The sequence below is a fragment of the Geomonas subterranea genome (genome assembly GCF_019063845.1).
GTDB classification, from domain to species: Bacteria; Desulfobacterota; Desulfuromonadia; order Geobacterales; family Geobacteraceae; genus Geomonas; species Geomonas subterranea.
On record NZ_CP077683.1, the window covers coordinates 3,012,626 to 3,127,597 of the forward strand.

Sequence of the window (114,972 nt, forward strand, 5' to 3'; positions counted from 1 at the left end):
ACCTGGTGCTGGGCAAGGCCGAGACCCTTTTCGGCACCGCCCGCAAACGCTTCAAGACGATCTGCCCCGTGGAGAGGATCTACCGGGCGTTGAATTAACCGTTTACCGCTTGCCATTCATCAAAGGAGTCCGCCCCATGTCCCGCCCCATATACATACAGATCGGCTACAAGTTCATCCTGGGCTTTCTGACCGTGGTCGCCGCCGTCGTCTTCGTCCCCACCTGGATCGGTCACGTCGGGCTCCCGCCGGAACTGACCAACGCGCTCTCCTACGTGGCCGCGCTCTCCGTGGGGCTTCTCCTGGGCGCCTTCTTCTCCAAGAGTTTCACCAGGAACATCACCCTCCTGCGCGGCGCCACCGAGGCGATCAGCCAGGGCGACCTCTCCAGCGACCTCGACTTCCCCGCCACCCGTTTCCCCGACGAGACCCACTCCATGGCGCTCTCCATCAACACCATGCAGGAGAACCTGCGCGCCCTGGTGCGCCAGATCCGGCAAACCTCCGAGCAGGTCCTGGAGTCCTCGCGCACCCTCTCCTCCAGCGCGCTGGAGATCAACGCCTCCACCGAGGAGGTGGCGCAGGCCATCGAGAGCATCTCCGGGGGGGCCGAGAACCAGGCCGAGATGCTCACCAAGAGTGCCAAGGTGATCCATGAGATGGCGATCTCGGTCGACCTGGTCGCGCGCCGGGCCAAGGAGACCGCCAAGGCGGCCCGGGAGACGAGCCTCACCGCGCAGAAGGGGGGGGAGCTCGCCAGCGATTCGGTGGAACGGCTGAAGAGCTTCTTCGATTCCGTGGAGCTGATCAGCATGCAGTTCATGGACCTGAACGGGAAGCTGCAGCAGGTGGGGAAGATCGCGGACTTCATCGTGGAGATGTCGCGCCAGACCAACCTGCTCGCGCTGAACGCCTCGATCGAGGCGGCCCGCGCCGGGGAGTACGGCAAGGGGTTCGGCGTGGTGGCCGAGGAGGTGAGAAAGCTCGCCGACGGCAGCGCGAAGAGCGCCACCGAGATCGTGGAACTGATCGACCTGGTCAAGGTGGAGAGCCGCAGGGTGCAGGAGACCATCACCGACAGCTCGCGCGGCATCATCGTGGGCAAGAAGAACCTGGACACCACCGCGGACGCCTTCAAGGAGATCCTCGCCACCGTCGTCGAGACCGAGAGAAAGGCGAACTCCATCGCCGACCTGTCGCAGATGCAGACCACGGGCGCCGCCAAGATGGTGAGCATGGTCGACGAGATCGCCAAGGTCGCCGAGGACAACGCGGCCTCCACCGAGGAGGTCTCCGCCGCCACCGAGGAGCAGCACTCGGCCATGCAGGAGATGGTGTACCAGACCCAGGAGCTCGCCAAGCTCGCCGACGAGCTGTTGCGCTCGGTGGAGCGGTTCCAGGTCGGGCCGGACGGCGCGCCGGAGCCCGAGGCGTGACCCCGCAGCGCCTGCTTTTGTTCAGCGCGGCGCGGCAGCTCTTCGCCCTCAACCTGCAGGAGGTGTGCGAGGTGATGGAGCCGCAGCAATGCTACCCCTTCGCCGGGGCGCCCCCGCACTACCTGGGGCTGATCAACTTCCACGGCAACCTCACCGCGCTGGTCGACCTGGCGGGCTTTCTCGGCCTCAAGAGCCGTCCCCTGCCGGGCAAGCTCCTGGTGATCGACACGAAGCTCGCCCACCTGGCCCTCAAGGTCGACGCGGTGGGCTCCATCCTCGACGCCGCGAGCATCACCGGCGCCGGCAGCCACGACGACCCGCTCACCGAGGCCCTCTTGGAGACCCCGCAGGGGAGCGTGCGCCTGCTCCGCCTGGAGGCGCTGCTCGGAGGACTCGAGCAGGAGCTGCGGGACTCCGCCCCCAACACCGCCAAACCAGGAGGTACCTGATGGCCTTGAAGGTCATGATAGTGGACGATTCCCTTTTCATGAGGAAGATGCTGCGCGACATCCTCGTGGAGGAGGGTTACGATATAGCCGGCGAGGCGTCCGACGGCGTGGAGGCGGTGGAAAAATACAAGGAGTGCCTCCCCGACCTGGTCACCCTGGACATCGTGATGCCCAACAAGACCGGGATCGAGGCGCTGCAGGAGATCGTGGCCTACGATGCCGCCGCGCGCGTGGTGATGGTCTCCGCCATCGGGCAGGAGGCGCTCACGACCGCGGCCACCGAGGCCGGCGCCAAGGCCTTCATTCTGAAACCGTTCAACCCGGAGCTGGTGACCCGGGTGCTCAGGGAAGTGGCCCAGGGGTAAGCGATGGACATGTCGCAGTACAAAGCCCTGTTCCTCTCGGAATCCCGGGAGTACCTGCGCAGCATCGCGGAGCAGGTGGTGGCCCTCGAGCAGTCGCCCGGGGAGCGGACCGCCGTTGACGCGCTGTTTCGCGGCGCCCATTCCCTGAAGGGGATGGCGGCCTCCATGGAGTACGGCGACGTGGTGGTGGTGGCCCACGGCATGGAGGACCTGATGGCGCGCGTGCGCGACGGCGCCCTCCCCTTCGACGCGGGGGTGGCCGACCTCCTCCTCGAGGGGGTCGACCTGATCGACGTGCTGCTTCAGGACGTGGAACAGGAGCGTCCCTCCACCCTCCCCACCGGCGACTACGCGCAGCGGCTCGCCACCTACACCCCGTCAGCGCAGGAGGCAGCCCCGGTTGAAAAGGGGGAGCCGCAGGAAGCCGGCGCCCCCCCCTCCCCCGCCGCGGAGCTCCCCCCGCTCCCCGCCGCCGAGGCGGAAAAGGGCAAGGAACCGGCCGGCGAGGCGGGCGGCACCGTCCGGGTGAGAACCGAGCTCCTGGACCACCTGATCAACCTCACCGGGGAGCTGGTCACCAACAAGCAGCGCCTTCTGAACATCGGGCGGGAACTCGCCTCACCGCCCCTCAACGACGCCGTATCCGAGACCGCGAAGCTTTTGCGCGCCCTGCACGACGAGGTGATGAAGGTGCGCCTGATGCCGTTCGAGGCGATCAGCGACCGCTTCCAGCGCTCGGTCCGCTCCGTCGCCAAGAAAAGCGGCAAGGAGATCCATTTCGAACTGACCGGCCGCGAGATCGGCCTGGACCGCGGCATGCTGGAGCAGCTCGTGGATCCCCTGAACCACATCCTGAGAAACGCCGTCGACCACGGCATCGAGGAGAGCGGGGAGCGGGAGCGTGCCGGGAAGCCCGCCCGGGGGACAGTGCGGCTCGCCGTGACCCGGGACCGGGACCGCATACAGATCATGGTGCGCGACGACGGCCGGGGCATGGAGCCCAGGGCCATGATCGAGGCCGCCATCGCCAAGGGGCTTTTGTCCCCCGAGGAGGGGGAGCTGTTGTCGCCGGAGCAGGCGCTGATGCTCTCCTGCATCCCCGGCTTCTCCACCGCGAAGCAGGTCACCGACATCTCCGGACGCGGGGTTGGGATGGACGCGGTGAACACCGCCATCCAGAAGCTTGGCGGGACCCTCTCCATCGACTCCGAGCCGGGCGCGGGGACCACGGTCACGCTCCGGCTCCCGCTCACCATCGCCATCATCCACGCACTGGTGGTGCAGGTGGGACAGGTGAAGGCGGCGATCCCGGTGAACGCGGTGCAGCGGACCGTGGAGCTGTCCCGGGGGCAGATCGAGACCATGGGGAAGAGGCAGATGTTCCAGCTGGACGGTGAGCCGATCCCGCTTTTGTCGCTGAACCGGGTGATGGGGCTGCCGCTTGGGCGCTTTCCCGACGGCATCCTCCCCCTGTTCGTCACCCAGGCCCGCGGTCGCCGTGTCGGCGTCGTCGTGGACCACCTGCTTGGGCAGCACGAGCTGTTCGTGAAGCAACTGGGGCGGCCGCTGGACAAGATGGCCGGTGTGGCCGGCGGCGCGACCCTCGGTGATGGCGAGATCGTCGCCATTCTCGACCTGGCGGGACTTCTGTGACCGGTTTTCCCATTTCAGCCGCCGTCTCCCCCGCCGGGGAACGGCCCACTTCCGGAGGGTACCATGGCGCACCATGACCTGCATGATGGAGAACTGAAGGCGCTCACCCACGTCTGCAACACCGGGATGCAGCACGCGGCCATCGCCCTGTCCCAGCTTACCGGCAAGGGGGTCAGCATCCAGGTGCCCCGGCTCCAGGTGCTCGAGGGGGCCAGCCTCTCGCACCAGCTCGGGTCGCAGGAGGCGACCGCCCTGCAGTTGCAGATCCTCGGCAACGTGCGCGGCAGCATCCTGATCCTGCTGCTTAGGGAGAACGCCCAACGCATCCTCGAGCTCCTGCTGGGAGAGCTCCCCGATGCGGGCGCACCGTTCACCGAGATGGAGCGGGCCACCCTGATGGAGGTGGGGAACATCCTGGCCTCGGCGTGCCTCAACGCACTGGGGAGTTCGCTCAAGATGACCCTGCTCCCCTCGGTACCCGCCCTGAGCATCGGGCCGGGGGGGGATATCCTCGCCCGCGCGCTGGAGCGGGGCGACAACGGCGAGGCGGTCGTGATGATCGACGCCATGTTCTCGGTCTCGGATTCGCTCTGCGGCGGAAGCATCTTCCTCATCCCGGCCCCCGCTTCGATGGGGGTGCTCCTGGGCGCCCTGGAGCAATGAAAAGGTTGCACCTTACCCGGTTGTATGTCAGAATGCCCGGTCAAACTGCCGCCGCTGCGGCACATCGAGGGTCCCGAGCGCCAGCCCGAGACCTTCTCTTCTTTTCGGAGGTGGAACATGAAAATCGCCAGAACCGCCGTCCTGTCCCTCGCCCTGATCGCCCTTAATGCCGGCTTGTCCCTCGGAGCCGACCTCTCCCAGGTGGTGCGCACCATCGAGCAGGGCTACGGATCGCTGAACGACCTGCAGGCGGACTTCAGCCAGAGAAGCAGCATCAGGGCGCTCAAGCGCGAGGAAAAGGGGGGGGGCGAGCTCCTCCTGAAGAAGGGGGGCGGGAAAGAGTCGATGTTCCGCTTCAACTACACCAAGCCCAAGCAGCAGATCGTGTCCAACGGCAAGACCGTCTGGTACTACATACCGGACCAGAAGCAGGTCATGGTGATGGACCTGGCGCAGCTTCTCGAGGCCAGTAACGGCATCGCGATGAACTACCTCTCGGGGCTCGGGCAAGTCTCCAAGGATTTCAGCATCGCCTTTGCCGCCGAGCAAAAGGACAAGAACGGCAACTACCAGCTGGAGCTCACCCCGCACAAGAAGAGCCCCGCCATGGCCAAGCTGTTGCTGACCATCTCCGGCGAGGCCGTCGAGAGCATGGTTGCCAAGGGGAAGAGCTCGACTCCGTTCCCGGTGCTCTCCTCCACGGTGGTAGACCAGACCGGGAACACCACCAGGATGGACTTCAGCGGCGTGAAGACCAACCGCGGCATATCCAGCGGCAAGTTCAGCTTCAAGATCCCGTCCGGGGTGCAGGTTATCAAAAGATAGAGCAGGTAAGGGTTGCGGTTGAGAGGACCCCTCTTGGGTCCCTTTTTCTTCCTCGACGTCAACCTCAACCTGATTTCACAGGAGGTTTTATGCCGTCATTCGACATCGTTTCCAAGGTCGACCTGCAGGAGGTCGACAACGCCATCAACCAGACCGTGAAGGAGATCGGGCAGCGCTACGACTTCAAGGGGTCCAAGAGCGAGGTGACCCTGGAGAAGGAAAGCATCAAGGTCCTGTCCGAGGACGACTTCAAGCTGAAGGCGGTCATCGACATCCTGCAATCCAAGTTCGTCAAGCGCAACATCTCTCCCAAGGCGCTGCAGTACGGCAAGGTGGAACAGGCCTCCGGCGGCATGGTGCGCCAGATCATCACCCTGCAGATGGGGATCTCCAAGGAGAAGGCCAAGGAGATCGGCGCCGTGATCAAGGAAACCAAGCTCAAGGTACAAAGCCAGATCCAGGACGACCAGGTCCGGGTCACCGGCAAGAACATCGACGACCTCCAGGAGGTGATCCGTATCCTCAAAGGGAAGGATCTCGACATCGACATGCAGTTCGTCAACTTCAGAAGCTGATCAAGAGGGGATTTTTTTGAACCAGAAGATTAAGGAAAAAGTGAGCCTGGTGAGCCTGGGCTGCCCGAAGAACCTGGTGGACGCCGAGGTGATGCTGGGCTACCTCTCCAAGGACGAGTACGAGGTCACCACCGACGAGATGCAGGCGGACATCATCGTGGTGAACACCTGCTCCTTCATCAAGGAGGCCAAGCAGGAGAGCATCGACACCATCCTCGACCTGGCCGACAGAAAGCACGACGCGCGCTGCAAGCTGCTCATCGTGACCGGCTGCCTGCCGCAGCGCTACCAGGAGGAACTCGCCAAGGAACTCCCCGAGGTGGATATCTTCATCGGCACCGGAGACTACCCGCGCATCGCGGAGATCCTCCAGGAGAAGAAGGGGACCGACGCCCAGCTCTGCTACACCGGCGACCCCAACTTCGTCTACAACGACGAGCTGCCGCGCCTGCAGTCCTCGCCGCACTACACCGCGTATCTAAAGATCGCGGAGGGGTGCTCCAACAACTGCTCCTACTGCGTGATCCCGTCCCTGCGCGGCGCGCACCGCTCCCGCCCCTTCGCGACGCTGATGGCCGAGGCCAGGTCCCTGGTGGCCGCCGGGGTGAAGGAGCTCAACCTGATCGCCCAGGACATCACCGCCTACGGCCGCGACCTTCCCGAACAGCCGAGCCTCGAGCTCCTGGTCCAGGAACTGGCCAAGCTGGAAGATCTCAAATGGATCAGGCTCCTCTACGCCTACCCGGACGGGGTCAGGGACTCCCTGATCGAGCTGATCAAGAACGAGCCCAAGGTGTGCAAGTACCTGGACCTCCCCATCCAGCACATCTCCGACCCGGTCCTGAAGAACATGAAGCGTAGAAGCGGCGAGGCCGACATCCGCGCCCTTATCGCCAAGCTGCGCCGCGAGATCCCTGACATCGCCATCCGCACCTCGCTCATCGTCGGCTTCCCCGGCGAGACCAACGAGGACTTCAAGACGCTCCTGCAATTCGTCGAGGAGACCCGCTTCGACCGTCTCGGCGTGTTCTGCTACTCCCGCGAGGAGGGGACCCCGGCGGCCGAGATGCCGGACCAGGTTTCCGAGCGGGTCAAGCGCGAGCGCCACAAGAAGCTGATGCGCACCCAGGCCCGGGTCTCCTTCAAGCACAACAGAACCCTCGTTGACAGCGAGGAGGATGTGCTGGTCGAGGGGTACAGCGAGGAGACCGAGCTCCTTTTGAAGGGACGCTCCTCACGCCAGGCCCCCGATGTGGACGGTCAAGTGTACATCACCGCGGGCAACGCCAACGTAGGTGACATAGTACGATTGAAGATCACTGACTCCTCTGATTACGACCTTATTGGCGAGATCATAGAGTAGGCTTTTAGTCTTGACACGAACCGCTATTGCTGTATTATTGCGTCGCTTTGCGGGACAATGAAAGATATGGAGACAGTTTATACATGACAGAAAAACCCGAAGAGATGAAAGCGATGCTCCTCAAAATGAAAGAGGAGACGCTTAAAGAGATTAACAAGACTGTCAAGTCCGGTTCCGATGCACCGATCAATGAGCCGAGCGGCGACATCTATGACCAGGCCTCCAGCGAGCGCGATCGTGAACTCGGCCTTTTGCTGGGCGACCGGGAGCGCGAGAAATTGCGTAATATAGACGAGGCATTACTGCGTCTGGAAGAAGGTGAGTACGGCATCTGCGAGGAGTGCGAGGAAGAAATCCCCATCGGGAGGCTGAAGATCGTCCCCTTCGCCCGCCACTGCGTCAAGTGCAAGGCGGACCTGGAGAAGCAGCAGGCACAGACCAAGCGTTTCGAAGAGGACAGGGCCTACCGCGAGATCGCGCTGGGCGAGGAAGAGGAAGGGTAACAGCACAAAATGGTATAGCGGCGGGGAAACGGCATTAGCCATTTTCACCCGGCCGGTGCTAAAAATAACAAGAGGGGACGGTAGAGATACCGTCCCCTCTTTGCGTTCAGGCTATGTGTGTGACTGGGCGATGTAGCTCCTCCCCCTGGAGGGGGAGGTTGGAGGGGGAAGACCTAAAAACCGCTGCGCGTCCCCTCCCTGTCCCTCCCCCTCCGGGGGCGGGGACTTTGCTACGGGTGGTCCACCGGCGGTGCGGCGATCAGGCGCTGGTAATCGCTCTTCGTGATGGAGCTGTGCCAGTGGCCGGTGGCCCTGCCGATCAGGGTACCGCCGATGAAGACCGCCACCACGAGGGCCGCATAGACCATCCCCGGTATCACCTTGCCGTTCTTCGCCTTCAGCTGCAGCGCCTCGGGCTTCGGGCAGGCGCTCACGCAACGCAGGCAGCCAACGCATTCCTCGGAGCAGACCCTCTCCTGATGCATCACGTCGATGTAGGACGGGCAGGCCTTGGTGCAGCCGCCACAGGAGATGCAGGCGCTTTGGTTACGCTGCACCTTGACCGGCGACAGGCGCGACACCAGGCCGAGAAGCGCACCGTACGGGCAGAGGAAACGGCAAAACGGGTTCTTGAACAAAAAGGAAAGGGCCAGCAGCACGCCGATGACGGCGAGCGGCGTGCCGGACAGGTTCACGAAAAAGTCCAGCATCTTCACGTCGGCCATCTTGTTATAGTCCCCCGTGATGAAGGAACTGACGCTGTCAGGTGCCATGATCACCAGGATGGAGAACAGGAAGAAGGCGAGCAGCAGGTACTTGATCGGACGCAAGAGCCAGTCCAGCCAGAGCCACATTTTGAAGTTCTTGCCGAAGAGCTTCGCCCCCACCTTCCAGCACACCTCGGTTATGGTGGAGACCGGGCAGACCCAGGAACAGAAGGAGCGCTTCAGCAAAAGCGAGACGGCGATCACGGTCAAAAGCACCACAAGCGCCGCCGGGTGGACGTCGTTGATCGTGCCGAGGCTCATCCACCCCTTGAGACTCACCAGACCCGAAATGGGAAGAAAAGCCTCGACCCCGTCGGGGCGCTCCACGAAGGGGGTGGCGCCGCCGCTTCTGAAATGGAGCACGAAACGGTAGAAGGTTACCCCAAGATAAAGGGAGAAGAGAAGGAAGCCCCACTGGACTGCGACCCTGACCTGCTGCACTTTTTTTTCCGCCATGAACCTCACCTTTGTTGCCTTGCGAATATGTTGCGACATATTTTGTCGCTACCACATGCTACCGTCGTATCATCAAGGAAAGCGGAGGTAGCATATGGAACCGATGGTCATAGGAGCTGTGGGAATCGTCGTCTACTGCGGTCGTCTGACGGTGAAGGACATCATCGCCGATCTGCGTCAGGAAGGGATCCTGGTCAACCCCTTGTCCAGCAAGTGGCGCGGGTGCACGTTGGACAAGGCCTTCAAAAGGCTCTTCTTCACCAAGGGGTTGTCGCGCTCCAAGGTTTCCAGCAACTCCTTCATCTTCTTGCGCTGCAAGTCCGCCGTTCCGCAGACCGGGCAACAGCAGCAGACCACCGGGAAGCGGTTGTTGCGGGAAAACGGAATTATCTCCTTCTCCGGGACGTAGACGAGCGGCCTGATCACCGTGGTGACACCGTTGTCGGCCAGCATGCTCGGGGCCATCGCCTTCAGCGAACCGACGAAGAACTGGTTCAAAAGCAGCGTCTCGATGAAGTCGTCCATGTGGTGACCAAGCGCCAGCTTGTTGCATCCGTACTGCTGCGCCAGGGTATAGAGCGTGCCGCGCTTGAGCCTGGCGCAGATGGAGCAGTAGGAGGAGTTAGGACGGCGCTTCTCCGAGATGATGTCGTAGTGATCGGTCTTCTCCATGTGGTAGGTGAAGCCGTGCTCCTTCAGGTGCTCCTCGATGATGTCGCCGCGGTAGCCGCGGTAGCCGGAGTCGATGTTGATGGCCACCAGCTCGTAACGCACCGGGGCGCGCCGGCGCAGCGTGTCCAGCATGTGCAGCATGGCGTAGGAGTCCTTGCCGCCCGAGACCGCGACGGCGATGCGGTCACCCTCAGAAATCAGGTTGAAGTCGTGGATCGCCTTGCCGACCCTGTTCTTGATGCGCGTGAAGAGCGCGTCCTCAATAAGCGCCACTGCAACCTCCCGCGACGCACCATGCTGTTTCAGTCATCATTGCCGCTCTCATATCACTTCCCGACCGCGGCATCCGGAGTGCCGAGTACGGCCTCCCTGAAAGCCTCGATACCCTTCTCCTCGATCAGCCTCCCCAGACGCCCCTGCTGCGGGTCGTTCTTGTAGACTTCCACAACCTTGGCCACGATCTCGAGCACCTCTTCCTCGGTCTGGATGTTGTCGACCAGGAGCTCCGCCAGGCGCGGCCTCGGTCCGGAGTTGCCCCCCACCAGGATGCGCCACCCCTTGTTATGACCGACGATGCCGATGTCCTTGACGCCGGACTCGGAGCAGGCGAGGAGACAGCCGGAAACCCCCATCTTCATCTTGTTGGGGAGCTCCATGGCGTGGTAGATCTTGTCCAGCTTGAGCCCCAGCGAGGCGGAATCGAGAACCGCCCTCTTGCACCACTGGGTGCCCGGGCAGATCTTGATGCTCCTGACGCACAGGCCGATGGCGGCGCCGGGCGCCTGGGCAAGATCGGCCCAGACCGCGTCGATCTCTTCTTCCTTGACGCCGAACATGGCGATCCTCTGGGCCGAGGTGAGCTTCAGCTCCAGCTGGTACTTGTCGGCGACGTCGCAGATCTTTCTCAGCGTGGCGGTGTCGGTAAAGCCGCCCGGGATGTGCGGGGCGATGGCATAGGTCTCACGGTCGCGCTGCAGGATGGCGCCTTTTTCAAGCATGTCCTTGGTCTTCATCATCTGCTCCTTTGTCTGTATTGAAATTGATGCAGGTCAAAATAGCTGAAAAGCAAACACGGAACACAGAGGTCCCGGAGGTACACGGAGAAAAACGGTGGGGAGAGGGCCCCCTCACCCCGACCCTCTCCCGGAGGGAGAGGGGGGAACTGCGGGTTCTCTATAGTCCCTTTCTCTGTGTCCCCTGTGGACCTCCGTGTCCTCTGTGTTCCTCCTTGTTTCTTATGAACCTAACCAGCTCCACCGCGATCTCGTACTTGCCGAACGGGGGGATCAGGTAGAAACCGCCGGCCTTGGCGCTCGCGGCCTCGATGAATTCCTTCGCGATGGCGAGACCTTCGGCCACACCTTCTTCGCCACTCTTGCCGGCCATGCGTTTGCGGATCTCCTCGGGGATCACGATACCGGGGACCTCGTTGTGAAGGAACTCCGCGTTCCTTCCGGAGACGAGCGGCAGCACGCCGGGGAGAACCGGGATATCCAGGTGCGCGGTCTGCTCCATCATGTCGTGAAAACGAGCGATGTCGTAGATGGGCTGGGTCTGGGCGAACTGGGCGCCGTTGGCGACCTTCTTCACCAGCCGCCGCACCTGCACCTCCATGTTCTGGGTGTTGGGGTTGAAGGCCGCGCCTATGGTGAAACCGGTGCCGGAGCCGATGGGGTTCCCCAAGGCGTTCACCCCGCCGTTCAGGTCGCTCAAGAGCTTGATCAGCGTGAAGGAGTTGAGGTCGAACACGGAGGACGCTCCCGCCTCGTCCCCCAGGCTCGCCGGATCGCCGGTGACAGCCAGTATGGAACTGACGCCCAAGAGGCTCGCCCCCATCAGTTCGGACTGCGTCCCGATGAGGTTGCGGTCGCGACAGGTGACGTGCGCGATCACCTCGATCCCCACCTCCCGGCGGATCAAGGAAGCAAGCGCCAGGTTCCCCATGCGCACGCGGGCCAGCGGGTTCTCGGCCAGGTTGATGGCGTGGGCTCCCGCCTCCTTGAGGGCACGGCTTCCGGCCAGCACCCTGGCGCAGTCGAGCCCCTTGGGCGGATCGAGCTCCACGGTGATCACCGGTTCCGTGCCCCAGCGGTCCAGGAAGCTGGCATGGAGCTCCCCTCTCCCTCCGGGAGAGGGGCTGGGGGTGAGGGCCTCGCCCCCGGCAATACTTTCGCTACGTGGCAGCGCCCTCCCCCCCCCTTCGGGCACCCTCTCCCGGGGGGGGAGGGAAGTGGCTTGCAGCCTCGCCGCCATCGCCCGGATGTGCTCGGGGGTGGTGCCACAGCAGCCGCCCACGAGAGACGCTCCGGCGGCGACCAGTTCCTCGGCGCGGTCGGCGAAATACTCGGGGGTGGTACGGTAGATGTAGCGCCCGTCGATGTACTCTGGAAAACCGCTGTTGGGATAGGCGGCAATCGGTACCGCACAGACGGTGGAGATCCGCTTTACCGTGGCCAGCAGTTCCAGCGGACCTGCGCCGCAGTTGGCGCCGATGACATCGGCCCCGGCCTCGGCCAGCCGGAGAGCGGCGCTTTCGGCTGACGTCCCACCCGGCAGCCGTCCCCCTTCGCCGAAGGCGAGGTTGGCGACCACGGGGAGTCCCGTCTCCTTGGCCGCCGCGAGTGCGGTCAACAGTTCATCGAGCTCCGAGAAGGTCTCCAGGATCAGGAGGTCCACCCCGCCTTCGGCCAGCGCCGAGGCTTGCACCCGGAAACATTCGGCGATCTGCTCCGGTGACAGTTCGCTCTTGCCGCGCCCCAGGGGGCCCATGGAGCCGGCAACGTACACGTCCTTCCCGTCGGCGGCGCTCCGGGCGAGCTGGGCGCCCCTGCGGTTGATCTCGGCGACCTTCCCTCCCAGCCCTATGGCGGAGAGCTTGGCGCAGTTGGCGCCGAAGGTGTTGGTCTCGATCACCTGCGCCCCGGCGTCCAGGTACTCGCGGTGCAGTTCCAGCACCAGCTCCGGACGCACCAGGTTCAAGTGCTCGAAGTTCGCCTCCGGCGCCACCCCCTTGGCGTAGAGCATGGTGCCGATGGCGCCGTCGCCGATCAGCACCCCGTGCGCGATCCGCTCCAGGAACTTCTTCATCTAACGACCTCCCAGCACCTTGATCAGGTGCGGCACCAGCTGCTTCTTGCGGGACATGACTCCCTTCATCTCGAATACGTGCGGCTCGGGCTGCGGGTACCCCATGAAGCGGGTGAAGGCCTGCCCCCCTTCCATGAGGAACATGGTGCTCTCGCTGGAGATGTCGGTGACCATGAGGCCGGCAAGCTCCAGCCCCTCCTTTTCGCGTCGCGCCGCGAGGGCCTGTTGCAGCTCCTTCTTCATCTCGTTGAACTCGGCGAAGCCGAACACCTCGACCTGGCCGACGCCGAAGGTCAACTCCCCCTGGCTGAAGAGCTTGAAGTCGGAGCCGACCACGCGCTCGGGGCTCCCGTAGCCGGAGAGCGCGCCCGAGGCGGCGAAGATCTCGGCGCCGAAGGCCTCCCAGTCGAGTCCCGCGAGGGCCGAAAGACGCGACACGGTGGCGCGGTCCCTGGGCGTGGTGGTCGGGGACTTCAGGATCACCGTGTCGGACAGGATGCCGGCCAGGAGGAGCGCCGCGATCTGCGCGGGGGGCTCCACCTCGTGTTCCTCGTAGAGCGAGGCCACGATGGTGCAGGTGCTTCCGACCGGAGCGGTGATGAAAGGAATCGGGTTGGTGGTGGGCGGATTCCCCAATTTGTGGTGGTCGATCACCTCGAGGATCTCCAGGTCCTCGGCGCCCGGCACCGACTGGGAGAGCTCGTTATGGTCCACCAGGATCAGGGCATAGGGAAGCGGCGCGAAGAGCGAGGACTTGGTGGCGACGCCGGCCAGGGAGCCGTCCTCCTCGAGCGCCAGCACGGCGCTTTCGCCCGAGTGCAGCAGCTTGTCCCGCAGCCGTCCCAGCGGCTCCCCCACCGATACGCTCTCGAAGGCCGGTTCGGCCAGGGCCAGGGCTGGGGTGGCCAGGCGGCACCGGGAAACGGTGGCCGCGGTGTCGAGCGGCGTGGAGAGGAGGGCGACGCCGCGGGAAGCCGCGAGCCGCACCACGTCCTCGGCCACGGAAAGGCCGCCGGTCACCACCAAAAGGCGCACGCCGCGCTCGATGGAGGCCTTCTGGATCGAGCTGCGGTCGCCGGTCACCACCACCAGGGTGGCGGGATCGAAGCCGGAGATCCTGTCGACGAAGGACTCCTCGGCCATGGCGCCGACGAAGAGGTGCAGGCTCTCGACGGCGGCATCGGCGCCGCCGGAAAGAAAGCTCCCGCAGAGGCAGGCTGCCAGCGAGGCGAGCGAGGCGGAGACCAGCCGCAGCGAGTCCGCGCCGGTCACCAGCGAGCGCTCGGCGATCTTTCTGAGCGGGATGATCCCCTTGGGGACGCCGGCGGCGTCGAGCACCGGGAGGACCCTGATGGAGTTGTGGTGGAACTGTTCCAGGGCGGTCAGAAGCGGCGCATCGGCGGCCACGGTGACCGGGGTGCGGTGGATCACGTCGCGCACCTTGGGGTGCACGTCGGCCAGGTACAGCGGCGCCTCGATGCCGAGCCGCCCCAAAAGCCAGGTGGTCTGGGGATTCAGGTTCCCGGCCATGGCGGCGGTGACCCGCTCGTCCCCCAGCGCCCGCTTCAGGTGGGCATAGGCGAGGGCCGAGGCGATCGAGTCGGTGTCGGGGTTTCTGTGGCCGATAACGAAAATCTGCTTGTCCATGTTTCCTTTCATGTGCGTCCCGCGCGGGCCGGGGCATCGCCCCAGCTTCCCCCGCCGCGAGACGGAAAAAATATTAAATTAGTCGTTTTTTTGGTGCGCTCCGTATAGAATGGCGCCGGCAAAGAACGCGACAAAAGGAGAGCAAGGCATGCATGCAGCGGTACAGTGGCTGGTCGAAACCATAGGAGCCATGGGCTACCCGGGGATCTTTCTCCTGATGGCCCTGGAGAGCTCCGTCTTCCCCATCCCCAGCGAACTGGTGATGCCGCCGGCCGGATACCTGGCCCAGCAGGGTCAGATGAACATGCTCGTGGCCATCGTCTGCGGCACCCTGGGGAGCCTGATCGGCGCCTACGCCAACTACTTCGCGGCCCACTACCTCGGCCGTCCGCTGCTTCTCAAGTACGGCAAGTACGTCTTCATCACGGAGGAGAAGTTCGCCAAGGTGGAGCGCTTCTTCAAGGACCACGGCGAGATCTCCACCTTCATCGGGAGGCTTCTACCGGTGGTGCGGCACCTGATCTCGCTGCCCGCCGGCCTGGCCGGGATGAACCACGTCAAGTTCTCCCTCTACACCCTGCTCGGCGCGGGGATCTGGGTCACCGTGCTCACCTTCATCGGCTACTTCATAGGGAGCAACCAGGAGCTGATCATGCGCTACTCGCACCAGGCGCTCATCGGCGTGGTCATCGTCAGCGCGCTGATCATTGCCGTCTACGTCCGGCTGCAGCGCAGAAACGGCGCGCAGTTCCCCGAATAACCCCCACCATAAAGCAAGGGCGGGTCCAGGACCCGCCCTCAGTAACGCCTTTGTTACCCAAACCGCGCGGGAACCACTCCCGCGCCGCCGTCTCTACTTGGGAACCTTCTCCCAGTCTTCCAGGAACTTCTTGATCCCCGCATCGGTGAGCGGGTGCTTGGCGAGCTGCAGCATGACCGAGTACGGGATGGTGCAGACGTCGGCGCCGATGAGAGCCGAGTTCAGCACGTGCACCGGGTTCCTGATGCTGGCCACGATGATCTGGGCGTCCATGCCGTAGTTGTCGAAGATGGTCCTGATCTCTTCGATGATCCCCATGCCGTCCTGGGAGATGTCGTCCAGGCGGCCGACGAACGGGGAGACGTAGGTGGCGCCGGCCTTGGCGGCGAGCAGGGCCTGCATCGGGGTGAAGATCAGCGTGACGTTGGTCTTGATCCCCTGCTTGTACAGGGTCTTGGTCGCCTTGAGCCCTTCCGGGGTCATCGGGAGCTTGATGACGATGTTCGGGTGGATCTTGGCCAGTTCGGTCGCCTCGGCGATCATGCCGTCATGCTCGAGGGAGATGACCTCCGCGGAGATGGGGCCGTCCACGATCCCGGTGATCTCCTTGATCACTTCCTCAAAACGCCGGCCGCTCTTGGCGATCAGGGAGGGGTTGGTGGTGACGCCGTCCACCAGTCCCAGTTCGTTGGCCTCCCGAATCTCTTTAACGTCCGCTGTGTCGATAAAAAACTTCATCTTTCCTCCGGTTGTGTTGTTATTGCCTCTGTTGCATCTCTTCGAATTTTCTCAGGCACTCCATGGAGCAGAAGTGATACCGCTTCCCCTCCAGCCTGCCGACCACCGCGTCGGCCTCGGCTATGTACACGCCGCAGACCGGATCCTGGAAGGTCTCCGCTGCGGCGGGCTCTTTTTTCACTATCTTTTCGGCAGACTTGCCGGCGAACATGCGGTACACGAGGTACGCCAGCAGTGCCCAGATCAGAAACTTCAATGGTCCCCCTAGATCCTGACCACCTTCCCGGGTGAGGTCAGCTCGGTCAGCAGTTCTATGATGCGTTTACCCAGGATCGGGTGCACCAGGTCGGGTGCGATGTCGGACAGCGGCTGGAGGGCGAAACGACGCTCCGCCAGGCGCGGGTGCGGGATGGTGAGCTCTTCGCTGTCGGAAACCAGCTCACCGTAGAGGAGGATGTCGAGGTCCATGCTGCGGGCGCCCCAGCGCTCCGACGGCACCCGGCGGAACACTTCGGTCTCCAGCCTCTTCAGCCGGTCCAGGAGTTCCAGCGGCGCCATTTCCGTGTTGAGGCGCACCACGGCGTTGTAAAAGTTGTCCTGGGGCACCCCGCCGACCGGTTCGGTCTCGTAGAAGGGGGATACGGCAGTCACCCTGGTTTGCGGCAGCTTGCCCAGCTCCGCTATCGCCATCAGGAGCTTCAGCTCACGATCGCCGATGTTGCTCCCCAGCCCTATGTACGCGCACTGTTCCACAGCGGCAGATTAGAACACAAATCCCTTTTTTTTTCAACCCATGCGACGTGGAGCCGCCAACTCCGCTCCAGCAGGGAGCGTGGCGGCTAAAAAGCCGCGCCGGCGGACAGGTAACGATTTCACATGCCGCAGATTAAATGGTATAGTACCTACTTCTTAATGTGACTCGGCGGCAGACAGGAGAACGCGTGAACGGTCAGGAACTTACCCAGTTGGAAACAAGGGAGCTGGTGCATCTCGGGAAAGAGGAACTGGAGGCAGGGCACTACTCGTCGGCCCAGCGCTACCTGCACGCCGCCCTGGAGCGGCAGCGCACCCCGGAACACCTTTCCCTGTATGCGGTGGCGCTGGCCCAGACCGCCGGCAACGTGCAGAAGGCGGTGGCCCTGTGCCAGGAAGCCATCAAGAGGGAGCCCCGCAACTGCAATCATTTCCTGCGCCTGGGCACGGTGTACCTCCTTGCCGGTAGGAAGAGGGAGGCGATCAGGACGCTCAACCTGGGGCTCAGGGTGGGTAAAAATCCCGCCATCACCAAGCTGCTGCAAACGCTTGGGCACAGGGAGCGCCCCGTGCTCCCCTTCCTGTCCAGAGGGAACCCACTGAACAAGTACCTGGGCAAGATGCGAAGCAGCCTGTTCAAGAAGTAGCCGCTCCTCCCCTCCCCGGTGCGGGAGGGGGGAGGAGCTGAGGCCGCATCTTTTACTTTCGTTTGTTGTGACCGCTGCCAGCGCCAACGGAGGAACGGATGATCCAGTACCTGACACTGAAAAGCAGGGAGAGAACCGAGCTGATCGACATCACCGCCAGGGTCGAGGCACTGGTTGCGGCCAGCATGGTGGGGAGCGGCTGCTGCGACGTCTTCGTCCTGCATACGACGGCGGGTATCACGGTGAACGAGGGGGCGGACCCGGCGGTGAAGCGGGACATCGCTAACTGCCTGGACCAGCTGGTGCCGGACGCGCACTACTTCACCCATGCCGAGGGAAACTCGGCCGCCCACGTGAAGTCGACCCTGGTGGGGACCAGCCAGCGGCTCTTGATCGACCGGGGCAAGCTCCTCCTGGGCACCTGGCAGGCGCTCTACTTCTGCGAGTTCGACGGGCCGAGGGATAGGAAGGTGGCGGTGAGGATCAGCGCGGACTAGACGGCGCGAAGTGGTCGAAGCCGCGCCGCGGCGGCGTGTAGAGGGAGCCGTCCGGGGCGATGAGCTCTATCCCGCTTCCCGCTTTGACCTCCCCGATGACGGATACCGCAAGGTCTACCTGCGCGCAGAGCGCCGCCACCTCGGCCTCCTTGCCGGCAGGTATGCAGAAAAGGAGTTCGTAGTCCTCACCGCCGGAGAGCGCCAGCGCAAAGGGGTCCCCGCCGCACTCGGCGCGGTAGGCGTCCGACAGCGGCAGCCGGGCCAGTTCCAGGCGCGCCCCCACTCCCGACATCTCGCAGATGTGCCCGAGATCCTGCAGCACACCGTCGCTCACGTCGATCATGGCCGTAACCACACCCGCCTCGGCCAGGCCCACCCCCGCCTCCACCCTCGGGGTCGGGTCCAACTGCCGCTCCACCAGGAAACCTTCCCGCGCCCCGGCAAAGAGCTGCTTCAGCCCTGCCGCCGCATCCCCGACCGTCCCGGTCACGCAGATGAGATCCCCGGGGTTCGCGCCGCTTCTCTTCAGCACCAGCTCCGGGCGCTGCTCCCCCAGCGCGGTCACCGAGATGGCGATTCCGGCCCTGGAGGCGCAGGTATCCCCCCCGACGAGGGTCGCGCCGAAACGCTGCGCCTGCTCCAGCATCCCGGCCATGAAGCCGTCCATGAACTCGAGCGGGACATCCTTGGGGAGCGCCACGCCGAGCAGGAAGTGGCGTGGCCGCGCACCCATGGCGGCGACATCGGAGAGGTTGACGGAAAGGGATTTTCTGCCCAGGGTGTGCGGGTCGCAGAAGGAGAGGTCGAAGTGGACCCCCTCCAGCAGCATGTCGGAGGTGATCAGGGTGACCTCTCCGGGGGTGGGAGACAGCGCCGCCGCGTCATCCCCGATGCCGAGAAGCACCGAGGGGGACGCGGCGACGTTTGCCTTGATCCTGTCTATCAGGCCGAATTCGCCCAGTTCGGCTAGTCTCAAGCCTTGCCCCTCACCGGGGAAGCGACCGGGACGCGGGTCCTGACCTTGGTCTTGGGGGGCTCCGGCTTGGCCGCCTTGGGCGCCGGAGGGGGGAACTTCTCCAGTGCGACCGCCAGCACGTCGTCGATGTTGGTTGCGGCGACGATCTTCAGCTTCTTGAGGATGGTCTTCGGGACGTCCTCGAGGTCCTTCTTGTTCTGCACCGGGATGATGACCGTGGTGACGCCCAGGCGCGCCGCGGCGAGGATCTTCTCCTTCAGGCCGCCGATCGGGAGCACCTTGCCGCGCAGGGTGATCTCGCCGGTCATGGCGACTTCCTTGCGCACCGGGATTTTGGTGAGCGCGGAGACCAGCGCAGTCGCCATGGTGACGCCGGCGGAGGGGCCATCCTTCGGGATGGCACCTGCCGGGACGTGCACGTGGATGTCGATGGTCGAGCTGAAGTCCTCGGGGATGTTCAGCTCCGCGGTCTTGCTACGGATGTAGGAAAGCGCCGCCTGGACCGACTCCTTCATGACGTCGCCCAGCTGGCCGGTGAGGGTCAGCCCCCCCTTCCCTTTCATGACCGTCGCCTCGACGAACAGCACCTCGCCCCCGACCGGGGTCCAGGCGAGTCCGGTGACCACGCCGACCTCGTTCTTCTCCATCTCCTCCTCGCGCAGGAACTTGGGGGGACCCAGGTACTTGGGGACGGTGCCGGCGGTGATGACGAACTTCTCACCCTTCCCTTCGGCGTATTTCCGCGCCACCTTGCGGCAGACGCTGCCGATCTCGCGCTCCAGGTTTCTTAGGCCCGCCTCGCGGGTGTACTTGGCGATGATGGTGCGCAGGGCCTCCTCGGAGAAGGTCACGATCTCCTCGGTGATGCCGTTTTCCTTCACCTGGCGCGGCACCAGGTAGCGCTTGGCGATGCCGAGCTTCTCCTCCTCGGTGTAGCCGGAGAGGTTGATCACCTCCATCCTGTCGCGCAGGGGACCCGGGATGGTGTCCATCTGGTTCGCCGTCGCGATGAACATCACGTTGGAGAGGTTGAAGGGGAGGTTTATGTAGTGGTCCGAGAAGCTGTTGTTCTGCTCCGGGTCGAGCACCTCCAGAAGCGCCGAGGAAGGGTCACCCCTGAAGTCGCTTCCCAGCTTGTCCAGCTCGTCCAGCATGAAGACCGGGTTGTTGGAGCCGGCCTGCTTGAGCCCCTGGATGATCCTCCCCGGGAGCGCGCCGACGTAGGTGCGCCGGTGGCCGCGGATCTCGGCCTCGTCGCGCACGCCGCCAAGCGAGATGCGCACGAACTTCCTCCCCATGGCGCGGGCGATGGACTTGCCCAGGCTGGTCTTGCCGACGCCGGGAGGGCCGACGAAGCAGAGGATGGGGCCCTTCATCTTCTTCTTCAGCTTTCTCACCGCCAGGAACTCGAGGATGCGCTCCTTCACCTTCTCCAGGAAGTAGTGGTCCTCGTTGAGGATCTCGGAGGCGCGGTTTATCTCCAGGGCGTCCTTGGTCGCCTTGCCCCAGGGGATGTCCACCATCCAGTCCAGGAAGGTCCTGAGCATCCCCGCCTCGGCGGCGTCCGGATGCATCTGCTCCAGGCGGCCGAGCTGCTTCAGGGCCTCCTTCTCGACGTTCTGGGGCATCTTGGCGTTCTCGATGGACTTTCTGAGCTCCGCCATCTCCTCGCTTCTGGCGTCGGTTTCACCGAGCTCCTGCTGGATGGCGCGCAGCTGCTCGCGCAAATAGTATTCGCGCTGGCTCTTTCCCATCTCCTCCTTGGCGGCGGACTGGATGCGGGCCTGCATGTTGAGGAGCTCGCTCTCCTTGTTCAGGAGGTCGTTCACCTTCTTCAGGCGCTCCAGCGGGTCGATCACCTCGAGCAGCCCCTGCGCCTCCTCCACCTTGAGGCCGATGTTGCTGGCCACCAGGTCGGCGAGGGCGCCGGGCTCCTGCATGTTCTCGACGATGACCATCACCTCGGGGGAGACGGCCTTGCCGAGAGCCACGATCTTCGCCAGCTCCTCCTTCACGGTCCGGATCAGGGCCTCGGATTCAAGCGTGTTCTCCGGCGCCGCCGGCTCGATGATCCGGTCGATGCGCACCGAGTAGAAGGGCTTCTCGGCGAGGTATTCCGTTATGCGCCCCTTGGTGAGCCCCTGCACAAGGATCTTCACCCTGCCGTCAGGAAGCTTCAGCATGCGCATGATCATGGCGACCGTGCCGACCTCGTAGATCGCCTCGGGGGCCGGGTCCTCGTCCCCCACGTCTCTTTGCGTGGCCAAAAAGATCATGCGGTCCTTGGAAAGGGCGTGATCGACGGCCGCGATCGAGATCTCGCGCCCCACGAAAAGCGGCAGAATCATGTAGGGATAAACGACCACGTCCCGGACCGGGAGCAGCGGCAGAACATCCGGTATGTTAAGTTCTTCGGTCTCCTGCCTGTTTTCCATGTACCTCTCCTTACTGAATCGGGATCTCGCGGATGTGCGGCGTCTCCCCCTTGCACCAGGGGAACTCCACCGTGAGCAGGCCGCGCCGGTAGCGCGCCTGCACCCCCTCCAAATCGACGCCGGGGGGGACCTCGATGGCCCTGCAAAAGCGGCCGGTGCCGCGCTCGAGGCAGGTGTAGGTCGCACCCGGGTCCGCTTCGTCCCGCGCCGTCCCCTCCACCACCAGGGTGGAGCAGCACAGGCTCAGGGTGATGTCGCCGCGTTCGCAGCCGGGAAGTTCCACCTCGACTACGAAGGAGCGGTCGGTTTCATAGATGTCGACCAGCGGGGACTGTTCCTTGTCGGTGAAGCCTTCCCGCCCCTCCAGCGTGGAGAGAAATCGGAAGATCTCGTCCATCTGCTGGCGGAACAGGTTCAGCCATTCCAAAGGTTCCTTGGGAATTACCGCCATCGCGCCCCTCTGTTACCCGCCTTTTAATGAAAAACCGGCCCCGTGGCCGGTGCAGATGATTTAACCATCTTTATCATGAAAGTCAAGGTAATCCGCCCTAACCTTCCAGAGCCCCCCGCCCGGCGCGGCTTTACGGGCTCAAAGGCCCGGGATCGTTAATGATTATGGTTTTGGAATTGAATTTATTAGCGCCGGTGTGTATAATCCGCCAACCTCACCGGGCCGGTTGGTCCGGTGGAGCCCACGGCACGCCGCTGCGCGCCCCCCCACCACACGTTCTCGCGTAATTAAAAGGGCCCTACATGAAAAGATACGCAGCACTGTCCTCGCTTCTGGCGGTGACCCTGTTCAGCACCGGCTTCAGTTGGCCGTTTCCCGCGACCAACAGCTGCCTCGAAGCGAAGAAGACCATCCTGGAACTGACACCGCAGACGAGCGAGCAAAAGAGAAAGGATGCCGAAAAGCGCGTGGCGGAACTCTGCCCCACCGGCGCCCCGGGCCGTTACCTGAAGGCGCTCGCCTTCGAGCGCAGCGGCAACATCGACGCCGCCATCCAGGAGTACCGGGAAACCCTGGCGCTCGATCCCGATTTCTACCCGGCCAGCGGCAACCTGGGCCTTTTGCACCTGCAGAAAGGGGCCAGCGAGGAGGCCGCGGTCGAGCTCTCCCAGGGGCTCAAGACCGGCGACCCACGCTACCACGGCGGCCTCGCCCGGATCCTGGCCCAGAAGGAACTGCACCAGCTCGCCATCTTCCACTTCACCGAGGCGCTCGCCGCCCTTCCCGAGGATGCCTCCCTGCACACCGACCTGGCCGCCTCCTACGACGCGGTGGGGCAGAAGCAGAAGGCCGAGGACGAATATAGAAAGGCGCTCGCCATTCAGCCGGGGAACGCCCGGGCACGCCTGGGGCTTGGCGCCCTGCTCCTCGCCCGCGGCGAGACCGACAAGGCGGTCACCGAGCTTAAGCAGGCGGCGATCGCCGAACCCGCCAACAAGGAGGTGCACCGCCTGCTCGCGGAGGGGTACGTCCGCAAGGGGGACCAGAAGAGCGCCGAGTACGAGCGGGTGCTGGCCGGGATCGGCGCCAAGGCGAAGGATACGCCCAAGGTCGACCACATGGCCCTCGCCGACCAGTACAACAAGGCCAAGGATTTGGAGATGGCCATCAGCGAGTACCGGCTGAGGATCGCGGAGGAGCCGACTGACGCGGTGGCGCAGCAGCGCCTGGGAGACTGCCTGCTGGCGTTGGGACGCGAAGACGAGGCGATGTCCTACTACCGCGACGCCATCAGGAACAAGGGTGAGAACCCGCAGCTGCACCTGAACCTGGCCGGCATCTACGAGCGCAAGGCGCTTCTCGACGAGGCGGTGGTGGAATACCGTCAGGTGCTCGCCAGCACGCCGGACAACCTGCAGGCGCGCCAGCGCCTGGCCGAGATCTACACGCTCAGGGGAAGCTTCCCGCAGGCACTGGAGCAGTACCAGGCGCTGATCAAGGCAACCCCCGCCGACGCTCCGACCCAGTTGAAGCTGGCGCGCGCCTTCGTCAACACCAAGGACCTCGACTCCGCCATCAGCGCCTACCAGGCCGCCATCAAGCTGGACGGCGATTCGCTGGAGGCCCACCGCGAGCTCGCCAACCTGCTGCGCAAGCGCAACGAGATGGATCAGGCCGCCAACGAGTACCAGGAAGTGCTGCGCCTTAAGAAGGACGACCAGGAGGCCCGCACCGCCCTCACCGCCATCTACGTCAAGAACAAGAACTACGACTCCCTGGCGAAGCTCCTCAAGGAGGGGGTGGAACTCTCCCCCAACGATGCCAACGCGCACTACAAGCTGGGGCTGGTCTACGAGTTCCAGAAGAACTACACCGCCGCCACCGACGAGTACAAGGAAGCGGTGAAACTGAAGCCCGACCATGCCAAGGCCCTGAACGCCATGGGGCGCGTGCAGATGAAGGACGGCCACATCGCCGAGGCCAAGGAGTCTCTCGAGGCTGCGAGGAAGGCGGACCCGGAACTGGAAGAGGCGCAGGTCCTTTTAAGCAACATCAAGGACGAGTTCAACCCCGAGCCGAGAAGCTTCCGCAAGCACAAGGGGTCGGGCGGGAGCAAGTCCAAGAAGGGTAAGAAAGGGAAGAAGTCCAAGGAGAAGGAGGAGAAGTCGTCCAAGAAATCCTCCTCGAAAAAGAAGAAGTCCTCCTCGAAGAAGAAGCACAAGGAAGATTAGCCGCTGCCGAAGAGACAGCGAAGCGATTGGAAAAAGGCAGCCCCGGCGGGGCTGCCTTTTTGCGTTCAGGGACCTTTGCCCCCTCCCTTGACGGGAGGGGGACGGGGGGTGGGTGAAGCCGCCACCTCCGGCAATGCGGCCCCCCTCTTCCCCCCCCCTCCCGCAAGGGGAAGGTTCCCCCCGCACCTTTTCCCGGTATTCATCACTGTGCGCAGGGAAAAACGAAAAAAGGCCGGGGAATATCCCCGGCCTTTTTCTCTGTTCGCCCAGATTGTATTTTGATGTTTCTAGGATTCGTCCTCGGTCAGCGGAATGATGGCCACTTTGGCCTTTCCTTCCCCGAGGAAACCCAGTTTCCTTGCCGCGGCCCGTGACAGGTCGATGAAGGGGAACCCCTTCTTGCGGCAACGGTCGTTGACGACAACCGTGACTTCCTTATCGTTGGCGAGATTCCGGACCAGAACCTTGGTCCCCAGCGGAAGACTCTGGTGGGCGGCGGTCATCTTTTCCGGATGGTACCGCTCTCCCGAGGTGGTCGCTCTTCCGTGGAACTTCTTGGCATAGTAGGAGGCTATGCCGACCAGTTTTTTCACCACCGATTTGTCTTGCGTTTCTGCCTTTTCTACTGCCTTTTCTACTACCGGTTTTGCTACTTGTTCTGCAGCCAGCAGGGGAAGCGTGTGGATCGGGAGGAGCATCAGGGCCAGGGCGACTATGCGCACCAGCCTGCGGCTCCGCTCGGATGATGCCATGCGCACCTCCTTTGTTGGGCGAGGCACTCTTATAGCATGCCCTAACCCTCAAGTCAACTTCCAATGAGCCAGCGCGGGGCTAAACCTTTAATGTTACGACGCTTTGCGAGCCGGACGGCTGACCCTGCGCCGGCACGTCCTTGAGGGGCTGCGCCCCCCGCTCGCGGCGCCCGATCGTGGTCGTGTCGTTAATGATGACCACCTCGCGCGCAGAGCCGTCGATCTCCGCCGGGAAGGCATGCCGCTTGGCGACGAACCATTTGCCGGTCGGTTTGTGCAGCAGTTCGGTCCCCGGGGACTCCAGGTGCTCCTTGAGGCCGTGTTCCTCCAGGAAGGCGAGACAATCCCTGCCGACGATGTCCCGGTGCGCCATGCCGGTGAAGGTTTCCACGGCGCGGTTGAAGCGGCGGATCTTGCCGAACTGGTCCGCCAGGATGAACAGGTCCGAGATGCAGTCCATGATCTCTTCCCATTCGCGCCGGATCCCCTCCATCTGGTGGAAGACGTTCTTCAGCTCCTCGTGCTTCATGTAGAGGCGGGCGTCGCTCTCCAGGAGCTCCCGCTCCATCTGGCGCTGGTCGGTGACGTCGCGGGAGATGGCGATCAGGCAGGCCTCCCCCTGGTACTCGATCACGTCCGCGGACCACAACAGCTCGCGGATCTCGCCCGACTTCACCCTGAAGCGCACGTCCAGGTTGCGCACGTGCCCGTGCTCGTTCAACAGCTTGAGCATCACCATGCGCGCATCGGAGTCGGCCCAGAGCATGAGCTCGGTGGAGGTCCTGCCGATCACCTCCTCCCGGCTGTACCCGGTGATCTCCTGGAAGGCCTCGTTGACGTCGATGTAGGTGCCGTCCTCGGCACGGGTGATCACGATGGAGTCCGGGGAGGCGTGGAAGGCCTTGGAGAACTTCTCCTCGGAGTTGCGCAGGGCCTGCTCGGCCTCGATGCGCCAGGTGATGTCCTGGGCGGTCCCCACCATGTGCAGCGGCCTCCCCAGCGCATCGTAGGTGACCTCGGCACGGGCGGAGAGGGTGCGCGTCGAGCCGTTCGCCAGCACGATCCGGTAGTCCTTGTGGTACGCCCTGCGGTTGTAGATGGCGTCGTTCACGGCGCGGATCACCTGCGCCCGGTCCTCGGGGTGCACCGCCTGCAGCACCAGCTCGTGGGTGGGCACGAAGGTGGCGGGGTCGACATCGTAGATGCGGTACATCTCGTCGGACCAGGTGAGCGTGTCGCTGCCGAGGTCCCAGTCCCAGTTCCCCAGGCGGGCGATGCGCTGCGCCACGGCCAGGGTGGCCCGGCTTTCCCTGAGCGCTTCCTCGACCTCCTTGTGGGCGCTGATGTCCACCAGGGAGAGCACCGACTGCTCCGTCCCCTCGATGACCGACCAGTTGCCGGCCATGGTCCGGACGCCGTCCTTGCCGCAGAACCGGACCTCGAAGCTGCGACGCGGGACGCCGGGAAGAACGCCCTCTTCCTGGGCGGATATGCCGTCGCTGTCGCAACGGCCGACGAACTCGGTCCAAACCCGTTTCCCCTCGAGCTCGGCCCGGGAAAGCCCCGTGACCGCCTCGAAGCCGCGGTTCACCATCTGCAGGGTGCCGTCGGGAAGGATGATGGCCATGGCGGTCCCGGTGTCCTCGAAGATGGCACGGTACCTCGCCTCGGATTCTTCCAGCCGCTCCTGCGCGGTGCGGCGCACGGTGATGTCCCGCGCCACGAAGAGCACCCTCCGCCCCCCCTGTTCCAGCTCCCCGATGGGGTGGACCGAGATGTCCTCGTAACGGTTCCTCCCATCCTCCGCCCGATAGCAGATCTCGCAGTTAAGCGGGGTCCCGTTGCAGGCGCACTCCGAGATGAGGCTCATGATCTGGTCGGCGAGCCCCTGCCGGGCCACCAGGTCGGCCAGACTGGCCCCCAGCGCTTCCTCTTCGGTCAGCGCGAAGTTGGCGAGAAAGACGCCGTTGCAGTTGGCGATGGTGTAGTCGTCGGTCCGGACCACGCAGATGGCGTCACGGGAGGAATCGAGGAAGATCTGGGAGAGGTCGTCGGAATGGCGCAGCGCCGTCTCCACCTTGCGGCCGCGCTCGCAGACGATGGAAAGGGAGGCGAAGAAGATGCCGAGCAGGGCGGCGTAGAAGGTCCGCATCCCGATCTCGTAGAGATTGGGATCGTGGATCTGCTCCCAGAGCGGCTCCCGCCTCATGAGGGTGGCGTCGAGCAGCGCGTCCCCCAGCCAGAAAATGGCTACGAACGCGAGGGCCACCCCTATATGCCGCTTCCAGTTCAACGGCTTGGTCATCAAGGATCCTCCACGGTGCGAAAAACAGCTTCTGCACCTTTCGGCGCGAAAGAAGATAACTTGAGTTTTCCTGTTCAGGAAATGAGCAGCGGTTCCTGCCAGGGGGGGATGATCCCCGCCGCCGCCGCGCGCCCGAGCAACAGGCGCACCGCGGCCTCCCCGCCGCTACCCAGTTCGCGGGAGAAATCGTTCACGTAGAGGCCGATGTGGGCGTCGCACACCTCGTCGCTCATCTCCTGGGAATGGGCGCGGATGTAGGGGCGGGCCTCGCCCGGGTGCCCGAAGGCGTAGTCGACGCTCTCCCCGATGCCGCGTTCAAGCCTGAGCAGCGCGTCCCTCCCCAGGGAGCGCTTGGCCGCTATCCCCCCCAGCGGGATGGGATGGCCCGTCTCCCGCTCCCACCACTCCCCGAGGTCGAGCACCTTGTGCAGGCCGTACCCCTGGTAGGTGAAGCGGGATTCGTGGATGATGACCCCCGCCGCCACCGAACCGTCGGCCACCGCGGCCATGATCTCGTGGAAGGGAAGATAGACGAAATCGGTCAGGGCCGGGTTGAAGAGCCTAAGCAGCAGCGCCGCGGTGGTGTACCGGCCGGGAAGCGCGACACGCTTGCCGGCCAGGGCGCCGGGATCGACATTGCCTCGCGCGACGACCAGCGGTCCGCAGCCGCGGCCGAGTGCACCTCCGCTTCTCAGGAGAAGGTAGTCCTTGAGGATGTGTCCCAGCAGGTGATAAGAGACCTTGGAGACGTCGAGCACCGATTCGAGCGCCATACGGTTCAGGGTCTCAACGTCCTCCAGCCGCTCACGGAACCGGAAGCCGCAGTCGACCCGTCCATGAATCAAGGCGTCAAAGATGAAGGTGTCGTTGGGACAGGGCGAGAACCCGAGGGATAGTATCGGGGACGGTTCCTGGTCCTGTTTGTCTGTCATTACTGCATTCATGTATTGCTCTTGCTCCCGGTTTACTTAAGTTGCAGCGAAGCGGCCGCCGGCAATAAGCGGCATGACGCAAGTTTTAAGACTCACCAATATACTATCAGCCCGCTTATCGCGCAAGAAAAGGTTAACGAATCATTCGTAGTACAATTAGAAGCTCTGCAGGGCAGATTCCTTAGACGAACCAGAAAGGGGAAGGGGACGCAGAGACTTATTTACAGCATGGACCGGGGTGGGGCGCGGCCGCCTGCTCGAGGTAAAGCGCCAGGAAGCGCTGCACCTCGCCCACCGCGCGCTTCAGGTTCCAGCGCGACAGGTCGCGGTCCTCCACCATGTTGCTGATGCCGCGCACCTCCAGGGAGGGGATGCCGTACATCAGCGCCACCTGGGCCACGGCGCCCCCCTCCATGTTTTCACAGATCCCGGGGAAGCGCCGCAGCAGCTCCTCCCCCTGCACCGCAGTCCCGGAGCAGGTGGAAACGGTGAGGAAGGGGCCCATGATGGCGCTGAAGCCGCTGACGGTCGCGCAGTCGAGGGCGCGACGCGCGACCTCACGGTCCAGGGGGATGCGGTTGAAAAGCCTCTCCCCCCTCCCCTCGTAGACGGGGATGCCGATCAGGTCGAGCCCGCGCCACCCGGAGGGAGTCTGCACCCCTTCATCGGCGAGACACTCGCTGTCGGCGATGGCGAGGTCCCCCACGGCGAGGCCGGCTCCGGTAAAGGCGCCGCCACAGCCGGTGTTGATCATGAGATCCGGGGTGTAGCGCTCGCAAAGGAGGGTGGCGGCGCTCGCCGCGTTCACCTTGCCGATCCCGGTAAGGGCGAGGAGGATTTCCGTTCCCCCGATCTCGGCCCGATGCAGCGGCACATGCCCGGCGCCCGGCAGCGCGGAGGCCGAGGTTGCGACCAGCAGTTCGGAGAGTTCCATCCGGGTCGATGCGGTGACGATGATGCGGCTCATACGCTGCTCCCTGCACGTTTTTGGTGCGCGAGTGTAGCACAGCAGAGAAGCCGACTTCAACGACTGTCACGGCGGTCGCGGCGTCAAATAACCGTCATCTGTCAAAAAACCACCCGTCCGGGGTGCCGCGCACGTGGCGTGACACCCGCCGCCGCCTCGCCGGCGCCGAACTCCTCATTGGAAAAAAGTACCGCAAATCATGCCTCATCTGCTACAATCCTTTCCGTATTGTCGCTCCAGAAGCGGCGGCACAGCTTTTGCTGATAATGGTGGCCTTGGGTTACGGCACGGGTAGCGTAGGCTCTCATTATATCGTCTCCCTTTCGTGAGCAGTCGTGACGGTGGTCCCCGAGCCGGATGGTGCCAAGGCCATGGCGAGAGGGGGAAAAGGGTGGCCGCGGGGATGCCCGAAACCGGGAGCCCGGACCCCCTTTTTTGTTGCATAAGTCAAAGGCATCTAATATATTCGCTCAGCTCCAACTACTCGCAAAGAAGGGTCTTTCATGCCGCGCTGGATTCTCCCCCTGAACCTAACCCTTGGCCTCGCCATCACCGCAGTCGCAGCCCTCATCGCAGCGGATCTGTTGAGCGTCAAGATCGCCGCCCTGTATCCCAGGAACGCGCAGAAGCAGGTCGCGGCGCAGGTCGCGGCAGCGCCGGCCGGGAGCCAGGACCTGCTCAGCTTCGCCCCGATCCTGGAGCGGGGCCTGTTCGGCAGGGCCACCCAGGGTAAACTCACCGCGCTGCAGCAGCAGGGAGGCGCGCCAGCCACGGCGGCCGCGCCCCCCCCCGCCTCGGTCGGTGACCTGGTCCTTTTGGGGACGGCCGTCGGCTCCTTCCGGGAAACCTTCGCGCTGGTGCTTAAGAATTCGACCCACGAAGAGCGGGTTTTCAGGCTGGGCGACACGGTGTTCTCGGCCGGGCCGCTGGTTGCCGTGAAGAAGGACGTGGCCGAGATCCTCATCGGCGGCAAGCGGGTGAAGATCCTTACCCCGATGGCCGCCGCGGCCGAGGCGGCGGCTCCCGCGGTCGCGCCTGCCGGAGTTGCCGGTGGCGCCGGCCTGGCCGCACCCGCCGGGGGAGGCAACTACGTCATCGACCAGCGCGCCCTGAACGCCGCCCTGGACAACATCGGGCAGGCCATGACCGACGCGCGCCTTTTGCCCAGCATGAAGGAGGGCAAGGTCGAGGGCTTCCGCGCCTCCGAGGTGAAGCCGCAGGGGATCTTCGGCACCGTCGGCATCAAAAACGGCGACGTCCTTTTGAGGATGAACGACTTCCCCATCGACTCCCCGGAGAAGGCGATCCAGTCTTTCGCCTCGCTCAAAGGGCAAAGCAGGATCAAGCTCGACCTGATCCGCGACGGCCGCCCCACAACGTTCACGTATGACATAAGGTGACGCAGTTCGATCTCAAACTGCCTCTTGGAGGGTTTTCCTTGAAAATTAGAATCGCCCGCATCGCCCTTTTGCTCATGTTCCTGGTCACCGCCCCGACGCTGGTATTCGCCAAGGGTGTGGTGCTCAACTTCACCGACGTGGACATCGCCACCATGGTGAAATTCATCAGCGACCTCACCGGCAAGAACTTCATCATGGATGACCGGGTCAAGGGGAAGATCTCCGTGTTCTCCCCGGCCAAGCTCACCAACGAGGAGGCCTACAACGTCTTCACCTCGGTGCTGGAGCTCAAAGGCTTCACCGTGGTGCCTGCCGGCAAGGTGATGAAGATCGTCCCGACCGCGGCGGCCAAGCAAGCCGGGATGAAGGTCTTAAGCGACGGCGAAAAGGGGGTCGTGAACGACAGCTACCAGGCCCGCGTCATCCAGTTGGAGCACGTGGCGCCCCAGGACGCGGTCAGCTTCCTGCAGCCCCTGATCTCCAAGGACGGACAGATCTCCCCCTTCGGCGCGGCCAACCTGATCCTCGTGGTCGACTCCGCCTATAACATCCAGAAGATCCTGGGGATTCTGAAATACATCGACACGGACCAGGTCCGCGAGGGCGCCGAGGTGGTGTTCCTGAAGAACGCCGCGGCCGACAACGTCGCCACCATGCTCAAGGACTGGCTCTCCGGCAAGCAAAGCGGCAAGGCCGGCACCGCACCGGGCGCCTCCACCGGCGCCGTCCCGGTCATCGCCGACGCCAGGCTGAACGCCCTCATCATCTTCGGCTCCGACAAGGACAAGGCCGACATCAAGAAATTCATCTCGCTGATCGACGTGGTCCCCCCCACCACCAGCAGCAAGGTGAACGTCTACTACCTCGAAAACGCGGAGGCGACCGAGGTGTCCAAGGTGCTGGAAGGTCTGGTCAAGGGAACCTCCGCCACGCCCGCCGCCGCTCCCGGCGCCGCGGCGGCGCCCCAGCAGACCGTGTTCGAGGGGGGGAAGATCACCATAACCCCGGACAAGGCGACCAACTCCCTGGTCATCATGGCCTCGCCCACCGACTACCAGAACCTCCTGCAGGTGATCCAGAAGCTGGACCGCAGAAGCCGGCAGGTCTTCGTGCAGGCGATGATCGCCGAGGTCTCCGTTAACCGGGCCAGGGACCTCGGGGTGCAGATCGGCGTCATCGGCGCCGCCTCCAACGGCACCGTCGCCACCGTCGGCACCTTCGACCCCTTCGGCACCGTGGCGGGGCTCACCACCACTGCCGCGGCCGCGAAGGCCCTGGGCATGGACGTGACCCTTGGCAAGATCAACGTCCCGGTCGTGCTGCAGGCGCTGCAGACCAACGGCGCCCTGAACGTCCTCTCCACCCCGAACATCATGACCAGCGACAACAAGGAAGCCGAGATCTTCGTGGGCGAGAACGTCCCGTTTCTCTCGGGGACCAACCTCACCTCCACCGGGCTTTCACAGCAGTCCATCGAGAGAAAGGACACCGGTATCATCCTGAAGATCAAGCCCCAGATCAGCGAGGGTGAATACGTGAAGCTGGACATCTACCAGGAAATTTCGGCGGTCAAGGATTTCGGCAGCGCGACCAGCCCGAACCTCGGCAGCACCAAGCGTTCCGCCAAGACCTCCGTGGTGGTGAAGAACACCGACACCGTGCTGATCGGCGGCCTGATCCAGGACACCGACCAGGTGACCGAGAGCAAGATCCCGCTTCTGGGGGACATCCCGGGGCTCGGCTGGCTCTTCAAGACCAAGACCACCAAAAGGGACAAGACCAACCTCCTGATCATGCTCACCCCGCGCATCATCAAGGACGCGCGCGACCTGGCCGAGGTCTCGGTGACCCAGAGGAACAACTTCTCCGACGCGGTGAAGAATGACGCCCCCTTCAACCTGGAGCGCGCGCTCGAGGAAAAGCCGAAGTCCGTCACCGCGGACAAGCCCGAAATACGCAACCAGTAACGGCGGACAGACTCTCATGGCAGAAACGCTTGACATAGAAAGCATAGCGACGCGCCTCGGCCTCCCCTTCCAGGCCGAGATCGACGACTCCAAGGTGGACGGCTCCCTGGTGAACCGGGTGCCGCTCAACTTCGCACGCAACAACCTGCTTTTGCCGCTGCGCGAGGAGGAAGGGACCGTTATCGCGGCCAGCGCCGACCCGGCGAACCTTCTGGCCGTGGACGAGATGGCGGGGCTGTTCCAGCTCCCGGTCTCCACCGTCGTGGTGCCGCAGCCGGTGCTGATCGACGCGGTGAACCGCCTCTACTCCCGGCTCTCGGGTTCCGCTCAGGAGGTGGTCGAGGAGCTCGAAGGGGAGGAACTCTCCACCCTCGCCACCTCGTTCAACGAGCCGCGCGACCTGATGGAGCTGACCGACGAGGCACCGGTGATCCGGCTTTTGAACTCCATCCTGTTCCAGGCGGTCAAGGAGCGCGCCAGCGACATCCATATCGAGCCCTTCGAGCGCGAGCTCGAGGTCCGCTTCAGGATCGACGGCCTGCTCTACAAGATGCTCTCCCCCCCGAAGGTGATCCAGGAGGCGCTCACCTCCCGCGTCAAGATCATGTCCGGCCTGAACATCGCCGAGAAGAGGCTGCCGCAGGACGGCCGCATCCGGGTGAAGGTCGCCGGCCGCGACGTGGATATCCGCGTTTCGCTCATCCCGACCTTCTTCGGCGAGCGCGTGGTCCTGAGGCTTTTGGACAAGCAGCGCGGCGTCCTTTCCCTGAAGGAGATCGGGCTCTCCGACAAGAACGACCTCCTCATGGAGCGGCTTTTGTCCCGCACCAGCGGCATCATCCTGGTCACAGGCCCCACCGGCAGCGGCAAGACCACCACGCTCTACGCCGCGCTGTCCCAGATCAACTCGCCGGAGAAGAACATCATCACCGTCGAGGACCCGATCGAGTACCAGTTGAAAGGGGTCGGGCAGATCCAGGTCAACCCGAAGATCGACCTCACCTTCGCCAACGGCCTCCGTTCCATCCTCAGGCAGGACCCGGACATCGTCATGATCGGCGAGATACGCGACGCCGAGACCGCCGAGATCGCCATGCAGGCCTCGCTCACCGGCCACCTGGTGCTCTCCACCCTGCACACCAACGACGCCGCCACGGCCGTCACCCGTCTCATCGACATGGGGATCGAGCCGTTCATGGTCGCCTCGTCGCTCTCCGCGGTGCTGGCGCAGCGCCTGGTGCGCGTCATCTGCCCGCATTGCAAGGAGTCGTACACGCCGGACAGAAGCTACCCCGGCGTCGAGCTTCCCCCGCTTCTCTACCGCGGCCGCGGCTGCGACAAGTGCTTCAACCTCGGGACCATCGGCCGGATGGGGATCTACGAGCTCCTCCCCATCGACGCCGAGCTCTGCTCCATGATCATCCGCCAGGCATCCTCCGGCGCCATCAAGGAGTACGCGGTATCCAAGGGGATGCGTACCCTGCGCGAGGACGGCCTCTTGAAGGCGGCACAGGGGATCACCACCATCGAGGAGGTCCTGAGGGTGACCCAGGACGATTATGCCGACCTTTCGCTATAGCGCGTTCAACCAGAAGGGGGCCGAGGTCACCGGGACGGTCGACGCCGCCACCGAGAACGAGGCGCGGCTCCAGCTTAAGCAGAAGGGGCTTTTCGCCAAGGAGATAGCGCCCGCCGCCGAAGCCGGTTCGCGCTGGGCGCTCGGCTCCGGCGTCAGCGTCCCCGACCTTTCCCTGGCCACCAGGAGGCTCGCGACACTTCTGGGGAGCGCCGTGCCGGTCTACGAGGCCGTGGCGACCCTGTGGGAGCAGGAGGCGCCCGGCGAACTGAAACGGGTGCTCGGGCGCGTGCGTGACCGCCTGGCCGAGGGGCAGGGGCTCGCACAGGCACTCGCCGCCGAGCCGCAGGTCTTCTCCGAGAGCTACATCGGGATGGTCGCCGCCGGCGAGGCGAGCGGCGCGCTGGAGGTGGTACTGGAGCGCCTGGCCGAGTTCCAGGAGGACCAGGCCGAGGTGAGAAGCCGCGTCATCACCGCCCTCATCTACCCCGCCATCATGGTGGTGGTGGGGATCGGCGTCATGATGGTGCTTTTAGGGTTCGTGGTCCCCAAGATCTCCGCCGTCTTCGAGAGCAACAAGGCGACTCTGCCGCTGGTCACCGTGCTTCTCATCAAGGCGAGCACCGCCGTGAGGAAGGGATGGTGGATCATGGGCGCGCTGGCCTTAGGCGCCGTCGCGGCCTGGAAGCGGGCCAAGGCGAACGAGGAGTTCCTGCACAAGCGCGACCGTTTCCTCCTCAAGCTCCCCATGGCCGGCCAGCTCTGGCGGCGCCTGGTGCTGTCGCGTTTCGCCAAGGTGCTCGGCCTCTTGCTGCAAAGCGGCGTCCCCATCATCAAGGCCATGGAGATCACCGGCGAGGCCGTGGTGAACCGGGAGTACAAGGTTTTTCTGGCCGGTGCGCGCGAGACGCTGATCCAGGGTGGAAGCCTCTCCGCAGCGCTCAAGACCAGCCCGCTCTTCCCGCCGCTATTGACCCACATGACCGCGGTCGGGGAGAAGAGCGGCGAACTGGACGCCATGCTCATCAAGGCGGGCGATGCCTTCCAGAAGGAGTTCAACGCGCAGGTCACCCGCTCCATGGCCCTTCTCGAGCCGATGCTGATTCTCGGCATGGGTCTCACCATCGGCTTCATGGTCATCGCCGTCCTGCTCCCCATCATGCAACTGAACCAGCTGGTCAAGTAACTGTAATGACACCATTCCATTCTTTGCGAGGACTCCCCATGCTGAAGACAATGAAAGACAGCCGCGGCTTCACCCTGATTGAACTGATGGTGGTCATCGTCATCCTTAGCCTTCTGGCCGTCCTGGTCGGGCCGAAGATCATCGGCCGCAGCGACGACGCCAAGGTGGCCGACGCGAAAGTCCAGATCCGCAACATCGAGACGGCGCTCAAGCTCTACAAACTGGATACCGGCAGCTTCCCGAGCACCGAGCAGGGGCTGCAGGCTCTGGTCACCAAGCCCACCACCGGCAAGATCCCCAACAACTACAAGGCCGAAGGGTACCTGGAGAACAAGAACGTCCCCAAGGATCCCTGGGGCGCTGACTACGTCTACCTCTCCCCCGGCGAGCACGGCGACTACGACCTCTCCTCCTACGGCGCCGACGGCGCGCGCGGCGGCGAAGGGAAGAACGCCGACATCGAAAGCTGGAGCATGAAGTAGGGACACGGCCGCCCATCGCCCGGGAATGGACAACCAGGCCCCGCACTGTAGGGGCGAATAATCATTCTCCCGCCTTCATGGTGCGCAAGAGGAAAGAACCGCACTTGGTACCGATGAAAAAAGGCAAAAACCGAGGCCGCAACCAAGCCGGCTTCACCCTCCTGGAGCTGATGGTGGTGATCTTCATCATCGCCCTGGCGGCGGGGATCGTGCTGCCCCGGCTTCCGGAGCCGGAGGGGACCCGCCTGAAGAGCTCGGCGCGCAACCTCGCCAGCGGCCTCAGGTTCCTCAGCGACCAGGCCATCATCACCAAGAAGGTCTACCGCCTGCACCTGCATCTCGGCGAGAACACCACCCGCATCACCGAGCTCTCCCCTTCCGGCGAGGAGCTGCAGCCGGGAGACCAGTTCATGGGGAGGCGCCTGATCGAGGACGGTATCGACATCGAGGACGTCAGTGTGGGAAGCCGTGGCGCGGTGACAGAAGGAGAAGTCATCATCCCCTTCGGCCCCGGCGGAGTGGCGGACGGCGTCACCATCCACCTGAAGGCGGGGGAGAAGCATTACACGGTGACCGCGAACCCGTCCGGCGGCAAGGTGGCGGTGCAGGACGGCTACCAGGAGGTGAGCTCGTGAGAGGCTTCACGCTGCTCGAGGTGATGATAGCGCTCGCCATCACGGCGGGGGTGCTTCTGACCGTGATCTCCTCGGTGAACCATCACCTGGCCCGGATCTCCGCCGACACGGAGGAGACCACCGCGGTGCTTCTTGGACGGGCCAAGCTCGAGGACCCGGAATTCGCCAAGAAGACCGACAACAAGGGGGACTTCGCCCCCGACCATCCCGATCACAAATGGGAGCGCGAGATCACCCAGAGCGAGATACCGACGCTGAACCGGATCCGCCTGACCGTGACCTGGAACAACGACAGCAAGAGGCTCTCGCTTGTGCAATACGCACCGCAAAATGCGCAGTAACAAGGGCTTCACCCTGATTGAGCTCCTGATCGCCCTGGTGCTCCTGGTGATCCTGGCGGGCGCCCTGTACGGCACCTATTTCTCCGTGGTGGCGGCGCGCGAAAAGGGGGGCATCCGGATGGAGGAGCGCCGCGAACTCTCGACGACGCTGGGGAAGCTGCACGACGAGCTGGCGTCGGCCTTTTACAAGACGCCGGTTTCGGGCACCGATGCGGCGACCACGACGGCGAAGACGCAACGGTATCATTTCGTGGTCGAGGACCGGGACAGTTTCGGCAAACCCGCCTCTTTGCTCCAGTTCACCGCGCTCACCCCGCCCCGCATCGACCCGTCGCCAGCGTCCGACCTCATGGTGGTGCGTTACTCGGTCCGGGAAAAAGAGGAGGACCAGATCCTCACGCTGGTGCGTGAGGCCCGCGACCTCTACCTCGACACCGGCGTGGCGTCGGTCCCCTACCCCGTCATGGAGCGGCTGGAGGGTTTCCTGGTCGAGTGCTGGGACGGCGGCAAGTGGGTGAAGACCTGGGATACGGCGCTCAACAACAGGCTCCCCAACAAGGTGAGAATAACGGTGACCGCGAAGGGGGGAGAACTCTTCAGCACCATCGCCACCCTGAGGAAGACGCCGTGAGGGGGGAGCGGGGATTCGCCCTTGTCATAGCACTCATCGTGACCACGCTCCTCGTGGCGCTTTTGGCCGAATTCGTCAACGAGGTCTACGTCGACACCTCGCACAGCCACAACTTCGTTGCGTCGCAGCAGGCAGGCGTGCTCGCGGAGTCAGGTGTCACCGGCGGCATCAAGCTGCTGCAGCTCTCCAGCACGCTTAGGACCGGCGGCGAGCAGTGCAGCTCACTCCTGGAGCCCTGGGCCCAGCCGCGGACCATCGATGTGGAAAACGGGACAGTGAGCATCGCGATCGAAGAGGAGAGCGGCAAGTTAGACCTGAACGCCGCGACCTCTCAGACCGGGACGCCGGACCCGTTCCAGAAGGACGCGCTGCTGAGGCTTTTCGACAACCTGAAGCTGTCGCGCGACCTTTACGACCCGTTGGCGGACTGGGTCGACACCGACGACACGCCGCGCCCCAACGGTGCGGAGAAGAACTACTACGGCGCCCTCAAGACCCCGCTCCTGGTGCACAACGACAAGCTGGACACCCTCGAGGAGCTCGCGCTGGTCAAGGGGTACACCCCCGAGGTGCTGGCCAAGCTGCGCGGCTTGGTTACGGTGTACGGGGTGGCGAACGGCACCTCTGCCTCTGCCGCACTGATCAACATCAACACCGCCCCGAAAGAGGTTCTCATGTCGCTTGACGACAGCCTCATGACCGGGGACCAGGTGGCCCAGATCCTGGAGTACCGCAAGACCAAGGTGATAAAGACCCTCGCCGACGTCTTTGGGAGCTCCACGCTCACCCAGGCCCTATCCCTGAAGGTAGGATTCAAGGGGTCCATCTACCGGATCCGTTCCGAGGGGAAGGTAGGAGAAAGTGTACGTATTGTCGAGGCCGTGGTGAGCGACGTGGAAGCCACCCAGCCCAGGATCCTTTACTGGAGAGAATATTGATGGACATGCTGATCGTACAACTGAAAAGGGCCGAGCTGGTCCTGGCCAGTTTCCGGGCCAAGAAAGGTGGCGCCACCTTCCTCTCCGCTGAACGCCACCCGCTTCTGGGCGAGGAGGGGGAACTCTCCCGCATCCTTTGCGGAAGCGCCCTCGCGGCGGGGGAGCACCGGGTGATTCTCGCCCTCCCCCCCTCCACGCTGTTCATGAGGGAGCTGGAGCTCCCCATCAGCGACCGGGCCAAGGTGCGGGAGCTCCTCCCCCTGGAGTTGAGAGGGGAGACCGCACTCGACACCGACCAGCTCGCCTTCGACGCGCTGCCGCTTTCCGGCGGCAAGGTGCTGGCGGTCTGGGGGAGCATCCAGGAACTCTCCGGGAAGATCGAGCTCCTCAAGGAAGCCGGCCTGGAGCCGGAAATCGTCACGGCATCGGTATTCCACTGGGACAAGCTGGCGCCCGCAGCCGGGACCGTCGCGGTGAGCGACGGCGAGGCGGTGGCCGCCTACAGCGACGGGGCCCCCATCTACTTCCGGGCCCTCCCCCCCAACGCGACCGAAGCCGACCTGCAGCGTACCGTCGCCGCGCTGGAACTCTCCCGCGACCTGCACGTGGAACGGGTCATCTCGCATACCCCAGGCCGGCAGGAGGAAGCGACCGTCTCCCCCTCCACCAGGGGGCTCTTCGAGGCCTTCGGCGATGACCCGCGCGCCGCGCACGACCTGGCCGGCGCCTACGCGCTGGCGGCCGCGGTTGTCGATAACTCCGCCGTCAACCTGCGCCGCGGCCCGCTCGCCTACACCGCCGCGACCGAAAAGCTGTACCAGCGTCTCAAGGTGAGCATGATGCTGGCGGCGGCCCTGGTGCTCCTCATCTTCGCCGAGAGCGGCGTGCGCTACTACCTCGTGAAACGCGATCTCGCCTCGCTGGACCGCACCATCACCGGCATCTACAAAGAGGTGTTCCCGACGCGGAAGAAGGCCGTCGACGAGGTCGCGGAACTCCGCTCGGAGATCAAACGCCTGGAAGGCACCAAAACCTCCAGCAACGTCCTAAAACTGCTGAGCGACGTTGCCCAGGCCAAGGGGGAGGACGTCTTCGGCATCTACGAAACCGAGGTCACCGGCAGCGACGTGCGCCTCAAGGGAGACGCGAAAAGCGCGCAGGCCGCCAACGACATGAAGGGGCGCACAGCCTCCATCCTCGAGGGTGCCGAGGTGAGCGAGACCAAGTCCCGTCCCGACGGGAGCGTGACCTTCACCCTGAGCGGGAAGATGAAGGGGGTGTCCCGATGAGCCGCGAAGAGATGATCTCACTCCTGCAGGGGCTGGACAGCCGCACCCGCCAGCGCATCGGCGTCGCCATCGCCGTGGTGCTGGCCATCGTGGTGCTCCTTTCCGCCGTGAACAGCAGGATCTCCGCGCTCGAGCACAAGCGGACCGCCCGCGAGGCGGACATCGCCGAGATGATGCGCTTAAAGCTCCGCTACCAGGAGGCGAACCAGGGAGCCCAGCGCCTGGCCAACCGCCTCATGGCCACCAAGCCGGATGACTCCCCCGCCAAGATCGTGGAGGAAATCGGCATCAAGGGGCGCGCCAGCCAGATCAAGTCGGTCAAGGGAGACGATATCCCCGGCTATGTCGAGGACGCGGCCGAACTCCGCATGGAGGGGCTCTCCGCTAACGAGACGGTCAACCTGATCTACCGTCTGGAAAAGGGGGCGCGACCGGTGACGGTCAAGAAAGCCCTGATCAAGCAGCGCTTTGACGACCCCTCGAAGCTCGACCTCAGTCTCACCATCGCCCTCATAAAGCCGGCACCGGCGGGGAAATAGATGAACAGACGCACGCTCTACATCGCCTGCGGGGCTCCCGTTGCGTTACTTTTCTTTCTGCTCCTGACGCTCCTGTTCACCCCGAACCACGCCATCAAGGGGGTACTGGTCCGCGCTGCCGAAAACGCGGGCTACACGCTTGAGTGCACCGGATTCGGCAAGAGTTTCCCGCTGGGGCTCAAGGCGGACAAGGTCGAAATCGGCTCGGAGAAAGGAGCCATCCTCAAGCTGAGCCAGGTGAAGGTGCGGCTGGAGCTTCTTCCCCTTCTTGCCGGCAAGGCGCGCCTTGCCTACCGCGGCACAATCGGCGCGGGGGAGGCGGCCGGGGATCTGGATCTCGGCAAGGGGAGGGGGTGGAGCATGCAGTGCCGCGGCGTGCGACTCGAGGACATTCCCTTCTTCAGCAACGTCGCCGAGGCCAAGGTGAGGGGGGAACTGAGGCTGAACGGCAAAATGGAGGCGAACAAGGGGGGAGGCACCGGCGACCTGCAGTTGGAGGTCCGCGCCGCCGAGATCGCCGGCGTGAAGATCGGCTCCATGCCGCTTCCCGACGCCGCCTACCGTGAGGTGCGCGGCGCCCTCAAGATCGACAAGGGGCGCGCCGTTTTAAAAAGCTTTACCTTGAACGGCGACGGCATCTACGTCCGCCTCTCCGGGGACACCGTGCTCGGCACACCCGTCGGAGCGTCTCCGCTCAACCTCACCATGGAGATGATGCCCAAGCCCTCCTTCCTGGAGCGCCAGAAATTCGTGTTTTTACTGCTAACCAAGTACCAGACTTCCCCCGGGGCCTTCAAGGTCCCCATAACGGGCACCCTGGCCCACCCCTCTTTGTAAATTTCTCAAAACACCGGTTTGAATATTCGAAAATTGGGTTGCATTCGCCGGGTCCGTTACTTAAGATGGAGGTAATGAGAACGCGGCAGCTCATCTGTTAACCGGACGGGAGCAACCCATGATCGAATTCAGAGGCGTCCACAAGTGGTTCAAGCAGTTGCACGTGCTGAACGACATCAACCTCCGCGTGAAGCCGGGTGAGGTGGTGGTCGTCTGCGGTCCCTCCGGCAGCGGGAAGTCCACCCTGATCCGGACCGTGAACCAGCTCGAGCCGATCGACCGGGGGACGCTGATCGTCGACGGCAAGGACCTAAGCGACAAGAAGCTCGACATCAACAAGCTGCGCGCCGAGATCGGCTTCGTGTTCCAGCAGTTCAACCTCTACCCTCACCTCTCCGTACTCGCCAACATCACCCTGGCCCCCATCAAGATCCGCAACACCCCGAAAGCACAGGCGCAGGAGCAGGCCATGGCTCTTTTGGAGCGGGTAGGTCTCGCCGAGAAGCGGGACGCCTACCCCGCGCAGCTCTCCGGCGGCCAGCAGCAGCGCGTCGCCATCGCACGCGCGCTCGCCATGAAGCCGCGCATCATGCTCTTCGACGAGCCCACCTCCGCGCTCGACCCGGAGATGATCGGCGAGGTGCTCGACGTCATGCAGAAGCTCGCCCGGAGCGGCATGACCATGGTGGTGGTCACCCACGAGATGGGTTTCGCCCGCGAGGTTTCCCACCGGGTGGTCTTCATGGACCAGGGGACCATACTGGAAGAGGCGGTTCCCGAGCAGTTCTTCAAGAATCCCCAGCACCAACGGGCGCAGCAGTTCCTGAAACAGCTGCTCTCTCCCATGCATTAAACTAACGGCAGCTCTACGTTCTAAGTTCTACGTTCTATGTTCGATGTTCTACTTTGATATCCTCTTTGCCTTTTTTTTGCGGCCCAGGATGCGGACCAAGTGAGCTCTGCTATAATCCGATAGGTTTTTAACGTAGAACCTAGAACATAGAACGAGAACTGATTTTATTCCCAAGGAGGAACACCGATGAAGAAACTGTTGACGCTGTTTGCTGCTTTCGCCCTGGCCGGTATCATGGCTCACGCCGCCTTCGCGGCGGGCGACACGCTCGCCGAGGTGAAGAAGAAAGGGGTCCTCGTAGCGGGGGTGAAGGATTCGCTCCCCCCGTTTGGCTACGTGGATGAGAAGAGCCGTGAGATCGTGGGCTACGACATCGACTTCTGCAAGTACATCGCCAAGAAGCTCGGCGTAAAGCTGGAAGTGAAACCGGTCACCTCGGCGTCCCGCATGCCGCAGCTCATGGAAGGGAACATCGACATCATCGCCGCCACCATGACCAAGAACCCGGAGCGCGCCAAACAGATCGACTTCAGCTACACCTACTTCCTGACCGGCCAGAAATTCATCACCAAGAAGGGCGCGGTCAAGAGCCTCAAGGACCTGGAAGGGAAGAAGATCGGGACCGCCAAGGGGTCGACCTCGGAGCAGAACGTGGCCAAGGCGATTCCGACCGCCACCATCCTCTCCTTCGACGACTACCCGCAGGCGTTCCTCGCGCTGCAGCAGGGGAAGGTCGCTGCCGTCACCACCGACGAGTCCATCCTGGCCGGCATCCTGGGCAAGGCTCCCAACAAGAGCAAGTTCGAGATCCCCAACCTGCAGATCTCCGAGGAACCATACGGCCTTGGGATGAGGAAGGATGACAAGAACTTCGTCGCCTTCGTCAACAAGACCCTCGTCGAGATGGAGAAAAACGGCGAAGCCAAAAAGATCTTCGAGAAGTGGTTCGGCCCCAAAACCGCAACTCCGCTCAAACGCACCTTCAAGATCACCGCTGACAAGTAGCCTCCCCGTTTTCGGCCTCCCCCCCGCCGGGGAGGCCGACTTCGCTGACACCGCAGCAGAATCACCTACTTCCGCTCAAGAAACTCTATAAAAAGCGTGCTACGCTGCTTCTTTATCGACTCCTCTCTCTTTGTCACCGCTATGCCGGACCTTACCTGCACCGTTCTTGATCAGGATCGACTGTAGTTAGTGTCGCGCCAATGCTGGATCAAGGGGTCCGTTTTAGTGCCTAAACCCTTGACAATTCACCTCAAGACGTTATATAAATCCATGCTTATAATTAACTCTGTTTTAATACCAAGGAGGGGGCAATGAGAGTAGCAAAACTTTTCAACCTTGTATCGGCCCTGGCGCTGTTCGCATTCGTGGGAACCGCAGCCGCTGCCGATCCTGCACAACCTACGGCGGTGCTGAGCAACACGGACTGCGTGAAGTGCCATGAGCAGCCGCCCAAGGATATCGCAGCTGCCGGCGGCAAACACAAAACCGAGGTGACCTGCCAGGACTGTCACGTCGGCCACCCGCCCAAGGTTAAGAAGCCGATCCCGCAGTGCAGCCAGTGCCACGAAGGGAAGCCGCACTACAAGCTCCAGGGCTGCCTCGGCTGCCACTCCAACCCCCATACTCCGAAGAACATAAAGTTCGGCAACAACGTCACCGATCCGTGCCTGACCTGCCACACCGGCCAGATCGAGCAGCTGCGCTCCTTCAAGAGCAAGCACACCGCCCTCAACTGCTCCTTCTGCCACAACGTACACGGCAGGATCCCGGCGTGCACCCAGTGCCACAAGCCCCACGCCAACGACATGACTGCCAAGGACTGCAGCGTCTGCCACCAGGCCCACAAGCCGGCTGACGTGACCTACAAGTCCGACACACCGTCGAAGATGTGCGCCGCCTGCCACAGCAAGGCGTTCAAGCTCTTGACCTCCAGCACCGCCAAGCACAGCAAGCTCGCCTGCGTGTACTGCCACCAGGCCAAGCACAAGATGGTGCCGCAGTGCACCCAGTGCCACGTCAAGCCGCACCCGGCCGCCATCATGGCCAAGTTCCCGAAATGCGGCGAGTGCCACAGCATCGCGCACGACCTGAACCGTTGGGGTGACGCGGCAGCCCCCGCAGCAGCTCCGGCCAAACCGGCGGCAGCTCCGGCCAAGCCGGCGGCAGCCCCGGCCAAACCGGCCAAGCCGGCGAAGAAGTAACACTTCCTGCAGCGAATCGGGGAGGCCCTGCGCGGCCTCCCCGACCTTTTTACCCCTCCCCTGTTTTGAACCCTTTGACAACCAGTTCGCGTAGCACCAGGAGGATCACATGCTTTTTCTACAGATAACCTCGGCAGTGACGGCGCTGACCCTCGTGATACTGGCGCTGTGCCTCATTCCGGTCCTCATAGAACTAAAAAAGGCGGCACTGGCACTCCAGGGCGCCGCGGACCTTTTGCAAAAGGAAGTAACACCCCTGGTAAAGGAACTGCGTGACACCGTCTCCGACGTGCAGGTGATTACGGGCGCCGCGGCCGCCAATGCCGAGGGCGTGAACATGCTTTTGAGCGAACTCGGCCACGCCGGACACAACATACGCATGATCAACAAGGTATTAGGCATCGCGACTGACATAGTGGCCAACGCTCCGGCCTGGTTGACCGGCGCCAAGGTTGCGGGCAGGTATATTGCTGATAGAATAATCAAATCCAAAATTAGGGGGTGATGTTATGTCAAAAGATAAAGATATCGGAACCGGTACCATGCTGCTTTCCTTCCTTGCCGGTGCTGCCGTGGGGATCGGGGCGGCCTTGCTGCTCGCGCCGAACACCGGCGAGGAACTGCGCGGCAAGATCAAGGATCTGGCCGACGACGCGGTGGACAAGATCAAGGAATACGCAAGCGAAGCGCAGGACAAGATCAGGTCCAGCTACGAGGATGGAAAAGACCTGGTGCTTGAGAAGAAGAACATCATCTCCTCCGCCATAGAGGCCGGCAAGGAGGCGATGGAGCGGGAACGGGAGAAGAAAACCCAGGTCTGAGCTCCATGTCCCCAATCCGAAAGCCCACCTAGGTGGGCTTTTTTTCTTTGCGGCCACGTCCCGGCGGGACGCGTGCCGCGATCAGCAGTGGTGCCACAGCATATGAACGACAGCAACGGTAAAAGAAGTTCTCCCCCGGCCTCATCTGGCAGTACGATCCGGCGGCCGTCGGCGGCTGGAAGGGGAAGGGGCTCAGACTCCTGCAGTTCACCGGTTTTGCCTTCTCCAACTTCATGGCCAACAACTCCCTCCTGCGCGCCACGGCCCTCTCCTTCACGACGCTCCTCTCCCTGGTGCCGCTTCTCGCCCTCGCCTTTTCGGTACTGAAGGGGCTGGGCGCCCAGAACCGCCTGGTCCCCCTGATCCTGAAGCAGGTGACGGCCGGCAACGAGGAGGTGGTGAACCGGGTCATCTCCTACATCGGCAACACCAACATGGGTTCGGTCGGGGCCATCGGCCTTGCGGCGCTCCTCTTCACCGCCATCAGCATGCTGGGGAGCATCGAGGAGGCGTTCAACGTGATCTGGGGGGTGCCGGAGACCCGCACCTTCTACCGGAAGTTCAGCGACTACCTGAGCGTCCTCGTGAGCGCGCCGCTTCTGCTTCTGGCCGCCACCAGCATCACCACCACCCTGTCGAGCAAGTGGCTCACCGGCTGGATCATGGAGTGGACCTACCTGGGCGACCTGTTCCTGTTCACCCTGGGGCTCACCCCCTACCTCGTGGTCTGGATCGCCATCTTCCTGCTCTACGTCTTCATGCCCAATACCCGGGTCCGCTTCGACTCGGCGCTCATCGGCGCCGTACTCGCCGGCACGCTCTGGCAGTTCGCCCAGTGGGCCTACATCCACTTCCAGGTGGGCGCCGGCAACTACAACGCCATCTACGGCACCCTGGCGGCCCTTCCCATCCTGATGGTCTGGATCTACGTGAGCTGGATCATCGTCCTCTTCGGCATGGAGGTAGTGGCGGCGCACCAGAACCGCGGCACCTTCCGCCGCGACATCCGGGGGCGCGAGATCAGCCACGAGCTGCGGGAACTGGTGGCGCTGGCGGCCCTGCGGCACGTCGCCGAGGCGTTCTATCGCGGCGAGCCCCCCTGGGGCGAGCATCACCTGGCGGCGAAGCTCGGCGTTCCCCTGCGCATCGTGCGCAGCACGCTCGAGCACCTGCGCGACCAGGGCTTCATCGTCATGGCAGGCGAGGGGCGCGGCAGCTACTATCCCGCCCGCGACCTGGACCAGGTCTCCATCGCCGACGTCCTCCTCTCCCTCAGAAGGCGCGGGGCGTCGGCCGCCATCGCCGGCGAGGAGCTCGCCGAAGGGCTGCTGAACGAGTCGGAAGAGGCCGTCACCGCCGCCCTGGGAGGGGTTTCCCTCAAGGATCTCGCCTTCCCCGAAATGCGCCCCCCCCGGCGTTGACAAAGGGGACGCAGTTGACATATAGTGGCCCGATTAAACGGACGGCCAGAAGCGGGATATGCAAGATTTAAAAGACATCGACAAAGAAAAACGCAGCAGACGATTCCGCAGGGCAAAGGCAGAGGAAGGGCGCAACGTGTTCCGTCAGATCGAGGAAACGAAGCCCCAGAAGAAGCGGCTCAAGATCATCCTTCCGGCCATCGCGCTTTTGCTCGCCTCCTACCCCCTGATCTCCCTCTTCGGAACTCCCCGCGCCAAGAGCGCACCCGCGGCGGAGGCCCCGGCCCCACTGTCGCGTGGCAAACTGGACCAGGGAAGCGCCTTCAAGCTCGCCGCCGACGCCTACTCCAGCGCGCAGGTGCAGGGCGGGAAGTTCACCGCGCCCCTGCCGCAGGGCGGGCAGGTGATCTACGGCATCGATGAAGAGGTGCAGAGAAAGATCGAAAAACTCTTCACCGACTACAAGGTCCCCTACGGACTCTTCGTCGCCCTCGAGCCCAAGACCGGGCGCATCCTCGCCGCCGTCTCGCATTCCGCGTCCCAGCCGGGATGGGAAAAGGGGGCCAATTACCATCTCTACCCCATGGCGTCGCTCTTCAAGATCGTCACCGCGACGGCGGCCCTGGAGGAGAAGAAGGTGGGGCCGGACACCATGTTCGCCTTCAACGGCAAGCTGACCTCGGAGAGCCCGAAGTACTGGCGCGTAAGGCCCGGCCGCGGCAACCAGCAGATGCCCCTGTCCCTCGCCATGGGAAAATCGGTGAACCCGGTGTACGGCAGGCTCGCCGGCGAGGTAGTCGGGCGCGACCCGCTGCTCCTTTACGCCGGCAGGTACGGCTTCAACCAGGCCATCGTCCCCGGCTCGCCCATCGCCGCCAGCACCGCTCCGGTTCCGGGAACGGTCGATGAGCTGATGCGCATGGGCGCAGGTCTCAACCGCGAGGTCAAGATCTCCCCCTTCCACGCCGCCGCCATAATGGCCACGGTGGCCAACGGGGGGGTCATGATGGCGCCCTCTCTGGCCAGCGAGATCCGCGACGCCAAGGGGAACGTGGTGTTCACCCAGAAGCCGCAGGTGCTGCGCACCGTGATGACGCCGCAGACCGCCAGCGACCTGGCCCACATGCTCGCCACCACCGTGGAAAGCGGCACCTCGCGCCGCGCCTTCCACGACCGCAGGGGGAGAAGGATGCTCGCCTCGGTGCGCATCGCCGCCAAGACCGGTTCCATCGACGGTACCGATCCCGCAGGGCACTACAGCTGGTTCGCCGCCTACGCCCCGATGGAGGACCCGCAGATCGCCCTGGCCGCCCTGGTCATCAACGAGAACAAGTGGCGCATCAAGGCGACCTCGGTGGGCGAGCAGGCCCTGGAGGCGTTTTTCAGGTAGGTGGAGATGGAATGCTCGGGATGCGGGACCTGCTGCGTCGCGCCGGACATCAGCTCATTGGACAAGAAGGTGGGGGAGAGGTGCCGCCACCTCTCCGGTGAGCAGCGCTGCCAGATCTACGAGGAACGTCCCGCCGTCTGCCGGGGGTACCGCCCGGACACGATCTGCGGGTTGATCGCCGCGCCGACCCTGCAGGAGCGGGTGGATAAGTACCTGGGGCTCTTCGGGCTGGAGCCTGACTAGTCGAAGCGCTCCAGGGTGAGGCCGGCTTCGGTCCACTGGGCGTATGAATAGTGGGTGATCCAGTCCCCCAGGGAGATGAACGCGCGGCCGCCTTCCCTGATTTCCATCGGGAGATGGAAGTGTCCGGTGACGACCAGGTCGCAGCCGGCCGCGAAGCGCTCGCGGGCGAAGTTTTCCAGGATGGCGGGGTAGTCCCAGCGGCTCTTGCGTGAGGCATGCTGCCCGCTTGAACGCCGGGACAAGTTGACCGCGATCCGGTCGGCCAGCCGGCGCGGGAAAACCGGAACCAGCGCCCGCACCAGCGGGTTGTGCAGCGCGAAGCGCAAGGCCCGGTAGCCGTAATCGGCGCGGTTGAGCTGGTCCCCATGGCACAGGCAGACCTTCTTCCCATCGACCTCGCATTCGGCGCCGCCGGCATGAACCTCGGCCTGCAGCTGCTCCTTGAAGAAGTCCCCCAGATGGAAGTCGTGGTTCCCCTCGAAGTAGACGATGCGCACCCCGCGCCCCCTCACCCGCTTCAGACACTCCACGATTTCGCGGTAATGGTCGTACACCGGCCGCGGGTTTCCGATCCAGAACTCGAAGATGTCCCCCAGGAGGAAAAGGGTATCCGTGTCGGCGGGTAGCGTGTCCAGGAAACGGACCAGGGTCCGGTAGTTCCGGTCCCGCGGGCTCCTAAGGTGGGCGTCGGCGATGAAAATCTTGCGCATTTGCGCAATATATACAAAAATACGGGGTTGGTAAAGGGAACAGGAACGGGTGCACCAAAACCCCGCCCTGAACCTTGACCTCAACCTGTTCCCAAGGGGTACCGATGCACGCATTACGCAACCTGGAGATCGTCTGGGAAGACCTGATGGAGGCCTTCGAGAACGGCGACCAGGATCTGATCTACTTCCTGGACCGGGAAACCGGCGAGGTATTCTCGGTTCCCTCCGAGTACGACGACGAAAGTTTCTGGGAAGAGGTGGCGTCCCAGGAGGAGCGTTTTCTCGAGATACCGCCGTTCGACTACGGCCAGGAACGCCAACTGGTGCACGCCTTCATCCAGCGGGTGACCAACGAGGGACTAAAGCATATGCTGACGCGCGCCTTCAGCGGCAAGCAGTCACACGGCAGGCTGCACGAGATCCTCTCCTTCTACCCGGAGGAACAGGAACGCTTCCACGCCATCCGCGAAGCGTTCCTCACCGACCGCGCCGCCCAGTGGCTGGAAGAACACGACATCTACCCCCCCGAGCGGCTCTGATATCCTCCCGCGCGGCGCTACCGTTGACCCGGGGGGCACTTTTGCGTAACATCTCTCAGGTGGCTACTTACACGGGGAGTGCCGCCGGCTCGCGCCCCCCCTCTCGCATCCGGGTATCCCTATGGCAGATAAAAGTTGGCTCAAGACCACCCTGGAGATCGCCGTCATCGTGTCCGCCTCGGCGGTTTTCGGCATCCTCTGGAACAGATCGCTCCTGGCCGACGCCTGGCACGGCGCTCCTGCCGCGCAGGCGGCGCCCGCGGCGCAGCAGGGGGAGGCTCTCCCCATGCCGATCGGGCTTGCGCAGCTGAAGGAACTGCACGACTCGGGACAGGCGGTGCTCGTTGATGCCAGAAGCGGCGCCAGCTTCGCCAAGGAGCACATCGCCGGCGCGCTTTCCCTCCCACTGGAGGAGGCGACCCGGCAAAAGACGCCGCAGCTCAAGGGGGTGGCGAAGGACGCCGTCATCGTCGCCTACTGCAACGGCTTCTCCTGTCACGACAGCATGGAGCTCGGCAAACTCCTGATCAAGTCCGGCTACGGCTCGGTCTACGTCTTCGAGGGAGGGCTTCCCGAGTGGCGGGACGCCGGATACCCGACCACGGGAGGGGGGCGATGAAAGGGATGCGTTCCCCCATATTACCGCTGGCGCTTCGCGTCGCCCTCGGCGCCGTCTTCATCTACGCCGCCATCCCCAAAATCGCCGACCCGGTGGCATTCGCAGGGAGCGTGGCCGCCTACCGGATCCTCCCCTATTTCTGGAGCTATCTCACGGCAGCGGTGCTTCCATTTCTGGAGCTGGTCTGCGGGGTGTTACTGATCTGCGGCATACGGGTGAGAAGCGGGGCTCTCATCATCGGCATGCTGAACCTCGTCTTCATGGTCGCCCTTGCCTCCGCCATGATTCGCGGCCTCGACATCGACTGCGGCTGCTTCCGCCAGGATGGGTCAAAGACCGCCCCCTGGGTGGCGCTGGTTCGCGACGCCCTTTTCCTCCTCATGACCGCCGTCGTGCTCAGACACGAGCGGCTGCAGGCGAGATGCCCGCTCCCCCAGTCGGCACCACCTCCCCCGGTCGGGGAATAAAGCCCCATTCCACCACCCGCCCGCACCCCGTGACTTGCAGTTTTACGGGAAATACTGTAGGATGCGCGGTTGTTTCATTAGACACTTGGAGAACGCTTTGAACCAGATTCTACTGCTGATCGGCGCGTACCTGCTCGGCTCGGTACCGACCGGCCTCCTCTTGGCCCGGGGGATGGGCATCAACATCAGGGAATGTGGCAGCGGCAACATCGGCGCCACCAACGTCTACCGCACCGCCGGCAAAAAGCTCGGCATCATGACCCTCATCGGGGACTGCCTCAAGGGGCTGATACCGGTCCTCATCGCGCAAGCGCTGGGACTCGCACCGATCTGGGTCGCCGCCATCGGCCTCGCTGCCTTCCTCGGCCACGTCTATACGATCTTTCTCGGCTTCAAAGGAGGGAAGGGGGTCGCCACCGCGCTGGGCGTGCTGCTTGGGACCGCACCGCTCGCGGTCCTCTTCGGGATCGTCGTCTTCGCCCTCGTCCTGTACAAGTGGCGCTATGTCTCCCTGGCCTCCATCTCCGCCGCCGCCTGCATCCCCGTGTTTGCCCTTGCCACCTGCGTCCCCCGCGAAACGGCAATCATGGCCCTCCTCATCGCGGTGATCGTGATCCTCAAGCACCACGAGAACATCGCCAGGCTGCGGGCCGGCACCGAGAGCAAGTTCAAGGCCTGAACCGTGATAGATGGGTCATTTGCACCTGCAAGTGGCCCCTACCCTCACCCACCCTCCCCCCCTCCGGCGGCCAGCTCCCACCCAAAACTCCGTAAGCCCTTGTATTCCCTACCCTCCCAATCCACCGGCGCGGCGGGTATGCCTCTTGCTGTCCAGTAAGGCGTAACCGACGTAGATACCGCCCGGAGGAATGCATGTCCCGTTGGAGAAGAGTGGTCGCTGCGGCGCTCGCGACAACGCTCCTACTGTTGGCCCTGGCCGCCCGTAACACGACTGAACCGATACAGCACCGGCAGGCTCCGCTCCGGCAAGGCTCCCCGAATGCCCCCGTCCTGAGGGTGAATGGCAGGGTGATCAACCGGGGGGAACTGGATCGCGCGGTGCGCGACCTCGTCGAGAAAAGGGGGTTGCGCCAACCGTTACCCGAAGAGCTTCTGAGCACGCTGAAGAAGGAGGCCCTGGAAGGGCTCGTGTCGGAGGAATTGTTGTACCAGGTCGCGCAGAAGTCCCAAGCCGTGGACCTGGAGCGACAGGTCGCGCAGGCGATTGCGCTCGACCGCACCAGGCGCCAGGGCGGCGAGAGCTACGCCAGCGGCATGGAAAAAGCGGGACTGCCCCAACCGTTACGGGAACAGATGATCCGCAAGGAACTGGTGATCGGCCATTTCCTGGAAACCAGGTTCGGGTCGCGGATCAGCATCGGCGCAGACGAGGCAAAAGAGTTTTACGAGGCGAACCGGGAGAGATTCAAGACCGGGAGCAGCGTACGGGCGAGCCACATCCTGGTAACGGTAGCGGAGCGGGCCCAGGAGCAGGATCGCGAGAGGGCACGCGAGAGGGCGGAAGTGCTGCTGCACCGGGTCAGGCAGGGAGAGAATTTCGGCATCCTGGCCCAATCGCACTCGGACTGCGCCAGCAAGGCCCGGGGAGGCGACCTCGGCTTCTTCAAAAAAGGGGAGCTTTCCCCGCCGCTGGAACAGGCGGTGTTCGCTCTGAAACCGGGAGAGGTAAGCGACGTGGTGCAGACCGGGTCCGGGTTCCACATCGTGAAGGTGACCGAGCGACGCGGCCCGCGCCTGGAAAGCTACGACGAGGCGAAAGCGGAGATTCTCGCCTATCTCAAAAGAGAGAAGATGCGGCGACTGGTGGCGGAGTATGTGGCCCGATTGCGCGACACGGCGAAGCTGGAACCTGGCGGCGCCGTTTATTGAAATCGTGGGATCCGGGGAGAACCACCCTCTACCGCGCCCTCACGCGAGGAGATGGGGCACCGTGAAAAAGTTGCCGCTAAAAAGGTAAAAAAATGGCGTCTTCGGGTGGAAGACGCCATTTCTGTTTCTCGGGATGCCCCTTTTACGTTTAAGCCGCCTGATCCACGACCAGCGGGGTCAGGAAGCGCTTCATCTTCTTGAGCGCCCCTTCCTCGATCTGGCGCACCCGCTCCCGGGAGATGGAGAAGTGGTCGGCTATCTCCTGCAGGGTGAGCGGCTGGTCGGCCGCAACCCGGCGCTCGATGACGAAGCGCTCCTTCTCGTTCAGGTTCTCGAGCGCGCTCGCCACGGTCTGCTCCAGGATGGTGGTCTCCTGGCGCTCGGCCAGCATTTCCTCCTGGTTCTGGCGCAGGTCGGGGAGGCTCTCGAGGAAGGTCGCCCCCTCCCCTTCGAACATCTCCACGTCCAGCGAGAGTTCGCCCCTCAGGCGCTGTTCCATCTCCTGCGCCTCGGCATCCTTCACGTCCAGCGAGATGGCCGCGGCATGCAGGTCCCCTTCGCCGGTCATGTTGATAATCGCCTGCTTGGCCTGGTTCAGCTTGAAGAAGAGCTTCCTCTGCGCCTGGGTGGTGCCGATCTTCAAAAGGCTCCAGGCGGAGATGATGTGATTCTGGATGTACGCCCTGATCCACCACACGGCATACGAGATGAGACGTACCCCCTTGGCGGGATCGAACTTCCTGACGGCCATCATCAGGCCGACGTTCCCCTCCTGGATCAGGTCCAGCATCTTCATGCCGTAGGAGCGGTACTCCCCGGCGATCTTCACGACGAACCTGAGGTTGGAGGTGATCAGCTTGTGAGCCGCCTCCAGGTCCCCCTCGTCCCGAAACCTGCAGGCCAGATCCATCTCCTCATCCGCCGACAGAAGCGGAAAACGGTTGATTTCCGTGAGGTACAGGGTAAGGCTGTCTATAGGTACCGGCATTGCGTGCGTCATGTTGGTCTCTCCCTTGTGAGTGCTGGTTTTGCCTCCTGCTTGTTAGCACTCTCCACTCTTGAGCGCTAATAAATATAGCAAGTGCCATGTAAAAAATCAAGGGGATGTCCCGATAATATGCGGGGTTAAATTACTTGCACGCCCCGCAGTTAATGTGGTAAACGAAAAGTTCGAAATAAAGCGACGCCTGGCGCCGAAAAACCGGAGGTTCTGCCACATGGAGATCAGGGTAATACCGATTAGCGAGGGGGAGAAGAAGGCCAAGTATACAGACGAGTCGCAGCTCGGCTTCGGCAGGATTTTTACCGATTACATGCTGCTGGTCGAGTGGAAAGCGGGTCAGGGGTGGGTCGATGCGCGCATCAAGAAGTACGAGCCGTTCCAGATCGACCCCGCGGCGCTCGTTTTGCACTACGCGCAGGAAATCTTCGAAGGGCTCAAAGCCTACAAGTGGGCGGACGGCACCATCGCCCTGTTCCGCCCTGAGATGAATGCGCGCCGCTTCAACCACTCCGCCGACCGGCTCTGCATGCCCGAGGTCCCGGAAGAGCTTTTCGTGAAGGGGATCGAGCAGTTGGTGGCCCAGGAGAAGGCATGGGTCCCGGGGAGCGAGGGGACTTCGCTCTACATCCGTCCCGCCATGATCGCGGTGGAGCCGCACGTCGGCATCAAGCCCTCCGACCACTACTACTTCTACGTCATCCTCTCCCCGGTGGGCGCCTACTACGCCGCCGGCTTCAACCCCGTGAAGATCATGGTCGAGGACACGTACGTCCGCGCCACCCCCGGCGGCACCGGTGAAGCCAAGACCGGCGGGAACTACGCCAGCTCGTTGAAGGCGGGTCTCGAGGCCAAGAAGAAAGGGTACGACCAGGTGCTCTGGCTGGATGGCGTGCACAAGCGCTACATCGAGGAAGTGGGCTCCATGAACATGTTCTTCGCCTACGGCGACACCATCGTCACCGCCCCGCTGGAGGGGAGCATCCTGCACGGCATCACCCGCGACTCCGTGCTCACCCTGGCGAAGTCCCTGGGGCTCAAGATAGAGGAGCGCAGGATCGACGTGAACGACCTGATGCGGGACCTGAAGGCCGGCAAGATCACCGAAGCCTTCGGCAGCGGCACCGCCGCGGTGGTCACCCCCGTCGGCACCCTCTGCTATGCCGGTGAGACCGTCCAGGTCGGCGACGGCGGCGTCGGCAAGCACACCCAGACCCTGTACGACACCCTGACCGGCATTCAGACCGGCAAGATCGAAGACAAGTTCGGCTGGATCAGAAAAGTAAAATAACCGACGTCTACGCAGAAGAAAAGGGGACAGGCTACTTTTAAGCCTGTCCCCTTTCACGTTTTCCCACCACGTTGTCCCTTCCCCGCGCGCATCCTATCGACATCCGCATCGCATGATCTTTCGCCACATCCACTCTCCCCTGGGAGAGGACAGGGTGAGGGTGTCGGCAGCTGCATTTTTTTCGCTTCGTGGCGACGCCCTCACCCGCCCGTTGGGCACCCTCTCCCCGAGGGAGAGGGGACTCGCCGAAGAGGACTAGCCGAAGAGGACTAGCCGAAGATCGACACGCCGCCACGTTTCAAAAGAGCTCCATCTGGCCGCTCAGCAGTTCGCCCGGAGCCGGCGCGACTTTGCCTGGCCCCTCGACTCCCTTCCAGGTCTGGCCCGCCCTGATCATTTCCTGGAGCCACTTCTTCGGGACCGACCGGTAGCGGCAACGCTTCAAGGCGCCCACGGTGATGGTGGCGGAGACCACGCCACGACGGATGCGCGGCACTATCTCCGTTATCTTGGCGATGAACAGGAAGCAGCGCGTGGCGTCTTTATGCTCGAGGAGGACCTCGTCACCGATCACGGCGAGGCAGATGGCGTGATGGCGCTTGTTATCCAGGAAGAAACTGACCGCGCATCCCGGCGTGGCCGCGACCGGCTTCGACAACTCGTCGGCGTCCCATACCAACTCCTCGCCGTCGTCCTGGTCATCATCGAGAACTTCGTCTGGATCTTCGCCATAGAACAGATGCTCGTCGGCCGCCAGATCGAGGTCGTCATCCAGCTCGTCATCAGCCGCCAGGTCGAGTTCGGCCTCGGCATCCAGATACTCTTTCTCGCCAACTCCGTTATCCTTGCGATTCACCTTTGCCAACTCCGCTCCCCTGCAAAGCCTCTCAACGCCGTTACCAGCACCTGCCGGATCTTGTCCGCCCGTTCTGAACTGCGGCTTTCTTACGCTGCCGGATAATGCCATATCTTGTCGCGCACTACAAGCCTTGCCACGATGGTCGTTTCTCCGTCGGGCCGGGTTACGCCAGGCTAAAAACCGTCGACTACCTTGACACACCTCCCTCCCCTCCCTATCTTCTTTTAAGACTTAGGAGGAAACCCATGATCAGACCTGAGAAAATGACCGTGAAGACCCAGGAAGCGATTGCGACGGCGCACGAAAACGCCCTCGCCATGTCGGCTCCCAGCATTGAAGCCGAGCACCTTTTGCTCGCCCTCATCAACCAGGAAGGTGGCTTCGTGCCCGACCTCATCAAGAAGATCGGCGCTCCCCTGCCGCGCCTGCGCGAGAGCGTGGACGAGGTGCTCAAACGCCTGCCGAAGGTGACCGGCGGTGCGCAGGTCGGGCTCTCGGCTGCCCTCAACCGCGTCCTGGACCAGGCCCAGAAGGAAGCGGATGCGATGCACGATTCGTTCGTGTCCACGGAACACCTGCTGCTGGCGCTGGTCGCTTCCAAGGACACCCCGAGTGGCAGGCTCCTGAGCCAGAACGGCGTGACCCGCGACGGCATTTTGTCCGCCCTCAAGGAATTGCGCGGAGGCGAGGCGGTCAACGAGCAGGACCCGGAACAGAAATACCAGGCGCTGGCGAAATACTGCCGAGACCTGACCGACTTGGCCCGCCAAGGCAAACTCGACCCGGTGATCGGGCGCGACGACGAGATCCGCCGCGTGCTCCAGGTGCTGTCCCGCCGCACCAAGAATAACCCGGTCCTGATCGGCGAGCCTGGGGTCGGCAAGACCGCCATCGCCGAAGGGCTTGCCCAGCGCATCGTCTCCGGCGACGTACCCGAGACGCTCAAGGACAAGGTGGTCATGGCGCTCGACATGGGGGCCCTCATCGCCGGCGCCAAGTACCGCGGCGAATTCGAGGAGCGGCTCAAGGCCGTGATCAAGGAGGTTGCGCGCTCGGAGGGCAAGATCATCCTCTTCATCGACGAGATGCACACCCTGGTCGGCGCAGGTGCCGCGGAAGGCGCCATGGACGCGTCGAACATGCTGAAGCCCGCCCTCGCCCGCGGCGAATTGCACTGCATCGGTGCCACCACACTGAACGAATACCGAAAGCACATCGAAAAGGACGCCGCCCTCGAGCGGCGCTTCCAGCAGGTCTACGCCGGGGAGCCGAGCGTGGAGGAGACCATCTCCATCCTGCGCGGCCTGAAGGAGAAGTACGAAAACTACCACAAGATCCAGATCAAGGACTCCGCCATCATCGCAGCCGCGACCCTTTCCGACCGCTACATCACGGACCGGTTCCTCCCGGACAAGGCGATCGACCTGATCGACGAGGCAGCCTCCCGGCTGAGGATCGAGCTCGATTCGAAACCGACGGAGATCGACGAGATCGACCGGCGTGTCATCCAGCTCCAGATAGAGCGCGAGGCGATGCTCCGCGAGCATGATCCGAAGTCGCTTGAAAGGCTCAAGAAGCTTGAAGAGGAACTTGCCGCGCTAAAGGCGCAGTCCGACGAACTGAACAGCCACTGGAAAAGGGAAACGAACATCCTGGCCGAGTTGGGCGAGCTGAAGCAGCGCAAGGAGAACAAGGCTGAAGAGGCGAAGCGCGCCGAACGCGACGGCCTTCTGGCCCGGACCGCCGAGATCCGCTACGGCGAAATCCCCGCCATCGAAAAGGAGATCGAGGACAAGCGCCTCACCCTGGAACAGATCCAGAAGGAAGGGAAGATGCTTCCCGAAGAGGTGGATGCCGAGATGGTGGCCGAAGTGGTCGCCAAGTGGACCGGCATCCCGGTGAACCGGATGCTGGAAACCGAGAGCGAGAAGCTCGTGCGCATGGAAGAGCGACTGAAAAGCCGGGTGGTGGGCCAGAACGAGGCGCTCACCCTGGTCGCCAACGCCGTGCGCCGCGCCAGAAGCGGCCTCTCCGACCCCAACCGTCCCATCGGCTCCTTCATCTTCCTCGGGCCGACCGGGGTCGGCAAGACCGAGACGGCACGCGCCCTCGCGTCATTCCTTTTCGACGACGACCAGGCCATCGTGCGCATCGACATGAGCGAATACCAGGAGAAGCACACGGTGGCCCGCCTGATCGGAGCCCCTCCGGGATACGTGGGGTACGAGGAGGGGGGGCAACTCACCGAGGCGGTGCGACGCCGTCCCTACTGCATCGTGCTCTTCGACGAGATCGAAAAGGCGCATCCCGAGGTGTTCAACGTCTTCCTGCAGATCCTAGACGATGGCAGGCTCACCGACGGGCAGGGAAGGACGGTCGACTTCAAGAACTCGGTGATCATCATGACCAGCAACCTGGGATCCCAGTGGATTCAGCAGTACGGCGCCACCGATTACGCGAAGATGCAGTCCGAGGTCATGGAGACGCTCCGCGAAGCCTTCAAGCCCGAGTTCCTGAACCGCGTCGATGAGATCGTCATCTACCACGCGCTTCCTCTGGAGCGCATCAAGGAGATCGTTTCCATTCAGCTGCAGTCGCTGACCAAACGGCTTGAGGAAAAGAGCATCGGCCTCGAGGTCACCGAGCAGGCCCGCGAATTCCTGGCCCGGGAGGGATACGACCCGGCTTACGGCGCGCGCCCCCTGAAACGCGCCCTGCAGCGCAAAATCCAGGACCCGCTGGCGCTCATGCTGCTGGAAGGGAAATTCGGCCCCGGCGACACGGTCGGCGTCGATGTGGCGGGAGACGGGACAACACTGGTCATCGCCAGGAAGCAGTGAATACAATAAGCAAAAATTAACAAATTGATATTTTGTCCTTAAGCTGCTATTGTACGCGGCGCAAAGCTTCAGTTTTGCGCCGCTCAAGCGGCATTTCGATGCGGGGGAGAGTTTGCATGAAGCGTTATTCCACCATTATGTCCGTCCTCGTCACGCTGGCACTGCCGGTGGCCGGGACCTGTGCTGACGCACCGAAGGCACCCGAGAAGGCTGATGCCAAGGTCGAAGCGGTCGCGGCGCCGAAAGCTGCCGAGAAGGCCGAGGTCAAAGCCGACACCGCTGCCAAGGCACCCGAAAAAGCCGAGTCGAAAGTCGAAGCCATCCAGAAGAGCATGTCCAAGAGCGGCCATTCCATGATGATGGGCGGCGCGGCTCCCGCCGAAGCAGGGGCGGCCGAGGTGAACGCCAACCCGACCGGCAAGGTCATCGAGACCATGGCAGGCGGCGGCTACACCTACGCAAATCTCGAAGTCGCCGACGGCACCAAGACCTGGGTTGCCTACCCGGTCCTCGAAACCCGCGTTGGCGATACGCTTACCTTCCAGGGCTGCATGCCGATGAACAAGTTCCAGAGCAAGACCCTGAACCGCACGTTCGAACTCATCCTGTTCTGCAACGCGCCGGAAGTGAAGGGTGCAGCTGCCAAGCCGGCCAAAGAAGCCAAAAAGGCCGCCCCCGGCGAGAAGATCAAGGTAGAGAAAGCAGCCGGCGCCAACGCCTACACCGTGGAGGAGATCTTCACCAAGCGCGGCTCCCTGAACGGAAAGCAGGTCGTAGTGCGCGGCCAGGTGGTGAAGGTCGCCAACGGTATCATGAACAAGAACTGGCTGCACCTGCAGGACGGCACCGGTAACGACAAGAAGAAGACCAACGACCTCGTCGTGACCACTACCGACAACGCGGAAGAGGGCGATGTAATCACCGTTTCCGGCACCCTCGCCAAGGACAAGGACTTCGGCGGCGGCTACAAGTACACCGCCATCATCGAGAAGGGGAGCGTGAAGAAGTAACACGCGCCGCGCTCAAGTAAGGAAAGGCCCTCCGTCCACACGGAGGGCCTTTTTTAATAGTTCGGCGCAGAAGCGCCAACGGCTGCCCTTTCGAACTCTCCAGGGGAAATAACCATGTCCACCACCACTCTGCTGATCGCCCTCTACCTCACACGATTCGCGGCGGTCTGCCTGCTGCGCTACCTGAACCTGCGCCACCTTCGGCGCCACGGCGGCACAGTGCCGGAAGGGTTCGCGGACGCCGTCGACGCCGAGGCGCTCGCCAAATCCGCGAGCTACACGCTGGCGCAGAGCAGGCTGGCCCTGGTTGACTCCATCTACGACAGCGCCCTCCTGCTCATCTTCATGTTTACCCCGCTGCTACCGCTCTACGACAGCTGGATCGCATCGCTCACGGGCTCCTTCGTACTCCGGGGCGTGCTGTTCATGCTGGTCCTCACCATGATCCAGGAGGTTCTCGACATCCCCTTCTCGCTCTACAGCACCTTCCGCCTGGAGCGGCGCTACGGCTTCAACACCACCACCCCGGGACTGTGGCTTTCGGATCTTCTCAAGTCGACCCTGATCTCGGCCGCCCTCACCGCCATCGTGATCAGCGCTGCACTTCTGCTGGTCCGGCACTCGCCGGAGCTTTGGTGGCTCTGGGTCTGGGGTTTCTTCGCCATCTTCTCCATCGTCATGATCTACGCCTCACCGTACATCATCGAGCCGCTCTTCTCCAAGTTCGAGCCGCTCGGGGACCCGGAGTTGGAGGAGGAGATCCGCGAGATGCTGCAAAAGGCCGGCCTCAGGGTGAAGGACGTGCAGCAGATGGATGCTTCCCGCCGCAGCCTGCACTCCAACGCCTACTTCACCGGCATCGGCCGGGTGAAGCGGATCGTCCTCTACGACACGCTCCTCAAGCAGATGGAGCGCCCCGAGGTGCTCGCCATCCTTGCGCACGAGGCAGGGCACTGGAAGAAGGGACACATCTGGAAACGCCTGCTGCTCATGGAGGCTGCCGCGCTGGCACTCCTCTTCCTGGTGCACCAGGTTATCGCCTGGGGCGGGCTGCCGCAGCTCTTCGGTCTCCCGGAGGCGTCGTTTCTGGCCCAGATCCTCATGGTCAGTTTCATATTCTCCATCGTCTCCTTCCCGCTCACTCCCATCGGCTCGTGGCTTTCACGCCGCAACGAGTGGGAAGCCGACCGCTTCGCCGCCGACCTGTCCGGCGCCCCCGATGCACTCGCCTCTGCACTGGTGAAGCTTTCCACGGAGAACCTTTCAAACCTGCACCCGCACCCGCTCTACGCGGCCTTCTACTACAGCCATCCGCCGGTCGTGGACCGGGTGGCTACGCTGCGCGGCATGAAGACGGAGCGAGCGTCGGAATAATTAACACAACCTCATTGCGTGTTACATCTTGTTCTGGTATTTTTGTGAGGCCTAACGGCACAAGACCAGCAACAGGAGCCGATCGTAATGCGTCTGAACATCCTGATCACCGCCTCAGAAGCGGTCCCCTTCGCGAAGGAAGGGGGCTTGGCCGACGTGGTCGGCGCCCTCCCCAAGTACCTCGAAGCGCGCGGTCACGACGTCCGCGTGGTGATGCCCCGCTACTACAAGGTGGACCGCGAGCGCTACCAGCTGCGCCAACTCCCCGGCGTCCTGGTCGTTCCCATGGGGATCATCGGCAACATGTACTGTGGCGTGTACCAGGGGATCATGCCCGGCTCGAACGTCCCGATCTACTTCCTTGAGCATGAAGATTTCTACGGGCGCGATTCTCTCTACGAGAGAGACAACCAGGGGTACCTCGACAACGACAACCGCTTCATCTTCCTTTCCAAGGCGAGCCTCGAGCTCTGCAAGATGCTCCAGTTCCCCCCCGACCTGGTGCACGCGCACGACTGGCACACTGCTGCCGTGCCGGTGCTGATGAATACCTGGTACCGCCACGACCACCACCTCGCGCAGGCCGCCTCGCTGCTCACCATTCACAACATGCAGCACCAGGGGAGCTTCTACGAGGGGGCCATGGATGTTCTCGGCATCGGCTGGCACCACTTCACCTTCCTGGAACTGGAGATGGACAACCAGGTGAACCTGCTCAAGGGGGGGATCTACCACGCCACCATGCTGAACACGGTCAGCGAAGGTTACGCGAGAGAGATCCAGACCGCCGAGTACGGCTGGGGACTGGAAGGAGTGGTGCGCCAGCGCTCCGAGACACTCTCCGGCATCCTGAACGGCGTCGACTACCACGAATGGAATCCGGAAGAGGACCGCTTCCTCCCCGCGAACTTCAGCGCCCGGGACATGGGCGGCAAGGGCGTTTGCAAGAGGGAGTTGCAGCGCTCGCTCGGGCTTCCCGAGCGCGAGGACGTGCCGCTGATCGGCATGGTGTCACGCCTGGTGAAACAGAAGGGGATCGACGTGTTGGCGCAGGCACTGCCGCGACTTCTCGAACTCGACATCCAACTGGTTCTTCTCGGTGCGGGCGAGCCTTGGGCCCACTTCTATTTCGGCGGTGTTGCGGCGGACCGGCCCGATCGCTTCGCCTGCCGCATCGGCTACGACAACAGCCTGGCCCACCGCATCGAGGCCGGTTGCGATTTCTTCCTGATGCCTTCGGCTTTCGAACCCTGCGGCTTGAACCAGATGTACAGCATGCGCTACGGCACCCTTCCCATCGTGCGCGCGACCGGCGGACTGGACGACTCCGTGCAGAACTTCAACGCCGCAGAGCGCACCGGGGACGGCTTCAAGTTTTGGAACCCGGACGCCGGCGCGCTTTTCGACACGGTCGGCTGGGCAGTCCACACCTGGTATCACGATCCGGAAGGGATAGCGGCGTTGCGCCAAAACGCGATGGCAAAACGTTTCACCTGGGAGAATGCCGCCGAGAAGTACGAGCGGCTCTATCTGGAGGGAATAAAGAGGAAACTTGGCGAAGAGAAGTTGAGGCAGGCTATGGCAGAGAGAACTCCCGCAAGGGAAAAAGCATCGAGGGAGAAAAACGAAGGATACCAGCCCCAGGCGTAGCGACCGGACCAAACGGTTTAGACGCGGCTCCCGTCGGAATCTGCGCCCCCCCCCGCGCAACAAGCCATGCAGGAAATCATTAGCGATCACCTTCCCTACATCTACGCCAGTCGTGAAGCCCGCCGCGGCTCTGTCCGTGCGTAACAGCTCCCGTGCGCGCGGAATTTCACACTTCCGCCAAACAATTCACCATCGTCATGCGAAATAGTGCAATCCCAACTGGTTTTGCACTATTCCAAAGAAAATAGTGCAAACTAGTCCCGAGATCTCACTATTTCCAGCGGAATAGTGTTATTCCGGCTCAGGTTTGCACTATTCCACACGAAACAGTGCTATTCCGGACCAAGTTTGCACTATTCCAAACCAAATAGTGCTATTTCATCCAGGATTGTACTATTTCCGTCAGAATAGTGGAATTTCGTCCAGGATTGCACTATTCCGAACGAAACAGTACAAATTCCGGATCGTTTCTAGCGCAATCAATTTATTAATTAACAAAAAAGGCGCCCCGGGAAATCCGGGACGCCTTTTTCGCTTCAGCTAAAAGCCGGTGCTACATCTTGTTCAACAGCGGAACGATGAGCAGCGACACGATGTTGATGATCTTGATCATCGGGTTGACCGCCGGGCCGGCGGTGTCCTTGTACGGATCGCCTACGGTGTCGCCGGTAACGGCAGCCTTGTGGGCTTCGCTACCCTTGCCGCCGTGGTAGCCGTCCTCGATGTACTTCTTCGCGTTGTCCCAAGCGCCGCCGCCGGTGGTCATGGAGATGGCCACGAAGATACCGGTGACGATGGAGCCGACGATGACGCCACCCAGAGCCTTGGGGCCGAGGGTGAAGCCGACGACGATAGGGGCGAGGATCGGGATGAGGCCCGGGATAACCATCTCTTTGAGAGCGGTCTTGGTCACGATGTCGACGCAGGCGGCGTAGTCCGGCTTGCCGGTACCTTCCATGATGCCTGCGATAGTGCGGAACTGGCGACGGACTTCGTCGACGACCGCGCCGCCTGCTTTACCGACGGCTTCCATGCACATAGCGGCGAAGTAGTAGGGGAGCATGCCGCCTATGAAGAGACCGACGATGATCTTCGGATCGGAGAGGGAGAAGGTCTTGTCGGCGATGGTCAGCTCCTGGACATAGGAGGTGAACAGGATGATGGCCGCGAGACCTGCGGAGCCGATGGCGTAGCCCTTGGTGACCGCCTTGGTGGTGTTGCCGACCGCGTCGAGCGGGTCGGTGACGGCGCGAACGGAATCGTCCAGCTCGGCCATCTCGGCGATGCCGCCGGCGTTGTCGGTGATCGGGCCGTAGGCGTCCATGGCGACGACGATGCCGGTCAGGGAGAGCATGGAGACAGCGGCGATGGCGATGCCGTACACACCGGCGCAGTTGGATGCGACGATGATGCCCGCGGAGATGACGATGACCGGAAGAGCGGTGGACTTCATGGAGATGCCCAGGCCGGCGATGATGTTGGTGGCGTGGCCGGTCTTGGAAGCCTCGGCGATGTGCTTGACCGGGGCGAACTCGGTGGAGGTGTAGTACTCGGTGATCCAGAAGATGGCACCGGTAACGACCAGACCGACGATGGCGGAGATGAAGATGTTGGTCGAGGAGATGACCGCACCGTTGGCCTCGGCGAGGCCCTGCGGGAACATCTGCACGGTGACGAAGTAGAAGGCGATGCAGGCGATCACGCCGGAGGCGATGAGACCCTTGTAGAGAGCGCCCATGATCTTGCCGGAGGCGCCCAGCTTGACGAAGTAGGTGCCGATGATGGAGGCGATGATGGAGATGCCGCCCAGGATCAGCGGGTAGCTGACGGCGCCCGGGTTGCCGAAGCTGATTGCGCCCAGCAGCATGGCGGCGATCAGGGTAACGGCGTAGGTCTCGAAGAGGTCGGCAGCCATGCCGGCGCAGTCGCCGACGTTGTCGCCGACGTTGTCAGCGATAACTGCCGGGTTGCGGGGGTCGTCTTCAGGGATACCCGCTTCGACCTTGCCCACCAGGTCGGCGCCGACGTCAGCGCCCTTGGTGAAGATGCCGCCACCCAGACGGGCGAAGATGGAAATCAGCGAACCGCCGAAGCCGAGGCCGACCAGCTGGCTGACAACGTCCTTCACCGGAGCGCCCGGCATGACGGCCTGCAGGAACATGTAGTAGCCAGCCACGCCCAGAAGGCCCAGACCGACGACCAGCATGCCGGTGATGGCGCCGCCCTTGAAAGCGACGTTGAGAGCCTTGTGGATGCCGGACTTGGCAGCCTCGGTGGTCCTCACGTTGGCGCGTACCGAGACGAACATCCCGATGAAGCCGGTGAGGCCGGAGAAGACTGCACCGACCAGGAAGCCGACTGCGGTCATCCAGCCAAGGGAGGCGAAGAGAGCCACGAACATGGCAACGCCCACCACCGCGATGATGGTGTACTGACGCTTCATGTAGGCGCCGGCGCCTTCCTGGATCGCGGCTGCGATCTGCTTCATCCGCTCGTTACCCTGGGGCAGCCCCAGGATCCACTGGGCCGAGATGAGGCCGTAGGCGACTGCTGCCGCGGCACAGACCAGGGCGAAGACTACTGCATACTGTTCCATTGAAAAAATTCCTCCTATTTGGATATGCCTCAAAAAAGGCGTGCCTTCCAACACAGTCATAAAAACGGGTGATTGTTATCGAAAACGCCCCGTTTTGTCAATCTAATTCATATCCACGCTGGACTATTCTTAAAATATTTTTATCAATTCCGCGTATACTTCCCCACTACCACACATACGTCTGCTCCGGCAGAACCTGACCTGCCCGACCGGAGTGAGGGTGTGACAACCCCCGGGTGCCCTGTAGGGGCGAATAATCATTCGCCCGCCCCTCGCCCTGCGAGAGAGTCAGCTTGTCCACATCTAAGCCAGTCACTTCAATTCCTTATCCAACCAGTTGGATCTGGTAAACAGTTGCGTATCGGAGGTCGAATATGTATCATAACCCGATGCTCGAGCTTAAATGCGGCGACAACAGCTATCCTCTGCAGCTTGCCCCGGAACATCTCCTTTCCGTGCTGAGCCCCCGCCCTATCCAGCGGCAGGGGACGCCGGTCGAGTTGATCGAGCGCGCTCTCGACAGCTGCGCCGGTTCCCTGGCGAGTTTTGCCTCCGGCGACCGTGTGGTCATCGTCACCTCCGACGTGACCCGTCCCACCGGGAGCGAGATCTACCTTCCCCTGTTGGTCTCCCGGCTGAACTCCGTCGGCATAAAGGATCGCGATATAGAGATCCTCATCGCGCTGGGGATCCACCGCAAGCAGACCCCGGCGGAGCACAAGAGGATCGTGGGAGAGTTGTACGGCAGGATTAAGGTGACCGATCACGACTGCGACGACCCCGGCGAACTGGTCTATCTCGGCGACACCATGAGGGGCGTGCCGGTGGAAGTGAACCGCCGGGTTACCGAGGCGGACCGGGTCATCCTGACCGGAGCCGTCACCTTCCACTACTTCGCGGGTTTCGGCGGCGGCCGCAAGAGCATCCTCCCCGGCGTCTCCAGCCGCAAGAGCTGCATGGCGAGCCACTTCTCCCTGTTGAACCCGGAAGAGGGTGGCGGCAGACACCCGAAGGCGGTTACCGGGAGCCTCGATGGGAACCCGGTGCACGAAGCCATGCTGGAGGCCTGCGGGATGGTGGCACCCGACTTCGTCCTGAACACCGCCCTCGGCCCGGACAAACATATCATCGCCGCCTTCGCCGGTGAGTGGCGCGACGCGCACCTCTGCGGGTGCCGTTTCTACAAAGACACGTTTTCCGCGCCGATCGACGAGAAGGGAGACCTGGTCGTCGTGTCCTGCGGGGGGTTCCCCAAGGACATCAACCTGATCCAGGCGCACAAGTCGATGGAATACGCCAGCCGCGCCCTCAAGCCCGGCGGTGTCATGATCCTGTTGGCCGAATGCCGCGACGGCTACGGAAACGCCACTTTCTTCAACTGGTTCGGCCATGAAACCTGCGCCGAACTGGAGTCCGCTCTCAGGAAGCGCTACGAGATAAACGGCCAGACCGCGTGGTCGGTCAAGGAGAAGGCGGAACGCTTCAGGATCGTGCTGGTATCCAAGCTTCCGGCGGAAGAGGTGCGCACCATGGGGATGATTCCCGCCACGACGCTCGACGAGGCGCTGCAACTCGCGCTCCCCATGCTGCCGGACCGCTACCAGGCCTACCTGATCCCGGAGGGGGGGACGGTACTGCCGGTTATGCAGACCTGATCAAGAAAACCGCGCCCAACGTCCCCGCCCCCGCCTGCGGACCGAAGCCCTGCGATGGGCAAAGGCCCGGAGGGGGAGGTACAGGGAGGGGGCTGCCGTTTGATGCCCCCACCCGACCTCCCCCCCTCCTGGGGGAGGAGCAATTGACGAAAGGAAATTATTAGATGCTAGACGCACGCACCCTTCAGCAACTCACCGACATCGTCGGAGCCGACAACATCGCCACCGGCGCGCAGGACCTGATCTGCTACGGCTACGATGCCACGCAGATGGAATTCCTCCCGGACGCCGTGGTGCACCCGGAGAGCGCCGAGCAGGTCTCCCGGATCCTGCAGCTCGCCAACAAGGAGAACGTCCCGGTCTTCCCGAGAGGGGCCGGTAGCGGCTTCACCGGCGGAGCCCTCCCCAAAGGGGGGGGCGTGGTGCTGGTCACCACCAGGATGAACCGCATCCTCAGGATCGATACCGACAACCTCGTGGCCGAGGTGGAACCAGGCGTGGTCACCGAGACGTTCCAGATGGCGGTCGAGAAGCTGGGCCTTTTCTACCCCCCCGACCCGGCGTCGCTCAAGTTCTCCACCCTGGGTGGCAACGTCGCAGAATGCGCTGGCGGTCCGCGTGCCGTGAAGTACGGGGTCACCAAGGACTTCGTCATGGGACTCGAGGTGGTGCTCCCGACCGGCGCCATCATCCGCACCGGCGGTGAGACCGTGAAGGGGGTGGTCGGCTACGACCTGACCAAGCTCCTCTGCGGCTCCGAGGGAACACTCGGGATCATCACCAAGATCATCTTCAAGCTCCTCCCCTACCCGGACTCGAAGAAGACGATGCTGACCGTGTTCGATTCCATCGACGGCGCGGCACGCGCGGTCTCCACCATCATCAAGAACAAGATCATCCCGACCACGCTGGAGTTCATGGACCACGCGACACTTACTTGCGTCGAGCGCCGCTTCAACCTGGGGATGCCGGAAAGCGCCCGCGCGGTGCTCCTGATCGAGGTGGACGGCGACCGGGACCTGATAGAGAAGCAGGCCGGGCAGATCCACAAGCTGATCGAGCCGCTGGGGCTGGTGCAGTTCCGGGTGGCCAAGGACGCAGCCGAAAGCGAGGAACTGTGGCGGGTGCGCCGCCTGGTGTCGCCGTCGTTGCGAGACGTGAACCCGGACAAGTTCAACGAGGACATCGTGGTCCCCAGGAGCAAGGTGCCGGACGTGATCCGTCGCATCGAGGTGATCCAGAAGCGTTACGACATCCCCATCGTCAACTTCGGGCATGCCGGCGACGGCAACATCCACGTCAACATCATGATCGACAAGAGCGTGCCGGGTCAGCTCGAGAAGGCGCATGAGGCGATCAAGGAAGTGTTCCAGGCGGCGCTGGACCTGGGGGGCACCATGTCCGGCGAGCACGGCGTCGGGCTCGCGAAGCAGCCCTATATCCCCCTGGAGCTGAACGCGGACCAGATAACCGCGATGAAGGCCATCAAGGCCGCCCTGGATCCGAACAACATCCTGAACCCCGGCAAGATGCTGCCGTAAGGAGCATTCGCAATGGACGCCCCCCCGGTTCACGAGGTCCATCGGCTCCACCGGGTTCGCAACCGGTAGCGGCATTCAAGGAAGAGAGAAACCAAGCATGACCAAGAAGCAAACCGACCCGCTCGAGCGGGTAGCTCAAGAGATGAAGAAATGCGTCAAGTGCGGCGCCTGCCGCGCCAACTGCCCCGCCTTCGGCACCTTCCAGCGCGAGCCGGCCACGGCGCGCGGCAAGGTGGCCCTGGCCCAGCACCTGGTGAAGGGGGACATCACCCTCGACGATGGCACCTATTCAGCCATGTCCAAGTGCCTTCTGTGCGGCAGCTGCGTCGACAAGTGCCCGAACCAGGTCCCCACCGACGAGATCGTCATCGCCGCCCGCGAGGCCCTGGCGCAGCGGCGCGGCCTCACCACCTTCCACAAGGCGGTGGGGCAGGTGATCAAGAACCGCAAGTTGATGAACTTCGGGGCGCTGGCCGCCGCCGTACTGGGACCGGTCTTCTTCCGCAAGATCCCCAGCACTTCGGGCCTCAGGCTCCGGTTCCCGATGCCGTTTTTGGGAGGCAGCCGTCACGTGCCCCAGATCGCCAAGAAGCCGTTTATGAAACGGCATCCCGAAATCATCAAGGGAGAGCCGGGCAAACCGACCATCGTATTCTTCGTGGGGTGCATGACCAACTTCGTCTATACCGAGATCGGTGAGGCGACGCTGGCGCTGTTCCGTCACCTGGGATGCACCGTGATCATCCCGCAGGGACAACAGTGCTGCGGCCTGCCGGGAATGTCCGGCGGCGACCTGGAGACGGTGCGCGAGCTGGCCGAGCAGAACCTGGCAGCCATCGAGAAACATGAGGCGGATTACGTGATGACCGCCTGCGCCACCTGCGGCGGCGCGCTGCACAAGCTCTACCCGCTGGTGATCGGAAAGAGAAACCCCGAACTGAAGGCGCGGCTCCAGGCGGTGGCGGATAAAACGGTGGATGCAGCGGTGCTGCTGCAAAAGCTTGGACTTCATCCGGAGGAGACCGGCACCGGCCAGAGGATGCGCGTCACCTACCACGACCCCTGCCACCACAGGACCGCCGGCATCGCGAAACAACCGCGCACCCTGCTCACGCAGACCCCTGGACTGGAGCTGATCGAGATGGACGGGGCCGACCGCTGCTGCGGGTTGGGGGGGACCTTCAACGTCTACCACTACGAGAGTTCCCTGGACATAAATGCCGGCAAGAGCAAGGCCATCATCGACACCGGTGCCGACGCCGTGGTCACCGGGTGCCCCGGCTGCATCATGCAACTCTCCGACGGCTTGAAACAAGCAGGAGATAAAACGAGGGTATTGCATACCGTCGAGCTTCTGGCCCGCAAAATCAGGCGCTGACAGGCAACCCCTGTCAGCCCCCTCCCCCCTTCTTTTTAGCCTCACTTTACAACCTTCCCTATTTCCAGCACTTTGCGTGTATACACGCTTTTTCTTATTGACAAAAGCCAAGCAAAACCTTATGAAGAGTACGCGCCTAAAAAGTAAAACAACAGTTCGTTTTACTACGCCTCATTAGCAGTCACGGCGCACCCAGGCCAGGTTAAATCAGCCCGAAATCGTATTTAGCCAAAATGAAATTTCAGGAACTGTCCGATACCCAAAGGACGATCCTTCTGCCCGGCCAAAAGAACCTTTCTTACCGATACAACCCCTTCAGATTCGCCAAATACCCGCAATAGAGCAGCATCCGTCCTCCGGCACACCAGGGTCCCGCACCCCCACGGCAACCGGCGGCCACCGTCTCCTTGCCCTCCAGATTCAGGGAGACTAAAAAAATCCTCCGCCAGGAGCACCCCTTTTTTCCGCCCGGAGGTTGACGTTTTCGATAACTGACGAACATTTGCAACACTTTTTTAATATCAACGCCAGGAGGAAGTAGATGAGCTTCGCGGTACCCCTTACAGAGATGCAAAATCCCAACGCCCGGAAGGATGCCAACAATGTCGAATAAAATGATCAAGCCCTCTTTGAAGAATCCGTTTGACGTAGCGGAGAAGGTCGAGTTCAACATCCCCGGCGAGATTTCCCGCGCCACGGGCGGCTACGAGGAGGCGATGAAGGAAGGTTACGACCTCATCCAGCGCCCCATCAAGTCGGTGAGCATCGACCAGATCGAGAAACAGCACTTTAAAAAGCGCATGACCGTCTGGGAAAGGATCCGTGTCCTGACCGAGTGCGAGCCCAACATCCTGTTCCAGAACTGGGGCAAGAACCTGGACGGCGCCTCGCTGGTCACCGGCATCCTGAACATCCACGGCCGCGACGTCGCAGTCTACGGCCACGACTTCACCGTGCGCGCCGGTTCCATGGACGCCACCAACGGCAACAAGCTGGCCCGCCTCTTCTACATGGCGGGTGAGAAAGGGATCCCGGTCATCGGCATGAACGACTCCGCCGGCGCCTTCGTTCCGGCCGGCGTCGGTGGTCTGGACGGCTACGCCGAGGCCTTCACCGCGCTCAGGAAGATCTCCGGCGTGGTCCCCTCCATCATGTGCATGTTCGGCTTCAACGCCGGCGGCGGCTCCTACCTGCCGCGCCAGGGGAGCTTCGTGATCCAGCCCAAGGACACCTTCTTCGGCCTCACCGGCCCGGGCGTCGTCAAGAGCGTTCTCGGCGAGGACGTGACCCCCGAGGACCTGGGCGGACCGAAGGTGCACGGGCAGTCCGGCGTCGCCGACCTGACCGTCGAGGACGAGGTCGGGGCGCTCAGGACCGCGATCATGCTCCTCAACTACATCCCGGACAACAACTCGGTGATGGCCCCCTACCAGGAGACCAGCGATCCCCTCGACAGGAAGACCTGGGAGATCAACACCCTCCTGAAGAAGGCCTTCAACTCGCCGACCGGTTTCAACACGCCGTTCGACGTCTCCATCATCATCCAGCAGATCTGCGACCACGGTGACTACTTCGAACTGCAGCGCGACCGCGCACGCAACGTCGTCACCGCCTTCGGCCGCCTGGGCGGCAACGTGGTCGGCTTCGTCGCCAACAACTCCGCCGTCGACTCCGGCCAGATCGACTGCGACGCGGCCTACAAGATCGCCCGCTTCAACCGCTTCTGCAACATCTACAACATCCCGATGATCTTCATGGAAGACACCACCGGCTTCCTGCCGGGTCGTGAGCAGGAGGCCCGCGGCATCGTCCAGGCCGGCCGCGCCATGCTCGACTCCATCGTCGACATCCGCACTCCGCGCATCCTGTTGATCCTCAGGAACGCCTACGGCGGCGCCTACGCATCCTACAACAACTACCCGACCGGCGCCGACCTGGTCCTCGCACTCCCCACCACCCGCCTCGCGGTCATGGGGCCGGCAGGCAAGGAGTTCGTCTACAAGGACGAGCTGAGAAAGGTGAGAAACGCCGTCATCGAGCGCGTCAAGCGTGGCACCCAGGAGCGGATCGAGGCCGGCGTCAAGCCCGAGCTCGCCAAGGCGGACGCCGAGAAGGAAGCCGCCGACTGGCTCAAGGCCGAGGAGGCGCTCCTCAACTCCCGCTACGAGAAAGAGCTGATGAACCCGAAAGAGGCGCTCTCGCTGGGCTCCATCTCCTCGCTGGTCATGCCGACCGACCTGAGGAAGGTCCTGGGCGAAAACATCAACTTCTTCCTGCGTCACTACAAACCGGGCCCGATGCAGTCCGTACAAAGGGAGTTCCACTAATGGCGACTACTGATATGGGAATTGGAATCGCGCAGGGGGGGAGCAGCGCGCCCGAGACGGCTGGATTCGGGCAGGGTGCGCTGGCACGCCAGGGCGCCCGCCCCTCGTCCGCGCTTTATAACGTAACGGAGATGAAAACGATGGCACACACGTCCGAACAATACACTAAAAACCCGATGATTCACCGGGACCGCAGGCTTTCCCTGTCCCCGTCCGCGTGGGTCCGCTCCTTCGCCTGCGAAGATCTCAAACCGCTGATCGTCTGCCGCGGCCCGATCCGTAAGGAGGCCATGGACGTCTACCAGGAGATGGGGATCACCCACTACGGCATCCTGCTCTCCGAGAAGGACTCCATCGTCTACCCGAACGCGCTGGCCCCGGAGCTGCGCACCCTGACCGACTCCACCCGCGTGCATCGCGTGCCCGACTACACCGGCGCCAGCAAGGAGGAGCGCGTCGAGCGCATCCACCAGATCATCAGCATCGCCAAAGACAACGGCTACAACGCCATCTTCGCCGGCTACGGCTTCATGGCCGAGGACGATGAGTTCGTGGGCGCCATCGAGAAGGCCGGCCTGAACTTCATCGGCCCCTGCGCCGCAACCCAGACCGGCGCCGGCAAGAAGGACGAGGCGAAGAGGACCGCCCTCTCGGTCAACGTCTCCGTCACCCCCGGTATCGACAACGTCACCGCCCGAACCCTGGTGAAAAAGCACGGCAGCCGCGACAAGCTTCTGGCCCTGGTCGCTTCCGACAGCCTCGAGTGCGATCCGAAGGTGCTCGCCGACGAGAAGCTCTCCCTGGAGGACCTCGCCGACCACATCCTGTACGCCTCCTACAACAAGGGGATCGACCTCTTCTCCATCGAGGAGCTCTGCGCCCAGGTCGAAACCGAGTGCGCCGCAATGCTGAAGAAGCACCCGCAGTCCCGCGTCCGCCTGAAAGCCATCGGCGGCGGTGGCGGCAAGGGGCAGCGCCTGCTGGGGGCCGATCTTTTGACCAAGAAGAACGCCTCCGACGCCGACATCGCCAAGGCGGTTTCTGAGGCCCCGGGCCTTGTGCGCGAGATCCTGAACGAGGTGAAGGCCAACGGCGTGGGCGACAACAAGAACGTCCTGGTCGAGCTCAACATCGAGCAGACCAGGCACAACGAGATCCAGCTTTTGGGCAACGGCGACTGGTGCATCGCCCTGGGCGGCCGCGACTGCTCCCTGCAGATGCACGAGCAGAAGCTCCTCGAGGTATCGGTGACCCAGGAAGGGCTGATGACCGCCATCGAGGAGGCCAAGATCGCAGGCAGGAAGGCCGAGGTGAAGGCCCTCGAGAGCGACCTCAAGGTCCTGAAGAGGATGGAAGAGGAATCCGAGCGCTTCGGCAAGGCCGTCGGGCTTGACTCCGCCTCCACCTTCGAGTGCATCGTGGACCGCGACCGCCACTATTTCATGGAGGTCAACACCAGGATCCAGGTGGAGCACCGCGTCACCGAGCTCTGCTACGCGCTCAAGTTCGTCAACCCGGAGGACCCGAACGACTTCTTCGTGGTTGAGAGCCTGGTGGAAGCGATGGCCATCCTTGCCCGCCACAAGAAGCGGGTGCCCAAGCCGCAGCGTGTCGTCCGCATGAACGCCGCCGTCGAGGCGCGCCTGAATGCCACCGACGCCTCCCTCTCCCCGCATGCGGGGGGGATGATCCGCTACTGGTCCAAGCCGATCGAAGGCGAGATCCGCGACGACCAGGGGATCAGCATGCTGAACCCGGACACCGGCATCTTCATGAAATACAAGGTGGCCGGCGCCTACGACTCCAACATCGCCCTGCTGCTCACCACCGGTGAGGACAGAAAAACCAGCTACGACAAGATGTCCGAGGTGCTGCGCGCCACCACCCTGCGCGGCTCTGACCTCGCCACCAACCTCGAGTTCCACTACGGCCTGGTGAACTGGTTCCTGGGCAGGAACGTGATGGCGAAGCCCACCACCCGCTTCGTGGTCCCCTACCTGACCCTGGTCGGGACGCTCAAGGAAGAGGCCAACAAGCTCGACCCGGTGTACGCCTTCCTGCAGATGAAGAAGCACTACGCCAAGATGGTCGCCGAGGCCTACGCGCAGCCCGAGGTCCAGGCCAAGGAAGCGAAGAACATGGCGTCGCTTCTGGACCGCAAGGGGACCCTGATCATCCGTCCCATCGAGCGACTTTTGGGCGACCCGCACCTGCTCTCCGGCTGGCTTTCCATCAACACCAAGAACTTCCGCATCGACAACGGCAAGGTGGTCTGGCTCAGAAACCCGGTGGGGGTCCTGAACGAGACTTACGAGTACCTGCACATGAACCACCGTCCGCACAAGCCTGCAGCCGAGATTATCTGGAGCCACGACAACGAGCTCCTGCAGCAGGCCCTGGGTTTCTCCAGGACCCTGCGCGAGCACTTCGGTCTCGCCCGCGACGAGTACTTCACCCTGAACGAGATCGTCAACAAGGAGGAGCCGCAGGGTGGCTTCGACGCCGACACCTGGCAGCAGATCCGTTCCGCCCACTTCGGCTACGAGGCGGGGCTGGAGCTTCTGGGAATGCTGTTCCTGGTCGGGCAGAACACCAAGTTCTGGGATCTGCGCGTCGAGGAGGACCTGGAGATCACCATCCCCGAGTATCTCAACGACCCGGAACTGCAGGCCCGCATGAAGAAGGTGCTGGTCCCGCCGCCGGCCACCAAGGCCGACGAGATCGTCGCCGCCTGCGGCGGCATGTACTACGGCCAGGAGGCCCCGGGAATGCCCGCCTTCGTCACCGAGGGGATGCACTTCGAGAAGGGACAGCCGCTGTACATCATCGAGGTCATGAAGATGTTCAACAAGGTGTACGCGCCCTTCGCCGGGACCATCGACAAGATCCTGGTCACCTCCGGCGACGGCACCATCGTCTCCAAGGGGCAGCCGCTCTTCAAGGTCACCCCGGACGAGAAGTTCGTCGAAGTCGACGTGAACGCGCTGGAGAAGGAAAAGCGCACCGTGACATCCGAGTACCTGAAGGCGGTACTCTAGGCCAGGACGCAGAAAGGGCTCCGGATGGCGGCATCCGGAGCCCTCTGATCATTCGCTGACCCAGCCCGCGAGGCCGGGTCAGTTGTTTTTTTTCACGCGCCCTATGCTGCGGCGAAGCAGATGTTGTCGGAGGAGAGAGCCTCGAGGAAAGAATCGGCCAGCGGATCCTTGACGATGGCCATCATGCCGTGGTTGACGGACCAGGTGGTGCCGCAGGTGGGGCATTCCTTGAGGTCCTCGTTGAAGGCGCCGGAGCGAAGGTCCATGGCGTTTTGTTCGTCGTTCTTACATACCGGGCATTGCATCTGAGTTCTCCTCTCGCCCTCTGGGGGCGCTCATAATTTTTTTGGTCGCCAAGAAATATATGGGCGGCGCGGTTGTTTTACAAGAAAAAAAACGGCAAAAGCGCTGGTAAAACATTATGTTATGCGCGTTTTGCTGTTTTGTATGACAAATCAGGATTTTATATTTTGCAGCAAAAATAAAACAACACAAACGGCTCCACCGGGACCCGTACGACGTAAGTTATTGTTTTTGGGGGATGACTGGGATTTAAATCAGCATTCTAAAAATAAAACAACTTCGATGCACTGTTCAGCAGCACACGACGCTACTGTTAATAAAAAATAATTCCATTTCACGGAAATTTAGCGTAAACAAAAGACGTCTTTCGAATCTTCATTCTGTTATCACACTTTTGTACCGCCAGGAGAGCAACATGAGCATTTCTGAAAAGAAACAGGCATGGCAGGCAACCGTCGACAAGAGTATCGCCAAGGCGCCCGAGCGCAGGAGCTCGTTCAAGAACAGCTCCGACATCGAACTGGAGCGCTGCTACGCCCCGCAGTTCGACTACCCGGGCTACGAGGAAAACCTCGGTTTCCCCGGCCAGTTCCCGTTCACCCGCGGCGTGCAGCCGACCATGTACCGCGGCAGGTTCTGGACCATGCGCCAGTACGCCGGCTTCGGTAACGCGGCCGAGTCAAACGAGCGCTACAAGTACCTGCTCTCCGCCGGCCAGACCGGCCTCTCCATCGCCTTCGACCTCCCCACCCAGATGGGATACGACTCCGACGCCTCCATGAGCCGCGGCGAGGTGGGCAAGGTCGGCGTCGCCATCGACTCCCTGGCGGATATGGAAGTGCTCTTCAACGGCATCCCGCTGGACAAGGTCTCCACCTCGATGACCATCAACTCCACCGCCTCGATCCTCCTCGCCATGTACATCGCGGTGGCCGAGAAGCAGGGAGTGTCCGCGGACAAGATCTCCGGCACCATCCAAAACGACATCCTCAAGGAGTACATGGCCCGCGGCACCTACATCTACCCGCCGAAGGAGTCGATGCGCATCATCACCGACATCTTCGCCTACTGCAAGGACAACGTCCCCAAGTGGAACACGATCTCCATCTCCGGCTACCACATCCGCGAGGCGGGTTCGTCGGCGGTCCAGGAAGTCGCCTTCACGCTCGCCGACGGCATCGCCTACGTCGAGGCCGCGGTGAAGGCCGGGCTTGACGTGGACGAGTTCGCTCCGCGCCTGGCCTTCTTCTTCAACGCCCACAACAACCTGCTGGAGGAGGTGGCCAAGTTCCGCGCCGCCCGCCGCATGTGGAGCCGCATCATGCGTGAGCGCTTCAAGGCGAAGGATCCGCGTTCACAGATGCTGCGCTTCCATACCCAGACCGCCGGCTGCACCCTGACCGCACAGCAGCCGGACAACAACATCATGCGCGTAACCCTGCAGGCGCTGGCCGCCGTCTTGGGCGGGACCCAGTCGCTGCACACCAACTCCCGCGACGAGGCACTCGCGCTCCCCACCGAGGAATCGGTGCGCATCGCGCTCAGAACCCAGCAGGTCATCGCCTACGAGTCCGGCGTCGCCGACTCCATCGACCCGCTGGCGGGCTCGTTCCTGGTCGAGTCCCTCACCGACCAGATCGAGCAGCAGGCCATGGCCTACATCGAGAAGATCGATTCCCTGGGGGGCGCGGTCGAGGCCATCTCCAGGGGCTTCCAGCAGAAGGAGATCCAGGATTCCGCCTACGCCTACCAGCGCTCCATCGAAAAGGACGAGACTATCATCGTCGGCGTAAACAAGTTCACCGTGGAGGAAGGCGCTCCGCAGGGGCTTTTGAAGGTCACCGACGAGGTCGAGGTGAAGCAGAAGGAGGCCCTTGCCGCAATGAAGTCCAAACGCGACGGCGCCAAGGTGGAAGCCACCCTGAAGGCGCTGGAGCAGGCGGCCAAAGGGACGGACAACCTGATGCCGTACATCCTCGACGCGGTGAAGAGCTACGCGACGCTTGGCGAAATCGCCAACGTGATGCGCGGCGTCTTCGGCGTGCACAGGGAGACGGTGGTCCTTTAATACCGGGCACGGCAAGTTCCTGCCGGGACGGCCTTGGTCGTTCCGGCAGGAACATAACCTTTTACAAGTTCGTTCACTTCACCCGCAGTTTCGTCTCTGTCATAGCTCGTTAGCTTGCCCCGATATATCCCTCGTCACATAATCATAGATCTCTTTCTCAACCTGAAACGCAGCTGTGACATAACTTTTTCAATGCTGTGACTTGCATTTTTGAAATACTTCGATATCATCTGCAACCGTCAGACCAAATCTGACGCAGGATCAAGGAAACCAGACATGCTCACTAAGATAAATCATTTAGGCGTAGCCGTTACCTCAATAGAAGAAGCTCTTCCGTTCTATCGCGACACGCTCGAGATGGAATTCTCCGGGATCGAAGAAGTACCTAGCCAGCTAGTTAAGGTGGCGTTCTTATCCATCGGGGAATCGAAGATAGAACTTCTGGAACCGACCTCGCCGGAAAGTCCGGTGGCCAAGTTTCTGGAAAAGAACGGCCCGGGCGTGCATCACGTGGCTTATGGAGTGAAGGACATCGATGCCACCATCGCGCGGCTCATCGCCGGCGGCACCCGGATGATCGACACCACCGCACGAAACGGAGCGCACGGCGCGCGCATTGCCTTTTTACATCCCAAGAGCAGCAACGGCGTCCTCACCGAACTGTGCGAGACGCACGACGATAGTCACTAGAACATATAACTTCCTATATCTAATGAGTTAAGTTTTTTTCTGTTGACTTTTGTTTGAATAATTATATAGTGGCGTCAGTTTTATATAACAGTGGTTTGCTCATTGGGATAGGCTGTACAGGCTGATCTGCGTGGCGTTTTACGCAAATGTCGAGGAGACAATCATTGCTGACTCAAAACAGCCCGAGAACCATACACGAGAGCTCTTGCCTCCACCCTGTTCATTAACAGCGGTTGACTCAAGAGCTCTTTCTTTATAGTGAGACTGCACCTTCGCCGTTTGGCGAATTGACAGTAGAGCAGGAACTTCAATCACGCTGTAACAAACAAACCAGGAGGTAGACGATGAGCTTTCAAAAGAAATTGCTTGCATTCGCAGCAGTCAGCGCTCTGAGCGCAGCAACAGCCGTTCCCGCAATGGCGCTGGAGAACGAGTTCCACGGTATGTTCAAATTCATGGGCTACCAGACCAACGCCCTCGCCGGCGGCGACGCCGGGGACATCCTCCGCAAAGACGCTCACTCCGGCTTCTTCGCCGAGCAGCGTGCCCGCATCATGTACATCGCCAAAGCCAACGATAACCTGAAGCTCGTCACCCACTTCGAACTCGACACCCGCTTCGGCGGCATTGCAAGCGGCTACAAAGGGACCACACAGAATGCAACCGGTACCGTCGGCAACGACTCCGGCAACCTCGACGCCGACCAGCTGACCCTCGAGACCAAGAACATCTACCTCGATTTCAACGAGCCGAACACAGGCGCGAACTTCAAGGTCGGTATGCAGCCATGGGCCGATGCCTACGGCAGCCTCTTCCTGCTGGCTGACATGACCGGCGCCATCGGCACCAAGAAAGTCGACAACTTCACCGGCTCGCTCGGCTGGTTCCGCTTCGACGACAACACCGCTGCCAACGCCGCCTCCGGCCCGGGCCAGCTTACCGCAGACCTGATCGTCGCTGACGGCAAGTTCGCAATCAGCAAGGACCTCACCGTTGGCGCGACCTACTACAACATCCAGAACGACACCGGTAACTCCTCGGGACCGACCGCACCTGCCCTCTCCGTTCCGAACTACGAGTTGCTGCACATGGTCGGCGTAAACGCCGACATCAACGTCGGTCCGGCCAACATCAAGCCGTTCGCCGCGTACCAGTGGGGCGAGCAGACCGGTGCTAAAGACATCAGCGCCTACATGTTTGGCGCCGTCGCCAAGGTGAAGACCGGCCCCGGCGCTGTCAACCTCTCCGGCTTCTACCTCTCCGGCGACAAGGGCGGCACCAACAACAACGCCTTCCAAACAGTTGCCGCGAGCACCACCTACTTCAACCCGGCCAACATGTGGATCTTGGTTCGTCCCAACCAAGCTATCAATACCTCCACCTCCGTCACCAACAACGACCTGACGGCCGGCGGCCGCGGCGCCATCGGCGTATTCGCCGGCTACGAGGGAACTACGGGCAAGGTGTTCTACAATGCCAACGCTGGCTACATGAGGACAGCGGAGGCTCGTGGCACCGAGAAGAAGTCCCTCGGCACCGAGGTTAACGCACAGGTCGGCTACAAGGTCTTTGACAACCTGACTGCCAGTGTTGCCGCCGCTTACGCCTTCCTCGGCGACGGCCTCAGTGGCAAGACCGGGGACCTGATTGTAAAGGCCACGACCCCGAAGACTGCCTACTACGGTGCAGCTGATGCCGACAACCCCTACCTGTTCAACGTACAGCTGAGCTACGCATTCTAGGAAACTCCCTGCCTGTAATGACAGGGGTTGACACACCAGAACCGGCAAGCCGGAGGGGCGACTCTCCGGCTTGTTTTTTTATACTCCCTTATGCCTTTTCAGCCCCAGCTCGCCCTCTACTGCTTTACCCCGTCCACCTGTTTCCCACACTGAGTTCTCGCCCTACTGAGCCAGTAGTCCCCCTTTCAGAGATTTTGCCCCTGCGTGTTGACAAGCAGACCTTCTATGGTTCAATCATTATGTTTTTCTAACGATATCTGTTAAAGGAGCTAACGTATGAGAAAGATGGCAATGATGCTGGCTGCAGGCCTTTTTATGCTGTCTTCGGTACCGGCTTACGCCCAGGCAGCGGCAGACCAGAAGGATGAATGCCTGCTGGCGTCGAGAAACTGCATGAACCAGGTCGATGACATCCAGCAGCGCATCCACAAACTGAACAAGGAGATCCAAAAGGGAACCAGGGTCTACAGTCCGCAGGAACTGAGAAAACTGCAGGACAAGCTCAAGGAGGCGGACGACATCCTGCGCAACCTGGAGCGTCCTGACAGCTAAAGGGAAGCTCGTACCGGAGGGGGCCCCTGACAAGAGAACCGTTCGGAAAGGAGCACACCATGAAAAGGGCGATAGTGATAGTGACGGGAGCTTTAGTGATGGCGGCAAGCACAGGCGCTTTCGCGGAGCAGACACAGGGGGGGAAGGACGAATGCCTGCTCTTGTCGCAAAACTGCAGGGACCAGGTCGACGACATCCACGCGCGGATGCAACGCCTGAACAAGGAAATACAGAAGGGGACCAGGGTCTACTCCCCCAAGGAATTGGAGCAACTGCGCCAGAAACTTGCGGAAGCGCAGGAGATGCTGAGATCAATGGAGAAACCCGGCCGGTGACCCATTCGCAGTCCCCTAAAGCCGACCATGTAGAGCCGGGAAAAGAGGCGGACCAACGGTCCGCTTTTTTTATCGCCGCGCCCGCCCCGAAGCTGCACTGAAAGCGCCTCCACAGGGCATGAAACCGTTTGACTAATGAGGACTGCTCTGCGATAATTCGGCGTCTTAAATCCCCCCCGAAAGCGGAGCAATCTATGAAAAGATCACTCGTTTCCACCCTGATCCTCCTTGGCTCGCTGCTGGCAGCCACCGCGGCGTCAGCCTCGACCATCCGCGCCTATATCGCCGAATTCGCAGTCTCACCTGCCGACAACAACAGCCTCAAAAATACTCTGCAGCGTCTTCTGGCTACGCGTCTGGCAGGCGACGACATCGTGACCGTCGACAGCGCCGCCGAGGCGGATGTCATCGTCTCAGGCAGCTACACGACGCTCGGCAAGATGTTCAGCCTGGACGCCATCGCCAAGAGCGCCGGCGGGAAGCAGCTCTCCACCGCCTTCGAGCAGGGGGAGAGCGTCGACCTGCTCATCCCGGCCGTGGGCAAGATCTCCGGGAAACTTAAGGGTGACATCGTCAGGCAGTTCCAGCATCCTGCGACCGCGCTCCCCGCCGAGGGAACCAAGGCTCCGCGCGCCGAGATCGTGCGGCCGTCGGTCTCCCAGGAAGTGGTGAAGGCGCCCTCGTCGGAAATCGTGCGCAGCGAAGCTACCGCAGGGTGGATCAGCCAGCGCCTTTCCGGCATCTACAGCGGCGTCGCCACCTGGGGAACCAAGGAGTTCGTGGCCGCCGACAGCAAGGGGATCCACCTGTACCGCCCCGGCGCGAAACTCGACCTGGTCACCGAGGTCATCCTCCCCGACCGCATGAAGGTTCTGGGGCTGGACGCCATGGGACCGGAGGCGAACGGGCGGGTACTGCTGTTCGTCACCATCATGGACCGCGAGAGCATCGCCTCCAGGATCTACGCCCTGCAAAACGACACTCTCAAGGTGGTCGCAGAAGACGTACCGTACATGTTCCGCACCATCGCCCCCTATGGCGGTCCGAAGAAACTCTACGCCCAGCAGATGGGACGCAACGACGACTTCTACGGCGACGTGTACGAGGCCAGCATCGTCGACAAAGGCGTGAAGCTCGCCAACCCGATCAAGATGCCGCGCTTTGCCAACATCTTCAATTTCAACATGTTCCGTGACCAGTCCGGCAAGAGCTACCTGACCGCCTTCAGCGACAGCGGCTACCTGCTGGTCTACTCCGACACCGGTGAAGAACTCTGGAGGAGCTCCGACAAATTCGGCGGATCCGAGACCTACTTCCAGCGCAGGGACTGGGAAAACGAAAGAACCAACATGACCCCCTTCCGTACCCGGTTCATCGAACAGCGCATCACGGTGACCGACAAGGGCGAGATCCTGGTGCCGCAGAACTCAGGCTTCTTCGTGCTCGGCAACCTGCGCTCCTACTCCAAGTACTCCGTGGTCAATTTCGCCTGGAACGGCTCCTCCCTCGAGGAGAAATGGCGCACCAAGCAGAGCCAGAACTACCTGGCCGACTACTCCTACAACCCCGTATCCAAGGAGCTGGTACTCCTCGAGGTGGCCCAGAAGGATGTCTTCGGCGGCAAGGGGGGAAGCGTGGTGCGGGTGCTGGGCATCGAATAGGCTGAAGGCGGGGGGAATGTCTTGACTTCCCCCCGCCATACTGTTACGATTCCTCGTTTTTTGCCACCTTTTGCCGGACTGCCGGTACTCCCGGACGTTAGGACGACCCGTGACCAACCCCGCATGCATTGAAGCACCCCTCCCCAAAGGGGTAAGCGATTTTCTCCCGGAAACTGCCGACAAGATCACCTTCATCGCCGACAGCATCCATCGAGTCTTCGAACTCTGGGGCTTCAGGCGCATGATCACCCCCCTGCTCGAGTTCGAAGATGTACTGGCCCTGGGCATGGGTGACGAACTGCGCAGCAAGACCTTCCGCTTCGACGACCGCCAGACCGGCAGGCTTTTGGCCATACCTCCGGACATCACGCCGCAGGTGGCGCGCATCGTCGCCACCAGGATGCACTCGCTTCCCCTGCCCCACCGGATCTATTATTCCGGCCGCGTGCTCAGGCAGGCGCAGATGCAGTCGGGCAGAAGCCGCGAGATCTTCCAGTCCGGCGTCGAGCTGATCGGGCTGAACTCCCCCGAAGCGGACGCCGAGATGGTCGCCATGGCGGTCGAGGTGCTGAAGAACCTCGGTTTCAACGGCTTCAAGATCGACCTCGGCCAGGTGGAGTTCTACCGCGGCATCATGGACGCCTCCGGGCTCTCACCTCAGGTGCAGAGGCAGCTGCAGGAGGCCATCAGCAAGAAGGAGGTCACCGCGGTACGCTCGATCCTGGAGGCGGCCGGGGCTCCGGACCGTGTCAAGGAGGAGATCGCGCTCCTTCCCAGGCTCTACGGCGGCCGCGAGGTGCTCAAGGAAGCCGCCCGCATCGCCGGCAACGAACGCTCGCGCCGGGCGCTGGACAACATCACCCAGGTGGTGGAGATCCTCGACATATACGGCGTCGCCGACCACCTCACCATCGACCTGGGCGAGATCCGCGGGCTCGACTACCACACCGGGATCACCTTCGAGGGATTTGTCCCCGGCGTCGGCGAGGCGGTCTGCAGTGGCGGGCGCTACGACGACCTCACCGAGAAGTACGGCTACCCGGCGCACGCCACCGGGTTCGCCTTCAACATCCTCGCGCTTTTGGCCAGCATGTCCAAGAGGCCGGAGGTGGAAGCCTCCAGCAGCCGCGACTTCCTGGTCTTCAACAAAAAGGACGAGCGCCGCGAGGCGCTGGAAGTGGCGCAGAAGCTGAGAAGCCTCGGCTTCACCTGCGCCAGGGACATCATCAAGCGCGACTTCGAGAGCTCGCTTGAGTACGCGAAGAAGATGGACATCCGGATGCTCCTGGTGATCGGTGCCGAACAGTGCGCGGCCGACCAGCTTTACCTGGTCAGGGTCGCCGACCGTCGCGCCGTGACCGTGAGCAAGCAGGAGTTGTTCGATAAAGGTCTCGATTTGAAATTCGATCTGCAAGGGGAGAATCATGGCTAACGTCGTTGTAATTGGTGCCCAGTGGGGCGATGAGGGCAAAGGCAAGGTCGTCGACATCTATACGGAATATGCCGACGACGTGGTACGTTACCAGGGGGGGAACAACGCCGGACACACGCTGGTGGTTGGGGACGAGAAGGTCATCCTGCACCTGATCCCGTCCGGCATCCTGCATGAAGGGAAGCGCTGCGTGATCGGCAACGGCGTCGTGCTCGACCCGGAAGTCTTCATCATGGAGATCACCCGTCTGAAGAGCAACGGGTACCTGAAGGATGACGGCATGCTGCTCCTCTCCGAGGCGCTGCACATCATCATGCCGTACCACAAGCGGATCGACATCGCCCGCGAGAGGAACTCCGGCGCCAAGAAGATCGGCACCACCGGCCGCGGCATCGGTCCCGCCTACGAAGACAAGATCGGCCGCCGCGGCATCCGCCTCATGGACCTCCTCGACGAGAAGGCCTTCACCCGCAAGGTGAAAGAGGTGCTCGACGAGAAGAACCTGATCCTCACCCAGCTTTTGGGCGACCAGCCGTTCACCTTCGAGGAGATCTACAACGAGTACATGGGGTACGCCGAGACGCTGAGGAAGTACGCGGCCGACACCTCGCTGCTCTTGCACAAGGACATCAAGGCAGGCAAGAGCCTCCTTTTCGAAGGGGCCCAGGGGACCCTGCTCGACGTGGACCACGGCACCTACCCGTACGTCACCTCCTCCTCCACCTGCTCCGGCGGCGCTTGCACCGGCAGCGGCGTCTCCCCCAGGGAGATCCACGAGGTGATCGGCATCTCCAAGGCCTACGCGACCCGCGTCGGTAGCGGCCCCTTCCCGACCGAGCTTCTGGACGAGACCGGCGAGGCGCTGCGCCAGGCCGGACGCGAGTTCGGCTCCACCACCGGGCGTCCGCGCCGCTGCGGTTGGTTCGACGCGCTCGTGGCGCGCTACGCGGTGCGCGTGAACGGCCTCTCCGGCATCGCCATCACAAAACTCGACGTCCTGACCGGTCTTGACACCATCAAGGTCTGCACCGCGTACAAGTACAACGACCAGATCCTGGACGAGATCCCGGCGAGCCTCGAGGTGATGGAGCAGTGCACCCCGGTCTACGAGGAACTCCCCGGCTGGACCGAGGATATCACCGGCGCGAAGAGCCTCGCCGAGCTCCCGAAGAACGCCCAGGACTACGTGGCGCGCGTCGAGGCGCTCTCCGGAGCCCCGGTGGTGCTGGTTTCCGTCGGCCCGCGCCGCGATGAAACCATCGTGCTCAGGAACCCGTTCGAGCGCGGTTGATTTTTTAATAAAAAGTGTTGACTGGCAGAAATCGATTTGCTATAAGGTTGTTCTTGCTTCGCTGCACTGTTTGAGCCGCTAGCTCAGTTGGTAGAGCACCTGACTTTTAATCAGGTGGTCGTTGGTTCGATCCCAACGCGGCTCACCACGTCCCCATCGTCTAGCCCGGCCCAGGACACCGCCCTTTCACGGCGGCGACGCCGGTTCAAATCCGGCTGGGGACGCCACTCAAACAAACAGCGCCTGTGCCTTGGCACAGAGCTTAAGCGAGCCGCTAGCTCAGTTGGTAGAGCACCTGACTTTTAATCAGGTGGTCGTTGGTTCGATCCCAACGCGGCTCACCACCCTTTTTTTACTGTCGCATGACTGGGCCTTGCGACAGCCCCCAACCCTGATGGGACGGGATGCAACAATTCGGTCCCATCGTCTAGTGGTTAGGACACCGGCCTTTCACGTCGGTAACAGGGGTTCAAGTCCCCTTGGGATCACCATCAACGGAAAAGGCCGCTTCCCCTTCGGGAAAGCGGCCTTTTCTCATTTCTGCAGCCCCGCTTCGCTCTATCGATCCTGCCGGCCTCAGTCGTCCTTTCTTCCCGGCCAGACCTTCATGCAGTAGGGACACTCCTGCACCTCGTACGGCACCGTGTCGCGCAACTGCTCCTGCTCGTAGGAAGCCGTGCACCCTTTGGCTACCGGATAGGTGTGGATGGTATTCTGCTTGATGAAGTAAAGCATGACCTTCCTCCTTTGATCGAAACAGAATTTGCCGGTGAACTCGCCACCCATTGAAGATTAGGGTAAAGAACCCTGTTGTCAACAGCGGCAAAGTCATTTACAACAGTCGGGCGAATCCAGATATTGTCGCGTCACCGGCGCAATGCCACAAAAATGCGGGTCACTCTCGGCTATGACATCCACCGATACGGCAGGACACATCCAGCAATCAGTGTTGAAACATGAACCGTTCCGGCTTTTCTGGCTGGCGCGGGTCTGCTCGTCGGTCGCGCTGCAGATGCAGGCGGTGGCCGTGGGGTGGCAGATCTATGCCCTCACGGGCTCGGTCTTCTATCTCGGCCTGGTAGGCCTGGCACAGTTCCTCCCCATGTTCCTGCTGACGCTGGCAGTGGGGCACGTGGCCGACCGCTACGACAGAAGGCGCATCGCTGGCACCTGCCAAATACTGGAAGGGTTCGCGCTCGCGTTGCTCGCCCTCGGCTCCCATGGCGGCTGGCTGCACAAGGACGGGATCCTGGCCATCGTCTTCGTGGCTGGGGCGCTGCGCGCCTTCGAGGGGCCGACCATGCTGGCGCTGGTCCCCTGGCTGGTGCCCCAGGAAATGATTCCGCGCGCCTCGGCCTGGTCCGCATCGGCCAACCAGACCGCCAGCATCGCGGGCCCCGCCCTGGGGGGGCTTCTCTACGCCCTCGGCCCCACCACCGTCTACGCCAGCGCCTCGTTCCTTTTTCTCGCGGCGAGCCTGCTTCTGTCCCGCATCCGCCTCGACCGCGCGCCGGCGAAGCGAGAGCCTGCGACGCTGCGCTCCCTCTTCGCCGGGATCGCCTTCATAAGGAGCCGCCAGGAGATCCTGGGCGCGATCTCGCTCGACCTCTTCGCCGTCCTCCTCGGCGGCGCCACGGCGCTCCTGCCGGTCTTCGCCAGGGACATCCTGCATACCGGGCCACTGGGGCTTGGGCTTTTGCGCGCCGCCCCGGCCCTCGGGGCGCTCGGGGTCTCGCTGTTCCTGGCCCGCCATCCGCTGCGGCACCGTGTGGGGCGCATCATGTTCCTGAGCGTATTTTTGTTCGGCGTCGCCACGGTGATCTTCGGGATCTCCGCCTCGTTCCCCGTCTCCATGGCCGCGCTGATGGTCCTCGGCGCGGCAGATATCGTGAGCGTGGTGATACGGGCGTCCCTGGTGCAGATCGAGACGCCCGACGAGATGCGCGGCAGGGTGAGTGCCGTGAACTCGATGTTCATCGGCACCTCGAACCAACTGGGGGAGTTCGAGTCCGGCGTCACGGCCGCCCTCTTCGGCACCGTCCCGGCGGTGCTGATCGGCGGGGTCGGCACCATGGTCGTGGTGCTCTTGTGGATGCGGCTCTTCCCGAGACTTTTGCAGGTGGACAAGCTGGGGGAGTAGAGGCGGTTCAGGAGATGGCCCGCACCGGGCAGGCGGGGAGGCAGGCGAGGCAGCCATCGCACTTCTCCCATCCGGTCAGCAGGGCGTGCTTGTGGTAACCGGCCACCTCGAGGGTGAGCAGACGCTTTGGGCAGGCCGCGACGCAGCGACCGCAGCCGGTGCAGCGGGAAACATCTATTTCAGCTCTTCTTTTCACTGGCATAACTTGATCCACTACAGTCACAACGTGCGCGACGGGCAGGCTCCCGTGATCACCGTAAGCGGAGAAGCTGTAACATTCTGACGCAGAGTTCTTTTGGCCGCCGTCAGAACCACTTGCACAGCGGAAACATCCCGCTTAGAATATCGCAGTCGAACCCCAATCCACAAGACAGGAGGCATCTGCATGAAGAAGATAGGCGTAATACTCTCTGGCTGCGGCGTCCGTGACGGAAGCGAGATACATGAGGCAGTACTGACCCTCCTTGCCATCGACAGCAATGGCGCCAAGGCCGTCTGCCTTGCCCCCGACATCGAACTGGACGAGGTGAACCACCTGACCATGCAGGAGACCGGTGCCAAGAGGAAGGTGCTGGTCGAGGCGGCCCGCATCGCGCGCGGCGACATCGCCGACGTGAAAACCGCTACGGCGGCTGAACTCGACGCCATCGTCCTTCCCGGCGGCTTCGGCGCGGCCAAAAACCTGTGCAGCTTCGCCTTCGATGGGCCCAACGGGAGCGTGCAGCCGGACGTACTCAAGCTGATCCGCGACATGGCGGCGGCGAAGAAGCCGATCTGCGCCATCTGCATCGCCCCGGCGGTGGTTGCCCTCGCCCTCGGCAAGGACCTCGCCCCCAGGCTGACCATAGGCAACGACCCGGGCACCGCCCAGGCCATCAGCGCCACCGGCAGCAGCCACGTGGAGTGCGCGGCCACCGAATGCGTGGTGGACCGTGACCACCTGATCGTTTCCACCCCCGCCTACATGCTGGCAGGCGGCATCTCCGAGGCGGCCAAGGGGATCGACAAGGCGATCAAGGCCACCCTGGAGCTGACCAGGTAGCGCGCCCCCTCCCCCCTGGCTTCATTAGGGCTTGAACAGCGGGACGTTTTAACTTAATATGCCGCTGTTTCATGAACGCTTTTTGGGAGGGAAATACATGCGTAAAACCTTACTGCTCTGCGCGGCGGCGCTGCTCCTGGCAGCCCCCATGGCAGGGAAAGCCTCCGCGGAGGATCTCAGAGGCAGGATCGCGATCAGCGGCAAGATCGGGGTGAGCAACCCCGCGGAATCCGAGGTCGACACCGTCAACGGCAGGATGGTGGTTTCCACCGATGCCGGGCTTACCGGCGGAATCGGCTTTCTGTTCGGCATCGACGACAACGTCGCCATGGAGATGGAGGTGAGCCGCACCACCTTCGACGCGTCCAGCTTCGGCGATGCCGACGTGACCGACGTCTCCATCGGCGCCCAGTACCGCTTCCCCGGCCGGCAGCACGTGGTCCCCTACGTCGGCGCCGGAATCGACGTACTGATCAACGATCTGGACAAGAAGTACACCAACACCACGGTGGGCGCCCACGTAAGCGGCGGGCTCGACTGCTTCATGAACCGCCAGGTGGCACTGAACCTCGAGGTGAAAGGGGTGGAGGCCTTCAAGGCCGATGTCGACGGCCCCAACGGGACCGGCAAGTTCGATCCCTCCGCCCTCTCCTTCACGGTCGGGGCAAGGTTCTTCTTCAACTAGGTAGCGGCATCCCCTCCTCACGGAGGGGGAAGGCCGGGAGGGGCACCAGGCAGCAGCCCCCTCCCTGTCCCTCCCCCTCCGGGGGCGGGGACTCCGGATGCTGCTCCTTGCTTTCCCGCCCCTCTCCCGAAGGAGAGGGAGGTATTACCCGCCAACGGTTTCGCCCAGCGCCTTCCGGTACTCCCGCCGCAATCGTTCCACATCCCCTCCGTCGATGAAGTCCCAGGGGAGCAGTTCGTCCAGTGCGATATCCCTGTTGACCAGCGCCTGGGCGTCGAGATCCCACTCCCGAAGCGCTTCCTTCCAGTTCCCCAGCCGGTCCGCCGCCACCAGCAGCTCCGCGAGCCTGCGGTCGCCGCGTGACAGCAGCGCCTGCTGAAACGCCTCGCGCGGGCTTTCCATCTGCAGCTTCAGGTTGGAAAGCCGCCCCAGCTCCTTCTGCAGGAACTTCCACTTCTTTTCCAGCGACTTCACCGGTTCCATGGCGCACCACTGAAAGGGGGTGAACGGTTTGGGGATGAAGGGATTCACCGAGAGCTGAATCTCCCCCAGCCGCCGGTTCTCCTTCGCCGCCGCCAGCACCCGCTCCCGGATCTTTCGCACCAGCGCCACCAGCTCCTCCAGGTCCTCCTGCGTCTCGGTGGGGAGGCCGATGATAAAGTACAGCTTCAGGTTCAGGATGTCATGGCTCACCAGCATGTCGCAGGCCGCCAGGATCTGGTCCTCGTCGATTCCCTTCTTCACCAGGTCCCGCAGCCGCTGCGAGCCCCCCTCGGGCGCCAGCGCCACCGATTTCTGCCCGCTCGCCTTGAGCGCCTCGATCATGCGCCCGTCCAGGTGGTCGATGCGGAATGAGGAAACCGAGAACTTCCCGCCGGCGTCCACGATGTCGCAGCAGAGGTCCCCGATGCCGGCGTAGTCTGACACGGCCGCCGCGACCAGCCCCACCTTCCTCCCCTGGGCCACTCCCTCAAGCGCCGCCTGGCGCACCAGTTCCGGACTCCTGGTGCGGTAGGGGAGATAGATGAACCCGGCCGCGCAGAAACGGCAGGCGCGCGGGCAGCCGCGGGAGATCTCCACGAGGTGCATCCCCGAAAACTCGGTGGCCTCGGTATGTATTCCGGTAACGGTCGGGGGACTGGCGGGATCGGGGTCCCAGACGCGCCGGACCTTGGCCGGGGCGCCGGGAGAGGGGCTGAAGGCTGTCTGGCGCGCCCCTTCGAATTCAGGCAGGTAGAGCGACGGGACGTAGATCCCCGGAAGCCCCGCCGCCTCGAGAAGGAGTTCCTCGCGCGATGACGCCCCCCGCTGCAACAGTTCCAGCAGGGGTGGCAGGGCCGGTTCGGCCTCACCGATGCAGACCAGGTCGAGAAACGGGGCGACCGGCTCGGGGTTCAAAAAGAGCGCAGCCCCCCCTGCCAGAACGAGCGGCTGCAGCGGCGAGCGTTTTGCGGCGTAGGGATCGATGCCGGCGAGCCTGAAGATGGCGGGAAGGTTCAGGTAATCGCTTTCGAAGGAGATGGAAAAGGCGATCAGGTCGAACGAGGAAAGCGGGCGCTCTCCCTCGAGCGACAGGAGCGTCCCCCGCGTCCTTTCCAGTTCATCGAGTTCGTCGCGCTCCGGCAGGTAGGCGCGGTCGCAGGTGACCTCCGGGTACGCGTTCAGCATGGCGTGAACGGCCTGGAAACCGAGGTTGCTCATGGCGGAGTGGTAGCGGTTGGGGTACACGAGGCAGCAGGAGAGTCGCCCGCCGCTTTTGCCGCGCCCGGGGCCGCTCTCGCCGGCGAGGAGGGTCCGTTTTCTTTCGATGATCTTCCAGGACATTGCGCCAAGGTAGCATCTTTGGTCGCCGCAGTGGAACAAAAAAGAAGGAGGCGTGACCGCCCTTGACAGCCAATCGGGCAATTGTACACTAGGGTGCGTGCCAAGATTACAAAGTTGTCATTATAATAAACCAACCGCATTCCCATACGTCGGAGCCAGACGTGGTACAGGTCACATAGACCATGCCGCTCCGCCGATACAGCCGACGCCCGCCAACATCTGATACAGGAGGAAGAGATGGCCGATTACACCGACACCATCAGGTCGTTCATAGAAACCGAGATGGCAGGCCCCGGCCACAAAGCCAGCCTGTCCCCTTCAGACTCCCTCATAGACAAGGGGATTGTCGATTCCCTTGGGGTGCAAAGACTGATCGCATACCTGGAAAAGGAATTCGGTGTGGAGATCGCGGATACCGAGATAGTTCCGGAGCATTTCGAGACCATTTCAGCCGTCGCCGATTTCATCAACTTCAAGCTGGGCGCCAAGGGGTAGCGGCGCCGGCGCTGGAGGTACCATGCTTTTGTACTGCAAGATGCGGCTGGTCCAGGCCAGCGAGATGGTCCTTACCGGCGGTTGGCGCACCCTGCTGCGCGACGTGTTCTACCTGAACAGGGTGGCGGTACCGGTGGAGATTGCGCTCGACTCCCTGCGGCCGGTGACCGATTTCAAGCGCCCTCCCGACGAATCGGTCCTGGAGCTGAGCACGGAACTGCTTGCGCAACGTCGCCTGGTGTACCGGTTCCAGAGCAGGTACCTGAAGGCGCTCAACTACCTCGGGCAGGGATACCGCGGGTTCGCGCTGGTCAAGGGGGAAACGGTGGCGGGAGACATCTGGTGCGCCGACCGCCGGCAGGAAACGCGCGCCACCGCCCATCCCGACGAGCTCTGGCTGGGGATCCAGTGCGCCCCCGGGGAGGCCTACACCTTCGACATGTTCGTCGATCCGGCGCACCGGGGGGGAAACCTTGCCGCCGCGCTGCAAAACGGAACGCTGCACCTGCTGCGTAAAAGGGGGATCACCAAGGCCTACGGCTACTTCTGGGCCGACAACCTCCCGGCGCTGTGGGTGCACCGGACCCTGCGCTGGCGCGAGCTGCAAAGAGTGAGGGCGAGCCGGGTGCTGTTGTCGAAGAAGCTCAACGTAAACAGCCAGAGCGCCCCCTGAGGCGCGCGAGGTCAAAGGAGCCGCCATGAACAGCAAAGAGATCCCGATGGTCCCCAACAGGAAAGCCTCCCTCCCCAGGGTGTACGGGGATACCCCTTCCTTTCTCGGCGTCCCGGTGGTCGATCCCCGCAACCTCCCGACCGGCCCCGACGTGATCGTCGCCGGGGTCCCCTGGGAGGGTACGGTGACCTGGGGCTCCTTCAGCAGCTGCGAGCTGGCTCCGCGCAGCATCAGGCACGCCTCGGCGCGCTACGGCGGGTTCCTGCCCGAGTACGAGATCGACCTGTTCGACCATCTGCAGCTCGGGGACATGGGCGACATCCCGGTGACCCCCAACGATGCGGCGGAGACCATGGCCAACGTGCATAAGGCCATGCTGCAGGTCTACCGCAACCGCAGCATCCCGTTCGTGCTGGGGGGCGACCACTCCTTCACCCCGGAGATCGTCCGCGCGCTCGGGGATGCGGGGGAAGGCGATATAGGGATAATCCACTTCGACGCCCACCTCGACAACGCCAAGTCCTTCGGGGCGGACCTCTTCCCCCGTTGCGGCCCGCTGCACCGGATCGCGCAGCTCCCGAGGGTCCGCAAGGAAAGCATCGTGCACATGGGGATCAGGGGGCCGCGGAATTCGCCGGCGCAGTACGAATACGCCTGCAGCATGGGGGCACGCATCTTCACCACCAGGGAGATCCGCGAGCGCGGGATGACGGAGGTGACCCAGGAGGCGATCGCGGTCGCCCACGAGAAGACCCGTCACGTCTTCGTCACCATCTGCAGCGACTGCATCGATGCCGGCTACAACCCCGGCGGCCCCGCCGATTTCAACGGGCTCCTCCCCAGCGAGCTTTTGCCGGCGCTGCAGGCCATAGGGCGCGCGGGTATCGACGGGCTGGACTTCGTCGAGGTCTACCCCGGGCAGGACCCGCACGGGTATTCCTCCCACCTGGCCGCCTGGGCCCTGATCTACGCCCTCTCCGGCGTGGCCCAGCGCAAGAAGGACCGGGGCTGACCTCCGGGCCGGGGAGCGACATGTACCGGAACCTCCAGGACTTCTGGCACTTCTCCAGGCCCTACCGCCTTTTCCAGAGGGTGTCCAGCCTGAGCCATCACCTGCTGGACAAAGACCATGAGCTTTCGCAGCGGGCCCGCGAATCCCTGGACCGGCTCAACCGCGACCGCATCGCCTGCCAGACGCGCATCGCGGCGCTGAACCTCCCGGGCCTGGCCCGCTGCTTCGACTGCCGGGGAGCCTGCTGCCATGAGCCTTCCGAGCGCTACTTCACCGTCATCGACTACTGGCTGCGACGGCACACCCCCGACGAGGTGCAGCGGTACGCCCCCCGCAGCGCGCCGCCGCTGCACCTGTACTACGGGGCCCGGCTGGCCTCGGCCTTGCGGCGAAAGCCCACCGCGGCGCCTGTGCCCCCCACGCCGGATGAACCACAACTCTCCCGCTGCTCCCACCTGGGAGACCGGGGCTGCCTGCTGTCCGCGGCGCAGCGCCCCCTCAAGTGCCTTTTCTACGCCTGCCCGGGCATGAGAAAAGCGCTGGACGAGCCTACCCGGCGTGCCTACATCGACGAGGTCAGGGAGCTGCAGCGCATCTCGATAACGACCTTCGACGTGCTGAAACTGGAGGCCGGCGTCCCTTCCCATTACGGCGCCGTCTCGTTGCTGCTCACCCTGTAGCTGGCCGGCACCGGCCGCGCGAGGCACTCATGGAGCCGACAAACTTCACGACCGAGCAGGAGAGCTTCAAAGAACTGGCCATTGAATTCGCCCGCCGCGACCTGAACCCCGGGGCCAAGGAACGGGAGAAACAAGGAGAGTTCTCCGAGGAGGGGTGGCGCAAATGCGCCGAATTCGGCATCCCCGGGATCACCATGCCCGAGGAGTACGGCGGCCTGGGTCTCGACACCATGACCGCGGTAGCCACCATGGAGGGGCTCGGCTACGCCTGCCGGGACAGCGGCCTCATCTTCTCGCTCAACTCCCATATCTGGACCTGCGAATCTCCCATCAACCGCTTCGGCACCCTCCGGCAAAGGCAACGGTACCTTCCCGGCCTCATCTCCGGCGAACTCAAGGGGGGGCACGCCATGACCGAGCCGGAGGCGGGATCCGATGCCTTCAGCATGCGCTGCAGCGCTGAGAAGCGCGGCGACCGCTACCTGCTCAACGGCTCCAAGACCTTCATCACCAACGCCCCCATCGCGGACCTCCTGCTGGTCTTCGCCGTCACCGACGGCCGCAAGGGATTCGCCGGGATTTCCGCGTTCATCGTCGAGAAGGGGACACCCGGGTTTTCGGTGGGGCGCCCTCTCGAAACCATGGGGCTCAGGACCTGCCCCTTGGGCGAGGTCTTCCTCGAGGATTGCGAGATCCCGGAGGAGAACAGGCTCGGCGCGGAGGGGAACGGCGCCGCCATCTTCAATTCTGAGATGGAGTGGGAGAGAAGCTGCCTCTTCGCCGCGCACCTGGGTGCCATGGAGAAGATCCTCGAGGAATGCGTGGAGTACGCCCGCCAGCGGCGCCAGTTCGGCCAGGCAATCGGGAAGTGCCAATCGGTCTCGCACAAGATCGCCGACATGAAGCTGCGCACCGAGCTCTCCCGCCTCATGCTGCACCGGGTCGCCGGGCTTAAGAGCGCCGGACGGCGCGCCCCCCTGGAATCGGCCATGGCCAAGCTGTTCATAAGCGAAAGCTACGTGCAAAACGCCACCGACGCCCTGCAGATACACGGCGCCTACGGCTACTCCACCGAGTTCGACTTCGAGCGCAACCTGCGCGACGCCATCGCCGGGAAGATCTACTCCGGCACCTCCGAGATCCAGAGAAACATCATCGCCAGCTTCCTTGGGCTCTAGGGGGGCGGAAGGAGCAGACCATGTACCTCTTGCAGCAACTGCTGACCCAAAGCGCGAAGTCGTTCCCGGAGCGGCAGGCGGTGTGCTGCAAGGACCGGCAGCTCTCCTACCTGGAGCTGGAACAGGCGAGCAACCGGCTCGCGGCCCTTTTGGCCGGCAACGGGGTCAGGCGCGGCGACCGCGTGGGCATCCTTTTGAACAAGTCGGTGGAGTGCATCGTGGCCCTCTTCGGCATCCTGAAGGCAGGCGCAGTCTACGTGCCGCTCGACCCCGCTTCCCCGGTGCCGCGTCTTCGCTCCATCATCGACCACTGCGGGATACGCCTCGCCATCTCGTCCGGGGAGCAGCTGGAGCGCATCCTCGCCGAGGGGGGCGAAGGGGTGAAACTCGAAAAGGCGGTTGTGACCGCACCCGGCGCCGGGCCGGCCGGGGTGGAGTGCCTCCCCTGGGAAAACCTGTATCTGTACTCCCACCTCCCCCTCTCCCCCCAGGTCTGCGGCGCCTCCCCCGCCTACATCCTGCACACCTCCGGCTCCACCGGCTCGCCCAAGGGGGTGGTCATCTCCCACCTGAACGCCCTCACCTTCATCGACATGGCCACCGAATTCTTCGGCTTAGGGGAAACCGACCGGGTCGCGAACCATGCGCCCCTGCACTTCGACCTCTCCATCTTCGACATCTTCTGCGCGCTCAAGGGGGGAGCCACCCTGGTGCTGGTGCCGGAGGCGCTCTCCGCCTTTCCCGTGCGCCTCGCCGAATTCCTGGAGCGCGAGGAGATCACCGTGTGGAACTCGGTTGCCTCGGTTCTGACCAAGCTTGCCGACCAGGGGGCGCTCGAGCGGCTCACGCTGCGAAAGCTGCGCCTGGTGCATTTCTCCGGGGACATCATGCCGGTCAGGTACCTGAGGGTCCTGAAGCGCTTCATGCCCGCCGCCGCCTTCTACAACATCTACGGGCAGACCGAGGCCAACTCCTCCCTCTTTTTCCGGGTGCCGGAGGAACTGCCGCAGGAGGCGTGGAAGATACCGATTGGGACCCCGTTCCCCAACTTCGAGGTCTTCGCCATCGACGAGGCGGGACAGCTGGTGACCGCACCGGGACGCGAGGGGGAGCTGCATGTCCTGAGCGCCACGGTGGCCCTTGGTTACTGGAACGATCCCGCGCGCACCGCCTCCCACTTCAGCCCCGATCCGCGCAACCCGTCCAGCCACGCCCGGGTCTACCGTACCGGCGACCTGGTGCGGCTGGATGCCGATGGCAACTTCGTTTTCGCCGGGCGCAAGGACCACATGGTGAAGAGCAAGGGGTTCCGGGTGGAGCTGGACGAGATCGAGATCGTCCTTAACAGCCACCCCGGGATACGGCAGGCCGCGGTGATCGCCATACCGGACGAGCTCACCGGAAGCCGCATCGTCGCCTACGTCTCCCACGCCGAGGGTGCCGTCCTTGAGGCCGCGGAGCTCATCGGCCTGTGCGGTGCGCACCTCCCCAAGTACATGATCCCTGAGCGGATTATCTGCCGCCCCGCCCTCCCGGTCACCTCCAACAGCAAGATCGACCGCAAGGCGCTGGAGCGCGAATTCACCCCCTGACCCCTCCCCGCCCCCCTCCACATCCGTATACGGGAAACCTCAACTAATGAAAGTTCAATTAGTTGTTTTTACACGACAAATCTGCTATGGTTCGGCGGCTTTAAACAAATGTTCCGAAGGAGCGGAAATGGTACTCAAGGACATGGAGGACATTCGCCAGAAGGCCGATTGTCTGAGGTCGGAGCAGGAAGTCGAGGAGGCGCTGTCACGCATGGCGCGGGAAATCGCGGAGCGCCTGGCGGGTACCGACCCGATCGCGTTCTGCATCATGAACGGCGGGCTGTTCGTGACCGGCAAGCTGGTGGACAAGCTCCCGTTCGCGCTCGAGCTGGATTACCTCCACGCGACCCGTTACGGCGCGGAGATGTTCGGTGGCAACCTGCTGTGGAAGGTTAAGCCGGAACGCTCCCTGAAGGGGCGCACGGTGCTTCTCATCGACGACATCCTCGACGAGGGAGTGACGCTGGCCGAGATCTCCAGGTTCTGCAAGGAGGAGGGGGCCGCCGAGGTCTACACCGCCGTCCTGGTGGACAAGATCCACGACAGAAAGGCGCCCGGCGCCAAGGCCGACTTCGTCGGGCTCGAGGTTGAGGACCGCTTCCTGTTCGGCTGCGGCATGGACATAGCAGGATACTGGCGCAATCTGCCCGCACTCTACGCAATGAAGGAGCAAAACTAGCAATGACCTCCCGTATAGCCACCTACTTCCAGTTCCAACGCTTCGGCACCAGCATGAAGCGCGAGATCATCGCCGGTCTCACCACCTTCCTCACCATGGCGTACATCATCATCGTCAACCCGGCCATCCTCGAGAACGCCGGCATCCCGCGCGGCCCCTCCACCACCGCCACCATCATCGCCGCCGTCTTCGGCACCGTTCTCATGGCCTTCTTCGCCAACCGCCCCTTCGCCATCGCGCCGTACATGAGCGAGAACGCCTTCATCGCCTTCGTCGTGGTCAAGGTGATGGGTTACTCCTGGCAGACCGCCCTGGCCGCCGTCTTCTTCGCCGGGGTCATCTTCACCCTGCTCACCCTGTTCAAGGTCAGGAGCTGGCTCGCCGAGTCCATCCCGCTGTCTCTTAAGTGCGCCTTCGCCACCGGCATCGGCCTGTTCCTCACCTTCATCGGCCTCAACGAAACCGGCATCGTGGTCTTGGGCGTTCCCGGCGCGCCGGTGAAACTGGGCGACCTCTCCCACCCCTCCGTGCTCCTGGCCGTCTTCGGCCTGCTCTTCACCGTGGTGCTCATCTCCCGCAAGGTGCTCGGCTCCATGATGATCGGCATCGTGGTCACCACCATCGCGTCGATCATCCTCAAGGTGACCCCGCTGCCGCAATCCTTCGTGAGCATGCCGCCGGACATCACGCCGATCCTGTTCAAGCTCGACTTCGCCGGGGCCCTCACCCCGGGCTTCTTCCCGATCATCCTGACCATCTTCATCATGGCGTTCCTGGATACCGTGGGCACGCTCCTCGGCCTCTCCATGCGCGCCGACCTCCTGGATGAGAACGGCAACCTCCCGGAGATCGAGAAGCCGATGCTGGCCGACGCCCTCGCCACCGTGGCTGCGCCGCTGCTCGGCACCACCACCACCGGCGCCTACATCGAGTCAGCGGCAGGCATCGAGGAAGGGGGCCGCACCGGCTTCACCGCCCTGGTCACCGCCCTTTTCTTCCTGCTGGCGCTCTTCTTCGCGCCCCTGTTCACCATCGTCCCGGCGCACGCCTACGGCATCGCCCTCATCGTGATCGGCTCCTACATGATCAGCCCGCTCGCGAAAATCGACTTCGACGACTTCACCGAACTGATCCCGGCCTTCCTGACCGTGGTGCTCATGATCTTCACCTACAACATCGGTGTCGGCATGACCGCGGGCTTCATCGCCTACCCGCTGATGAAGGGGGCCACCGGCCGCATCAGGGAAATGAAAGGTGGGATGTGGGTGCTCGCGCTCCTGTCGCTTTCCTACTTCCTCTTCGGCGCGAAGTAAGCCCCGCCCGGATTCACCATCCCCACATGAGCCGCCGCATCGAAAGGTGCGGCGGCTTTTTTCGTTTCCCCTCCCCGCCCGCCGGGTGCGCGCTGCGCGTCCCGTCCCCCCGCCTCTCCCACGAAGATCCCGTTAAAGTTCCCGGTCACGCCGCCGATGAAGTGAAAACGGATATCAACGGCAGAGAGTGGTTCTGTCAAAATGCGCCGCCAGTCGCGCTCGGGCGCGGGATTAGAGGCTGGAGAATCCCGTGCGAAGGAAGGAACGATCATGTTTCAGAATCTGAGAATCCGCACCAAACTGTTACTGATGATTGCCGTCCCGGTGCTCGGGATGGTCGTGTTTTCCATCTACAACGCAAGGAAAGACTACGCGGTCCTGCAGGGGCTGGTCCAGACCCAGAAGCTGACCGCCCTGGCGGTCCAGGTAGGCGAACTGTCGCACCAGATACAGAAGGAGCGGGGCTACACGTCCGGCTACCTCAACGCGAAAGGGGGCAAATTCAGGGAGGAACTGGCCGGTCAGCGGGCCAAGGTGGACCAGCAGATCGACGCGGTCACCGTCTTCCTGGAGAAGAACGGGACATCGGTAGCGGTGGTGAAGGGAAGCCTCGACGCGGCGGGAAGCGCCATCGCAAGGCTCAAGGAGACCCGCGCCGGTATCGACACCCTCCAGGTGACCGGCGCCCAGGCCTATGCCTTCTACACCGGGCTCATCAACTCGTACATGGACGTGGTGGGGGCCGTCGCCACCACCAGCGGCAAGCGCGAGGTGATGCGCCAGGCCACCGCCTACTACAGCTTCGTGAAGGCGAAGGAGGAGACCGGCAAGGAGCGGGCGACCCTCAACGCGGTCCTCGCGGCGGACGTCCTGGACCAGGAGAGGCTGCAGCGGACCATGACCATCCTGGCGGCGCAGCAGGACTACCTGGACCTGTTCCGGAAGTTCGCATCTTCACAAGCGGTCGCCGCCTACGAGGAGAAAGCGAAGGCGCCGGTTTTCGGCAAGGTGGAAGAGATGAGGGGAGCGGTGCTCTCCAAGGGGCTCTCCGGACACTTCGGCATTCCTGCGGAGAGCTGGTTCCCGGTCATCACCGAGAAGATCGACACCATGAAGCAGGTGGAGGACGTGCTCACCAAAGAAATCCTGGCAACCGCGGCGGGGCTCGCCCATGACGCGCGGCTCACCCTGATCCTCAGCCTGGTAATGGCGGCAACCGCGAGCCTCGGGACCTGCCTCCTCGGCGTCATCATCTCTTTGGGCATCACCCGCCCCCTCACCCGGATGCTCGGCATGCTCAAGGACATCGCCGAAGGGGAGGGAGACCTGACCAGGCGGCTCGAAGTGGGGCGCAAGGACGAACTGGGCGAGGTAAGCATCTGGTTCAACCGCTTCATCGACAACGTGCACGGCATCGTCTCGCAGCTCTCGCGAAACACCGGCCAGCTTTCGGTATCCTGCCAGCAGCTGAGCGCGACCGCGGTACAGATCGCCACGGCCGCCGAGGAGGTCGCCGCGCAGTCGGGGACGGTCGCGACGGCAAGCGAGGAGATGAGCGCCACCTCCAACGACATCTCGAGCAACTGCTCCCAGGCGGCCGAGTCCTCCAATCGTGCCAGCGATACCGCCCGCGGCGGCGCGCAGGTCGTACAGCAGACCCTGGTCGGAATGCAGAAGATCGCCGGACGGGTGAAGGAATCGGCCCAGACGGTACAGAACCTCGGCGCGCGCTCCGACGAGATCGGCGCCATCGTGGGGACCATCGAGGACATCGCCGACCAGACCAACCTCCTCGCCCTGAACGCCGCCATAGAGGCGGCCCGGGCCGGCGAGCAGGGGCGCGGCTTCGCCGTGGTGGCGGACGAGGTACGCGCGCTCGCGGAACGGACCACGCGGGCGACCAAGGAGATCGGCGCCATGATCAAGGCGATCCAGAGCGACACCATCGGTGCCGTGGGGAGCATGAGGCTCGGCGTTCAGGAGGTCGAATCGGGGATGAAAAGCTCGCGCCGCTCGGGTGAAGCGCTCGATGACATCATGAACGCCATCAACGAACTCACCTCCCAGATCCACCAGATCGCCACGGCGGCCGAGCAGCAGACGGCCGTGACCGGTGAGATCACGGCCAACATCGGCACCATAACCGAGGTGGTATCGGAGACGGCGGGAGGGGCACACGAGACGGCAAAAGCGGCGACGCACATGTCCAGCCTCGCCTGCGAGCTGCAACAGATCGTGGGACGCTTCAAACTGGCATAGCCGCGGACCGCGAAAAGATGGAAAGAACGCAGCACTGGTCGTGCTTGAGAATCCGAGAATTCCGGCAGGTTACCGGCTACTCCCCGCAGTAAAAAGTGATCCGGCCGCCTCCCCTTTTACAGGGGAGGCTCGCTTTCAGGCGCGCTATTCCTCGCACCGCGGAAGCATATACTGGATACCGGAGTTTCGCGAACTTCGCTCCGGCGCATCAAACTTTTTCGAGGTGGTGGTTGACAGTGACAAAGCAGGCCATATACTAGGGTGAAAATTTCCTTAAAAAAGGAGAACAACCATGAAAAAGCTGCTCATCGCATTCGCACTCACTCTTTTGACTTCCGCTTCCGCCTTTGCCGCCGGCCAGGCCCACACCAACGTCGGTTGCGGCCTCGGCACCATGCTGTGGGAGAACAAGGCCGACGGCTCCATCCTGTTCCAGGTGCTGCAGTCCACCACCAACGGCACTTCGGGCACCCAGACCTTCGGCATCACCTCCGGCACCTCAGAGTGCCAGAAGCCGGGCAAGATCGCACAGAACGAGAAGCTGAACCAGTTCGTGCGCGCCAACATCGACAACCTCGCCAAGGACATCGCCATGGGTAAAGGCGAGACCCTGGACACCTTCGTCGAGATGATGGGCGTCCCCTCCACCCAGAGTGACGCCTACAAAACGAAGCTGCAGGCAAACTTCGGCAAGATCTTCACCTCCGACAAGATCGTGATGGCCGAGGTCATCGACAACGTCGTCACCGTAACCAACAACTGATTTTTTCCGGGAAGTATGCTACAAGGGTGCACGGTCAAAACCGTGCACCCTTTTTAATGTCCGGAGCACCCCTCTGTGATGAGCATTGGAATGAACATGTCCCTGCTGCGCCGCGCCCTGTGTACCCTGCTGCTCGCCCTGTCCCTCACCTCCCTGCCGGCGGCGGCCGCCGACCTCGCCTACCGCGACCAGCTCCTCAAGGAGGCCGTGGAAAAACGCCTCTGGGAGCAGCGCCCCTGGCAGATCCTGCTGCACTACAAGAAGACGCTCGCCGGAGAAACCATAAGCCGGATCTCCGATCCCAATTTCTTCCTCTCCCCCACCGGACGGACCGATCCGGCAGCCGAGCTCTCTGCGACGCTCGCCGCTTTTTTCCGCCCCGAGGCCCCGGACGGGGAACATCCCATCTGCCGCTTCCCGGCGCGCCTTGCCTGGCTGAGCGGGGAGCTTTCCATCGACCCCTCCCGCCTTCCCGCCGCGCTCTGCTCCGAGCAGCAGGAACAGATAAGGACCGTCGACGCGCGCGCCGCAGTGCTGGTGTTCCCGGTGGGGCACATCAACAGCCCGGCCTCCATGTTCGGGCACACCCTGCTCAGGATCGACGGCCCCAGCAAGAGCAACCTCATCTCCTACGCGGTGAACTACGCGGCCGACGCCACCGACGCCAACGGGTTTCTCTACGCGTTCAAGGGGCTCTCCGGGCTGTACAAGGGTTACTACTCCCTGATGCCGTACTACCAGAAGGTGAAGGAGTACAGCGATCTCGAGCACAGGGACATGTGGGAGTACCGCCTGCGGCTCACAAGGGAAGAGGTGGACAAGCTGCTGCTGCACGCCCTGGAACTGCAGCGGATCGCCTCCGACTACTATTTCCTCGACGAGAACTGCTCCTACAACCTGCTGTTCCTGATCGAGGCGGCGCGCCCCACGCTGCACCTCTCCGACCGCACGGGACTGCTGGTTCACCCCACCAACACCATCGAGATCGCCAAGGACAGCGGCATCCTCGACGAGGCGGTCTACCGCCCCTCGCAGGGGGCACGCATCGTCAAGATAGCGTCGCTGCTCGACGAGGAACGGCAGCAGGCCGCCCTGGACGTCGCCCAGGGAACGCGCCATCCCGGCAGCGTGACGGCGGCGCCCGGGACGGAACAGGATAAACGGGAGGTGCTGGATCTCGCCGCGGAGCTGGTGCAGCTGCGCCTGGCCCGCAAGGAGCTGGAGCAGGATGCCTACTCGAAGCTCTACCTGAAGATCCTGGCCGAGCGCAGCGCCCTCGGCACGGGGAGCGAGGCAGCCTACGCCGTCGCGCCCCCCGCGCCCCCCGACGCCGGTCACCACACCTCCAAGATCGGCCTTGGGGGCGGCGTGCGCCGCGGGGAGTGGTACGGCGCCGTGCACCTGCAACCCGAGTTCCACAGCCTGCTCGACCCGGACCAGGGGTACCTGAAGGGAGCGCAGATCAAGTTCTTCGACACCCTGGTCGACTACGTGCCGGAAACCGGACGTCCCCGGCTGCGCAGCCTGCACCTGCTGGACATCCTCTCCACCGCCCCCCGGGACCGCTTCTTCAAGCCGTACTCCTGGAAGGTCGCGGCCGGCTGGGACACGGAGGTGATGGAGGATGGAAGGGACTCGCTCGTGTTCCGGCTGAACAGCGGAGGAGGTCTCGCCAGGAGATCCCCGTTCGGAGGGATCCTCTACGGATTGGCCGAACTGTCCGTCGACGGCGGCAAGCACCTGCGCGGCCCGGTCGCCGCGGCGCCCGGGCTCAGTGTGGGCGTCCTGGAACAGGTCGGGGATTGGTGGAAGATCCACCTGGAAGGATCGGCCTTTTTCTACCTCGTCGGAGATGACCGGACTTCCCTCAAGGCAACACTGTCGCAAAACTTCCGATTGGCACAGCAGCAGAGCCTGAGTCTCAGCCTGAGCCTCGGCGATGTCTCGGGCCACACCGTTTCTGAACAAAGCCTCTTGTGGAACTACTACTTCTGACAAAACTTCTCTTTTGGTGATTCAACTCACAGGGAAGTTCCCCTCCGTTGCCGTCATTGCGTTGACTTCAGTTAGGGCTAAGAGCATAATGTCCAAAAATTAAATACATCGCAAGATACACGATAATACTCAACCATCCGCGAGGATGGGGCGGAAAGCCTATTGGGTCTCTCGCAGACAGCCGGGTTGCCGAAATATCATTCGATATTCTGCCCCGGCTTTTTTGCGTCCGGTGCAGAAATGGAATGCACCCGGAGGAGAAAGAGGCCATGCACCGCTTGCTCTTTGGTTCCGTCACGGCCTCCCCTCCACGGGCCGCTTTGCGCCAGATCACGGGAGCACCCATGGAGCAGGAAACTGGCTCCGATCTCAATATCTCGCTGCACCCCGGGATGCACCTGCGGTTCAGTGACCGGAAAGGGCGACCGCTTCCGGAACGTCTGGTTCCCCTCCTCGGAGTAACGGTATGGTAGTCGACAGTGATCTGACCACGCAGTTTCTATACGAAGCACTCAGCCGCGGCAAGAGGGAATGGGAGCTCACCTTCGACGCCGTCCCCGACCTCATTTTCATCACGGACACCCACCACACCATCACCCGGGCCAACCGCGCCATGGCGGAGCGGCTCGGCTTGCGCCCGACCGAGGTCCCCGGCCGCAAATGCTACGAGCTCTTCCACGAGATCGGCACCGTCCCCGGAACCTGCCCCTTCATGAAACTGCTGCAGGACGGCGAGGCGCCCCACGTGGAGATGGAGGAGAAGCACCTTGGCGGCTTCTTCGAGATCTCGGTTTCCCCACTGTACAACGAGTTCGGCGAGATCACCGCCTGCGTGCACGTGGCCCGGGACGTGACGGAGCGGAAGAAGGCTGAGGAATACCGGCTCTCCCTGGAACAGCAACTGCAGCAGACCCAGCGGCTGGAGAGCCTGGGCGTGCTGTCCGGCGGCATCGCTCACGACTTCAACAACATCCTGACCATCATCCTCGGGCACTGCGCCCTGGCCCGCTTGGCCGGGCCCACGGAGGTGCGGAGGCACCTTGACCAGATCGAGCTCGCCGGAAACCGCGCCGCCGACCTGTGCCGCCAGATGCTCAACTACGCGGGCAAAAGCCCACTGGTGCGGACGGAGGTGGACCTCAACGCACAGGTGCGTGAAGTGGTGAGCATGCTCCAGCCCGCCTTCAAGAAAAAGATCTCCTTCAGGTACCTGATCGAGCCGGGGGCCCCGCTGATAAAAGGGGACCAGGGGCAGGTGCAGCAGATCATCATGAACCTCGTGGTCAACGCGGTGGAGGCTATCGGCGACCGGAAAGGCACGGTGGGCATCGCCCTGACGCCGCACGAGATTTCCCCGGAAACGAGCTGCCGGGACGCCTTCGGCAACACCATCGCCCCGGGCTCGTATGTCTGCCTCGAAGTCAGTGACGACGGCTGCGGCATGAGCGAGGAAACGAGGCAGCGGCTCTTCGAGCCCTTCTTCACCACCAAGTTCACCGGGCGCGGCCTGGGGATGTCCGCCACCATGGGCATCATCCGGAGCCACAACGGAGCGCTGCAGCTATCCAGCACCCTCGGGGAGGGGTCCACCTTCAAGATCTTCTTTCCCACCTGCCCTGCCGCGACTCCGCGCAGCGGAGCCGTTCCCGTTTCTCCGTCCCCGCTGCGGTCCGGGGAACGGTTGACAGGAACCGTCCTGCTGGTCGACGACGAGCCGGAACTGCGCCAGGTCGGCACCGTCCTTTTGAGCGGACTCGGCCTGAACGTCATCACGGCCTGCAATGGACGGGAAGCCCTCGAGGTCTACCGCGAACGATCCCGGGAGATCGACCTGGTCCTGATGGACCTGACCATGCCCGAAATGGACGGGGTCGAGGCGTACCAGGAACTGCGCAGACAGGCGCCCTCGCTCCCCGTCCTCTTCTGCAGCGGTTACGGCAAGAAGGAGGTTTCCCCCTTCATCGACAGCGACCGGCATGCCGCCTTCCTCCCGAAGCCCTACAACAGGGACCAGATGCACACCATGCTCCGCAAGCTCCGTGAAGGGGCGGGATATCACCCCTAGCCTTCGCGCAGCCCCCCCGTTCCTCCTCGTAGGAAAGAGTTCTCCCCCACCTGGACAATTCCTCCGTCTCCGGCACTACCACCTCGCTTGTCCCCGGCGCCCCGCCTGATACAATTATCCGCTGCTAACCAAACAACACCTTTCAGCGCCGCCGTCTCCGCTTTGGCGGGCGGAGGCACCATGTACCTGCCCCAACGCGGCTTGGCTCGCGTGAGGAGGGATTATGTTCGGATGGTTCAGGACGCTGCTCGTGCCGGTTCTGGTCACTCTTTGCTGCACCAGCGCTTTTGGACACACCATCATCACCCGCCTAAGCGACGGACAGACCGTCTCTCTGACCCAACTCGCCGCTGCCGCTGCCGCGAGCCAGGTGGTCCTGGTCGGGGAGTCGCACGACGAACCATACCATCATGATCTGCAGCTCACCCTGCTCCGACTGCTGGACGGCGCGAGGCGGCCGATCGCCATCGGGCTCGAGATGATGCAGAGCGACTGTCAAAAGACGCTCGACGACTGGGTGGAGGGAACGCTCGGGGAGCCGGAGATGCAGCAAGCGTTCGAGAGAAACTGGACAGGCTGGCAGATGTACCGGGATATCTTCTTGTTCGCGAGGGAGAAACGGATCCCCATGGTCGCCCTCAACGTGCCCCTGGCGATAGTGCGCACGGTCTCCCGCGACGGCTTCGCCGCACTCACTCCTGAGGAGCGCAAGGGTCTCCCGCCGGGAACCAGCTGCGACCTCACTAACCCCCAAATCGCCTTTTTGCGGAAGTCCTTCGGGGCGGTGGCGCACCACATGCAAAACGGCAAAAGGTTCGACTTTTTCTGCGAAGCGCAAACGGTTCGCAACAGCGGCATGGCCCTAAACATCATCCGTTACCGCGACCAGGAGCCCGGGCGCACCGTGGTGGTGCTCACCGGCACCTGGCATGCCGTGAAATACGCCATTCCCGAGCAGTTGCAGCGTCTTGGCAGCCTACCGGCACCGACCGTCATCCTCCCCGAAACTCCCTATCTGAACAGCGGCAATACCGGCGCCAGCGAGGCCGATTACCTGGTTGAACTGTGAGGTTCGCCCAACTCCCTGCCCGCTGACCGATTTCTGTCGAGGCATCACCTGCCGCACTTTCGTTCCCTTCTCTCCAGGGAGGTCCCGACCGCGCGCCTTCCCTCCCCTCTGGATCGTCCCTGACAACCGCACGCTCCCCCTCTCCGCCTCTTTTTTGTGCAAAGAGTCAAGTCGTCGCGGCGCATACCGAAGAGCGCCGCCCCGAAACTCCCTTGAAGTTACGCAACCTTAGGGCAACAACCCCGGGGAGCTAAATTGGCTTTTTTTAATTGTTTGTGCTAAGTTGAGGACAGCAGCAAGAATCTGTATACAACAGCTGGCGCCGTGGGAGCCAAGAAGGCTCCCCTCTGCAAGAGAGGCAGTCGGCGCCTCCCGGCCGCTTGGGCCGGGAATGGAGGTTCGATTATGAGAACAGTGAGAAGGTTGCTATTCACCACGGTCGCCATCCTGGGCATGATGGGGATGACCACAGGCACGGGTTATGCCGACTCCGGATCACACAAGATGACTCACAAATCCGGGACACACAAAACGGGGATGACCCACAAAGCAAAATCCTCCCACCACAGGAGCGGGACGGTTTCCGGTTCCTCCGGTGGCGGTAGCGTGCAAAGTTACGGCAGCACGTCGCTTCCCAGCGGCGTAGGGGCAAGGACCACCGTACGCCAGGATTTCACCGTTGAACGGCTGGGGCCTGAATCCGGAGGCAGCACCGGCACCGGCGCAGGCGGCACGGTAGGGGGCAGCACTGGCGGAACCTACGACCAGAGGGGGACCGGCGGAACCTACAACCAGGGTAGTGGCGGCAGCTACTACGGGACCGGCGCCGGCAGCGGCACTGGCGGCACCATGGAAAGAGGCACCGGCGGTACCTACTACAACCAGGGAACCGGAGGCACCTATTACAACCAGGGAACCAGGGGCACTGGAGGCACGACGGACCGTGGCGCAGGCGGCACCATGAACCCGGGTGCTGGCGGCAGCTACTTTGAACAGGGGACCAGGGGCACTGGCAATACGCTCGACCGCGGTCCCAGCGGGATCATGAACCAGGGGACCGGCGGCAGCTACTATAACCAGGGAACAGGCGGCACGACCGGAACCGGTAACATGGGCACCGGCACAATGGGCACCGGCACGGGCTCCATGGGCACCGGCACGGGCGGCACGACTGGCACCGGCACAGGCGGCACTGGCGGTTCTATGGGTACGGGCACCGGAACCGGTACAGGCGGCAGTGGCAGGTAAGAGGGGAAAAGGTAGGTAGCATAGCAGCAGGTGAAGGGGTTACAGGCGGGACCTGTAGCCCCTTTTTAGTGTGGACCGGCAGCCAGGACGGCACCCTGCGTTTCGCCGTGTCTGGTGTCATGGTCGTAACCTATCTGGAGTTCCTTCAGGTTGTGGAATTTCTCCTCGGTGCGCCTGGTTATTTCGGCAGCCAGGTCCTCTTCGCTGGAGAAACTGGGGAGGGTCCCGAACATCTCGTTCATCTCGGAGGCGGCCTTGACGGCAAGCTCCTTGTGGCCGAACTCGTGACGCTGCAGGTGGGTCAGGTACTCGCTCCAGGTGCCGGCAAGTTCGGGGGCGCAGGTAGCGAGGTTCAGGCGGGGCATGTTGTAGAGGATGTCGACACGTGTGGCGGCAGACTTCACGGAATAACGGCCGTTTTGGCAGGTGACCTCGTATTTGTAGTGAATGTCCCAGTTGGTCATGGCGGAGTACACTTTGCCATCGTTCCACTTGGTTCCATTGAGCCTGATCTGCTCAACCAGATCGTCAAGGCTCCGGCCACTTATATCATAGAACCGGTATCCTTCTCGTACCTTCAGTTCACAGGAAGCCGCATCGGAAGCAAACGCGGGGGAGGAAGAGGCCAGTATGCACAGGGCAAGCCCCGCGCCAGCAATCAAGCGGTGCATCATGCGGAAACGGACTCCTGAAGCTGGAATGAAAAACGTGAAGCAACCATACCTCAACCAGCATCAGCCGGGCGTGACCCAGGTCACCAACGGCACACAATCGCACCTTTACCAGTCCCGCGCCCTGTCATTGCCCGCGATACGACCGCTCCAGAGAGAGACGCGGCTGCCGGTGGCGGCGGCAGAGCGTGCCTGGCGCGCCTTCACCTGCAACAAGGAAAGCCCCGCGACGCAGAGGGCGGAGGTGAGCGTGAGGGCGGAGGACGCGCCGAGCCTGGAGGCAAGCCACCCCACGAGGGCGCTCCCCAAAGGCGCCATGCCGAGGAGGGTCAGGGTGTACACCCCCATCACCCGCCCCCGCAGCCGGTCTGGACACCCCTGCTGCAGCGCCCAGTTCACCCGGGCCAGGAAGACCACCACAGCCCCACCTGCGACGGCCAGGGCGGCAAGGGCTACGAGGTAGCCGGTCGAGCGGGAGAAGAGCAGCAGGGCAAGGGCGAACAGTGTACCGGCTGCGGCGCCATCGGAATGGCTGCTGGGCAACCTGTCGCAATAGACAAGCCCGAGGGCCGCGAGAAGCGAACCGCTGCCAACACACGCGGACATGAGGCCGAGCCCCTGCGGCCCCGCCCGAAAGCTGTCGGCAAAGACCGGCAGCAGCGGTACGAACGGAATCGCGAAGAGGCTCACCAGGAGCACCGAGATGAGCCGTTGCCGGGTCGCTTCCCCGGCGACGACGTAGCGCACCCCTTCGCGCAGCTCCACCAACGCGAGAGGATGACGACGTTGCGTATCCTTCACCCGGTATGGGAGGCGCACCAGGACCAGTGCCACCACGCCGGCCGAGTAACTGAGGGCGTTGAGGAAGAAACAGGGAGCGGTGCCGAAGGAGGCGATGATGCATCCTGCCGCGGCCGGGCCGAGGAGACGGGTGGCGTTGAAGATGACGGCGTTGACGGCTACGGCCTGCCCCAGGGATGCGCGCGGCACCAACTCGGCGAGTAGCGCCTGGCGGGCCGGCACCTCGAAGGCGTTCAGTATCCCTTGGCACAAGGCGATAGTCATGATGGCTGGCGCGGTGGCCTCGCCGCGCGCGGCCAACACGCCGAGGAAAAGGGCCGGGAGCAGGGAGCCCCCCTGGGTGATCACGAGGAGGGCACGCTTGTCGAAGCGGTCAGCGGCAACACCGCCCGGCACGCTGAACAGAAGTACCGGCAGCGAGAGCATGATGGCGGCCAGCGCGAGCTGTGCCGGTGACTTGGTGAGCGACCAGACCAGCCACCCCTGGGCCACCGACTGCATCACGCTCCCGAGCCAGGAAATGCCTTGCCCGGTCCAGAAGATGCGGCAGTTGCCGTCACGCATGAGTGTGAAGCTGGAGTTGAGCATTGCCCGCCTCGTGTTTAGGTTGCGGCCCGGTTGAGCATGTGACGAAAACCCGAAAAGGGCGAACGGTGAGGAGACGCCTCATAGGCGTCTCCTCGTATGTTCCGGCCGCTTTGGAAACGGCGCTACGGATGGGAACTCTTGGCGAGCTTGGCCGCGTTCTCGCCGGCGATGCGGCCGAAGGTTATGGTCTGCGAGATGGAATTCCCCCCGAGCCGGTTCTTGCCGTGGACGCCGCCGGTCCCCTCGCCTGCCGCGAACAAGCCGGCAATGGTCTTGCCGTCCTTGGCGAGCACTTCGCTGCCGGTGGTGATCTTCAGCCCCCCCATGGTGTAGTGCACGCCCGGTTTCACCTCGATGGCGTAGTACTTCGCGGTGCGCAGGGCGCGCGGCAGATCGGGGCGCTTGAACTCGGCGTCGTTCTTGTCGTCCACCCCCTTGTTGTAGGCGGCAACGGTCGCTTCCAGTGCGTCGGCCGGGACCTTGATCGCCGCCGCGAGATCCTTGAGGGTGGCCCCTTGCTGCACCAGGTTCAGGTGGAAATAGCCGTCGATCTGCTTCAAGCTCTTGCGGACACCGTCGTCGAAGACGAGATACGCCGACTGTCCCCTCTGCGCCAGGATGGCGGCGGAAGCCTTGTCGCGGGTGGTGAGCTCGTTCACGAAGCGCTTCCCTTCATGGTTCACGAGGATGGCGCCGTTGCCCCGCACCGCCTCGGTGATCAGGGTACGGCTCCCAGCGGCGACGGTCGGGTGTATCTGGATCTCCTTCATGTCCTTCAGGTCGGCTCCCGCCGCGGTCCCCAGGTCGATACCGTCACCGGTGGCACCGGGCTGGTTGGAAGTGGTCATCCCTTTGTATTCCGGGCGGTAATAGGCGACGCGCTCGGGGTTGGCCGAGAAGCCCCCGGCCGCGATGATCACGGCCTTCGCGTTGATGGTGTACTCGCCGCTGTGCTTGCCGACCACGCGGACCCCGGTCACGCGCCCCTTCTTGTCCTCCAGGATCTTCACGACCTTGCTGTTGACGCGGATGTCGATGTTGCGCTGGTCCGCATTCCTGCGCAAAACGTCGGTGATGTGGGCACCAACCGCGGCGCCCCCCTTGGGACGGTGGGTCCGGTTAACGCTGGCGCCTCCCATGCGGCCGACGTCGCTCAGATCGGCACCGAGGCCGGTGAGCCAGGCGACGGAAGAAGCGGAGTTCTTCGCGAGCAGCATGGCCAGCGCCGGGTCGTTCAGGTCGCCGCCGCCGGTCATGGTGTCCTTGTACATAAGCTCGACCGAGTCCGCGATCCCCTTCTCCTTCTGGAAGGTGGTTTCGGCCGCGTTCATCCCGCCGGCTGCGAGCATGCTGTTGCCGCCGGTGATGGGCTGCTTCTCGATGATGATGACCTTGGCGCCGGCGTCATGCGCGGTGATCGCCGCCGTAAAGCCTGCGGCTCCGGCGCCGATGACCACGACGTCAGCCTTGTCGGCGCGCTTTTTGTTCTTGGCGACATCAGCCGCCTTGTACGCGGTGGCGCCCCCCCCAGCGATCTTCATGTCGAAGGGATGGCAGCTCAGGCAATAGGCCCAGGACGCGGTGTGGCCGTGGTGGCAGGCGGTACAGCTGATCTCTCCCAGGTGCGACTTGTGAGGGTTCACTTCCTCGTGGGACTTCTTACCCATCTCCGCCAGGGTGCCGTGGCAGCTGATGCAGTTTTTGTTCACCCCCTTCTCGCTGTCGTCGACGCTGATCTTCTTGCTGCGGCCGTGGCAATCCGCGCAGGTTGCCTTTCCTTCGTGCAGCTTCGCCAACGGTTCCGCGCCACCAGCCCAGAGGGCGGTGGCCCAGATCAGCACCAGCAGTGCCGTCATCACGATGCGTATCCTCGAATTCATCATCTTTCTCCTTTCTTGTTGTCTCGGGTGGTGACCCGTGGTCAGCTCCGCGGATATCCGTCACAGGAGCGGCCGATGATGCGCCCCTCTGCGACCTACTCCCTGGAGCACGAGTGATGCCAATACCGGTGCAACAGGCCAAAGTACCGAATTAATGATAACTTTAGCCTGGAGGGCGTGAAAGGCAACGAAAGCGCGCGATAACCGCAGGTTATGGAAGGCAGAGTGCTCACCAAGGAAGTGGCCGTAGTTTCAACGGGTTAGCAGGAAAGATAACCCCATGTTATGGTTATAACCTGCGGCTATACCCCTTGTTCTGACAAGGGGTTGGCAGAATGCGGAGCTGTTTTGGAAGAAAGGGCTTCGAAAAGCATGACAGGAGAAGACCGACAGCACGAACAGAGGGGTGACTGCCGGAAGAGGTATCCGGCACAAGAGACACCGGCGGAATTGACCCCGGTACAGTGCCAGTACTACAATCATTTAGTAGCATAAGCGTCTCGAAAGGAGTCAGCTATGAGAGTCATATCGAGCGACAAAGCAGAGGTGAAAAATTTCGCGGCTCCGCACGAAGTGAGGGAGTTTCCCCACGGGAAGGTGGAACTTATCATGATAGGCGGGGCGCTGGTGGGCAAAGCGACCTTCTTCCCCGGCTGGCGCTGGTCGACATCGGTGCAGCCCCTGGTGCACACAAAAAGCTGCGAAGCCCCGCATTTCCAGTATCACGTTTCCGGGTGGCTCCACGTGGTGATGGATGACGGCAGCCAGTTCGATTGCGGACCGGGCGACGTGTCGCTTTTGCCGATGGGGCACGATGCCTGGGTCGTCGGTGACGAACCTGCCGTGGTGGTCGACTTCCAGGGCATGATAGATTACGCCAAGGCGGCCTAAGATGCAGAGCAGCTTATAGATGGGGCGCCACGGAAGCGGCGCCCCTTTTTCATGAAAACGGTTGCGCCCCGGCGCCGCCATGGGTACAACTATTGGATATCTTTCAAGGAAAGGAGCCTGACATGCCCTCAAGAATGCCCGCCCTCTTTCTCGGACATGGAAACCCGATGAACGCGCTGGCCAGCAACGACTATACCGAAGGGTGGCGCAGCCTCGGGCGCAGCATCCCCCGCCCCAAAGCGGTCCTCTGCGTCTCCGCCCACTGGTACCTCCCCGGCACCGCAGTCACCGTCAACGAAAGCCCCCGCACCATCCACGACTTCGGAGGCTTCCCCCCGGAACTCTATCGCGTGCACTACCCGGCACCGGGCGCCCCGGAACTGGCCCGGCGCCTGCAGCGGTTGCTCTCCCCCCTGGACGTGCGAGGGGACGACGCCTGGGGGCTCGACCACGGCACCTGGGCCGTGCTGTGCCACCTCTATCCGGACGCCGACGTACCGGTGCTGCAACTGCGCATCGACGAGACGCAGCCGGCACAGTTCCACTACGACCTGGGAAAGCGGCTCGCCCCGCTGCGGGAGGAGGGGATCCTCATCGTGGGAAGCGGGAACCTGGTGCACAACCTGCACATGTACGCCTGGGGGGCGCACCTGCCGCAGCCCTATGACTGGGCGGTGCGCTTTGAGAGAAGGGCGAGGGAATTGATGCTGGCCGGGGATCACGCCCCGCTGGTGGCCTACGAAAGCCTGGGGGAGGATGCCCGGCTGTCCATCCCCACCCCGGACCATTACCTGCCGCTGCTCTACGTACTCGGAACCCGGCAGGAGGGGGAGCAGGTCATCTTTCCGGTGGAAGGGGTCGACGGCGGCTCCATCTCGATGCTGGCCGTCCAGGTGGGGTAGCCGCCCCGTTACAGGCCAAGCGCCAGTTTCAGTCCCAGGACGCCGCCAAGCAGCACGAACAGCCCGCGCACCCAGCCGTGCCCCTTGTGCCGCCCGATCCGCGACCCCAGATATGCGCCGGCCACCGAACCGGCAGTGGAAGGGAGCATCAGTCGCGCGTCGGCCAGCCCCGCCGAGCTGTAGACGGCAACGGCGAAACAGTTCCAGAAGAAGGCGATCAGGTAGTAACAGCCTAGCGAAACGACCAGTGTCTGGCCGCGCCCCTTGGCGAGGAGCAGGGAGGTGAAGAGCCCGTTGCCGGATCCGAAAAACGATTCGTAGACGCCCAGCGGGAAGGCGAGCGCAGCGGTCACCCGGCGCGACAGCGCGGGCTCGCTCTCGCTGCGCCCCAGGTCGGGATTGAGCGCCACCACGACCACCAGCGACAGGATGATGCCGCCGATGACGCGTTGCAGCAGACGGGGGTCGACGCCCCGCACGATGAGGGTCCCGGCGTAGGCGCCGGCCAGCCCGGAGAGGATCATCGCCCTGATGAGCGCCCAGTCGATCCGGCGCCCCTTGAGGTAGTTACGGGCGGCGAGCAGGGTCCAGGCAGCGCCGTTTAGCTGGTTGGAGGCGATGGCCACCGGCAGCGGGAAACCGAGCGCCAGCCACACAGGCGTCGTGAGCATGGCGGAGCCCGCGCCGCTCATGGAACTGAGCAGCGAGGCGAGAAAGGCCACCGGCAGTACGATCAAGAAATCCATCTTCCCCCAACCCGCTTCCGTGCACCCGAAACGGCGGGTGCCCTGCATGCCCCGTCAAACCTGCTCCAGTACCTCGCGCAGCTTGGCTGCCAGCACGGGGAGCGAAAAGGGCTTCTGGATGAAGAAGAGCCCGTCATCGATGACGCCGTGGTGGGCGATGATGTCGGCGGTATAACCGGACATGAACAGGCACTTAAGGCGTGGATGCCCCTTAGTCACCGCGCCTGCCAGGTCCCGGCCGTTCATCTCGGGCATCACCACGTCCGTCATCAAGAGGTCGATGGAACCCGGCCCCCTCTGCGCCAGGCGGATCGCCTCGCTGGGCGAGCCCGCCGTCAGGACCACGTACCCAAGGCTCTCCAACAACATGGTGGTCATCTGCAAAATGGCCGGTTCGTCCTCCACCAGCAGGATCGTCTCCCGGCCGCGCGGCAGTTCCTGCACCTCCTCCTGCTGCACCCCGGCTTCGTCAACACCGGAATGCCTCGGGATGTGGATGGTGAAGGTCGCCCCCAGCCCCGGTTCGCTGATGACGTTGATGAACCCCCTGTTCTGGGTGACGATGCCATAGATGGTGGCAAGGCCAAGACCGGTCCCGGCCCCCACCCCCTTGGTTGTGAAGAACGGTTCGAAGATATGGCTTAACGTTTCCCTGTCCATCCCCTCCCCGTCATCGCTTACCGAGATCCAGACGTACTCCCCGTGAGCGGCTTCGGGGTGGTGCAGCCGGTAGGTGTCATCAACGCTGACGGTGCCGGTCTTGATGGTGATGTTGCCGACGCTTGCGATGGCGTCACGGGCGTTGACGCAGAGGTTGGCCATGATCTGGTCGATCTGGGACCGGTCCATCTTTACCGGCCAGATCTTGCTCCCGGGTTGCCAGCAGAGATGGATCTCCTCGCCGATCAGCCGCTGCAGCATCTTCAACATCCCCGCTATGGTCTCGTTCAGGTCCAGCACCTGGGGCTTGATGTCCTGCTTGCGGGCAAAGGCCAGCAACTGGCGGGTGAGGTCGGCTGACCGTTCCGCCGCCTTGTAGATCTCCTGCAGGTGCAGGTGGATCGGCTGCCCCGGCGCGGTATCCATAAGCCCCAGGCCGGCATGCCCGATGATCACCCCCAGCATGTTGTTGAAATCATGTGCCACGCCACCTGCCAGCCGTCCAATCGACTCCATCCTCTGGGCCTGTTGCAGCTGGTTCTCGAGGGTCACCCGTTCCTCCTCGGACCACTTGCGCATCAGCGCCGCACCGACGTACGCCGC

At 63.0% G+C, this 114,972-nt stretch carries 104 protein-coding genes, 4 tRNA genes, 1 pseudogene and 1 riboswitch (2 of these 110 only partly in view); of the genes and pseudogenes, 80 read left to right on the forward strand and 29 right to left on the reverse strand.

Annotated features, from left to right (window positions below):
- The 10 genes from KP001_RS13080 to KP001_RS13125 all read left to right on the forward strand — a co-directional run.
- A protein-coding gene (locus KP001_RS13080; RefSeq protein WP_217286070.1) for a CheR family methyltransferase crosses the window boundary here: on the forward strand, window positions 1-98 show its final stretch. The gene continues 736 nt to the left of window position 1, outside the view; the window shows 98 of its 834 coding nt (coding positions 737-834); its start codon lies beyond the left edge, outside the window; the stop codon is at window positions 96-98.
- Window positions 99-148: 50 nt separating this feature from the next.
- Window positions 149-1,435, forward strand: a complete 1,287-nt coding sequence (locus tag KP001_RS13085) for a methyl-accepting chemotaxis protein (protein WP_217289609.1) — start codon at window positions 149-151, stop codon at window positions 1,433-1,435.
- A complete protein-coding gene (locus KP001_RS13090; RefSeq protein WP_217286071.1) occupies window positions 1,432-1,884 on the forward strand; it encodes a chemotaxis protein CheW in 453 nt (150 codons plus the stop codon). The genes KP001_RS13085 and KP001_RS13090 overlap by 4 nt, the downstream gene beginning before the upstream one ends.
- Entirely contained in the window at window positions 1,884-2,249 is a 366-nt protein-coding gene (locus KP001_RS13095) for a response regulator (protein WP_217286072.1), read from the forward strand. The genes KP001_RS13090 and KP001_RS13095 overlap by 1 nt, the downstream gene beginning before the upstream one ends.
- Before the next feature lie 9 nt (window positions 2,250-2,258).
- Window positions 2,259-3,902: a chemotaxis protein CheA gene (locus KP001_RS13100; RefSeq protein ID WP_239027775.1), complete on the forward strand. Its 1,644-nt coding sequence runs from the start codon at window positions 2,259-2,261 to the stop codon at window positions 3,900-3,902.
- 63 nt (window positions 3,903-3,965) lie between these two features.
- On the forward strand, window positions 3,966-4,565 hold the full coding sequence (locus tag KP001_RS13105) for a chemotaxis protein CheC (protein WP_217286074.1): 600 nt from the start codon (window positions 3,966-3,968) through the stop codon (window positions 4,563-4,565).
- A gap of 117 nt (window positions 4,566-4,682) precedes the next feature.
- The gene (locus KP001_RS13110) at window positions 4,683-5,390 is read left to right on the forward strand and encodes a LolA family protein (protein ID WP_217286075.1); all 708 of its coding nucleotides are present in this window, start codon (window positions 4,683-4,685) and stop codon (window positions 5,388-5,390) included.
- Between the two features lie 89 nt (window positions 5,391-5,479).
- Window positions 5,480-5,965: a YajQ family cyclic di-GMP-binding protein gene (locus KP001_RS13115; protein WP_216511344.1), complete on the forward strand. Its 486-nt coding sequence runs from the start codon at window positions 5,480-5,482 to the stop codon at window positions 5,963-5,965.
- 16 nt (window positions 5,966-5,981) lie between these two features.
- Window positions 5,982-7,328 carry a 30S ribosomal protein S12 methylthiotransferase RimO gene (gene rimO / locus KP001_RS13120; RefSeq protein ID WP_217286076.1) on the forward strand — a complete coding sequence of 449 codons (1,347 nt, stop codon included), beginning with the start codon at window positions 5,982-5,984 and terminating at the stop codon, window positions 7,326-7,328.
- Window positions 7,329-7,411: 83 nt separating this feature from the next.
- A complete protein-coding gene (locus KP001_RS13125) occupies window positions 7,412-7,831 on the forward strand; it encodes a TraR/DksA family transcriptional regulator (RefSeq protein ID WP_183345553.1) in 420 nt (139 codons plus the stop codon).
- Between the two features lie 230 nt (window positions 7,832-8,061).
- Here the strand turns inward: KP001_RS13125 and KP001_RS13130 are convergent, their stop codons facing one another.
- The 5 genes from KP001_RS13130 to KP001_RS13150 all read right to left on the reverse strand — a co-directional run bounded on the left by KP001_RS13130 (window position 8,062) and on the right by KP001_RS13150 (window position 14,460).
- Window positions 8,062-9,054, reverse strand: a complete 993-nt coding sequence (locus tag KP001_RS13130; protein ID WP_217286077.1) for a 4Fe-4S binding protein — start codon at window positions 9,052-9,054, stop codon at window positions 8,062-8,064.
- 177 nt (window positions 9,055-9,231) lie between these two features.
- The gene (gene ttcA, locus KP001_RS13135; RefSeq protein WP_217286078.1) at window positions 9,232-9,999 is read right to left on the reverse strand and encodes a tRNA 2-thiocytidine(32) synthetase TtcA; all 768 of its coding nucleotides are present in this window, start codon (window positions 9,997-9,999) and stop codon (window positions 9,232-9,234) included.
- Window positions 10,000-10,052: 53 nt separating this feature from the next.
- On the reverse strand, window positions 10,053-10,739 hold the full coding sequence (locus KP001_RS13140) for a ferredoxin-like domain-containing protein (RefSeq protein ID WP_217286079.1): 687 nt from the start codon (window positions 10,737-10,739) through the stop codon (window positions 10,053-10,055).
- Between the two features lie 160 nt (window positions 10,740-10,899).
- Window positions 10,900-12,813: a bifunctional homocysteine S-methyltransferase/methylenetetrahydrofolate reductase gene (locus KP001_RS13145; RefSeq protein WP_217286080.1), complete on the reverse strand. Its 1,914-nt coding sequence runs from the start codon at window positions 12,811-12,813 to the stop codon at window positions 10,900-10,902.
- A complete protein-coding gene (locus tag KP001_RS13150; protein ID WP_217286081.1) occupies window positions 12,814-14,460 on the reverse strand; it encodes a putative manganese-dependent inorganic diphosphatase in 1,647 nt (548 codons plus the stop codon). It lies immediately after the preceding gene.
- 148 nt (window positions 14,461-14,608) lie between these two features.
- On the opposite strand from KP001_RS13150, the gene KP001_RS13155 reads away from it, so the two are divergent.
- Complete coding sequence (locus KP001_RS13155; protein ID WP_217286082.1) at window positions 14,609-15,220, forward strand: DedA family protein; 612 nt, start codon at window positions 14,609-14,611, stop codon at window positions 15,218-15,220.
- 93 nt (window positions 15,221-15,313) lie between these two features.
- Here the strand turns inward: KP001_RS13155 and fsa are convergent, their stop codons facing one another.
- From fsa to folK, 3 genes are read right to left on the reverse strand one after another with little or no spacing between them, the layout of a single operon-like run.
- Complete coding sequence (gene fsa, locus KP001_RS13160) at window positions 15,314-15,958, reverse strand: fructose-6-phosphate aldolase (RefSeq protein WP_217286083.1); 645 nt, start codon at window positions 15,956-15,958, stop codon at window positions 15,314-15,316.
- A 19-nt stretch (window positions 15,959-15,977) separates the two neighbouring features.
- A complete protein-coding gene (locus KP001_RS13165) occupies window positions 15,978-16,214 on the reverse strand; it encodes a YHS domain-containing protein (protein ID WP_217286084.1) in 237 nt (78 codons plus the stop codon).
- Window positions 16,215-16,222: 8 nt separating this feature from the next.
- On the reverse strand, window positions 16,223-16,711 hold the full coding sequence (gene folK, locus KP001_RS13170; protein WP_217286085.1) for a 2-amino-4-hydroxy-6-hydroxymethyldihydropteridine diphosphokinase: 489 nt from the start codon (window positions 16,709-16,711) through the stop codon (window positions 16,223-16,225).
- A gap of 188 nt (window positions 16,712-16,899) precedes the next feature.
- Here folK and KP001_RS13175 point away from each other — a divergent pair, with 188 nt between their 5' ends.
- Together KP001_RS13175 and KP001_RS13180 are read left to right on the forward strand one after the other, a co-directional pair.
- A complete protein-coding gene (locus KP001_RS13175) occupies window positions 16,900-17,358 on the forward strand; it encodes a tetratricopeptide repeat protein (RefSeq protein WP_224961431.1) in 459 nt (152 codons plus the stop codon).
- A 98-nt stretch (window positions 17,359-17,456) separates the two neighbouring features.
- Entirely contained in the window at window positions 17,457-17,855 is a 399-nt protein-coding gene (locus tag KP001_RS13180; RefSeq protein WP_217286087.1) for a secondary thiamine-phosphate synthase enzyme YjbQ, read from the forward strand.
- Here KP001_RS13180 and thiL read toward each other — a convergent pair.
- Genes thiL through KP001_RS13195 form a run of 3 tightly spaced genes read right to left on the reverse strand, consistent with a single transcriptional unit; the run spans window position 17,842 to window position 21,717 of the window.
- Window positions 17,842-18,831, reverse strand: coding sequence for a thiamine-phosphate kinase (thiL, locus tag KP001_RS13185; protein WP_217286088.1), 990 nt, complete (start codon window positions 18,829-18,831; stop codon window positions 17,842-17,844). The genes KP001_RS13180 and thiL overlap by 14 nt on opposite strands.
- Entirely contained in the window at window positions 18,828-21,266 is a 2,439-nt protein-coding gene (gene lon, locus KP001_RS13190) for an endopeptidase La (protein WP_217286089.1), read from the reverse strand. The genes thiL and lon overlap by 4 nt, the downstream gene beginning before the upstream one ends.
- Window positions 21,267-21,276: 10 nt before the next feature.
- Entirely contained in the window at window positions 21,277-21,717 is a 441-nt protein-coding gene (locus KP001_RS13195) for an Hsp20/alpha crystallin family protein (RefSeq protein WP_217286090.1), read from the reverse strand.
- Window positions 21,718-22,019: 302 nt separating this feature from the next.
- On the opposite strand from KP001_RS13195, the gene KP001_RS13200 reads away from it, so the two are divergent.
- A complete protein-coding gene (locus KP001_RS13200) occupies window positions 22,020-23,948 on the forward strand; it encodes a tetratricopeptide repeat protein (protein WP_217286091.1) in 1,929 nt (642 codons plus the stop codon).
- Window positions 23,949-24,235: 287 nt separating this feature from the next.
- On the opposite strand, the gene KP001_RS13205 is transcribed toward KP001_RS13200, so the two are convergent.
- The 4 genes from KP001_RS13205 to mqnB form a co-directional block, all read right to left on the reverse strand.
- A complete protein-coding gene (locus KP001_RS13205; RefSeq protein WP_217286092.1) occupies window positions 24,236-24,700 on the reverse strand; it encodes a septal ring lytic transglycosylase RlpA family protein in 465 nt (154 codons plus the stop codon).
- A 79-nt stretch (window positions 24,701-24,779) separates the two neighbouring features.
- Window positions 24,780-27,005, reverse strand: a complete 2,226-nt coding sequence (locus KP001_RS13210) for a PAS domain S-box protein (RefSeq protein ID WP_217286093.1) — start codon at window positions 27,003-27,005, stop codon at window positions 24,780-24,782.
- Between the two features lie 74 nt (window positions 27,006-27,079).
- On the reverse strand, window positions 27,080-27,949 hold the full coding sequence (locus KP001_RS13215; protein ID WP_217286094.1) for a 1,4-dihydroxy-6-naphtoate synthase: 870 nt from the start codon (window positions 27,947-27,949) through the stop codon (window positions 27,080-27,082).
- A 205-nt stretch (window positions 27,950-28,154) separates the two neighbouring features.
- Window positions 28,155-28,904: a futalosine hydrolase gene (gene mqnB / locus KP001_RS13220; protein WP_217286095.1), complete on the reverse strand. Its 750-nt coding sequence runs from the start codon at window positions 28,902-28,904 to the stop codon at window positions 28,155-28,157.
- A 503-nt stretch (window positions 28,905-29,407) separates the two neighbouring features.
- Between mqnB and KP001_RS13225 the strand changes: the two genes are divergently transcribed.
- The 20 genes from KP001_RS13225 (at window position 29,408) to KP001_RS13320 (ending at window position 47,660) form a co-directional block, all read left to right on the forward strand.
- Window positions 29,408-30,304 carry a type II secretion system protein N gene (locus KP001_RS13225; RefSeq protein WP_217286096.1) on the forward strand — a complete coding sequence of 299 codons (897 nt, stop codon included), beginning with the start codon at window positions 29,408-29,410 and terminating at the stop codon, window positions 30,302-30,304.
- Window positions 30,305-30,378: 74 nt separating this feature from the next.
- Entirely contained in the window at window positions 30,379-32,271 is a 1,893-nt protein-coding gene (gspD, locus tag KP001_RS13230) for a type II secretion system secretin GspD (RefSeq protein WP_217289610.1), read from the forward strand.
- 16 nt (window positions 32,272-32,287) lie between these two features.
- Window positions 32,288-33,850, forward strand: a complete 1,563-nt coding sequence (gene gspE / locus KP001_RS13235; RefSeq protein WP_217286097.1) for a type II secretion system ATPase GspE — start codon at window positions 32,288-32,290, stop codon at window positions 33,848-33,850.
- A complete protein-coding gene (gspF, locus tag KP001_RS13240) occupies window positions 33,831-35,033 on the forward strand; it encodes a type II secretion system inner membrane protein GspF (RefSeq protein WP_217286098.1) in 1,203 nt (400 codons plus the stop codon). Before gspE ends, gspF begins: the two co-directional genes overlap by 20 nt.
- 38 nt (window positions 35,034-35,071) lie before the next feature.
- Window positions 35,072-35,515: a type II secretion system major pseudopilin GspG gene (gene gspG / locus KP001_RS13245; protein ID WP_275423315.1), complete on the forward strand. Its 444-nt coding sequence runs from the start codon at window positions 35,072-35,074 to the stop codon at window positions 35,513-35,515.
- 113 nt (window positions 35,516-35,628) lie between these two features.
- Entirely contained in the window at window positions 35,629-36,150 is a 522-nt protein-coding gene (locus KP001_RS13250) for a prepilin-type N-terminal cleavage/methylation domain-containing protein (protein ID WP_217286099.1), read from the forward strand.
- Window positions 36,147-36,491, forward strand: coding sequence for a prepilin-type N-terminal cleavage/methylation domain-containing protein (locus KP001_RS13255; RefSeq protein ID WP_217286100.1), 345 nt, complete (start codon window positions 36,147-36,149; stop codon window positions 36,489-36,491). Before KP001_RS13250 ends, KP001_RS13255 begins: the two co-directional genes overlap by 4 nt.
- Complete coding sequence (locus KP001_RS13260) at window positions 36,481-37,122, forward strand: type II secretion system protein GspJ (protein WP_217286101.1); 642 nt, start codon at window positions 36,481-36,483, stop codon at window positions 37,120-37,122. The genes KP001_RS13255 and KP001_RS13260 overlap by 11 nt, the downstream gene beginning before the upstream one ends.
- Window positions 37,119-38,060, forward strand: coding sequence for a type II secretion system minor pseudopilin GspK (gene gspK / locus KP001_RS13265; RefSeq protein ID WP_217286102.1), 942 nt, complete (start codon window positions 37,119-37,121; stop codon window positions 38,058-38,060). Before KP001_RS13260 ends, gspK begins: the two co-directional genes overlap by 4 nt.
- Window positions 38,060-39,349: a type II secretion system protein GspL gene (gene gspL, locus KP001_RS13270; RefSeq protein WP_217286103.1), complete on the forward strand. Its 1,290-nt coding sequence runs from the start codon at window positions 38,060-38,062 to the stop codon at window positions 39,347-39,349. The genes gspK and gspL overlap by 1 nt, the downstream gene beginning before the upstream one ends.
- Window positions 39,346-39,888 (forward strand): dehydroquinate synthase/iron-containing alcohol dehydrogenase family protein, encoded by a 543-nt coding sequence (locus KP001_RS13275; RefSeq protein ID WP_217286104.1) that lies wholly within the window; start codon window positions 39,346-39,348, stop codon window positions 39,886-39,888. The genes gspL and KP001_RS13275 overlap by 4 nt, the downstream gene beginning before the upstream one ends.
- Window positions 39,889-40,725 (forward strand): type II secretion system protein GspN, encoded by an 837-nt coding sequence (gspN, locus tag KP001_RS13280; RefSeq protein ID WP_217286105.1) that lies wholly within the window; start codon window positions 39,889-39,891, stop codon window positions 40,723-40,725.
- A 118-nt stretch (window positions 40,726-40,843) separates the two neighbouring features.
- Window positions 40,844-41,578 carry an amino acid ABC transporter ATP-binding protein gene (locus tag KP001_RS13285; protein WP_217286106.1) on the forward strand — a complete coding sequence of 245 codons (735 nt, stop codon included), beginning with the start codon at window positions 40,844-40,846 and terminating at the stop codon, window positions 41,576-41,578.
- A gap of 186 nt (window positions 41,579-41,764) precedes the next feature.
- A complete protein-coding gene (locus tag KP001_RS13290; RefSeq protein ID WP_217286107.1) occupies window positions 41,765-42,583 on the forward strand; it encodes an ABC transporter substrate-binding protein in 819 nt (272 codons plus the stop codon).
- Window positions 42,584-42,894: 311 nt separating this feature from the next.
- Window positions 42,895-43,785 (forward strand): cytochrome C, encoded by an 891-nt coding sequence (locus KP001_RS13295; RefSeq protein ID WP_217286108.1) that lies wholly within the window; start codon window positions 42,895-42,897, stop codon window positions 43,783-43,785.
- A 109-nt stretch (window positions 43,786-43,894) separates the two neighbouring features.
- A complete protein-coding gene (locus KP001_RS13300; protein ID WP_217286109.1) occupies window positions 43,895-44,290 on the forward strand; it encodes a DUF948 domain-containing protein in 396 nt (131 codons plus the stop codon).
- Window positions 44,291-44,294: 4 nt separating this feature from the next.
- A complete protein-coding gene (locus KP001_RS13305) occupies window positions 44,295-44,606 on the forward strand; it encodes a YtxH domain-containing protein (protein ID WP_183345484.1) in 312 nt (103 codons plus the stop codon).
- 233 nt (window positions 44,607-44,839) lie between these two features.
- Window positions 44,840-46,027, forward strand: coding sequence for a YhjD/YihY/BrkB family envelope integrity protein (locus tag KP001_RS13310; protein ID WP_239027776.1), 1,188 nt, complete (start codon window positions 44,840-44,842; stop codon window positions 46,025-46,027).
- A 58-nt stretch (window positions 46,028-46,085) separates the two neighbouring features.
- Window positions 46,086-47,417 (forward strand): penicillin-binding transpeptidase domain-containing protein, encoded by a 1,332-nt coding sequence (locus KP001_RS13315; protein WP_217286110.1) that lies wholly within the window; start codon window positions 46,086-46,088, stop codon window positions 47,415-47,417.
- 6 nt (window positions 47,418-47,423) lie between these two features.
- On the forward strand, window positions 47,424-47,660 hold the full coding sequence (locus tag KP001_RS13320; protein WP_217286111.1) for a YkgJ family cysteine cluster protein: 237 nt from the start codon (window positions 47,424-47,426) through the stop codon (window positions 47,658-47,660).
- Here the strand turns inward: KP001_RS13320 and KP001_RS13325 are convergent.
- Entirely contained in the window at window positions 47,657-48,370 is a 714-nt protein-coding gene (locus KP001_RS13325) for a UDP-2,3-diacylglucosamine diphosphatase (protein WP_217286112.1), read from the reverse strand. The genes KP001_RS13320 and KP001_RS13325 overlap by 4 nt on opposite strands.
- A 104-nt stretch (window positions 48,371-48,474) precedes the next feature.
- On the opposite strand from KP001_RS13325, the gene KP001_RS13330 reads away from it, so the two are divergent.
- The 5 genes from KP001_RS13330 (at window position 48,475) to KP001_RS13350 (ending at window position 51,885) form a co-directional block, all read left to right on the forward strand.
- Window positions 48,475-48,909, forward strand: a complete 435-nt coding sequence (locus tag KP001_RS13330) for a UPF0158 family protein (protein ID WP_217286113.1) — start codon at window positions 48,475-48,477, stop codon at window positions 48,907-48,909.
- A 121-nt stretch (window positions 48,910-49,030) separates the two neighbouring features.
- Window positions 49,031-49,528, forward strand: a complete 498-nt coding sequence (locus KP001_RS13335; RefSeq protein WP_217286114.1) for a rhodanese-like domain-containing protein — start codon at window positions 49,031-49,033, stop codon at window positions 49,526-49,528.
- Window positions 49,525-49,995 (forward strand): MauE/DoxX family redox-associated membrane protein, encoded by a 471-nt coding sequence (locus tag KP001_RS13340; RefSeq protein ID WP_437178156.1) that lies wholly within the window; start codon window positions 49,525-49,527, stop codon window positions 49,993-49,995. Before KP001_RS13335 ends, KP001_RS13340 begins: the two co-directional genes overlap by 4 nt.
- Before the next feature lie 61 nt (window positions 49,996-50,056).
- Entirely contained in the window at window positions 50,057-50,674 is a 618-nt protein-coding gene (gene plsY / locus KP001_RS13345; RefSeq protein WP_217286115.1) for a glycerol-3-phosphate 1-O-acyltransferase PlsY, read from the forward strand.
- Window positions 50,675-50,868: 194 nt separating this feature from the next.
- Window positions 50,869-51,885 carry a peptidylprolyl isomerase gene (locus KP001_RS13350; RefSeq protein ID WP_217286116.1) on the forward strand — a complete coding sequence of 339 codons (1,017 nt, stop codon included), beginning with the start codon at window positions 50,869-50,871 and terminating at the stop codon, window positions 51,883-51,885.
- Between the two features lie 148 nt (window positions 51,886-52,033).
- Here the strand turns inward: KP001_RS13350 and rpoH are convergent, their stop codons facing one another.
- Window positions 52,034-52,885, reverse strand: a complete 852-nt coding sequence (gene rpoH, locus KP001_RS13355) for an RNA polymerase sigma factor RpoH (RefSeq protein ID WP_217286117.1) — start codon at window positions 52,883-52,885, stop codon at window positions 52,034-52,036.
- A 217-nt stretch (window positions 52,886-53,102) separates the two neighbouring features.
- Here rpoH and KP001_RS13360 point away from each other — a divergent pair, with 217 nt between their 5' ends.
- On the forward strand, window positions 53,103-54,176 hold the full coding sequence (locus tag KP001_RS13360) for a branched-chain amino acid aminotransferase (RefSeq protein WP_217286118.1): 1,074 nt from the start codon (window positions 53,103-53,105) through the stop codon (window positions 54,174-54,176).
- A 298-nt stretch (window positions 54,177-54,474) separates the two neighbouring features.
- Here KP001_RS13360 and KP001_RS13365 read toward each other — a convergent pair whose 3' ends face one another.
- Window positions 54,475-55,032, reverse strand: coding sequence for a hypothetical protein (locus KP001_RS13365; RefSeq protein WP_239027987.1), 558 nt, complete (start codon window positions 55,030-55,032; stop codon window positions 54,475-54,477).
- A 248-nt stretch (window positions 55,033-55,280) separates the two neighbouring features.
- On the opposite strand from KP001_RS13365, the gene clpB reads away from it, so the two are divergent.
- The 4 genes from clpB (at window position 55,281) to glgA (ending at window position 61,909) form a co-directional block, all read left to right on the forward strand.
- Complete coding sequence (gene clpB / locus KP001_RS13370; protein WP_217286120.1) at window positions 55,281-57,875, forward strand: ATP-dependent chaperone ClpB; 2,595 nt, start codon at window positions 55,281-55,283, stop codon at window positions 57,873-57,875.
- 116 nt (window positions 57,876-57,991) lie between these two features.
- The gene (locus tag KP001_RS13375; RefSeq protein WP_217286121.1) at window positions 57,992-58,885 is read left to right on the forward strand and encodes a DNA-binding protein; all 894 of its coding nucleotides are present in this window, start codon (window positions 57,992-57,994) and stop codon (window positions 58,883-58,885) included.
- Window positions 58,886-58,999: 114 nt separating this feature from the next.
- Window positions 59,000-60,259 carry a M48 family metallopeptidase gene (locus KP001_RS13380; protein ID WP_217286122.1) on the forward strand — a complete coding sequence of 420 codons (1,260 nt, stop codon included), beginning with the start codon at window positions 59,000-59,002 and terminating at the stop codon, window positions 60,257-60,259.
- Window positions 60,260-60,346: 87 nt separating this feature from the next.
- Window positions 60,347-61,909, forward strand: coding sequence for a glycogen synthase GlgA (gene glgA, locus KP001_RS13385; RefSeq protein ID WP_217286123.1), 1,563 nt, complete (start codon window positions 60,347-60,349; stop codon window positions 61,907-61,909).
- Window positions 61,910-62,462: 553 nt separating this feature from the next.
- Here the strand turns inward: glgA and KP001_RS13390 are convergent.
- Window positions 62,463-64,505 carry a sodium-translocating pyrophosphatase gene (locus tag KP001_RS13390; protein ID WP_217286124.1) on the reverse strand — a complete coding sequence of 681 codons (2,043 nt, stop codon included), beginning with the start codon at window positions 64,503-64,505 and terminating at the stop codon, window positions 62,463-62,465.
- 374 nt (window positions 64,506-64,879) lie between these two features.
- Here KP001_RS13390 and KP001_RS13395 point away from each other — a divergent pair, with 374 nt between their 5' ends.
- The 5 genes from KP001_RS13395 (at window position 64,880) to KP001_RS13415 (ending at window position 74,444) form a co-directional block, all read left to right on the forward strand.
- Window positions 64,880-66,160, forward strand: a complete 1,281-nt coding sequence (locus KP001_RS13395) for a nickel-dependent lactate racemase family protein (protein ID WP_217286125.1) — start codon at window positions 64,880-64,882, stop codon at window positions 66,158-66,160.
- 164 nt (window positions 66,161-66,324) lie between these two features.
- On the forward strand, window positions 66,325-67,701 hold the full coding sequence (locus KP001_RS13400; protein ID WP_217286126.1) for an FAD-binding oxidoreductase: 1,377 nt from the start codon (window positions 66,325-66,327) through the stop codon (window positions 67,699-67,701).
- Window positions 67,702-67,798: 97 nt separating this feature from the next.
- Window positions 67,799-69,079, forward strand: coding sequence for a (Fe-S)-binding protein (locus KP001_RS13405; RefSeq protein WP_217286127.1), 1,281 nt, complete (start codon window positions 67,799-67,801; stop codon window positions 69,077-69,079).
- Window positions 69,080-69,681: 602 nt separating this feature from the next.
- A complete protein-coding gene (locus KP001_RS13410; RefSeq protein ID WP_217286128.1) occupies window positions 69,682-71,406 on the forward strand; it encodes an acyl-CoA carboxylase subunit beta in 1,725 nt (574 codons plus the stop codon).
- A 140-nt stretch (window positions 71,407-71,546) separates the two neighbouring features.
- The gene (locus KP001_RS13415; RefSeq protein ID WP_217289613.1) at window positions 71,547-74,444 is read left to right on the forward strand and encodes an ATP-binding protein; all 2,898 of its coding nucleotides are present in this window, start codon (window positions 71,547-71,549) and stop codon (window positions 74,442-74,444) included.
- Between the two features lie 101 nt (window positions 74,445-74,545).
- Here the strand turns inward: KP001_RS13415 and KP001_RS13420 are convergent, their stop codons facing one another.
- Window positions 74,546-74,749: a hypothetical protein gene (locus KP001_RS13420; RefSeq protein WP_216497405.1), complete on the reverse strand. Its 204-nt coding sequence runs from the start codon at window positions 74,747-74,749 to the stop codon at window positions 74,546-74,548.
- Between the two features lie 413 nt (window positions 74,750-75,162).
- Between KP001_RS13420 and KP001_RS13425 the strand changes: the two genes are divergently transcribed.
- The 12 genes from KP001_RS13425 (at window position 75,163) to KP001_RS13480 (ending at window position 85,009) form a co-directional block, all read left to right on the forward strand.
- The gene (locus tag KP001_RS13425) at window positions 75,163-76,815 is read left to right on the forward strand and encodes an acyl-CoA mutase large subunit family protein (protein WP_217286129.1); all 1,653 of its coding nucleotides are present in this window, start codon (window positions 75,163-75,165) and stop codon (window positions 76,813-76,815) included.
- A gap of 276 nt (window positions 76,816-77,091) precedes the next feature.
- Window positions 77,092-77,505, forward strand: coding sequence for a methylmalonyl-CoA epimerase (mce, locus tag KP001_RS13430; RefSeq protein ID WP_217286130.1), 414 nt, complete (start codon window positions 77,092-77,094; stop codon window positions 77,503-77,505).
- A gap of 344 nt (window positions 77,506-77,849) precedes the next feature.
- Window positions 77,850-79,247, forward strand: coding sequence for an alginate export family protein (locus tag KP001_RS13435; protein ID WP_217286131.1), 1,398 nt, complete (start codon window positions 77,850-77,852; stop codon window positions 79,245-79,247).
- A gap of 276 nt (window positions 79,248-79,523) precedes the next feature.
- Window positions 79,524-79,799 carry a hypothetical protein gene (locus KP001_RS13440; protein ID WP_217286132.1) on the forward strand — a complete coding sequence of 92 codons (276 nt, stop codon included), beginning with the start codon at window positions 79,524-79,526 and terminating at the stop codon, window positions 79,797-79,799.
- A 59-nt stretch (window positions 79,800-79,858) separates the two neighbouring features.
- A complete protein-coding gene (locus KP001_RS13445; RefSeq protein ID WP_217286133.1) occupies window positions 79,859-80,134 on the forward strand; it encodes a hypothetical protein in 276 nt (91 codons plus the stop codon).
- Window positions 80,135-80,328: 194 nt separating this feature from the next.
- Window positions 80,329-81,795 carry a hypothetical protein gene (locus tag KP001_RS13450; RefSeq protein ID WP_217286134.1) on the forward strand — a complete coding sequence of 489 codons (1,467 nt, stop codon included), beginning with the start codon at window positions 80,329-80,331 and terminating at the stop codon, window positions 81,793-81,795.
- Between the two features lie 109 nt (window positions 81,796-81,904).
- Window positions 81,905-83,227, forward strand: a complete 1,323-nt coding sequence (locus KP001_RS13455; RefSeq protein WP_217286135.1) for an ATP phosphoribosyltransferase regulatory subunit — start codon at window positions 81,905-81,907, stop codon at window positions 83,225-83,227.
- A complete protein-coding gene (locus KP001_RS13460; protein WP_217286136.1) occupies window positions 83,220-84,518 on the forward strand; it encodes an adenylosuccinate synthase in 1,299 nt (432 codons plus the stop codon). The genes KP001_RS13455 and KP001_RS13460 overlap by 8 nt, the downstream gene beginning before the upstream one ends.
- 72 nt (window positions 84,519-84,590) lie before the next feature.
- A tRNA-Lys gene (locus KP001_RS13465) sits at window positions 84,591-84,666 on the forward strand.
- Between the two features lies 1 nt (window position 84,667).
- A tRNA-Glu gene (locus KP001_RS13470) sits at window positions 84,668-84,745 on the forward strand.
- A 41-nt stretch (window positions 84,746-84,786) separates the two neighbouring features.
- Window positions 84,787-84,862 (forward strand) — tRNA-Lys (locus KP001_RS13475).
- 72 nt (window positions 84,863-84,934) lie between these two features.
- A tRNA-Glu gene (locus KP001_RS13480) sits at window positions 84,935-85,009 on the forward strand.
- Window positions 85,010-85,094: 85 nt separating this feature from the next.
- Here KP001_RS13480 and KP001_RS13485 read toward each other — a convergent pair.
- Window positions 85,095-85,253: a hypothetical protein gene (locus KP001_RS13485; RefSeq protein ID WP_217286137.1), complete on the reverse strand. Its 159-nt coding sequence runs from the start codon at window positions 85,251-85,253 to the stop codon at window positions 85,095-85,097.
- A 211-nt stretch (window positions 85,254-85,464) separates the two neighbouring features.
- Between KP001_RS13485 and KP001_RS13490 the strand changes: the two genes are divergently transcribed.
- Window positions 85,465-86,658, forward strand: coding sequence for an MFS transporter (locus KP001_RS13490; RefSeq protein WP_496198567.1), 1,194 nt, complete (start codon window positions 85,465-85,467; stop codon window positions 86,656-86,658).
- A gap of 7 nt (window positions 86,659-86,665) precedes the next feature.
- Here the strand turns inward: KP001_RS13490 and KP001_RS13495 are convergent.
- Window positions 86,666-86,977, reverse strand: a pseudogene (locus tag KP001_RS13495) (ATP-binding protein); the annotation flags it as partial.
- Window positions 86,978-87,043: 66 nt separating this feature from the next.
- Between KP001_RS13495 and elbB the strand changes: the two are divergent.
- A complete protein-coding gene (gene elbB / locus KP001_RS13500) occupies window positions 87,044-87,700 on the forward strand; it encodes an isoprenoid biosynthesis glyoxalase ElbB (protein ID WP_217286138.1) in 657 nt (218 codons plus the stop codon).
- A 97-nt stretch (window positions 87,701-87,797) separates the two neighbouring features.
- Window positions 87,798-88,385: an outer membrane beta-barrel protein gene (locus tag KP001_RS13505; protein ID WP_217286139.1), complete on the forward strand. Its 588-nt coding sequence runs from the start codon at window positions 87,798-87,800 to the stop codon at window positions 88,383-88,385.
- 144 nt (window positions 88,386-88,529) lie between these two features.
- Here KP001_RS13505 and KP001_RS13510 read toward each other — a convergent pair whose 3' ends face one another.
- Window positions 88,530-90,209 (reverse strand): radical SAM protein, encoded by a 1,680-nt coding sequence (locus KP001_RS13510; RefSeq protein ID WP_217286140.1) that lies wholly within the window; start codon window positions 90,207-90,209, stop codon window positions 88,530-88,532.
- A 237-nt stretch (window positions 90,210-90,446) separates the two neighbouring features.
- Here KP001_RS13510 and KP001_RS13515 point away from each other — a divergent pair, with 237 nt between their 5' ends.
- From KP001_RS13515 to KP001_RS13550, 8 genes are all read left to right on the forward strand, one after another.
- On the forward strand, window positions 90,447-90,704 hold the full coding sequence (locus KP001_RS13515; RefSeq protein ID WP_217286141.1) for an acyl carrier protein: 258 nt from the start codon (window positions 90,447-90,449) through the stop codon (window positions 90,702-90,704).
- A 22-nt stretch (window positions 90,705-90,726) separates the two neighbouring features.
- Entirely contained in the window at window positions 90,727-91,377 is a 651-nt protein-coding gene (locus KP001_RS13520; protein WP_217286142.1) for a GNAT family N-acetyltransferase, read from the forward strand.
- Window positions 91,378-91,402: 25 nt separating this feature from the next.
- Window positions 91,403-92,389, forward strand: a complete 987-nt coding sequence (locus KP001_RS13525; protein WP_217286143.1) for an agmatinase family protein — start codon at window positions 91,403-91,405, stop codon at window positions 92,387-92,389.
- Window positions 92,390-92,409: 20 nt separating this feature from the next.
- Window positions 92,410-93,069 carry a hypothetical protein gene (locus KP001_RS13530; protein WP_217286144.1) on the forward strand — a complete coding sequence of 220 codons (660 nt, stop codon included), beginning with the start codon at window positions 92,410-92,412 and terminating at the stop codon, window positions 93,067-93,069.
- A 29-nt stretch (window positions 93,070-93,098) separates the two neighbouring features.
- On the forward strand, window positions 93,099-94,247 hold the full coding sequence (locus tag KP001_RS13535; protein WP_217286145.1) for an acyl-CoA dehydrogenase family protein: 1,149 nt from the start codon (window positions 93,099-93,101) through the stop codon (window positions 94,245-94,247).
- Window positions 94,248-94,267: 20 nt separating this feature from the next.
- A complete protein-coding gene (locus KP001_RS13540; protein WP_217286146.1) occupies window positions 94,268-95,839 on the forward strand; it encodes an amino acid adenylation domain-containing protein in 1,572 nt (523 codons plus the stop codon).
- Window positions 95,840-95,966: 127 nt separating this feature from the next.
- Window positions 95,967-96,518: a hypoxanthine-guanine phosphoribosyltransferase gene (locus KP001_RS13545; protein WP_217286147.1), complete on the forward strand. Its 552-nt coding sequence runs from the start codon at window positions 95,967-95,969 to the stop codon at window positions 96,516-96,518.
- 2 nt (window positions 96,519-96,520) lie between these two features.
- Window positions 96,521-97,831, forward strand: a complete 1,311-nt coding sequence (locus KP001_RS13550) for an NCS2 family permease (protein ID WP_217286148.1) — start codon at window positions 96,521-96,523, stop codon at window positions 97,829-97,831.
- Here the strand turns inward: KP001_RS13550 and KP001_RS13555 are convergent.
- Window positions 97,807-98,031: a hypothetical protein gene (locus tag KP001_RS13555; RefSeq protein WP_217286149.1), complete on the reverse strand. Its 225-nt coding sequence runs from the start codon at window positions 98,029-98,031 to the stop codon at window positions 97,807-97,809. The two genes, KP001_RS13550 and KP001_RS13555, sit on opposite strands and share 25 nt — an antisense overlap.
- A 70-nt stretch (window positions 98,032-98,101) precedes the next feature.
- Between KP001_RS13555 and KP001_RS13560 the strand changes: the two genes are divergently transcribed.
- The 6 genes from KP001_RS13560 to KP001_RS13585 all read left to right on the forward strand — a co-directional run bounded on the left by KP001_RS13560 (window position 98,102) and on the right by KP001_RS13585 (window position 107,230).
- Entirely contained in the window at window positions 98,102-100,090 is a 1,989-nt protein-coding gene (locus KP001_RS13560; protein ID WP_217286150.1) for a methyl-accepting chemotaxis protein, read from the forward strand.
- 292 nt (window positions 100,091-100,382) lie between these two features.
- Complete coding sequence (locus KP001_RS13565) at window positions 100,383-100,853, forward strand: DUF3015 family protein (RefSeq protein ID WP_217286151.1); 471 nt, start codon at window positions 100,383-100,385, stop codon at window positions 100,851-100,853.
- A 78-nt stretch (window positions 100,854-100,931) separates the two neighbouring features.
- The gene (locus tag KP001_RS13570; protein ID WP_239027778.1) at window positions 100,932-102,848 is read left to right on the forward strand and encodes an Lnb N-terminal periplasmic domain-containing protein; all 1,917 of its coding nucleotides are present in this window, start codon (window positions 100,932-100,934) and stop codon (window positions 102,846-102,848) included.
- Window positions 102,849-102,965: 117 nt separating this feature from the next.
- Window positions 102,966-103,042, forward strand: a riboswitch (cyclic di-GMP riboswitch).
- 272 nt (window positions 103,043-103,314) lie between these two features.
- Complete coding sequence (locus KP001_RS13575; protein ID WP_217286152.1) at window positions 103,315-104,913, forward strand: hybrid sensor histidine kinase/response regulator; 1,599 nt, start codon at window positions 103,315-103,317, stop codon at window positions 104,911-104,913.
- Between the two features lie 223 nt (window positions 104,914-105,136).
- Entirely contained in the window at window positions 105,137-105,982 is an 846-nt protein-coding gene (locus tag KP001_RS13580; protein ID WP_217286153.1) for a ChaN family lipoprotein, read from the forward strand.
- Between the two features lie 405 nt (window positions 105,983-106,387).
- Window positions 106,388-107,230: a hypothetical protein gene (locus KP001_RS13585; RefSeq protein ID WP_217286154.1), complete on the forward strand. Its 843-nt coding sequence runs from the start codon at window positions 106,388-106,390 to the stop codon at window positions 107,228-107,230.
- Window positions 107,231-107,295: 65 nt separating this feature from the next.
- Here KP001_RS13585 and KP001_RS13590 read toward each other — a convergent pair whose 3' ends face one another.
- The 3 genes from KP001_RS13590 to KP001_RS13600 all read right to left on the reverse strand — a co-directional run bounded on the left by KP001_RS13590 (window position 107,296) and on the right by KP001_RS13600 (window position 111,170).
- The gene (locus KP001_RS13590) at window positions 107,296-107,904 is read right to left on the reverse strand and encodes a DUF922 domain-containing protein (protein WP_217286155.1); all 609 of its coding nucleotides are present in this window, start codon (window positions 107,902-107,904) and stop codon (window positions 107,296-107,298) included.
- 105 nt (window positions 107,905-108,009) lie between these two features.
- A complete protein-coding gene (locus KP001_RS13595; RefSeq protein WP_217286156.1) occupies window positions 108,010-109,290 on the reverse strand; it encodes an MFS transporter in 1,281 nt (426 codons plus the stop codon).
- A 122-nt stretch (window positions 109,291-109,412) separates the two neighbouring features.
- Entirely contained in the window at window positions 109,413-111,170 is a 1,758-nt protein-coding gene (locus tag KP001_RS13600) for a flavocytochrome c (RefSeq protein ID WP_217286157.1), read from the reverse strand.
- Between the two features lie 516 nt (window positions 111,171-111,686).
- On the opposite strand from KP001_RS13600, the gene KP001_RS13605 reads away from it, so the two are divergent.
- Both KP001_RS13605 and ygiD read left to right on the forward strand, forming a co-directional pair.
- Complete coding sequence (locus KP001_RS13605; protein WP_217286158.1) at window positions 111,687-112,061, forward strand: cupin domain-containing protein; 375 nt, start codon at window positions 111,687-111,689, stop codon at window positions 112,059-112,061.
- A gap of 122 nt (window positions 112,062-112,183) precedes the next feature.
- The gene (gene ygiD, locus KP001_RS13610) at window positions 112,184-112,963 is read left to right on the forward strand and encodes a 4,5-DOPA-extradiol-dioxygenase (protein ID WP_217286159.1); all 780 of its coding nucleotides are present in this window, start codon (window positions 112,184-112,186) and stop codon (window positions 112,961-112,963) included.
- Window positions 112,964-112,971: 8 nt separating this feature from the next.
- Here ygiD and KP001_RS13615 read toward each other — a convergent pair whose 3' ends face one another.
- Together KP001_RS13615 and KP001_RS13620 are read right to left on the reverse strand one after the other, a co-directional pair.
- Entirely contained in the window at window positions 112,972-113,709 is a 738-nt protein-coding gene (locus KP001_RS13615; RefSeq protein WP_217286160.1) for a sulfite exporter TauE/SafE family protein, read from the reverse strand.
- A gap of 54 nt (window positions 113,710-113,763) precedes the next feature.
- A protein-coding gene (locus KP001_RS13620; RefSeq protein WP_217286161.1) for a PAS domain S-box protein crosses the window boundary here: on the reverse strand, window positions 113,764-114,972 show its 3' end. 1,530 nt of this gene lie beyond the right edge of the window; the window shows 1,209 of its 2,739 coding nt (coding positions 1,531-2,739); its start codon lies beyond the right edge, outside the window; its stop codon occupies window positions 113,764-113,766.

Coding starts and splice junctions, on each gene's coding strand:
- KP001_RS13095 (WP_217286072.1), top strand. CDS start 1,884: ATGGCCTTGAAGGTCATGATAGTGGACGATTCCCTTTTCATGAGGAAG.
- KP001_RS13100 (WP_239027775.1), top strand. CDS start 2,259: ATGTCGCAGTACAAAGCCCTGTTCCTCTCGGAATCCCGGGAGTACCTG.
- KP001_RS13105 (WP_217286074.1), top strand. CDS start 3,966: ATGGCGCACCATGACCTGCATGATGGAGAACTGAAGGCGCTCACCCAC.
- KP001_RS13110 (WP_217286075.1), top strand. CDS start 4,683: ATGAAAATCGCCAGAACCGCCGTCCTGTCCCTCGCCCTGATCGCCCTT.
- KP001_RS13115 (WP_216511344.1), top strand. CDS start 5,480: ATGCCGTCATTCGACATCGTTTCCAAGGTCGACCTGCAGGAGGTCGAC.
- KP001_RS13125 (WP_183345553.1), top strand. CDS start 7,412: ATGACAGAAAAACCCGAAGAGATGAAAGCGATGCTCCTCAAAATGAAA.
- KP001_RS13130 (WP_217286077.1), bottom strand. CDS start 9,054: ATGGCGGAAAAAAAAGTGCAGCAGGTCAGGGTCGCAGTCCAGTGGGGC.
- KP001_RS13140 (WP_217286079.1), bottom strand. CDS start 10,739: ATGAAGACCAAGGACATGCTTGAAAAAGGCGCCATCCTGCAGCGCGAC.
- KP001_RS13145 (WP_217286080.1), bottom strand. CDS start 12,813: ATGAAGAAGTTCCTGGAGCGGATCGCGCACGGGGTGCTGATCGGCGAC.
- KP001_RS13150 (WP_217286081.1), bottom strand. CDS start 14,460: ATGGACAAGCAGATTTTCGTTATCGGCCACAGAAACCCCGACACCGAC.
- KP001_RS13155 (WP_217286082.1), top strand. CDS start 14,609: ATGCATGCAGCGGTACAGTGGCTGGTCGAAACCATAGGAGCCATGGGC.
- fsa (WP_217286083.1), bottom strand. CDS start 15,958: ATGAAGTTTTTTATCGACACAGCGGACGTTAAAGAGATTCGGGAGGCC.
- KP001_RS13180 (WP_217286087.1), top strand. CDS start 17,457: ATGATCCAGTACCTGACACTGAAAAGCAGGGAGAGAACCGAGCTGATC.
- lon (WP_217286089.1), bottom strand. CDS start 21,266: ATGGAAAACAGGCAGGAGACCGAAGAACTTAACATACCGGATGTTCTG.
- KP001_RS13195 (WP_217286090.1), bottom strand. CDS start 21,717: ATGGCGGTAATTCCCAAGGAACCTTTGGAATGGCTGAACCTGTTCCGC.
- KP001_RS13200 (WP_217286091.1), top strand. CDS start 22,020: ATGAAAAGATACGCAGCACTGTCCTCGCTTCTGGCGGTGACCCTGTTC.
- KP001_RS13205 (WP_217286092.1), bottom strand. CDS start 24,700: ATGGCATCATCCGAGCGGAGCCGCAGGCTGGTGCGCATAGTCGCCCTG.
- KP001_RS13210 (WP_217286093.1), bottom strand. CDS start 27,005: ATGACCAAGCCGTTGAACTGGAAGCGGCATATAGGGGTGGCCCTCGCG.
- KP001_RS13215 (WP_217286094.1), bottom strand. CDS start 27,949: ATGAATGCAGTAATGACAGACAAACAGGACCAGGAACCGTCCCCGATA.
- mqnB (WP_217286095.1), bottom strand. CDS start 28,904: ATGAGCCGCATCATCGTCACCGCATCGACCCGGATGGAACTCTCCGAA.
- KP001_RS13225 (WP_217286096.1), top strand. CDS start 29,408: ATGCCGCGCTGGATTCTCCCCCTGAACCTAACCCTTGGCCTCGCCATC.
- gspD (WP_217289610.1), top strand. CDS start 30,379: ATGTTCCTGGTCACCGCCCCGACGCTGGTATTCGCCAAGGGTGTGGTG.
- gspE (WP_217286097.1), top strand. CDS start 32,288: ATGGCAGAAACGCTTGACATAGAAAGCATAGCGACGCGCCTCGGCCTC.
- gspF (WP_217286098.1), top strand. CDS start 33,831: ATGCCGACCTTTCGCTATAGCGCGTTCAACCAGAAGGGGGCCGAGGTC.
- gspG (WP_275423315.1), top strand. CDS start 35,072: ATGCTGAAGACAATGAAAGACAGCCGCGGCTTCACCCTGATTGAACTG.
- KP001_RS13250 (WP_217286099.1), top strand. CDS start 35,629: ATGAAAAAAGGCAAAAACCGAGGCCGCAACCAAGCCGGCTTCACCCTC.
- KP001_RS13260 (WP_217286101.1), top strand. CDS start 36,481: ATGCGCAGTAACAAGGGCTTCACCCTGATTGAGCTCCTGATCGCCCTG.
- gspL (WP_217286103.1), top strand. CDS start 38,060: ATGGACATGCTGATCGTACAACTGAAAAGGGCCGAGCTGGTCCTGGCC.
- KP001_RS13275 (WP_217286104.1), top strand. CDS start 39,346: ATGAGCCGCGAAGAGATGATCTCACTCCTGCAGGGGCTGGACAGCCGC.
- gspN (WP_217286105.1), top strand. CDS start 39,889: ATGAACAGACGCACGCTCTACATCGCCTGCGGGGCTCCCGTTGCGTTA.
- KP001_RS13285 (WP_217286106.1), top strand. CDS start 40,844: ATGATCGAATTCAGAGGCGTCCACAAGTGGTTCAAGCAGTTGCACGTG.
- KP001_RS13290 (WP_217286107.1), top strand. CDS start 41,765: ATGAAGAAACTGTTGACGCTGTTTGCTGCTTTCGCCCTGGCCGGTATC.
- KP001_RS13295 (WP_217286108.1), top strand. CDS start 42,895: ATGAGAGTAGCAAAACTTTTCAACCTTGTATCGGCCCTGGCGCTGTTC.
- KP001_RS13300 (WP_217286109.1), top strand. CDS start 43,895: ATGCTTTTTCTACAGATAACCTCGGCAGTGACGGCGCTGACCCTCGTG.
- KP001_RS13305 (WP_183345484.1), top strand. CDS start 44,295: ATGTCAAAAGATAAAGATATCGGAACCGGTACCATGCTGCTTTCCTTC.
- KP001_RS13310 (WP_239027776.1), top strand. CDS start 44,840: ATGGCCAACAACTCCCTCCTGCGCGCCACGGCCCTCTCCTTCACGACG.
- KP001_RS13315 (WP_217286110.1), top strand. CDS start 46,086: ATGCAAGATTTAAAAGACATCGACAAAGAAAAACGCAGCAGACGATTC.
- KP001_RS13320 (WP_217286111.1), top strand. CDS start 47,424: ATGGAATGCTCGGGATGCGGGACCTGCTGCGTCGCGCCGGACATCAGC.
- KP001_RS13325 (WP_217286112.1), bottom strand. CDS start 48,370: ATGCGCAAGATTTTCATCGCCGACGCCCACCTTAGGAGCCCGCGGGAC.
- KP001_RS13330 (WP_217286113.1), top strand. CDS start 48,475: ATGCACGCATTACGCAACCTGGAGATCGTCTGGGAAGACCTGATGGAG.
- KP001_RS13335 (WP_217286114.1), top strand. CDS start 49,031: ATGGCAGATAAAAGTTGGCTCAAGACCACCCTGGAGATCGCCGTCATC.
- KP001_RS13340 (WP_437178156.1), top strand. CDS start 49,525: ATGAAAGGGATGCGTTCCCCCATATTACCGCTGGCGCTTCGCGTCGCC.
- plsY (WP_217286115.1), top strand. CDS start 50,057: ATGCGCGGTTGTTTCATTAGACACTTGGAGAACGCTTTGAACCAGATT.
- KP001_RS13350 (WP_217286116.1), top strand. CDS start 50,869: ATGTCCCGTTGGAGAAGAGTGGTCGCTGCGGCGCTCGCGACAACGCTC.
- rpoH (WP_217286117.1), bottom strand. CDS start 52,885: ATGACGCACGCAATGCCGGTACCTATAGACAGCCTTACCCTGTACCTC.
- KP001_RS13360 (WP_217286118.1), top strand. CDS start 53,103: ATGGAGATCAGGGTAATACCGATTAGCGAGGGGGAGAAGAAGGCCAAG.
- clpB (WP_217286120.1), top strand. CDS start 55,281: ATGATCAGACCTGAGAAAATGACCGTGAAGACCCAGGAAGCGATTGCG.
- KP001_RS13375 (WP_217286121.1), top strand. CDS start 57,992: ATGAAGCGTTATTCCACCATTATGTCCGTCCTCGTCACGCTGGCACTG.
- KP001_RS13380 (WP_217286122.1), top strand. CDS start 59,000: ATGTCCACCACCACTCTGCTGATCGCCCTCTACCTCACACGATTCGCG.
- glgA (WP_217286123.1), top strand. CDS start 60,347: ATGCGTCTGAACATCCTGATCACCGCCTCAGAAGCGGTCCCCTTCGCG.
- KP001_RS13390 (WP_217286124.1), bottom strand. CDS start 64,505: ATGGAACAGTATGCAGTAGTCTTCGCCCTGGTCTGTGCCGCGGCAGCA.
- KP001_RS13395 (WP_217286125.1), top strand. CDS start 64,880: ATGTATCATAACCCGATGCTCGAGCTTAAATGCGGCGACAACAGCTAT.
- KP001_RS13400 (WP_217286126.1), top strand. CDS start 66,325: ATGCTAGACGCACGCACCCTTCAGCAACTCACCGACATCGTCGGAGCC.
- KP001_RS13405 (WP_217286127.1), top strand. CDS start 67,799: ATGACCAAGAAGCAAACCGACCCGCTCGAGCGGGTAGCTCAAGAGATG.
- KP001_RS13410 (WP_217286128.1), top strand. CDS start 69,682: ATGTCGAATAAAATGATCAAGCCCTCTTTGAAGAATCCGTTTGACGTA.
- KP001_RS13415 (WP_217289613.1), top strand. CDS start 71,547: ATGGCACACACGTCCGAACAATACACTAAAAACCCGATGATTCACCGG.
- KP001_RS13420 (WP_216497405.1), bottom strand. CDS start 74,749: ATGCAATGCCCGGTATGTAAGAACGACGAACAAAACGCCATGGACCTT.
- KP001_RS13425 (WP_217286129.1), top strand. CDS start 75,163: ATGAGCATTTCTGAAAAGAAACAGGCATGGCAGGCAACCGTCGACAAG.
- mce (WP_217286130.1), top strand. CDS start 77,092: ATGCTCACTAAGATAAATCATTTAGGCGTAGCCGTTACCTCAATAGAA.
- KP001_RS13435 (WP_217286131.1), top strand. CDS start 77,850: ATGAGCTTTCAAAAGAAATTGCTTGCATTCGCAGCAGTCAGCGCTCTG.
- KP001_RS13440 (WP_217286132.1), top strand. CDS start 79,524: ATGAGAAAGATGGCAATGATGCTGGCTGCAGGCCTTTTTATGCTGTCT.
- KP001_RS13445 (WP_217286133.1), top strand. CDS start 79,859: ATGAAAAGGGCGATAGTGATAGTGACGGGAGCTTTAGTGATGGCGGCA.
- KP001_RS13450 (WP_217286134.1), top strand. CDS start 80,329: ATGAAAAGATCACTCGTTTCCACCCTGATCCTCCTTGGCTCGCTGCTG.
- KP001_RS13460 (WP_217286136.1), top strand. CDS start 83,220: ATGGCTAACGTCGTTGTAATTGGTGCCCAGTGGGGCGATGAGGGCAAA.
- KP001_RS13485 (WP_217286137.1), bottom strand. CDS start 85,253: ATGCTTTACTTCATCAAGCAGAATACCATCCACACCTATCCGGTAGCC.
- elbB (WP_217286138.1), top strand. CDS start 87,044: ATGAAGAAGATAGGCGTAATACTCTCTGGCTGCGGCGTCCGTGACGGA.
- KP001_RS13505 (WP_217286139.1), top strand. CDS start 87,798: ATGCGTAAAACCTTACTGCTCTGCGCGGCGGCGCTGCTCCTGGCAGCC.
- KP001_RS13510 (WP_217286140.1), bottom strand. CDS start 90,209: ATGTCCTGGAAGATCATCGAAAGAAAACGGACCCTCCTCGCCGGCGAG.
- KP001_RS13515 (WP_217286141.1), top strand. CDS start 90,447: ATGGCCGATTACACCGACACCATCAGGTCGTTCATAGAAACCGAGATG.
- KP001_RS13520 (WP_217286142.1), top strand. CDS start 90,727: ATGCTTTTGTACTGCAAGATGCGGCTGGTCCAGGCCAGCGAGATGGTC.
- KP001_RS13525 (WP_217286143.1), top strand. CDS start 91,403: ATGAACAGCAAAGAGATCCCGATGGTCCCCAACAGGAAAGCCTCCCTC.
- KP001_RS13530 (WP_217286144.1), top strand. CDS start 92,410: ATGTACCGGAACCTCCAGGACTTCTGGCACTTCTCCAGGCCCTACCGC.
- KP001_RS13535 (WP_217286145.1), top strand. CDS start 93,099: ATGGAGCCGACAAACTTCACGACCGAGCAGGAGAGCTTCAAAGAACTG.
- KP001_RS13540 (WP_217286146.1), top strand. CDS start 94,268: ATGTACCTCTTGCAGCAACTGCTGACCCAAAGCGCGAAGTCGTTCCCG.
- KP001_RS13545 (WP_217286147.1), top strand. CDS start 95,967: ATGGTACTCAAGGACATGGAGGACATTCGCCAGAAGGCCGATTGTCTG.
- KP001_RS13550 (WP_217286148.1), top strand. CDS start 96,521: ATGACCTCCCGTATAGCCACCTACTTCCAGTTCCAACGCTTCGGCACC.
- KP001_RS13560 (WP_217286150.1), top strand. CDS start 98,102: ATGTTTCAGAATCTGAGAATCCGCACCAAACTGTTACTGATGATTGCC.
- KP001_RS13565 (WP_217286151.1), top strand. CDS start 100,383: ATGAAAAAGCTGCTCATCGCATTCGCACTCACTCTTTTGACTTCCGCT.
- KP001_RS13570 (WP_239027778.1), top strand. CDS start 100,932: ATGAGCATTGGAATGAACATGTCCCTGCTGCGCCGCGCCCTGTGTACC.
- KP001_RS13575 (WP_217286152.1), top strand. CDS start 103,315: ATGGTAGTCGACAGTGATCTGACCACGCAGTTTCTATACGAAGCACTC.
- KP001_RS13580 (WP_217286153.1), top strand. CDS start 105,137: ATGTTCGGATGGTTCAGGACGCTGCTCGTGCCGGTTCTGGTCACTCTT.
- KP001_RS13585 (WP_217286154.1), top strand. CDS start 106,388: ATGAGAACAGTGAGAAGGTTGCTATTCACCACGGTCGCCATCCTGGGC.
- KP001_RS13590 (WP_217286155.1), bottom strand. CDS start 107,904: ATGATGCACCGCTTGATTGCTGGCGCGGGGCTTGCCCTGTGCATACTG.
- KP001_RS13595 (WP_217286156.1), bottom strand. CDS start 109,290: ATGCTCAACTCCAGCTTCACACTCATGCGTGACGGCAACTGCCGCATC.
- KP001_RS13600 (WP_217286157.1), bottom strand. CDS start 111,170: ATGAATTCGAGGATACGCATCGTGATGACGGCACTGCTGGTGCTGATC.
- KP001_RS13605 (WP_217286158.1), top strand. CDS start 111,687: ATGAGAGTCATATCGAGCGACAAAGCAGAGGTGAAAAATTTCGCGGCT.
- ygiD (WP_217286159.1), top strand. CDS start 112,184: ATGCCCTCAAGAATGCCCGCCCTCTTTCTCGGACATGGAAACCCGATG.
- KP001_RS13615 (WP_217286160.1), bottom strand. CDS start 113,709: ATGGATTTCTTGATCGTACTGCCGGTGGCCTTTCTCGCCTCGCTGCTC.